This is a genomic window from Streptomyces sp. NPDC051940, assembly GCF_040680895.1.
Taxonomy (GTDB): Bacteria; Actinomycetota; Actinomycetes; order Streptomycetales; family Streptomycetaceae; genus Streptomyces.
Genome location: NZ_JBFAXR010000009.1, coordinates 36,588 through 125,713, shown reverse-complemented (window position 1 = coordinate 125,713; position 89,126 = coordinate 36,588). Strand labels below are relative to the sequence as shown.

The following is an 89,126-nucleotide window of genomic DNA, read 5'->3' as shown; positions in this document are numbered from 1 at the left end:
GAGCGCCAGCCGTGCATGAGCTCGGCGTCGTCCGTGTCGAGTGCCGCCAGACCGACGGACTTCGCCCGCCAGGAGAGTTCTCGTTCGGCTTCCGCAGCGCCGCGACGGCGCGCGGCACGACGAGGGACGCGCGGTCCAGAGCGGCGAGCAGCTCGGGCACGGCGGCAGCGGCCCGCCCGCCCCACTGCTGGAGCAACTCGGCCAGATGGATGGGCTCGTTGTGCAGCTGGTTGCGCACATGCAGCGGCGCACCCGCGGCCGGCACCGCGTCCGCGGCCAGCCGGGCCCGGACGGCCGCGAGCAGTTCGGGGGCGAACGGGAGGGCCGGCGAGTCCGCGGACTCCGACAGCTCCGCGGCGGCCCGCAACGCGCCCGGCCGGGATCCCAGATCCGCAGCCAGCAGCGGCACGGCCCGCTCGGGCGCCACCGCGAGGAGCAGGACGAGGGCCCGGTCCGCGAGATCCTCGTCCCCCTCCGCCGGGGCGCCGGACGCGAGCCGCGCCAGCGGCTCGGCGAACGAGCCGTCCAGCTGCCCCGCCAGCTTGCGCAGCAGCCTGAGCGCGCCCTCGGGCGGCCGGGGTGCGTCGAGGAGGGGCGCGAGCAGAGGCAGCAGGACGGCCGGTGCGCCCCGTGAGGCCATGCACACCCGGTCGGCCGCGAGCAGCGCCTCGTCCCGTACCTCCGCGCGGCCGTCCCGCAGTGCCACCGCCACGAGCCGCAGCGCGTCCTCGCGCGCCCCGCGCTCCAGCAGGGCCTCGCAGATCCCCGCCAGCGGCTGGTGCTGCCCGTCCTCGAACCGCTCGGCCATCAGGCCGTCCGCCGGCAGGGCGGCCAGCACGGCGTCCTCCTGCTCCCGCCCCCACGGCAGGCCCGCGTCCAGCCCGGCGAACACGGCCGCCAGCCGCAGCTCCGGCGGCCCGTCGGCGAGGGCGGCCGCGATCAGCTCCGCGCGTCGCAGCGGATCCAGCCGTATCAGCGCGGTCAGCAGCTCCGCCCGTACGAGGGCGTCGGGCTCGACGGCGTAGCGCCGCTCGACCGCCTCCAGGGCGGCCCGGGTGTCCGTGTGCCCGACGGCCCACGCCGCGGCCTGCCGTATGGCGCGGTCCGCGGACCCGAGCAGGGGCAGCAGGAGCGTCAGTTGACCGGCCACCGCCTCCTGGCAGGCGCCGTCGTCCTCACCGCTGCGCATCGCGTACCCGAGCATCGCCAGCAGCTCCGTCGGCCGGCACCCGGCGACCGCCAGACGGGTCAGGAAGGGCACGGCCTCCGCGGTGGCGGGGTACACGGAGCCCTGGTGCAGGATGCTGCTCCACAGCTCCTCCAGGGCCTCCTCCTGCTCCTCCTCGTCGTCCCCGGCCAGCGCCCGCAGCTGGTCCGGCACGTCGTCCGCCGCGCCGTACGCGTGCGTCAGCTCGGCCCAGGGCCGCTCATCGAGGCCGTCCAGGGCCTGCACGAGATCCATACGGGGATCATGGCAGCCGCCACCGACAACGCCGTACGCAGGTCCGCCCGGCCCCCGACGCGCGGTCCCGACCAGGGCTCCCTTTCGTGCGCCGCGCGGCCGGACGGGACGCGCGCTACGGTGACAAAACAGACGAAAACCATCACGAGGAGGCCCATCCATGCCCCCGACCCCCGACGGCACGCCCATCTGGGCCGACGCGATGTTCCCCGACGTCGAGGCAGCCAAGCAGTTCTACGGCGACCTCTTCGGCTGGACCTTCGAGGAGGGCGACCCCGAGTACGGCGGCTACACGCAGGCGCTCTCCGACGGTAAGAGGGTGGCCGCCGTCGTCCCGCGGATGCCGGGGATGGAGGACGTACCGCCGGCCTGGACGATGTACTTCGCGAGTTCGGACATCGCGGCGACCGCGGCCCGGATCCGGGAACTGGGCGGTACGACGGAGATGGAGCCCATGGAGGTGGGGGAGTTCGGCAGCATGCTGATCGCCCGCGACCCGGGCGGCGTGCAGTTCGGCGTCTGGCAGCCGGGCACCCACACGGGCTTCGCGAAGCAGAACGCGCCCGGCGCCTTCTCCTGGGCGGAGGTCACCACACGGGACGCGGACAAGGCCGACGGGTTCTTCCCCGCCCTCTTCGGCTACGAGGTGCAGCGGATGGTGGACGAGAACATCGACTTCCATCTGTGGAGCATGCCGGGTTCCCAGATGCCGTCCCTCGGCCGCTTCAAGATGACGGCCGACTTCCCGCCGGAGGTCCCGCCGTACATCAACGTCTACTTCGGCGTCGACGACTGCGACGAGGCGGTGGCCAAGGTCACCAAGCACGGCGGCCAGGTCCACTTCGGCCCGATGTCCTCCCCGTTCGGCCGCTTCGCCGCGGTGAGCGACCCGCAGGGCGCGGCGTTCGCGGTGATCGACCTGGCGACGACGGAGGGCGAGCCCCCGCAGGTCACGCCGGCCTGACGGCCGTTTCGCGAGGGCGGCCGTTCACAGGGTCGGCAGGACCCGCTCGAAGAACGGACGGTCGCCCTCGAACGTCGGCTCCAGCTGCAGGTACTCCGCCGCGGTCACCCAGCGCACCTCGCTGACCTCGCCGCGGTCGGGGGTGAGGGTGCCGGAGACGATGTCGGCCGTCCACCAGTGCAGGACGTAACGCCCGTCGTCCGTGGGGCACTCCCACACCTTGGCGCCGGGTGTGACCTCCAGGCCGACCTCCTCGCGCACCTCGCGGACCAGGGTCTCCTCCTGGCGCTCACCCGGCTCGATCGTCCCGCTGAGCGGCGCCCAGTACCCGGACCGCCCGGACTCGGGCCCGCGCCGGATCACCAGCACCCGGCCGTTCTGGCGGAGGACGGCCACGATGGCCTCACGCTGCGACATGCGGGCGAGCCTATCGCCGCCGCGCCGGCCGTCGTAGGGTGACCGCGTGATCTTGCGCATCGCCCCCGGCCGTCCCGACTCCGTCGTCGCCGCGGTGGCCGGCCTCGCCGGGCGCGCGGGGGTGCGCGAACTGATCGTCGACAACCCCATGGTCGACGGCTTCTTCCGCCACACCGGCGTGCCGTGGCGCGGGCGCCTGCCCGCGGAACTGCCGGACGGCCTGGCCGGGTTCCACGACGGGATGCGCGTACCGGTGGCCACGGGGCTCGCGTTGCTGCGCGTCATGCTGGAGCGGCGGGGTCCGTGGTGCCGGCTGCGGACGGAGGACGGCTTCTTCGTCCACGTCGACGACCGGTGCGGCGTGTACGTCGGGACGGCCGGCCCCGGCGACGAGGCCCTGGGCGCGGAGCACGTCGACGGCTCGCCGTACGACCCGGCCCTGGACACGGTCGACGAACTGCGCCCCGCCGACGAGGCGTTCTGGGCCGAGGTCACCGAGCTTGTCGCGGCCGCCACGCTCCTGCTGGAGGAGCAGTACGTCCACAAGGGCTTCCGCTGGCACGTGCTGGCCGCTCCCGGCGATGTGGAGGCCGTACGCGCCGGACTCGCCCCCCGGGCCCGGCTGGCCCTGTGGCCCGGGCCGACGGACGACTGGGAGGAGCTGCGCGCGGCGATCGCCCGTCACCCCGGACCGCAGTTGTTCGTCTGGCCGCGGCGGCGCGACGGCGCGGGCTGGGAGGGCATCCGCCTCGCCGAGGAGTGGATGCTGGACGACCACGGCGGCGGCGCGATGGTGCCGGGCCCGGCCGCGGTCGTGCCGATGCTGCCCGGCGACCGCCACCCGCTGCTGCGGGCGGTGCTCCCCGACCCCGACGGCGTCCCGCGCGCCCGCTGGCGTACGAACCCGACCCCCGCAGACGACCGCCGCGCGTACCTGTGCACGCTGCGACCGGGCGACGTCGTCACGGGCGTCGTCGCCACGGGTCTGGACGACATCGGCGTCCACGTGGACCTGGACCATCCCCTGGGCGCGGGGCTGGGCTTCCTCCGGGTGCCCGAGATGTCCTGGGAGCACTGGGAGTCGCTGGACGACGTGGCCCCGGTGGGACGCCGCATCAGGGCGAGGATCCTCAGCGTGGACTTCGAGTTCGAGCGCCTCGAGCTGTCGGTGAAGGCCCTCCAGCCGGACCCGTGGGCCCCCTTCTGCGCGGCACACCTGCCGGGCGACGTCGTGACCGGAACCGTCACCAGGCTGACGCCGGTCGGTGCGTTCGTACGCGTCGCGCACGGCGTGGAAGGGATCTTGCGGGGAGAGGGCGGCGACCCCGTGGACGAGTCCGCCGACGCGGGCGGGCACCCCGTGGCCCACGCCGGCGGCGAGGCCCTCGTGGTCGGTGACCGGATCGCCGTGACGCTCACCGAGGTCGACCGGGGCCGCCGCCGTATCGCCTTGGCGCCCGCCCCGCCCCCGACGTAGATTCACCCGCATGACCGAGACGATCAGATGGGGCATCATCTCCACCGGCGGCATCGCCGACGCCTTCGCGCAGGACCTCGCCGTCACCGACGGGGCCGCGGCCGTGGCCGTGGGGTCGCGGACGCGTGAGGCCGCGCAGGCGTTCGCGGAGCGGCACGGCATCCCGCGCGCCCACGGGAGCTGGGCCGAGCTGGTGGCGGACCCCGACGTGGACATCGTGTACGTGGCCACCCCGCACCACGCCCACCGCACGGCGACCGCCGCGGCGCTGGCGGCGGGCAAGGCGGTGCTCTGCGAGAAGGCGTTCACCATCAACGCCATCGAGGCCCGCGCCCTGATCGACCAGGCCCGCGAGGCGAAGCGCTTCCTGATGGAGGCGATGTGGATGTACACCAACCCCGCCGTACTCCGTGCGAAGGAGCTGGTGGCCGAGGGTGCCATCGGCGAGCCGCGCAGCGTCCAGGCGGACTTCGGGCTGGCCGGCCCCTTCGCCCCCGACCACCGGCTGCGCGACCCGGAGCTTGGCGGCGGCGCCCTGCTGGACCTCGGCGTGTACCCCGTCTCCGTGGCACAGCTCTTCCTCGGCGCCCCCGCGACCGTGCAGGCCACGGCCAAGCTGACCCCGGAGGGCGTCGACGCCAACACCGGCATCCTGCTCGGCTACGAGTCGGGCGCCGTGGCCACCCTCGGCTGCAGTCTGGAGACCCGCACGCCCTGCGTCGCGGTCATCGGCGGCACCGAGGGCACGATCACCCTGGACAGCCCGTTCTTCCGCCCCGACGGATTCGTCCTGCGCCGCCGGGACGCCGAGCCGGAGCGGATCGACGTCCCGCACCAGGGGCTGGGTTACGTCCACGAGATCGAGGAGGCCGGCCGCTGCGTGCGCGAGGGACTGCTCGAATCACCGCTCGTGCCCTGGCAGTCCACGCTCGATGTGATGGACACCCTCGACGCGGTCCGCGCCGCGATCGGCGTCCGCTACCCGGCCCACGACGACGTGACGCCGTAGGGCCGGGTCGCGCTACGGCGTAACCCCGCACCGCCCGCTCAGAACGGCTCCTGCACGCTCCCCAGCCGCTCCGTGAGCCGCAGGTTCGCGGCGTAGTCCACGGGGCACGCGATCACGTCCACGCCGTCGTGGTCGAGGGCGGAGCGGAGCGTGGGCAGCAGCTCGTCCGCGGACTTCACGGCGTGTCCGCGGGCGCCGAAGCTCTCGGCGTACGCCACCAGGTCCGGATTGCCGAACCGGGTGTGCGCGTGCCGGCCCAGCTCCAGCTCCATCTTCCAGGTGATCAGGCCGTACTCGTCGTCCACGAGCACCAGCACCGTCATCGGGATGTGCTCGCGCACGGCCGTCTCGAGCTCCTGGGAGTTCATCAGGAACGCCCCGTCCCCGGTCATCGCGAGCACCCGGCGGCCGGGGCGGGCGAGGTGCGCGCCGATCGCCCCGGGCACCGCGAAGCCCATCGTGGACAGGCCGTTGGAGAGCAGGCAGGTGTTGGGCTCGTACGTCGGGTACAGGCGCGCCATCCACATCTTCCCCGCGCCCGTGTCCGCCAGCACGATGTCCTCGCGGCCCAGCGCCTCGCGGACGTCGGCCACGACGCGCTCGGGCGCGAGGGGGAAGGAGTCGTCCCGGCGGCCGCCCGCCAGCTCCTCGGCGAGCAGCTCGCGGATCGGGCAGGCGCCGTCCGCCCCGGAGAAGGTGCGGTCCACGGACGCCGCGAGAGCGTCCAGCGACTGGGCGGGGTCACCGGTGAGGCCCACCGCCACCGGGTAGTGGGAGTCCACCTCGGCGGGGAAGTGGTGGAGGTGCAGGATCTGCTTGTCGCCCCGCGGGTTGATCTTGACCGGGTCGAACTCCTGCAGCTCGTAGCCGACGCAGATCAGCACGTCCGCCCGGTCGAAGCCGAAGTTGGTGTAGTCGTGCCGCATGAAGCCGACCGCGCCCAGCGCGTTCGGATGGTCGTCCGGGAAGACGCCCTTGCCGTGGAAGGTCGTCGCCACCGGCACGTTCAGCTTCTCCGCGAAGCGGAGCAGCGCCGCCGCGGAATCCGACCGCGCCGCGCCGTGCCCGGCCAGCACCACCGGCCGCTCCGCCGCCGCGAGCACCTCGGCGGCGCGCACGAGCTGGGCGGGGGAGGGGGCTTCGGGACGCGCCCGGTTGATGGGCAGCGGGGCGAGCGGGGTGGCCGGCACGGCCGCCTCGATGTCCTCCGGAACGGCCAGGAACACCGCCCCGGGCCGCTCGCTCTCGGCGGTCTTGAACGCCTGGCGCACCATCTCCGGCACCGCGCCCGGGCTCATCACCTGCCGCGACCACTGGGTGACCGGCGCGAACATCGCGGTCAGATCGATGACCTGGTGCGACTCCTTGTGCACCCGGTCCAGCCCGCCCTGGGCGGCGATCGCCACCAGGGGCGTGCTGTTGGTCTGCGCGTCCGCGGTGCCCAGCAGGAGGTTGATCGCGCCCGGCCCGAGCGTCGCCGAGCACACGCCGGCCCGCCCCGTGATACGCCCGTATATCTCCGCCATGAACGACGCGCCCTGCTCGTGCCGCACCAGGACGTACCGGACGGAGTCGGAGGCGTTCAGGGCGTCGACGAAGCGGATGTTCTCCTCGCCCGGCACCCCGAACACATGGGTCACGCCCTCGGCTTCCAGACAGCGTACGAGCAGATGGGCGATGTCGTCGGGACGGGACTGCGGCTTCGGTGCGGTCGTCATGGAAGCCGAGCCTAGCCAGCCCGCCGCCCGGACACGATCATGTGTCGCCGCTCGCGTCGGCGGACGGACGGCCGTTGCGCCGACCGGACGCCGCCAGGGCCGCCAGATAGTCGTCCAGCAGCCGCGTCTGCCGCTCGGGCGGGAACGCGCCGGGATCGAGCAGCGCCTGTACGACCACGCCGAGGGCGAAGGACTGCGCTCCCGCCGCCACCTCGTCCGGGTCACCCGCCGGGAGTTCGCCCAGCTCCTGCGCCGCGGCGACCGCTTCGCGCAACCGGTCGCGCCCGTCCGCGTACCGGCGGGCGTGGCCGCGGCTCAGCTCCGGGTCGGCCAGCGCGGTGTCCCAGGACGACACCCAGATGCGGTTGCTCGCGGTGGCCTCCTCCGTCAGGGGCAGTACGTCGAGCAGGGAAGCGCGCAGGGCGGCGAGCCCCGGCGCGGCGGTGCGGCGGGGGCGGGCCCGGGTGCGCTCGGCGAGGAGGTCGAGGGCGTAGGCGACCAGGTCCCGCTTGGCCGGGAAGTAGTGCGTGAGCAGACCCGTGGTGGCGCCCAGCTCGGCGGCGACGGCGCGCATGGTCAGCCCGCCGAAGCCGCGCTCGGCCAGCACCCGCCACACCGCCTCCGAGACGTCGCGGCGGCGGGCTTCATGATCGCCCTTGGTACGTGGCATGGTGCTAGGGTACATATCCATAACAAGCGTTGTGTGAATGAGGGGTCTGGATGTTTTCGCTTTCGCTGACCGCCGACGCGCGCCTGCGTCCGCTGGAGGTCTGGCACGCCGAGGAGTTCGCCGCCCATCTGGACCGCGCCCGTGAGCACATACGCCCATGGGTAGGGGCGGGCTTCGTCACCACCGACGTGGACGGGGCGCGGGCCACCCTGCGCCGCTACGCCGACCGCCAGGCCGGGGACGGCGGCCGCCTGTACGGCATCTGGCTGGCGGACACGCTGGTCGGCGGCGTGATGTTCACGGCCTTCGACGCGGCCTTCGGCTGCTGCGAGGTGGGCTGCTGGCTGGAGCCCGCGGCGGAGGGGAGGGGCATGGTGACGAAGGCGTCCACCGCCCTGGTGGACTGGGCGCTGACCGAACGCGGCCTGCACCGAGCCGAGTGGCATTGCCGCGCCGACAACGACCGCAGCTCCGCGGTGGCCAAGCGGCTCGGGATGACGCTGGAGGGCGTACGGCGCGAGGCGTGGCCCTTCGAGGGGACCCGCTACGACAAGCAGATCTGGGCGGTCCTCGCCCCGGAGTGGCAGGCGGCGCGTCGGGCGGGATGAGCGCCCGGTCAGCCGGGTCACCGCGCCCGGTGACCCAGCTCACACGGGGCTCCTGTCAGGGATCGCCGCCCTGTCCCGTTCAAGGGGCAAGAGATTCAGACAGGAGCCCCACCATGAAGCACCGCATCCTCGTCCTCGGCGCCGGTTACGCCGGGGCCTTCGCCGCCGGGAACCTGGCCCGCCGCCTCTCGCCCGCCGACGCCGAGATCACCGTCGTCAACGCCGGGTCGCTCTTCGTGCAGCGGATGCGCATGCACCAGTTCGCGGCCGGCCGGGACGTCGCGGCCCCGCCGCTCGCCGAGGTGTTCGCGGGCACCGGGATCCGGTTGCGGCTGGCGCGTGTCACGGCGGTGCACCCGGAGCGCAGGACCGTCTCCGTGACCGGCGAGGACGGCGTCGATGAGCTCGGGTACGACACCCTGCTGTACGCGCTGGGCAGCCGGGTCGCCGACCACGGCGTCCCCGGTGCGGCGGAGCACGCGTTCAACGTCGCGGGCCGTCCGTCCGCGCTGCGGCTGCGCGCGCACCTGGACAGCCTGCGCGGATCCGGCAGTGTGCTGGTCGTCGGCGAGGGCCTGACCGGCATCGAGACCGCCGCCGAGATCGCGGAGTCGCGCCCCGGTCTGTCCGTGTCGCTCGCCGCCCGCGGTGAACTGGGGGCGTGGCTCTCCCCGGGCGCCCGGGACCACCTGCGCGAGTCCTTCGACCGGCTGGGCATCACCGTCCATGAGCGCACCGGTATCGCAGCCGTCCGGGCGGCGCACGCCCTCGGCGCGGACGGCACCTCCTTCCCTGCCGACGCGACCGTGTGGACGGCCGGGTTCTCCGTCGACCCCCTCGCGGCCGCCGCCGGTCTCGAGGTCACCGAGGCGGGCCGGATCGTCGTCGACGACTCCATGCGCTCGGTCTCCCACCCGGACGTCTACGCCGCGGGCGACAGCGCGTACGCGCTCGGGGACAACGGCCGGCCGCTGCCCATGTCCTGCGCCTCGGCGGGACACACCAACAAGCAGGCGATGGAAGCGATCGTGGCCCGGCTGACCGGGCGGCGGGTTCCGCACGTCAGGAAGACCTACTTCGGCAACCACATCAGCCTCGGACGGTACGACGGGATCCTGCAGACGGTCGACCGCGAGGCGCGGGCGAAGTCCCGGTTCGTGGGCGGCCGGCGGGCCGCCTGGATGAAGACGGGCGTCCTGCAGGGCAGTCTGTGGGCCGTCTCGCACCCGACCTTCGGCATGCCGAAGCGCAAGCTCCGCCTGACCGTCGCCGGCACCGCCACGACAACCGGAGTAACCGGAGCAACCGGTGCCGCGGTCGCGCCCGGGAAGGCCGCCGCATAAGGTCCTGCGCATGGACAGCACCGCCACAGACCGCTTCGAGACCGGCCGGGCCCGGCTGGCCTCGCTGGCGTACCGGCTGCTCGGCTCGGCGTCCGACGCCGAGGACGTCGTACAGGACGCCTACCTGCGCTGGCACGCCGCCGACCGGGCGCGGATCGAGGTGCCGGAGGCGTGGCTGGCCAAGGTCGTCACCAACCTGTGCCTGGACCGGCTCCGTTCGGCCCCGGCGCGCCGCGAACGCGCGGCCGGCGCCTGGCTGCCCGAACCGCTCCTCGACGGCGACCCGATGCTCGGCCCGGCCGAGACCTTCGAGCAGCGCGAATCGGTGTCGATCGCCGTCCTCACCCTGATGGAGCGCCTCGCGCCGGTCGAACGGGCCGTCTACGTCCTGCGAGAGGTCTTCTCGTACCCCCACGCCGAGATCGCCGGGATCCTCGACATCTCGGAGTCCGCGAGCCAGCAGCATCTGCACCGGGCCCGGCGCCGGGTCGCCGCCGCCCGGCGCGGCGGCGAGGTCGACCCGGAGTCGGCGCGCAAGGTCCTGGAGGAGTTCCTCGCCGCCGCGAACTCGGGCCGGACGGAACGCCTGGTGGCGCTGCTCACCGACGACGCGACCGCGGTCTCCGACGGCGCGGGCACGGCCCGTGCGCTGTGGCGCTACGACACCCCCGAGCGCATCGCCGCCATGATGCGGACCGCCTTCAGGCCCTCGCCCGGGAGGCGCCGCCTGGCCGGCGGCTCACCGGCGATCCACATCGCGCGGGTCAACGGCCGGCCCGCCGTGCTCGCCGTACGTGAGGACCAGGTCGTGGGCGCGGTGGCCTTCGAGGTCGCCGACGGCAAGGTGGCGGCCGTGCACGGCATCGCCGCCCCGGAACGCCTCACCCGTCTCACGGCGATGTGGCACCGGCTCGAACCCGAGACGCAGCTGATCGGCCAGTGGTGACCGGCGCCCCTCAGCTCCCCGGCTGCCGCACCTCGTAGCTGAGCTGCACCATCTGCCCCTGCCGCTCGACCTCCCGCAGGCGCAGCCGGTCCGTCGTCAGGCGGCGGGGGAGGAGCGGGGCGCCCGCGCCGAGTGTCACCGGGGTGACGCCGACGATCAGCTCGTCCAGCAGGCCCGCGTCCGCGAACGCGCCGACCAGTTCGCCGCCGCCGACGAGCCAGATGTCCTTCCCGGCGGCGGCCGCCGTCATCTCCTCGTGCACGGGCCGCACGTCGCCCCGGACGAAGTGGACGTTCGCCCCGGGGACGGCCGGCAGGTCACGGGTGGTGAAGACCCAGAACGGGGTGTCGCCGTACCACTTCGCCCACTTCTCCGGGTGCTCCAGCACCTTCTCGTACGCGAGGACCCACTCGTACGTCGTGGAGCCCATGGCGAACGCCCCCACCCGCGACATGAACCCGGGGAACGAGTCCTCGCCCTCCCGGTCGACGGCGAACAGCCAGTCGAGCGAGTTGTGCTCGTCGGCGAGGAAACCGTCGAGGCTGGTGGCGGTGTAGTACACGGTGCGCGTCATGCCACCAGCCTCGCACGGTCAGCGCACGCCGCCGCCCTGGTACGCGCCGATGTTCGGCGGTACGGCCAGGGGGTTGCCGTAGTAGTCGCGGTCGCCCGCGCCGTCGATCACGGTGCCCGCGCCCAGCGCCGGGGACCCGGTGCGCAGCCGCAGGCCCTGCGGGGAGTCCGGGGTGGCGTCCGCGAGCCGGGGATCGGCCACGACGGCCGCGGTGTCGCCCGCGGGGATGCCGGTGACGCCCCAGTAGAGGTTGTTCGCGTAGGTGTTGGCGGAGTCCTTGATCGGCAGACCGCCGGGGACGGCGGAGGCGAAGACGTTGTTGCGGAAGGTGACGCCGCCGGCGTTGTTGGTGCTGACCATCGCGTAGCCGGGCTCGTTGGCGACGATCGTGTTGTTGTAGACCTGGGTGTTGGCCGACGGCCCGCAGACGACCGCGATCACGCCGTACGGGCTCGCCGTGTTGCGGTCGTCGACGCTGACGTTGTAGCGGAAGACGTTGTTGCTCGTCGTCATGCCGGCGCCGTTGCAGACCAGCAGGAAGCCGCCCTCGTTGTCGTGGCTGTAGTTGTACTGGTAGACGTTGCCGTTGTTGCCGCCGTCGAAGTCGAACGCCTGCGAGTCGCGGGTGCCGTGGCCGCCGGTGACCTCGTTGAACTGGTAGAGCGCCCGGTCGAAGTTCCAGGCCCAGATGCCCGCGTTGTAGCCGGCCGAGCGCATGTTGAAGCCGTCGACCAGGTTGTGCTGGACCAGGGCGTCCGTGCCGTGCTGCAGCACGATGCCGTCGCCGCCGAGGTCCTCGAGGGTGTTGCGCTCGAAGCGGATGTCCGTGTTCGGCGCCCAGCCGGGCGCACTGCTGTTGGGGTGCTCGGGGCGCTTGCCCCAGCTGGAGGCGGTGCCCATGCCCGTGCGGTCGACGTGCCTGACCGTGGAGTCGGTGACCGTGATCCCGTCGAAGCGGGTGGGGGTGGCCGTACCGCGGACGACGAACAGGATGCCGCCCGAGGGGTCCGGGTCCTTGAAGTCGGCGCCGTTGACGTCGTGCACGTCCACGCCGTCGACCACGTAGTGCGAGCCGGTGCCGAAGTCCGTGAGCCGCACCAGCACGCCCGAGCGGCGGTCGGTCGTGGTCGGGGCGCCGCTGTTCGAGACGTCGAGGTCGCGCAGCTCCCAGTGCTGCACGTTCTCCAGCAGCACCGCCGCCCGCGCCCCGGCGCCCTTGATCTTCGGCTTGGCGCCCGACCCGTACGCCCCCGCCGCCACGGGCGCGCCGGGCGCGCCGGAGCCCTGCGGGGCGAAGGTGCCGGTGCAGGCGGTGCCGCGGCGGAACAGCACGCGGTCGCCGGGGCCGAGCACGACGGAGTTCGCCCGGCCCAGCGTCCGCCAGGCGTCGCCGGCGGACGTGCCGGCCGCGCCGTCGGAGCCGCCGCGGCAGTCGACGTAGTACGTCGTGCCGTCGGCCGCCGCCGCGGGGCCGGCGAGCGCCGGAAGCAGCGGGAGCGAGGCGGCGGCGATCAGCGCCGCCAGGGTGCGTGAGGTGCGCATGCGGTCTCCCCAATGCCGTCCGAGGCGGACGGCGTTGCTGGTTCTTGATCGTAGGTCGGCGATTTCTAACACGACCGCGCACAGCCGGGCATTGGATGGGAAGGGGTGCGCACTTGGACTTCTGCAACGGGACCTGGCGGGACGCGGGGCCGCATCCGTATGGGCCCGCGGCGCGCCGGCCGGTGCCGCCGAGGGCGCTTCCGCCTGTGCCGCCGAGGGCGCGCCCGCCCTGGTCAGACCCGCGCGGCCTGCGGCATGCTGAGCCCGGACCCGAGCCCCCACCGCAGGAGCCCCCATGCCCACCCCCCGCTTCGCCGTCCTCGGCGCCGGCAGCATCGGCTGCCACCTCGGCGGCCACCTCACCGCCGCCGGCTACGACGTGACGCTCATCGGCCGCCCCGCCGCCATGGACGTCCTGCGCGAGCGGGGGCTCACCCTCAGCACCTCCGTCAAGCCGCCCCGACGTCTCGCCCCCGAGGACCTCACGCTCGCCACCTCACCCGAGGCCGCCGCCGGCGCCGACTACGTGCTCGTCACCGTCAAGACCGCCGCCACCGAGGCCGCCGCCAAGGACCTCGCCCCGCATCTGAAGCCGGATGCCGTCGTCGTCAGCTTCCAGAACGGCCTGCACAACCCCGCCACCCTCCGCGCCGCCCTCCCCGGCCACACGGTGCTGGCCGGGATGGTGCCGTACAACGTCGTGCAGTCCGAGCCCGGCACCGTCCACCAGGGCATGCCGGGCAGGCTGATGACCGAACCGGACGAGGAACTGACCCGGGCCTGCCGCGAGGCGGGCCTGGCCATCGAGCCGCGCCCGGACATGACGGAGGTCCAGCACGCCAAACTGCTCATGAACCTCAACAACGCGGTCAACGCCCTCTCCGGCCTCCCGCTGCGCGACGAGCTCGCCCGGCGCGCGTACCGCCGCTGCCTTGCCCTGTGCCAGCGCGAGGCCCTCGCCGCCTACCGCGCCGCCGGCGTCCGGCCCGCCTGGCTCGGTCCCACGAAGCCCGGGGTCACCCCGTACGTCCTCGGGCTGCCCGACGCCCTCTTCCGCCGCGTGGCCGCCGCCTCCCTGCGGATCGACGCGCACGCCCGCTCCTCGATGTGGGAGGACCTGCAGCGCGGACGCGCCACCGAGATCGACAGCCTGCAGGGCGAGATCGTCGCACTCGCCGCCGCGCACGGACTGCGCGCCCCGGCCAACGCCCGGCTGGCCGGGCTGGTCCACGAGGCGGAGGCCGCACCGCGCACCTGGACGGGGCCGGAGCTGTACGCCGAGCTGGCGAAGGCGCGTTGACCCGGCCCGCGGCCGGGGCAGGCTAGCCGCAGCACCCGAGGCGCACCGCCGACCCGAAAGGTCTCCCCGCTTCATGGACAACCGCCCCGCCACCGACTGGCTGGCCGACGCCGTCCTCTACCAGATCTACCCCCAGAGCTTCGCCGACTCGAACGGCGACGGCATCGGCGACTTCGCCGGTGTCGAACAGCATCTGGACCATCTGGCCTGGCTCGGCGTGAACACCGTCTGGCTCAACCCCTGCTTCGTCTCGCCGTTCCGGGACGCCGGCTACGACGTCGCCGACTACCTCCACGTCGCACCGCGCTACGGCACCGACGACGATCTGGCCAAGCTCGTCGACAGCGCCGGCCGGTACGGCATCCGCGTCCTGCTCGACCTGGTCGCCGGGCACACCTCCGACCGGCACCCCTGGTTCCAGCACTCCGCCGACGATCCGGACGACCAGCGCTACATCTGGTCCCGTGAGGTGCGGCCGGGCTTCGTACCCTCGCCCGGCCGCCGCAAGGGCTGCTATCTGCCGAACTTCTTCGACAGCCAGCCCGCCCTCAACTTCGGCTACGCCCGCCCCCGCCCCGACGAGCCCTGGCGGCTCCCCGTCGACGCCGACGGCCCGCGCGCCAACCGGCAGGCGCTGCGCGAGATCATGGACCACTGGCTCTCCCTCGGCCTGTCCGGCTTCCGCGTCGACATGGCCGCCTCCCTGGTCAAGGACGACCCCGGCCACACCGAGACCGGGAAGCTGTGGACCCAGCTGCGCCGCTGGCTGGACACCGCCCATCCGAAGGCCGCGCTGCTGGCCGAGTGGGGCGATCCCGCCACCTCCGTCCCCGCCGGATTCCACGCCGACTTCCTGCTGCACTTCGGCGGACCCGCGGACGGCGGCATCCTGCGCTCCCTCTGGTACAACGGCGGCACCGAGCGCGAGGACTGGGAGCCGCCGCTCGCCTACTTCTCCGCCGAGGGCACCGGCAGCCCGGACACCTTCACCGAAGGCTGGCGCACCGCCGCCGAGGCCGTCGGCGACGCCGGCTTCCTCGCGCTGCCCACCGCCAACCACGACTTCTCCCGCCTCGCCACCGGCCCACGCACCGCCGCCGAACTCCCCGCGGCGTTCGCCTTCCAGCTCACCTGGCCCACGCTCCCGGCGATCTATTACGGCGACGAGATCGGCATGCGCTACGTCGACGGCCTGCCCGACCACGAGGGCAGCGTCCTCGGCCCCCGCTACAACCGCGCCGGCTCGCGCACCCCCATGCAGTGGAACGGCGGCCCGAACGCCGGCTTCTCCACCGCCGCCGCCGACCGCCTCTACCTCCCCGTCGACCCCGACCCCGGGCGCCCCACGGTGGCCGCCCAGCGTGCCGACGAGGGCTCGCTGCTGCACCTGGTGCGCCGCCTGATCGCCCTGCGCCGGTCCACCCCCGGGCTGGGCAGCGGCGGCGCCGGCTCGGTGGAGGTGCTGCACAGCGGGTATCCGCTCGTGTACGTCCGGGGCGGGCGCTACCTCGTCGTCGTGAACCCGCGCCGCGAGCCCGCCACCGCCCAGGCGTACGCGGGGACGCCGCTGGAGGCGAGCGGTGTCACGCTCGGCGCGGACGGGACGGTCGCCGCCGACGGCTTCGGCTACGGAATCTTCGCACTGGAGTCGCTGTTGACCTGATCATGAGCGACTACGGCAGGCCCCTGGAGTTCGGCTTCAACCTCGTCCCGAACGCCGCGGATCCCCTGCTCGAGACCGGCCGCACCGCCGACCGGCTGGGGCTGGACCTCATCGGCGTCCAGGACCATCCGTACCAGCGCCGGTACGTGGACACGTGGACCCTGCTCAGCATGCTCGCCGCCGTGACCACCCGGGCCCGGGTCTTCCCCGACGTCGCGAGCCTGCCCCTGCGCCCGCCCGCGGTCCTGGCGAAGTCCGTCGCCAGCCTCGACGTCCTCAGCGGCGGGCGCGCCGAGCTGGGGCTGGGCGCGGGCGCGTTCTGGGAGGCCATCGAGGCGTACGGGGGTGAGCGCCGCACTCCGGGCGAGGCGGTCGACGCCCTGACGGAGGCGATCGAGGTCATCCGGAAGGTGTGGAGCGGGGAGCGGGGGCTGCGCTTCGAGGGGAAGCACTACGCCCTGCGCGGCGCGCACTCCGGGCCCGTCCCGGCACACCCGGTGGAGATCTGGCTGGGCGTCGGCGGCCCGCGCACCCTCGCCCTCACCGGGCGGGTCGCCGACGGGTGGCTGCCGTCCTCGCCGTGGGCGCCGCCCGAGCGGCTGCCGGAGCTGAACGCCCGCATCGACGACGCGGCGACGGCCGCGGGCCGTGACCCGGCGGCGATCCGCCGGCTGTACAACCTGTCCGGCTCCATCACCTCCGGCCCGTCCGAGGGCTTCCTCAAGGGACCGGTGGAGCAGTGGGCGGACGAGCTGACCGACCTGGCCGTCGGCTACGGCATGGACACCTTCCTCTACCTCCCCGACGACGCGGGCGAACTCGACACCCAGCTGCGGCGGTTCGCGGAGGAGGTCGTTCCGCGCGTACGGGAACAGGTCGCCGCCGAACGAGGGTGACCGGATTTCCGGGACCGCCCGTCGAACGCGCAGGCGGGCGCCCTATGCTGCCCCGGTGACCAACCCTTCGCAGCCGCCCTCCGCCTGGCGGTCGACCCGCCGCACCCTGATACTCGTGCTCCTCGCGTGGCTGATCACCGCGGCGATCGCGGGTGTCTCCTACGTCGCCCTCGGCCACGTCTGGGTGCCGATCTTCGTGGGCGTGGCCCTCGGCATCGGCTTCGCCACCGGTGTGGCGCTGCTGCACCGGGCGGCGTGGCTGGCCCTGCTGTCGATCGCGCCGGGGGCGTTCGTGCTGATCGGGGCCGTGCAGTTCGCGCCGGAGGCGGCACTGGAGCAGCGCGGGGTGACCGAGCGGGTGGTGCTCACGGTCGACGAGGAGGCCACCTCCGGCAACCACAACGCCTTCAGCATGGTGACCGAGGACGGCCGCCGGCTGGACCAGGACTTCGTGTACCAGGGCAGCAACCCGCCGTACCGCAGCGGCGACCGGCTCGCGGTGGTCGTGGACCCCGAGGGCGTGGTGGAGCCGGAGGACTCCCGGGACGTCGACCCGGCGGAGGAGCGCGGCCATCTCGTCGGCGGCGCGGTGGGCTGGACGCTCGTCGCGCTCTGCGCCGGGTGGCGCGGCCACGTACGGCGCCGCAAGGGGCGTAACAGCAGCCCGCTCGCGGCGGTCCTCGACCTGGCGTCGGCGTAGGCCGACGCCCGGCGAGCCCGGACCATCCCCGCGGAGCGCGGTCAGCAGCCCGGGGCCGACCGGGCGGTGGCCCAGCTCGATCCCCCGTGATTGGCCCTTCTACGGGCATCGACAGGGTGGTTGACTGAACGGCACACTCCGCACCCGCCCCGATCGCCGAGGAGCCCGCGTGCCCAGGATCCTGCCCCAGCCCGGACCGCCGCGCGTGCTCGCGCAGGCCCAGCTCGCCAACTCCCTGGGCGACGGTGCCTTCTACGCCACCTCGGCGCTGTTCTTCACCCGAATAGTCGGCCTGTCCGCCACCCGCGTCGGCCTGGCCCTGACCATCGGCTGGTGCGTGGGCATGCTGGCCGGCGTGCCGCTCGGCCACCTCGCCGACCGGTGGGGGCCGCGGCGCACCGCGCGGCTGCTGGCCGTGTGCACCGCCAGCGCCCTGCTGGCGTTCCTCGTGGTGCGCTCGTATCCGCTCTTCGTGCTGATGTTCTGCCTGTACGCCTGCTGTCAGGGCGGCCTCACCTCGGCCCGGCAGGCACTGCTGGCGGGCCTGGTCGACGCGGATGAACGCACCCGGGTGCGGGCCCAGTTGCAGTCCACGCTCAACGGCGGGCTGGCGCTGGGCGCCGGCCTCGGCGGTGTGGCGCTCGCCCTCGACAGCGAACCCGCGTATCTCGTCGTCTTCGCCGTCGACGCCGTCACGTTCCTGCTCGCCGCGCTCGTTCTCGGCCGCCTCCCCGAGGTGCCGCCCGCGCCGGCGGAGCCCGGCGGCGGACCGCGGCTGGAGGTCCTGCGCGACCGTCCGTACGCGCTGCTGACCGTCCTCAACGCGATCCTGTACCTCAACATGCCGCTGCTCAGCCTCGGCCTCCCACTGTGGATCGTGGAGCGGTCGGACGCGCCCGCCCCGATGGCCGCGGTCGTGCTGGTGCTCAACATGCTGAGCGTCGTCGCCTTCCAGGTCCGCGTGGCCCGCCAGGTCACCGGCCTGCCCACCGCCGTACGGACCACCGCCCGCGCCGGCTGGGTCCTGCTGGCCGCCTGCGGGGTCTACGCCCTGTCCGGGTTCTCGACCGGGGCCGCCGTCGCCGTCGGGGTGCTGGTGGTGGCCGCCCTCATCCAGGTGTTCGGCGAGATGATGCACGGCGCCGGCGCCTGGGAACTCGGCTTCGGTCTGGCCCGCGACGGCAAGCAGGGGCAGTACCAGGGCTTCTTCGGGATGGGCCCGCAGATCGCCCGGATGCTCGGCCCGGTGGTGATGACGACGCTGCTCATCGGCTGGGGCACCGCGGGCTGGCTGGTGCTCGGCGGTCTCTTCCTGCTGGCGGCGCTGTCGATCGGACCGGTCGCCCGCAGGGCCGAACGGCGGGTCACCGATTCCGTAGCGCCGTGATGAGCTCCGCCTTCGTCATGTGCGACCGGCCCTCGATGCCGATCTTCTTGGCCTGGGCGTAGAGCTGCTCCTTGGTCTGCTCCTCGTACTTCCCCGCCTGGCCGCCCGCACGGCCGACGGCCTTGCGGGAGGTGGCGGCGGCCTTGTTGGCGATCCGGGCCGCCTTCTCCTTGCCCGCGCCCTCGCGGCGCAGCGCCCGGTAGGTCTTCTCGTCCTTGATCTGCGCCCTCGGCATGGTGTTCGCTCCTCGGCCGATCCGAATCCCCCTGACTCCACCCCTACGCCGGTCAGGCGCGGTGCGCGAGTCAGGTGCTCTGCCGGTACAAAGAAAAAACCCCTCACCGCAATTGCGGGGAAGGGTTCGGCTGCGTATATTGGAGCCTTCATGACTTCTTTCCGTGGGAAATCGCAGAACAAGTCACTGATCACAGTATATAGGGGCAGGAGTGGAATTGTCAAACCAGGAATTGCGGGATGAGCAGGAATTCATCGACCGGCTCTACGAGCGCGTCGACGTCCTGCGCGGGGTGGCCGCTGACTCCCTGGCCGGAGCGCTCGCTCCGGTGGGCAACGGACTGCAGGCCCGGCTGGAGCGCGACGTGGTGGTCGCCGAACGCTCCGGACTGCTCGCCGCGCTCAACGCCGTCGACGGCTCCCTGTGCTTCGGCCGGATCGACCTGGCCCGGGGCGGCCACCACCACATCGGCCGGATCGGCGTCCGGGCCGACGACGCGGAGCGCACGCCCCTGCTCATCGACTGGCGCGCGCCGGTCGCGCGGCCCTTCTATCTCGCCACCGGACACACCCCGATGGGGCTGCGCCGGCGCCGGCACCTGACCACCGAGGGGCGCGCGGTCACCGCCCTGCACGACGAGATCCTCGACCTGGACGACACCGAACGCACCGGTTACGAGGACCACAACGGCGACGCCGTCCTCCTCGCCGCCCTGAACTCCGCGCGCACCGGCCGGATGGGCGACATCGTCCAGACGATCCAGGCCGAACAGGACCGCGTCATCCGCGCCCCGCACCGCGGCGTCCTGGTCGTCGAGGGCGGACCCGGCACGGGCAAGACGGCGGTCGCCCTGCACCGGGCCGCCTTCCTGCTGTACGAGTACCGCGAACTGCTGGCCAAGCGGGCCGTGCTGATCGTCGGCCCCAACCCGGCCTTCCTTGCCTACATCGGCGAGGTGCTCCCCGCCCTGGGTGAGACGGGCGTGCTGCTCGCGACCCAGGGCGAGCTGTATCCGGGGATCCATGCCACCGGCACCGACACCCCCGAGGCGGCGGTGGTGAAGGGGCGTATCGAGATGGCCGAGGTGCTGGAGAAGGTCGTCGCCGACCGGCAGACGCTGCCCGATCCCGTGATCGCCATCGAGCACGACCGCGACGTGCTGCTCCTGGACGAGGGCCTCGCCCGCGTCGCCCGGGACCGGACGCGCGCGCTGGGCCTGCCGCACAACGAGGCCCGCGAACACTTCGAGGGCGAGCTGCTGGGCGCCCTCACCGACATGGTCGTGGAGCGCGTCGGCACCGACCCGTACGACGGCGCCAATCTGCTCGACCCGAGCGACATCACCCAGATCCGCGACGAGCTCGGCCAGAACCGCGAGGTCTGGGCCGTCATCGACGAGCTGTGGCCCGTGCTGACGCCGCAGCGGCTCGTCGCCGACTTCCTCGCCGACCCCACCCACCTCAGCGACGAGGACGCCGCCGCCGTCCGCCGGTCGCGGGCGGCGGCGTGGACCCCCGCCGACGTGCCGCTGCTCGACGAGGCGGCCGAGCTGCTCGGCGAGGACGACCGGGCGCTGCGCGACGCCGCCGAGGCGGACCGCCTGGAGCGCATCGCGTTCGCGCAGGGCGTGCTCGACGTGTCGTACGCCTCCCGTACCTACGAGTTCGAGGACAAGGAGGAGGCGGACGCCGACGCCTCCGAGGTGCTCTCCGCGCACGACATCATCGACGCGGAGCGGATGGCCGAGCGCCAGGAGGAGGCCGACCACCGCAGCGCGGCCGAGCGGGCCGCCGCCGACCGCACCTGGGCCTTCGGCCACATCATCGTGGACGAGGCGCAGGAGCTGTCGCCGATGGCGTGGCGCCTGCTGATGCGGCGCTGCCCCACGCGCTCCTTCACCCTGGTCGGCGACCCGGCGCAGACCTCGCAGGAGGAGGGCGTCGGCTCCTGGTCGGGGATCCTGGCGCCGTACGTCCAGGACCGCTGGGAGCACACCCGCCTCGGCGTCAACTACCGCACCCCCGCCGAGATCATGGACGTGGCCGCGGCGGTGCTGCGCGCCGAGCGGCCCGGCTTCGAGCCGCCCGAGTCGATCCGCGCCACGGGTGTACGGCCCTGGGCCCGGTACGCCGACGACCTGCCGGCGGCCGTCGCCGGGGCCGTCGCCGCCGAGCAGCCCGAGGAGGGCCGCCTCGCGGTCATCGCGCCGCGCGAGCTGCACGCCGCGCTGGCGCGGCGGATGCCCGGCGTGCCGGCGGGGGAGGAGCCGGACCTCACCCGCCGGACCGTCCTGCTCGACCCGCGCCAGGCCAAGGGGCTGGAGTTCGACGTCGTACTGGTCGTCGAGCCGGGCCGGTACGGGACGAGCGACCTGTACGTCGCGCTGACGCGGGCCACGCAGCGACTGGGCGTCCTGCACCGCGAGCCCCTGCCGCGGGCCCTGCGGGAGGCGCTGGAGGACGCGGGCTGACCGTCAGTCCGCCTCGATCCGGTCCAGGGCCGTGCGGCAGGCGTCCAGCAGCCGCAGGTCCTGGTCGATGTCGTGGCTGCCGAAGCCGCCGTCCTGGACGTTGTGCCGGCGGACCGCGGCGAGTTCGTCGCGCAGTACGGCGGCGGCCTGGGCACCCGCCGCCGGACCTATCTCGCCCAGGCACCCGGCGACGGTCACCCGCGTGTACACGTTCTCCCGCCAGGCGGGGAGCAGCACCGGGAGCACCGCCTCGGCATCGCGGGCGATCCGCCACAGGGCCACCGCGCCGTCCGTCCGCTCCCACACCTCGGTTCCGGTGAGCATCGACCGCAGCGCGTTCACCGCGGGCGCGGCCGTCGGCCCGAGGGTGCCGAGCACCGCGGCGGCCCGCCGCCGTTCGTGCGGGCTGTCGGCTTCCGCCGCCCGCAGGAGCAGGGGCAGCACGGACCGCGTGTCGCCGGTCACGGCCCACAGCGCCTCGGCCGCCGGCACCGCGAACTCGCCCGCCAGCAGCCCCCGCAGCTCCGGCTCGGCCTCCGCCGCGTCGGTGCCGAAGCCCCCCAGCGCGCGTATCGCCGCCTGCACGAACCACCGGTCCTCCCGGGGGTCGGCCTGCCGCAGCAGCGCCGCCAGCTCCGGGACGGCCGTGCTCTCGCCCGCGGCGGCCAGCCCGTACACCAGCCGGTCGGCGCCGTCGTCCCCGGGTCGCACGCGCCCGAGCGCCTCGCGCAGCAGCGGTCCCAGCGGGCGGGCCGCGCTCCCGAGATACGACAGCTCGTTGCCGATGTCGCGGGGGAGTACCGGCTCCCGGAGGAGTTCGGCGAGCACGGGCACCGCACGCGCGTCGCCGCACCGGATCAGCGCGACGAGCGGCTCCCCGAGCGACGGGGGGCCCTGCTCCCAGTGCCGCACCCGGGACTCCTCCGCGGCGGCCACCGTCTCGGCGAGCGCGTCGGCGGCCGGGGCGGCCAGGGCGAAGAGGTCCTGCAGGACCGAGGCCGCGGCGGCGCGCAGCCGCGGGTCCGGGTCGCGCAGATGCTCGCCCGTCAGCGCCACGATCCCGGCGTAGTCGCCGCGCCGGCCGCGGAACAGCCCGGACGACATCCACACGGCGCCGGTGCGCTCGGCGGTCGAGGGGCTGCGCAGCTGCAGGTCCATCAGCGCGATCCGCTCGGCCACCCGGTCGTCGAGGCCCGCGTGCAGCGCGCGCAGCAGGCGGTCGCCCTCGTCGTCGTCCGGCCGCAGGTCACGCAGCCGGCTGACCAGCGTGTCGGTCCGCGGCCGGTCCGCGTCGTCGTCCGCCGCCCGTGCGTCCGGCTCGGCGCGCCGCTGCCGCAGCAGCTCGCCGACCTGGCCCACCACGTCGGCGGGCAGCCGTCCGGGGGCGGAGACGGCGAGGCAGCCCAGCGCGGCCAGCCGTACGGCCGCCTCGTGACCGGGGCCCGCGAGTCCGGCGAGCAGCTCCGTGACCTGCGGCGTGAGCGCCTCGGAACGGCGCGGCAGCAGGCCGAGGGCCCGCACGAGGGCGAGGCGCACCGCGCGTTCCGGTTCCACCGCCAGCCGCTCCCGCAGCAGGTCCAGGACCGCCCCGGGATCCTCGTGGAACACCACCAGAGCGCCGGGAGCGGCGGTCCGCACACCGGCGTCCCGGTCGGCGGCCAGCTCCACGAAGGCCCCGGACCCGGCCCGCAGGGCCGCCGCGGCCATGGCGAAGTTGGCCTCCCAGTCGTCGTCCTCGTCGAACTCGCCGTCGAGGTCGTCGTCCCCGTCCTCGTCCTCCCCGTCGAAGTCCTCGTCTTCGTCCTCGTCACCCGGCTCCAGCGCGCCGTCGCCCCCGCCGATGCTCACGAGCAGCTCGACCAGCCGTCCCCGCTCGGGCACCGACTCCTGGGTCACGAGCTCGAAGAGGAACGGTATGCACGCCAGCGTCGAGTCGTACACATCCCCCTGGTGGTGCACCGCCCCGTACATCCCGTCCAGCGCCACGTCCCGTTCCGCGGGATCCGCCGACGCGAGGCCGCGCAGCATCCCCGGCACCTCCGCGGCGCTTCCGTAGGCGTGCTCCATCGAGGCCCAGTCGACCTCCTCGACACCGGAAAGCATCCGTGCCCTCCCCCTCCTGTCCGACTCTGCAGCAGAGTGTGCCGCACACCACTGACAGCGCCCTCCGGCGGGGTGGCGCTGGTCACAGCAGCGGGTGCGTATCGGGCGGTTACCCTCGTCAGGTGGACAAAGCCCCCGATCGCGGACCCGCCGAGTGCCCGCTGGCGCAGGTGACGGCCCGCTACATGCCGCGGCTGTCGGAGTTCGCGTTCGAGCCGGGGCTCGTGGCGGCCGTCGACCAGCACGCGGCCGCCGTACGTGACGCCCTGGTGCCCGCACCCCGCCGCCCGGACTCCGACGCCGCCGCCGCGCGCGCCCCGCGCCGCGAGGACCTGACGGACTACGTGCTCGGCTTCACGGACGTGCTGAGCGAGCGCGACTGGCGTGAGCCCGTCGGCCACGACTTCGCCACGCTCCGGCTGACCGCGGTGTGCTGGCTGGTCCGCGAACACGACCTGCTGGGCCGCTGACCCACGCCGTGACGAAGGCCCGGGGACGGCACGGCGCCGGAGCCCCCTCGCAGGGCTCCGGCGCCGTTCGGGCCGGTCAGCGTGCCGCCGTGCCGCCCTCCTCCGCCGGACCCGTGTACTGCTGCCCGGCCGGCTGTCCGGCCTCCGCGTCCGCACGGCCGGCCTGGTAGGCGGAGACGCTCTCCCGGGCGTTCGCGGTCTCCCGCTCCGCCGCCTGCAGCCACCCCTCCCAGCGCTGCCGCATCGGGGTGATCAGACCGCCGCCGACGCCCACGACGAGGATGCCGCCGATCGTCGCGAGCACCGCCACGAGCAGCGGACCGGTGATGGACGTGGCGATCCCGGCCTGGCTCAGCGCCGCGATCACACCGAGGGCCACGATGAACGCCCAGACGGCGGTCGCCACGGTCCGGCCGTACGACATCCGGCCGAGGGCGCTGCCCACGACGTCCCGCACCGCGCGGGCCACGGCCATGGTCACCACGAGGATGACGCAGGCGACGATCGCCCTCGGCAGCCAGGCGATGATGCCCGTCAGCAGGTCGCTGACCGGGTTGGGGCCGAAGACGCCGAGTGCCAGCTGGAGCACGATCAGCATCACGGCGTAGTAGAGGATCTTCGTGATCAGGCTGGAGGTGTCGTACTTCGAACCCTCGAGCCACTGGCTGACGCCGCTGCGCTCGGCGAGCCGCTCGAATCCCCATTTGTGCAGCAGGCTGTTCACGATTTTCGCGATTGCTTTCGCGATGAACCAGCCGATGAGCAGGATCGCCAGGAACCCCAGGAATTTGGGCACAAAGCTGATGACGCTGGAAATGGCGTCGGTGAAGCCCTGGCCGAAATCGACCGAGAGCGCGAGTTCGACGAACACGGGCGTGCTCCCTGCTGTCCGGACCCGGACTCGAATGCCCGGACCTTCCTTTCCGTCGTAACATCGGGATAAAGGCGCCGCGTCCGTACGGAATCGTGCGTAGGCCGATCGGGTGTTATCCGGAGGTATACCGCGTGGAGGAAAGCCCCGCCGCCGAGCGGTTGAACTTCCAGCCCAGTCGGCCATTCACATCCGGGCGGAAGGCCGTCGCCTTCCTGCTCGGCGGTGTGGTCTGGGTCGGCGCCTTCTGGCTGGGGATCGTGCTGCTGGGGCACACCTATATCCTGCGCCGGCTGCTGGTCGTGACCGCGGTGTCCGCGGCCGTCGCCTGCGTCGCCCTGCTCGGCGGTTTCGCGATGCGGCGGCGTGAGGAGCGCGATGCGCCCCATTGACGTCGTCCTGGTCTTCCTCGCGTTCTATCCCGTGGTGACCGGTGCCGTCTGGATGACCGGCGGTGTCCTGTTCCGGATCCTGCAGGAGCGCCGGGCGATCGTGCCGCCCGCCGGGGGCTGGCCCGGGGTGAGCGTCCTGGTGCCCGCCTACAACGAGGAGCAGGTCATCGCCGGTTGTGTACGGGCGCTACGCGCCGTGGACTATCCGGACCTCGAGGTGCTCGTCCTCAACGACGGCTCCCGCGACGACACCGTCGCCGTCGCCCGCGAGGCGGCGGCCGGCGACCCGCGCGTGCGGGTGCTGGACGACGGCGTCAACCGCGGCAAGGCCGGCCGGCTGAACGACGGGATGCGGCGCGCGCGGCACGAACTGGTCGTCGTCACCGACGCGGACACCCATCTGCATCCCGAGGCGGTGAAGTACCTCGTCGCCCGGATGGCGCGCTCGCCCCGCCACGCCGCGATCGCCGGCAGCCCCCGGGTGACCAACCGCAGCGGGGTGATCACCACCATGCAGATGCTGGAGTCGGCCTCGCTGATCGGCCTGATCCGCCGGACGCACGCACTCGCCGGCCGGGTGGGCACGGTCGCGGGCGTGCTTGGCCTCTTCCGCCGCGACGCGGTGCTGGCCGTCGGCGGTTACGACGAGCGGATGGCCACCGAGGACATCGACCTGTCGTGGCGGCTGCTGGAGGCGGGCCATCTCACCGGCTTCGAGCCCAACGCCCTGGTGGGCATGGAGGTCCCGCACACCGTCCGCAGCGTCTGGGCGCAGCGCACCCGCTGGGCCCGGGGCCAGGGCGAGGTGCTGCGCACCCACGGCCGTACGGTCTTCCACCCCCGCAACTGGCGGCTGTGGCCGATCGCCTTCGAGTCGCTGCTGTCCTATCTCTGGGTGCTCACCATGCTGGTGGCCGCCTGCTATGGGCTGGTCCACTGGATCCGCTTCCCCGACGACAGCAGGTTCACCGAGATGCTGGCGTGGGGCATGGGCATCGCTGTCGTCGCGATCATCCAGGTCCTCGTCGCCACCCTCATCGAGCGCCGGCTGGACCCGCGGCTCGACGTCGCCTGTCTGCTGCTGCCGCTCTATCCGCTGGCCTTCTGGACGATCAACGCGCTGGCCGCGCTGGCAGCGCAGACAGGCGGTCTCCTGCGGGGCCCCCGCGACAAGAGAGTCGTGTGGGACATCCCGCACGACGGGTCCTGAGCCTCAGCCGGCGAGCGCCGCCCGGCGCAGCTCCGCGAGCTCCGCCCCCAGCGCCCCCGCCAGCACGTCCACGTCGGGCAGGGCGCGGGCGTCGGCGACCAGCCCGTAGTGGACGCGGCCCCGGTACGTCGAGACCGCCACCGCCAGCGCGTGGCCCTGGGCGAGGGGTGCCAGCGGGTAGACCTCCGTCAGCGGGCAGCCCGCGAGGCGCAGCCCGAGGCTCGGCAGGGGGACGCTGGTCACCAGGACGTCGAAGAGCAGCCGGGCGGCGCGCGCCACCACCGGACCGCCCAGCCGGTGCCCCAGCGGGGGCACCAGATCGGCCAGCAGGGCGACCGCCCCGGCGCCCTGGTCCGGACCGGCCTCCTTGCGCCGGTCCATGGTGCGGCGCACCGCGCGCATCCGGCCGAGCGGGTCGGGATCGGACACGGGGAGCCGGACCAGATAGCCGGAGAGCCGGTTGCCCTGCGGATGCGCGGCGCGCGGACGCCGGCGGGAGACCGGGATCAGGGCGCGCGGCCGCAGCCGGCCGACGGGCTCGCCGCGCTCCTCGAGCCAGCGCCGCAGGGCGCCGGCGACCACGGCGATCAGGACGTCGTTGACGGTCCCGCCGGTGCGCTTGCGGACGTGGTGCACGTCGTCGAGGTCGAGCACCGCCCCTGCCGTGAGCCTGCCGCCCGCCCCGGCGGCGGCAAGGACGGGCGGTGTGGTGGGCAGCCCCCAGGAGGCGCGCACCAGGCCGGCGCCGATCCCGGCCGCGCGTCCGGCCTCCGCGAGCTGGCGGCGGGCGTCCGCCGCCTGCCGTCGCGCGAGCGCCACCGGATCGAGGAACCCCCACCCGCCGGGACTCGCCGCGGGCGCGGCGGGGGAGGGCCGGGCGGGCGCCCCGCCCACCGGGTCCATCACGCCGGCGGCCAGGGTCAGCGCCCGCAGCCCGTCGGCCAGTGCGTGGTGGAAGGCGAACAGCACCGCGAACCGCCGTCCGTCCGGCGCGGGGATCACCCGGGCCTCCCACGGCGGCCGCCCCCGGTCCAGCGGACGCGCCATCACCTCACCGGCGACGGCGTGGAAGTCCGCGGCCGGCGGCATCAGCCGCACGTGCTCGGCGGGGTCGAACCGCCCGGCCGGCTCCCGTACGGCCCCGCCCGCCGGCAGCCAGGTGTCCCGGATGCGCATCCGCAGCCCCGGCCCGGCGGCGCACCGCTCGGCGAGCAGCGCCGCCGCCCGACCGGCCGCCGCGGCGTCGGACGCCTCGAACACCCCCAGCGCACCCAGATGCATGGGGTGCCGGGGGGACTCGAGGTGCCAGAACGCGAGATCCAGCGGAGCGAGCGGCTCAGGGGGCACGATGCGGGACCTCCGGTCATCCGTACGACGCGTGCGCGGGTGTCCCGCTACGGTAAACCACCGATCGCGTACGGAGAGTTACGGACCCGTTAAGGCCGGGAGCCGTCCGGTGACCGGCGGGAATAGGGGGGCCGGCTGTCCCGTTGAACGGGGCGAATGCAATAGTTGAGCTCTCAAATAGAGCGAGAGGGTGAGTCACGGTGCAGTTCGGGATCTTCACGGTCGGCGATGTCACGCAGGACCCGACCACGGGTTGGACGCCGACCGAGCACGAGCGGATCAAGGCGATGACCGCGCTGGCGGTCAAGGCCGAGGAGATCGGACTGGACGTCTTCGCGACCGGCGAGCACCACAACCCGCCGTTCGTGCCCTCCTCGCCGACCACCATGCTGGGCTGGATCGCCGCCCGCACCGAGCGGCTGATCCTGTCCACCTCGACGACGCTGATCACCACCAACGACCCGGTGAAGATCGCCGAGGACTTCGCGATGCTGCAGCACCTCGCCGACGGCCGCGTCGACCTGATGCTCGGCCGCGGCAACACCGGACCGGTCTACCCCTGGTTCGGCCAGGACATCCGCCAGGGCATCCCGCTCGCCGTGGAGAACTACGCGCTGCTGCACCGGCTGTGGCGCGAGGACGTGGTCGACTGGGAGGGCCGCTTCCGCACCCCGCTGCAGGGCTTCACCTCGACGCCCCGCCCGCTGGACGGCGTGCCGCCGTTCGTGTGGCACGGCTCCATCCGCTCGCCGGAGATCGCCGAGCAGGCGGCGTACTACGGTGACGGCTTCTTCGCCAACAACATCTTCTGGCCGAAGGAGCACTTCCAGCGGCTGATCGAGCTCTACCGCGAGCGCTACGCCCACTACGGGCACGGCACCCCGGAGCAGGCGGTCGTGGGCCTCGGCGGGCAGATGTTCATGCGGAAGAACTCGCAGGACGCGGTCCGCGAATTCCGCCCGTACTTCGACAACGCGCCCGTCTACGGCGGCGGCCCGTCGCTCGAGGACTTCATGGACCAGACACCGCTGATCGTCGGCAGCCCGCAGCAGGTCGTCGAGCGCACGCTGAGCTTCCGCGAGTCCTACGGCGACTACCAGCGGCAGCTGTTCCTCCTCGACCACGCGGGGCTCCCGCTGAAGACCGTGCTGGAGCAGCTGGACATCCTCGGCGAGGAGGTCCTGCCGGTGCTGCGCGAGGAGTTCGCGAAGGACCGCCCGGCCGGTGTGCCGGACGGCCCCACGCACGCCGCGCGCGTCGCGGAGCAGATCGCGAACCAGGACGAGAACCAGGACGAGAACAAGGAAGAGGTGGCCCAGTGACCACGCTGAAGCTCGCCGTCGTGTCGGCCGGGCTCTCCAGCCCGTCCGCCACCCGGCTCCTCGCCGACCGGCTGGCCGGCGCGGCCCGGCGCCGGCTGGAGGAGGACGGCCGGCAGGTGGCGGTCGAGGTGATCGAGCTGCGCGACCTCGCGGTCCCGATCGCCAACAACCTGGTCACCGGTTTCCCGTCCCCGGAGCTGGCGAAGGCGATCGCGAACGTCGTGGACGCGGACGCGCTGATCGCGGTGACGCCGGTGTTCTCGGCGTCGTACAGCGGTCTGTTCAAGTCCTTCTTCGACGTCCTCGACAACGACTCCCTGACCGGCAAGCCGGTCCTCGTCGGCGCCACCGGCGGCACCGCCCGCCACTCGCTGGCGCTGGAGCACGCGCTGCGCCCGCTCTTCGCGTATCTGCGGGCCGTGGTGCTGCCGACCGCCGTCTACGCGGCGTCGGAGGACTGGGGCGGTACGGGCGACGCGCTGACCGACACCCTGCCCACCCGTATCGAGCGGGCGGGGCAGGAGCTGGCGGCGCTGCTCGCGGCCCGGCCCGCGCCGGTGAAGGCGCCCGACGAGACCGTCGTCATCCCGTTCGAACAGCAGCTGGCCGCCCTGCGGCCGTGACAAAGGAGGCCGACCTGTGAACCGTGACGTCGACTTCAACGCCCACCGCCCCGACGGCGAGCCCACGCCCGACCGCTGGGCGGCCGCCCTGAGCCTCTTCGACGCCCCCGGGGCGAAGGAGAGCGCGGCGGACGTGTGGCGCCGTGCCGCGGTGTACTTCGAGGGCAAGGACTACGCCACGGCCGCCCGGCTGCTGGCCGGCATCGTCGAGGAGCACCCGGAGCTGACCGGCCCCCGGCTGCTGCTGGCCCGCGCCTACTACCACTCGGCGCAGCTGCGCCGCGCGGAGGAGCAGCTGCGCGAGCTCGTCGACCGGGATCCGGTGGAGTCCTACGCGCATCTGATGCTGGCCCGCACGCTGCAGCGCCAGGGCCGCGACGAGGAGGCGGCGCGCTGGCAGCGGCTCGCGGACGCGCTGTCCCCGAGCTGACCGGCCACACGACCGGACCCTCACCCGGGTTCGGGCCTTCACCCGGACCGGACCCTCATCCCGAGACCAAACCCTCACCCCGGGACCACACCGCCTCGCAGGGCTCCCCTGCGGGGCGGTGTTTTTTCATGTTCGAAGTAAGCCGAATGTACGCATGACTGCTCACCTTACCTCACCCGTCAGAGGCGTCCATGCTCGAAGGTGCTCTTTTGGAAAGCGTTATGAACATCTCTTGTCATCCAGGGGTAGGCGGATGCAAGCTTTCGACACCCCGCTGATCACGGCGACCCCGTGGTCAGCGGGAGCAAGCAGCCCTGTGCACTGAACCACCGGTTCCGCTCGTCCTGAGGTTGCGCTCCCACTCCCGACCTCAACGCCGGAGGTGAAGGTGTCCGCCGCAGCGTCGGCCCCGCCCCGGACGGCCAGTGAGCCGTCGCCGCCCGCCAAGCCCACCCGGGCCAAAGCCCCCAAGGCGCCGCTGCGCAGCAGGCTGCGCCGCGACCGCGCCCTGCTCCTGCTCTGCGTGCCCGGGGTGGTGTACTTCGCCCTCTTCTTCTATCTGCCGCTCGCGGGCAACAGCATCGCCTTCCAGGACTACCAGCCCTACCTGGGCTTCAAGGCAAGCCCGTTCGTGGGCCTCGCCAACTTCACGGCGCTGCTCCAGGAGCCGGAGTTCTGGACGGCGGTCTGGAACACCCTGCAGATCAGCGCCGTACAGCTGCTGCTGTACTTCCCGGCGCCGATCGCGCTCGCGCTGTTCCTCAACTCGCTGATATCCACCCGCACCCGCCGGCTGATGCAGACCGTGGTCTATCTGCCGCACTTCCTGTCGTGGGTCGTCGTGGTCAGCATGTTCAAGCAGATGTTCGGCGGTGCCGGCACCGTCTCGAGCCTGCTGAACGACAACGGGGTCCACGTCGGCAACATCATGACGAACCCCGACACCTTCATCCTGCTGATCACCTCCGAGGCGATCTGGAAGGACGCGGGCTGGGGCGCGATCATCTTCCTCGCCGCGATGGCCGGGATCGACAACTCGCTGTACGAGTCGGCGGCGATGGACGGCGCGGGCTGGCTGCGCCGGATGTGGCACGTCACGCTCCCCGGCATCCGCCCGGTGATCGTGATGATGCTGATCCTGCGGCTCGGCGACATCCTCTCCGTCGGCTTCGAACAGATCCTGCTGCAGCGCAACATGGTCGGCCCCGACGCCGCCGAGGTGCTCGACACCTACGTCTACTACCACGGAGTCGTGGACGGCGACTGGGGCCTGTCCACCGCCGCCGGGCTGATGAAGGGCGTCATCGGCTTCATTCTGATCGTCGTCGCCAACAAGGTCGCCCACCGCCTCGGCGAGCAGGGGGTGTACCGATGAGCACGGCAACCGTCTCCACGATCCGCGACCGCTTCCTGCGGTCCCACGAGCGACCCGTCTGGCAGGAGCGGCCCACCTGGGCCGGCCAGGGACTGAAGCTCGTCGTGATCCTCGCGATGATCGTCGCCGTCGGCTACCCGTTCCTCCTGGCCATCGGCACCAGCCTGTCCAGCAAGGCGGAACTCGCCGCGAACGGCGGCTACGTGCTGATCCCGGACCACCCCACGCTGGAGGCGTACCGGGTGGTGCTGAACGGCGGCGTCGTCACCCGCGCGGCGATGGTCAGCATCGGTGTCACGACCGTCGGCACGGCGCTCAGCCTGCTGTGCACCGTCTGCCTGGCGTACGGCCTGTCCCGGCCCGGCACCTTCGCCGGCAAGCCGCTGCTGCTGCTGGTCGTGGGCACGTTCCTGTTCACCCCGGGCATCATCCCCAACTACCTGGTGGTGCAGCAGCTCGGGATGATCGACACCTACGGCGCGATGATCTTCCCGATCATGCTCAACGCGTTCAACGTCATCGTCGTGCGCGGCTTCTTCCAGGGCATCCCCGAGGAACTCCACGAGGCGGCGCGGCTGGACGGCGCCGGTGACTTCACCGTGCTGTGGCGGATCGTGCTGCCGCTGTCCAAGGCGGTGCTCGCCGTGGTCGGGCTGTTCTACGCCGTCGCGTACTGGAACAGCTTCTTCAACGCGATGCTCTACATCAACGACCCGGACAAGCTGCCCCTGCAGGTGGTCCTGCGCGGCTTCGTCCTGGAGGGCGACACCTTCAACGCCAAGGCCATGGGCGTGAGCGTGCTGCCGGCCACCACCTCGCTGTCGATGGCGGTGCTGATCCTGGCCGTGCTGCCGATCATCGTCGTCTACCCCTTCCTGCAGAAGTACTTCGTCAAGGGCGTGCTCACGGGCGCCATCAAGGCCTGAGCACCGCACCCCCCGCAGCACTCACCGTCCCACCCTGCTCATGAGGAGAACCGTGTCTTCCACCAGCCTCAACCGCCGAGGTTTCCTCTCCGCGGCCGGCGTCGCCGGAGTGACCGTCGCCGCGGGCGGCGCCCTGACCGCCTGTGAGACCGGCACCGTCGCCGGAAAGGGCGCGGAGGCGTCCGCCAAGCTGAAGCTGCCGACGTACGTCCCGGCCAACGTGCCCACCCCCGACCTCGCGGGCAACGGCAGCGGTCTGGACCCGGCGTACCTGCGCTACCCCAAGGACCTGATCAAGTCGTCCACCGGCACCCCCGGCGACGGCAAGCCGATCACCTGCCTCACCGAGACCTTCACCACCGCCGCCCCCGCCATGCGCCGCAACGCCTACTGGCAGGAGCTGAACAAGCGCCTCGGCTCCGAGCTGCAGCTGACCATCGTCAACGGCCTGGGCGCCGACGACGTCTACCGCGCCAAGTTCAACGCCACCATCGCCGGCGGCGATCTGCACGACCTGATGTGGTTCCCGCCGAACCAGGGTCTGAAGAACGTTCCGCAGCTGCTGCGCGCCAAGTTCCACGACCTCACCCCGTACCTCTCGGGCGACGCCGTCAAGAAGTACCCGAACCTCGCCAACATCCCCGACTTCGCCTGGCGCACCGCCGTCGTCGACGGCCGGATCTACGGCGTCGCGGTGCCCTACGGCCGGATGGGCCAGGTGTACGTGGCGAACGAGGACTTCTGGAAGCCGGTCGGCGGCGTCGCCTTCTCCAGCGCGCAGGACTTCTTCGACAAGGCCAAGGACCTCCTCGACACCAAGCGCAAGAAGTACGTGCTGGAGCCGGCGTACGTCAACCACATCCAGCAGTTCGCGTACTGGCACGGCTGCCCCAACAAGTGGTCGCTGAACGGCGGCAAGCTGACCCACATGTTCGAGACCGACGAGTACTTCGCGGGCATCGAGTTCGCCCTGAAGTGCCAGCAGGCGGAGCTGTTCTGGCCGGACCCGAACCTGCCGACCACCCTGGAGAAGATGGAGGGCGGGTTCCTCGGCCTGCACGTCCAGTCCTTCCCGGGCTTCCTCAACGACAGCAACATGTACACCTGGCCGGAGAAGGTCGTCGTGCCCTTCGCCGCCGAGTCCGGTATGACGCCGACCTGGGGCTTCGGCTACGGCTCCGTCGGCTACACCGCCATCAACAACAAGGTGCCCAAGGCCCGCATCGAGACGCTGCTCAAGGTCATGGACTACCTGAGCGCCCCCTTCGGCAGCGAGGAGCGCCTCTTCCTCGACAACGGCATCGAGGGCACCCACCACACCCGCGACGCGAGCGGCGACGTGGTCCTCAACGACAAGGGCAACGCCGAGGTGCTCACCACCCGGCAGGCCATCAACTTCTTCGGCAACGCCCCGCAGACCCTGTACCTGCCCGGCAAGTCCGAGGTGACCCAGGCCATCCACGCCACCGAGGTCGAGCTGATGAAGATCGGCAAGGCCGACCCGACCAACGGCTACTTCTCCGACACCTACGCCAACAAGGGCGCCTCCGCCAGCGACGCCTTCTACACCGGCCTCCAGGACATCATCGCGGGCCGCAAGCCGCTCTCGTCGTACAAGAGCGAGGTGCTCGCCAAGTGGCAGCGCGACGCGGGCGACGCCATGCGCCGCGAGTACGAGAAGGCCATCGCGAAGGACAAGAAGTGACCGACACCGCACACGACGACCTGCGGATCGGCGTCATCGGCCTCGGGCTGCGCGGCAACCTCGCCACCACCGCGCACCGCCCGGGCGCCGGGTCCGTCGTCGCCGCCGTCGCCGACACGGACCCCGCGGTGCTGCGCACCGTCGGCGACCGCTTCCCCGGCGCCACGGCCGTCGAGGACCACCGCAAGCTGCTGGACGACCCGTCGATCGACGCCGTCATCGTCGCCACCCCCGACGACACGCACGAGGCCATAGCAGTCGAGACGCTCAAGGCCGGCAAGGCCGTGTACGTCGAGAAGCCGCTCGGTATCACCGTCGAGCAGTGCGACACCATCCTGCGCACCGCGTACGAGACGGGGACGCGGCTGTACGTCGGGCACAACATGCGCCACATGGGCGTGGTGCGCACGATGCGCGACATCATCGCCCGCGGCGACATCGGCGAGCCGAAGACGGTGTGGGTGCGGCACTTCGTGTCGTACGGCGGCGACTACTACTTCAAGGACTGGCACGCCGACCGCCGCCGCACCACCGGTCTGCTGCTGCAGAAGGCCGCGCACGACATCGACGTCGTGCACTGGCTCGCCGGCGGCTACACCAGCCGGGTCAACGCGCTCGGCGACCTGATGGTGTACGGCGACCTGCCGCGCCGTGAGCCGGACACCCCGCGGCCGGACGGCTGGCTGCGGGAGTTCGAGTGGCCGCCCACGCAGCGGAGGAACCTCCACCACGTCGTGGACGTGGAGGACGTGTCCGTGATGAACATGCGCCTGGACAACGGGGTGATCGCCGCGTACCAGCAGTGCCACTTCAGCCCGGACTACTTCCGCAACTACACGGTCATCGGCACCGAAGGGCGGCTGGAGAACTTCGGCGACCGGCCGGGCGACGAGGTCCGGGTCTGGAACACCGGCCCCTCCGGCTACCGTTCGGACGCCGACGCCGTGTACCGCGTCCCGGACGCGGCCGGCTCGCACGGCGGCGCGGACGCCTCGATCATCGAGGAGTTCTGCCGCTTCGCCCGCGAGGGCGGCGCGACGGACACCTCGCCGGTGGCGGCGCGGATGAGCGTCGCGGCGGGATACCTCGCGACGCGGTCGCTGCGCGACGGCGGCACACCGTACGACGTGCCGCCGCTGGACCCGCGGTTGACCGCCTACTTCGAGACGGGGCAGGAGCGACGCGGCTGATGCTGACAGGGTGGGTGGTCCCCGTTTTCGTGCAGGGACCACCGACCCCGCACTGTTACCAGGCCGAAATCGTAGGGGTAGCGACAGCCGTTCGACGGACTGACAAGATGCAGCGCATCTGATCAACGTAAGTCCGCTCGCCTGCAACACCCCGAGTTCCTGGAGGCGCTGTGCGTACCCGCCCGATCGTCGCGTTCGTTGCCGCTGCCGCGGCCGCCACTCTGCTCGCCAGCTGCTCCAGCACCGACTCCGGTGCCGAGGGCAAGGGCGGAGTGCCGCTCATCAAGGACGGAAAGCTGGTCAACTGCACCGGCCTGCCGTACAAGCCCTTCGAGAGCAAGGAGGGCGACAAGGTGGTCGGCTTCGACGTCGACCTCATGGACCTGGTGGCCAAGGAACTGGGTGTCGAGCAGGAGATCGTGGACACGCCCTTCGAGGGCATCGAGTCCGGTGAGGTCTTCAACGCCGGCAAGTGCGACCTGGCGGCCGCGGGCATGACGATCACCGACGAGCGCAAGGAGAAGATAGCCTTCTCCGACCCGTACTTCGACGCCACCCAGGCGCTGCTGGTCAAGAAGGGCGCCGGCATCACGGGCCTGGAGTCCCTCGACGGCAAGACGCTCGGCGTGCAGCAGTCGACCACCGGGGAGATCTACGCCAAGGAGAACGCCAAGGGCGCGACCCTGAAGCAGTTCGAGGACCTGGGCCTGGAGATCGCCGCGCTGGAGACCGGCGGCGTCGACGCGATGATCAACGACAACGGTGTGCTCTTCGACTACGTCAAGGACAACCCCGACTACGAGGTCGTCAAGGAGTTCGACACCGGCGAGCAGTACGGCATCGGCCTCAAGAAGGACAACGACAAGCTCCTCAAGGCCGTCAACGACGTGATCGCGAAGGCCAAGGAGGACGGCACGTACGACGAGATCTACAAGAAGTGGTTCGGTGCGGCTCCGCAGTAACCACCTTGATCCGTCCAACGGGTACGTCAGGAAGTCCTCCGTATGTCCATGAGCCCTCGTAAGCGGGCCAGGGTGGCGCGCGGCGTGCAGTACGTACTGCTCGCCGCCGTCGTCCTGGTCTTCGTCCTGCTCGCCGACTGGGGCGAGATCCGCCGCGCGTTCTTCGACCTGGACGTGGCGCGCGAGCAGTTCCCGGACGTGATCACCGTCGCGTTCAAGAACACCGTGATCTACACCGTGCTGGGCTTCGGCTTCGCGCTGGGTCTCGGGCTGCTGATCGCGCTGATGCGCCTGTCCTCAGTGGCACCGAACCGGTGGCTGGCCATCGGCTTCGTCGAGATCTTCCGCGGTCTGCCGGCGCTGCTGGTGTTCATCGCCCTCGGGTACGGCGTGCCGTACGCGTTCCAGGTGAACATCGACATCTATGTCACCGTGATGCTGGCCCTCGGACTGGTGGGCGGCGCGTACATCGCGGAGACCATCCGGGCCGGTCTCCAGGCCGTACCCAGGGGGCAGGTCGAGGCGGCGCGCTCGCTGGGCATGTCCCAGGCGCGGACCATGGTCTCGATCGTCATCCCGCAGGCGTTCCGGATCATCCTGCCTCCGCTGACCAACGAGTTGATCCTGCTAACGAAGGATTCGTCGCTGATCTACCTGCTCGGGCTGTCGATCGACCAGTACGAGCTGACGAAGTACGGCCGTGACGCACTGAACGAGAGCCGGAGCCTGACCCCCGTGATGATCGCGGGTCTGTGCTACCTGATCATCACCGTGCCGCTCGGCCAGCTGGTACGGCGGCTCGAGGCAAGGACGGCGAGGGCGCGATGACCACCCCGAACAAGGACGGCGCGGCAGGCGGGGCCGCCATCGAAGTGGCGGGCCTGCACAAGTCGTTCGGCGAGCTGGAGGTCCTGAAGGGCATCGATCTCACCGTCGGCCACGGCGAGGTCGTCTGCGTCATCGGCCCCTCGGGCTCCGGCAAGTCCACCCTGCTGCGCTGCGTGAACCTGCTGGAGCAGCCGACCTCCGGCCAGGTCGTCGTCGAGGGCACCGAGGTCACCGACCCCGATGTCGACATCGACGTCGTACGCCGCCGGATCGGCATGGTGTTCCAGGCGTTCAACCTCTTCCCGCACCTCACCGTCCTCGACAACCTCACCATCGCCCAGCGCCGGGTGCTCGGCCGCGGCAAGGCGGAGGCGGCCGAGGTGGCCCGGCGGAACCTGACCCGGGTGGGGCTGTCCGACAAGGAGGCGGAGTACCCGGCGAAGCTCTCCGGAGGCCAGCAGCAGCGCGCGGCGATCGCCCGCGCGCTGTCCATGGACCCGCAGCTGATGCTCTTCGACGAGCCGACCTCCGCGCTGGACCCCGAGCTGGTCGGGGACGTGCTCGCCGTGATGCGGTCGCTGGCCGACGAGGGCATGACGATGCTCGTGGTCACCCACGAGATGAGCTTCGCCCGCGAGGTCGCCGACCGGGTGGTGTTCATGGACGGCGGCGTGATCGTCGAACAGGGGCCGCCGGAGCGGGTGATCGGGTCTCCCGCGCACGAGCGGACCCGCACCTTCCTGGCCCGGGTCCTGGACCCGGCCGCGGCGGACATCGAGGAGTAACCGGGTCGTGGTGCCGGTGGTCATCGAGGAGTAGTCAGTTCGTGGTGCCGGTGGTCATCGCCTCCGCGGCGGCGGTGGCCACCCGCTCCACCAGGTCGATGCCTGCCTGCTCGGTGGCGTGGCCGCTGCTGAGCACCGCCACCAGCAGCGTGTGCCCGTCGTGCTCGACGCGGCCGATGCTGTTGACGTCCCACAGGCCCGTGGCGGTGCGCGGCAGCCAGCCGTTCTTCAGCGCGGCTTCGTCCGGGTCGTCGGCCGCCGCCGTCACACCCCAGCGCTGGGCGTCCACCACGTCGCCCATCAGGGCTCGCAGATAGGACCGGGAGTCGCCGTCCAGCGGGGAGTCCTCCCCGAACACGGCCTCCAGCAGCCGCAGCTGGTCCGCGGCGGTGGTCTGCGTGAGCCCCCACAGTCCGCCCGTGCCGGGCGTGGTGTCCGTGAGGCCGAGGCGTTCGTTCGCCGCTGCGAGCCCGTCGCCCCGGCCGATGGCCCGCCACAGGGCGTCCGTGGCGGAGTTGTCGCTGCTGCAGATCATCGCGCGGGCCAGCCGCTGCTGCTCGGCGGTCAGGGACGTACCGTCGTCCTGCGCCTGCAGCAGCAGGGCGGCGAGGATGTCCGTCTTCACGATGCTCGCCGTGTCGAAGGTGCCCCTGCCGTACGCGGCGTCCTCGCCGGTGCCGAGGTCCTCGACGGTGACCGCGTACCGTCCGTCACCGTCGGGGAGCCCGGCCAGGGCATCGCGCAGGGCGTCGTCGTAGTCGACCGTCCGGGTCGGCGTCGGGCTGGGGGAGCCGGACTGGGCGGCTGACGGCGTGACGGACGGTACGTCGTACCCGGCCGCCTGCGCCTGCGAGCCGGCGGCCTGGCAGCCGGCGGAGCCACAGAGCACGGCCAGCGCCGCCGCGCACGGCAGCGCCCCGCGGGGTATCGGGAACATCTCCCGGACGCTAGGCGGGCGGCATGACACCACCTTGAGAGGAGTCTCAGAGCAGCCTTAAAGGCCGCCTGCCCCGGCGAAGGAAACCCCGCACCCCTCTGGTCTTCCCCCGCCCCGTCCCGAACACTGTTCGCATGACGCAGCGCACGCAGCTCGCCGTGCTCACCGACCGACTCGCCGTCGACGACCTCGTCTCCGGTTACGCCGCGGCCGTCGACGACGGCGACTGGACGGCGTACCGGGCCCTCTTCGTCCCCGCGGGACGAGCGGACTACCGCAGCGCCGGGGGCATCGAGGGCCCGGCGGCCGAGGTCGGCGACTGGCTCGCGCGGATGCTGGCGCTCTTCCAGGTCCGCCAGCACCTCATCACCAACCGCCGGATCAGCCTCGACCAGCCGGACGGCGAGCCCGGCGACACGGCCGAGGTGCACGCGGACTACGTCAACCCCATGCTGCTGGCCCGCGCCGCCCCGGAGCCCGCCGCGCCCAACTTCGTCACTGGCGGCCGCTACCACTTCCACGCCGTCCGCGACGGCCAGGGCTGGCGTCTGCGGACGGTCGTCGTCCACGAGAAGTGGCGGCTGTCCTGAGCGGATCCCGGCCCGGGCTCAGGGCCGGGTCTCCCGGGCCGGCGCGGGCAGGATGTTCTGGTTGACCCGGAAGACGTTCTCCGGGTCGTACGCCGCCTTGACGCGCGACAGGCGGGGGTAGTTGTCGCGGTAGCTCGCCCGGACCCGCTCCCGGCCCTCGTCCATCATCATGTTCACGTACGCGCCGCCCGCCGAGAACGGGTGCAGGGCCTCGAAGTAGTCGACGGTCCACTGGCGCAGCAGCGGCGCCTTCGCCGGGTCCGGGTCGACGCCCGCGAACACCGACGCGAAGCGCGCCTCGCGGTAGCTCCACGCCGTGTCCGTCGACGACACGTCGTGCGCCGCGCCGTCGACGGGGTAGAGGTGCATCGTCGACTGGCCGGTGGGCAGCTCCGCGGCGAACTTGGCGTGCAGGGCCGCCGCGTCGGGTGGCACGTCCTTGACGAAGTCCGCCCGCCAGTACCACTGGTGCCCGGGCGGGTAGAGCCCGTCGAACGCCGACTGGATGCCTGGGTGCGGCACCTGGTGCGGTCCGTGCAGCAGCGGCTCGGGGAGGAGGGAGAGCAGCGGTTCCATCTCCCGCAGGGCGGCGGGCAGATCGTCGTGGCGGTAGTGCCATACCACCCCGCAGATCTTGCGCCCCCACAGCTCGCGCGGGAACGGGTCCGCCGGGGGCACGGCGCCCACCAGGAAGAAGCCGTTGAGGTCGCGCGGCGCCCCGGGCAGGAAGCCGGCGTAGGCCGAGAGCACCTCGGCCGTCAGCTCGACCGGCCAGAACGTGGGCCCGGCGATCACCGTGCCCACCTCGTGCAGCCGGAACGTGAACGAGGTGACGACGCCGAAGTTGCCGCCCCCGCCCCGGATCGCCCAGTACAGGTCCTGATGGTCGTCCGCGCTCGCCCGTACCCGCCGTCCGTCGGCCAGCACCAGGTCCGCCTGCAGCAGGTTGTCGATGGTCAGCCCGCAGGAACGGGTCAGATGGCCGAGTCCGCCGCCGAGCGTCAGGCCGCCGACGCCGGTGGTGGAGATGATGCCGCTGGGCGTGGCCAGCCCGTGCGCGTGCGTGGCGCGGTCCACCTCGCCCCAGACACACCCGCCCTCGACCCGTACGGTACGGGCGGCGGCGTCCACCTCGATCGCCTTCATCGGCGACAGGTCGACGACCAGTCCGTCGTCGACGCTGCCGAGCCCCGCCCCGTGATGGCCCCCGCTCCGCACCGCGAGCGGCAGTCCGTGCCGGCGCGCGAAGGCGATCGCCTTCGCCACGTCGCCGTCGTCGGCGCAGCTCGCGACGACGGCCGGACGGCGCTCGGTCATCGCGTTGTAGATCGCCCGCGCCTCGTCGTACCCGCTGTCCTCCGGCCCGGTCAGCCGCCCTTTGAACCCGGTGAGTTCGCGGCGGGCGGCCGTGGCTGCTGTGGATGACATACGCGCTTCCCCCTTGTGATCGGTCGGTCCACCGTTTCTACGGCCCGGTGGCCGCCGGGGGCATGGGCAACGGCCGCCCACATCCGCGCGCGGGGATGCCTAGGTGTCCGGCAGCAGGCCCAGTTCGGCGGCGCGCGCCGCCGCCTGGCGGCGGCCGGGCGCGCCGAGCTTCTCCAGTACGGCGGCGACATGGTGGTCGACGGTGCGCACGGACACCACCAGCTCGCCGGCGATCTCCTGGTTGGTCAGGCCCCGCGCCAGCAGTCGCGTCACCTGCAGCTGGCGCCCGGTCAGTCCGGCCGCGTTGCTGCGCGTACCGGCCGCCGGTCCGCGTGGGACGCGCGCCACGCCGAGTTCCCGCAGCCCCTCGCGTACCCGCCGGGCGAGCGGCGCCGCGCCCAGGGTGTCGAGGATGCCCAGTGCCGTGATCCGGTCCGCCGTCGCGGGGCTCTCGGCGAGCGCGGCGGCCTGCTCGTACGGGCAGCCCGCCGCCTCCCACAGCGCCGCCGCCTCACGCGCGCGCCCCGCCGACTGCAGCGCGTACGGGTGCGCGGAGCCGTCGGGCGGCACCGGCCGGCCGGCCGTCGTCAGCCAGTACCCGAGTTCGGCCCGGGCGTGGTGCACGCCCAGGACGCGCGCCTGCTCGTACACCGGGGCCGCCGCTGCCGCCACCGCCGCCGTATCACCGCGCAGCCAGGCGGCCTCCGCCAGCGCCGCCGCCACCGGGCCGGTGCGCTGCAGCTCGCCCGTGCGCACGGCCATCTCCCAGGCCCGGTCCAGGAGTTCGCCGCCGCCGGGCAGCCCCCGCCGTACCCGCAGCAGGCCGAGCACCGTCAGTGCGGGGCAGCGGGCGGGCACATGCAGCCGGGCGCCGAGTTCGGCGGCGTGCTCCGCCTCGTCCCAGGCGCCGGCGGCGAGCCGGCACATGCCCAGCTCGACGTACATGTAGCCGAGGAAGCCCAGGTGTTCGGCGTGGTCGGCGTACTCCATCGCCTCCGCCAGGGTGCGCTCCGCCTCGGCGTACCGCAGCGAGTCCATCAGGCTCCAGACGGTGTTCGCATAAGCCCGGCAGGCGTGCTCCACCTCCCCGGCCGCCAGCGCCACCCGCAGGCTCTCCCGCAGCACGGGGGCGCCCGCCGCGCTGTCGCCGGAGCGCCAGCGGGCGGCGCCCACGTTGTTCAGGGCGTGCGAGAGGATCGCCGGATCGCCCGCCCGCCGCGCCAGCTCCACCGCCCGCCCGCCGAACGAGACGGCCTCGGCGTGCCGGTCGCCGAGCATGTGCAGCTGCGCCTGGTTGCTCAGCGCCAGCGCCAGCAGCCGCCGGTCGCCCACCCGCTCCAGCACCTCGGTCGCCTCGCGCGCGGCCGTCGCGGCGTCGGCCCCGTCGCCCGCCCACCACAGCATCCGCGACAGCCAGCGCAGATCGACGCCCAGCGCCCGCTGGTCGCCCAGCGCCCGGCGCAGCTCCACCGCCTCCCGCTGCGCGGTCAGCGCGGGCTCCGCCTCGGCGAGCGTGTAGCACTCGACGGCGTAGTCCTCCAGCAGCCCCGCCAGCTCGCCCGGCCCGAAGCGCCGCCGCTCGCGCAGCACCAGGCGCAGCAGCGCCGTCGCCTCGCGGTGCGAGCCGGTACGGGAGGCGTCGGCGGCCGCGTCGGGGCCGTAGCGGACGATGGCGTCGAGGTCGCCGGCCTCGGCGGCGTGGTGCACCAGCCGGCTGAGGTCCGTGCCCGGCCGGTCCTCCAGCACCGCCAGCACCCGGCGGTTGAGCGCGATACGGCGCGCGGCGGGCAGCGAGTCGGCGACCGCCCGGCGGATCAGCTCGTGCCGGAACGCCGCCCGCCGCGGTGCCACCCGCAGCAGCCCCCGCTCCTCGGCCGCGGCCAGGGCGGCCATCCCGCCGGGCACCAGCGCGTCGGTCAGCCACCCCTCCAGCGCCGTCGGCACGACGGCCAGCTGCTCCAGCCCCTCGCGCGCCGCCTCCGGCAGCCCCGCCAGCCGTGCCAGCACCGCGTCCACCACCGTGGGCGGCACCCGACCGGTGTCACCGGCGGCGAGCACCTCGGCGACGAAGAACGGATTGCCGGACGTCACGTCGTACACCCGCTGCGGATCAAGTCCGCTGCCCTCGCCGAGCGTGCGCACCGCCGCGGGGGTCAGGCGCGCCAGCGGCAGCCGGTGCGCCCGGTCGGCGCGCGCCGCCTGGGCGAGCAGATGGCGCAGCGGGTGCTCCGGGCCCAACTCGTCGTCGCGGTACGTCAGCACCAGCACCGCCGGCAGCCGGTCAATCCGCCGCACCAGGAACCACAGCGCGTCGCGCGTCGCCTCGTCCGCCCAGTGCACGTCCTCCACGACCAGCACGGCGGGTCGCGGCGCCGCCGACAACTCCGCCCGCAGCGCCTCGTACACCGCGGGCCGGTCGCCGCTGTCGGTCAGCGCCCGCGTCAGCGCGCCGCCCACGCTGCCGATCAGATCGCGCAGCGGGCCGAGCGGCCGGCGCGTGGTCAGGTCGTCGCAGTGCCCGAGCAGCATCCGCGCGTCGGGCGGCAGCACGGCCGGAAGCGCCCGTACGAGGGTGGACTTGCCGATCCCCGCCTCCCCGGAGACGAGCACGACGGAACCGGCCCCCTCGGCGGCCTCCTTCGCCGCGGTCCGCAGGCAGGCCAACTCCCCGTCACGCTCCAGGATCCCCCCGGCCACACCGCGAGCATGGCACAGCGCACCGACAGGCAGCGGGAGTTCCGGCGCGGCTACGCTGGGCCGGTGCCCGCCGACCCCGAACCCTTCCCCGCCGGACCGGTCCCGTGCGTCCGCGCCCGTTTCGTACGGCAGTCCTGCGGCGGCTCGTACTTCGCCGAGGCGCTCGTGGACTTCCTGCCCGGTACGGGGCTGTCGCTCACGGTGGAGGAGGACTGCGGGGGACCGGCCGCGTACGCGCGGGCCCTCTTCGACGGCGTGGCGGCGGAGCTGGCCGGGCACCCGCGGCTGGCACCGGCGTGCGAGGTGCGCGTCGCCGCCCTGCGCGTGCATCCCGTCGACTCCGGCGAGCGGGCCTTCCGGCTGGCCGGGCACATGGGCGTACGGACGGTGCTGGGCCTGCGCGAGCCGGTGCCGGCCCGCAAGGTCGACCTGCGCGCGTGGCAGGGGCTGTACGTCACGGCCCGCCTCGACGACGACGGGACGCTGCGCATCGAGGGCCAGGACCTGACCGGTCCGGAGTACGAGTACGCCCTCACGGTCGCCGCCGCCGACGTGCCCGCCGTCCGCGCAGCGCTGGGCGCCGCCCCGGCGAGCGACCTGCTGCACCTGCTGCGGCGGCACAGCCCCGAGGTCGTGCGCCGGGGCGAGCGGACCTGGCTGCGGAGCCTGGGGATCGAGCCCGGATTCTGGTCCCGGCACGGGGATTGAGGACAGATCCTGACCGCAGTGCTTCCTACCGTGGTTCTTGACAGCAGCGCAGGTCGAAGCACTGAGGAGAGCCTCCATGACCATTCTCGTGACCGGAGCCACCGGAACCGTCGGCCGGCGGATCGTGGACCATCTGGTGGCGGGCGGCCACAAGGTCCGCGCCCTCACCCGCAACCCGGCGACGGCCGGTCTCCCGGAGGGCGTCGAGCCGGTCGCCGGCGACCTGACCCGCCCGGAGACGTTCGCCGCCGCCCTCGACGGCGTCACGGCCGTCCACTTCATCACGTTCGCGGGCGACGACTACCAGCCGCTGGCCACGGCCGCCGAACTGGTCCGCCTCGCGGAGGAGGCCGGGGTGCTCCGGGCGACCGTGCTGAGCGGCGTGCAGGGGCGGGCCGTCGAGGAGGCGCTGCAGGCGAGCGGTATGGAGTGGACGTTCGTGCAGCCGGTGGAGTTCATGGGCAACGCCCTGGAGTGGTCCGGGCCCGCGCGGGAGAAGGGCGCGATCAGCGAGCCGTTCCCGGCGGCGCTCAGCGCGCCCGTGCACGAGTCCGACATCGGCGCGGTGGCCGCGGTCGCGCTGACCGGGGACGGCCACCACGGGCAGACGTACACGGTGACCGGGCCGGAGGTGCTGACCAAGCCGGAGAAGGTCCGGATCATCAGCCGGGCGGCCGGCCGCGACATCGCGTACGTCGAACTCACCGAGCAGCAGGCGCGCGACAGCTGGGCGGCCAAGGGACTGCCGCCGCACGTCATCGACTTCCTCATCGGCGCGTACGGCAACCCGCCGGAGATGGCGTACACCGTCCTGCCCACGGTCGAGCGCGTCACCGGCCGCCCGGCCCGCACGTACGCGCAGTGGGCGGCCGAGCACGCGGCCGACTTCCGCTGACCCGGGGGGAGGGGCGGGCGCGCGTCACGCCACCGAGATGTCCACCGTCGGCCGCAGCTTCGCGGCCGACGCGAGGGCCTCGTGCACCGGGTGGCTGGTGAAGGCCGCGAGCAGCGCCGGATCGGTGGAGCCCGACTCGGCGGCGGGGAGGGCGAGCTGTTCGTACGCCGCCTGGAAGCGCGGGCCCCAGCGGCGGGCGCCGAGGCGTGCGGTGCGGGAGCAGTTGTCGACCATGTACGCCACGTCCCGTGCGTGCATGTACGGCAGCAGCGAGTCCACCGCCTCGATCACGGACTCGTTGACGATCTCCGACCACGGGTGGCCGCGGTCGGCGAACTCGTCGATCTGCGCCGCCATCGTGGCGACGAACATCCCCGCCGTGAACGCCTCCACCGGCAGCTCCCGCTCCCCGCGCCGGGCCCTCGCGGCCGGGCCCGCGGACCACATCGGCGAGCCGCCGATCCGGCTCATCGGCCGGTCCGCCAGGCGCCGTTCCGCGAGGATCACGCTGCGCAGCTCGGTGCCGTCGGCCACCTCGTCGTAGATCTCCGCGACCAGCTCGCGCGCGGGACGGTAGGCGGCGGCGTACGCGCGGTCGAAGACCTCCCTCCCGGCCGCCGGCAGTGTCTCCCGCACCGCGCGCAGACCGTCGCGGGAGACGGTGCGGGCGACGGGGCCGGTGATGTTCTCGCAGGAGCGCTCGTACGCCGTCACGGCGTCGTCCCCCGACAGCAGGTAGTGCCGGTACAGGCACTCCACCAGCCCGTGCACGGCGCCCAGCAGCACCGCCCGCTCGCCCACGATGTCCGAGAGGTACTCCGAGCGCAGGGTGGTGCGGAACGTGTACGGCGCCCCGAGCGCCACCGACCAGGCCAGGGCGCGGTCCACCGCGTGCCCGTCGGGGTCGGCGTGCACCGCGAAGCTCGCGTTGATCCCGGCGCCGTTGATCTGCTCGCCCTGTTCGTACAGCCGCCGCACCGAGTCGCCCATCCCCTTCGGGCAGACGGCGATCACACCGTGCCCGGGAGGGAAGTCGCCGCCGGCGGCGGTGAGATGGCCGAGCAGGAAGCCGTGGGACAGGCCGATGGTGGCACCGGGCCTCAGGGCCGCGAAGACCTCCTCGTGGTGAGCGGCCAGCGCGGCGTCGGCGACGAGCAGGATGACCAGATCGGCCCCGGACGCGACCTCGAGCCAGTCGCCCAGCGTGCCGTCGGCCTCGGTGAACCCGTGTGCCCGTGCGTCGGCGGCGGAGGCGGAGCCGGGGCGCAGCCCCACCGCGACGGTGATGTCCGTACCGGCCAGGGAGTCGCGGAGGTTTCGGGCCTGGGCCCGTCCCTGCGGTCCCCAGCCGAGGACGGCGATGCGGCGGACCCCGGCGAACGCCTGGGGCAGCAGCGGGAAGAGATGGCGGCCGCCGCGCAGGACGGTCTCCGTCCCGCCGGGCACGGACATCGATTCGGGCGTGAACACGGTCGACGTGAAGGAGGTCATGGGGAGAGTTGTAGGGTCGCCGCGTGCCTTGCGACAAGCGCAAGAGGCGCAGCGGGGCGTTGCGGTGAATGAAAGAGGCAGGTGGGGGTCGTGATCGACGGGCACCGGGAGCTGCGGCTGTTCCTGCATCTGGCGCAGACCCTCAACTTCGGCCGGACCAGCCTCGAATGCCACGTCAGCCCCGCGACGCTCACCAGGACCGTCCAGCGGCTCGAGGCGCGGCTCGGCCACCGGCTGCTCGACCGCGGCCCGCAGGGCGTCTCCCTCACCGCCGAGGGGCACCGCTTCCGCCGGTACGCCGAGCAGACGCTGGAGCTGTGGCGGAGCTACCGGGACGAGGACCCCGACCCCACCGGACTGGCGGGCAGCCTCGTCGTGTTCGCCACCGTCACCGCCTGCCAGGCCCTGCTGCCTGATCTGCTCGCCCCGTTCCGCGCGGCGCACCCGCAGGTCCGCCTCGACCTGCGCACGGGGGACGCCGCGGCGGCCCTCGCCCGGCTCGACGAGGGGGAGGTGGACGCCGTCGTCGCCGGTCTGCCGGACCGGCTCCCGGAGGGCCTCGTGGCCCGCACGGTCACCACGACTGAGCTGGTCTTCGTGACCGCGAGGGAGGGGCGGGACCCCGGGGAGGGGCGGGGCCTCGGAGAGGGGCGGGACCCTCGGGACCCTGGGGAGGGGCGGGGCTTTGGAGAGGGGCGGGAGCCCGGGGAGGCGGAGGAGGGCCCGGGGTGGCCCCGCCCGCCGTTCGTCCTGCCGCGCCGCGGCCTGGTCCGGGAATCGGCCGACCGCTGGTTCCGCGCGCACGGGATCCGGCCGGATGTCGCCGCCGAACCGGACGGGCACGAGGCGCTGCTCGCCCTGGTCGCCCTGGGCTGCGGGACGGGCGTCGTACCCCGGCTGGTCCTGGAGTGCAGCATGGTCCGCGACCGGCTGCGGATCCTGCCGGTCGACCCCGGTCCGGCGCCACTGCCCATCGGCCTGTGCGTCCGCCGTACGGACCTGCGCCGTCCGCTGGTGGCGGCGCTGTGGAGCGGTACGGACGGCTGACCGCCGGCGCGCCCCCTGCCCCGCCCTCCGCTACGGAGGCGGGCGACGGTCGCGCCACCCGTCTCGGCTATCGTCGACACGGACGCCCGTCGCCCCCGGCGCCGACCCACCCCGTGATCCTTTGCCTCTGAGGCAAGCGATTTGCCTCAGAGGTCACCGGCGTGGCTGAATCGACCCATGAGCCCCACCGACCTCCCGGCCGCCGTAGGCCCGCGCCTGCGCGACCTGCGCCTCAGCCGCGGGCTGAAGCTGGAGGACGCCGCCGCGCGCGCCGGGCTCTCGCCCGCCCATCTGTCCCGGCTCGAGACCGGCCGCCGGCAGCCGTCGCTGCCGATGCTGCTCGCGCTGGCCGGGGCGTACCGCACCACCGTCTCCGACCTCCTCGGCGAGACGCCCCCGGACCGCGAGGCGGTCATCCGCGCCGGGGACCAGGACGCCACCGAGGCGCAGGGGTGGCGCTACACCCGGGCCGGCGCCCGGGGCCGCGCCATGCAGCCGCTGCGGGTCGAGGTGCCCTGGGGCGCCCAGGGGGATCTGGTGCGCGTCCACCCCGGCGAGGAGTGGATCTACGTGCTGCGCGGGCGGCTGCGGCTCACGCTCGGCGACGCCGAGGAGACGCTGCAGCCGGGGGACGCGGCGCACTTCGACTCCCTCACCCCGCACCGGATCGCCGCGCAGGACGCCGGCGGGGCGGAGCTCCTGTTCGTCCACACCCTGCTGCAGAGCAGCGCCGCGGAGCTCTGCCTCGGCGCACCGTCCAACGGAAAGGCATGACATGGACCACGACACCCGGTCCGGCGACGTCCGCGAGGAGCGCTTCCCCCGCGGCCTGGTGATCCGGCTGCTCGTCTACCTGGTCGTGGGCCATGTCCTGGCCGCTTTCCTGTACTTGCTCTTCGAGACGGGCGCCGGCCAGTGAACGCCCGTCCGTAGAGCGGCTCGAAACCGCACCTCGCCGGTGACCGCCTCCCGCGGATGAGGGAGGATGTCCCCGCGCCGGGGTCGGTCAAGTGTCCGGCGCGCGCAATGGTTTCCGAGAAGAAGACGGTGGCGCGTTGTACCGGGCTCTGACAGTGCACGACATACTCATCGCCGGAGCGGCGGTGCTCGGCGGCCTGGTGGCCGGGTTCCTGCTCCGGCTGCTGCTGGGCTGGCTCGGCAAGGGTGCCCGGCGCACCAGCTGGAGCGGCGACGACCACCTCGTCGCCGCCCTGCGCACCATCGCCCCCTGGGGCGCCCTCGCGGGCGGTGTGTCGATCGCCGCCGAGGTGCTCCCGCTGAAGGACGCCGTGCGGCACACGGTCCAGCAGATCGTGGTGGCGGTGCTGATCCTCGCCGTCACGGTCGCCGTGGCCCGGATCATCGGGGAGCTGGTCGGCTCCCGCTCGGCCGGGCTCGGGTCCGCGACGATCCTGGTGAACATCACCCGGATCGCCGTCCTCGCGATCGGCGTGCTGATCCTGCTGGAGACCCTCGGCATCTCCATCGCCCCGCTGCTCACCGCCCTCGGTGTCGGCGGTCTGGCGGTGGCGCTGGCCCTGCAGGACACCCTCGCCAACCTCTTCGCGGGCGTGCACATCCTCGCCGCGAAGAGTGTGCAGGTCGGTGACTACATCAAGCTCAGCAGCCTGGAGGAGGGGTACGTCACCGACATCAACTGGCGCAACACGGTCATCCGCACCCAGTCCGACAACCTCGTGATCATCCCCAACGACCAGCTGTCGCGCACGATCATGACGAACTACCACCGGCCGGAGCAGGAGATGTCCGTCATCGTCCAGGCCGGTGTGGGCCTGGGCAGCGACCTCTCCCACGTGGAGCGCGTGACGGTCGAGATCGCCGAGCAGGTCATGGCCGAGGTGGAGGGCGGCGTGCCCTCGTACGAGCCGGTGGTGCGCTTCCACACCTTCGGCGATTCGCGGGTGGGCTTCTCGGTCATCCTCCGCACGCGGGAGTACGGCGACCAGTACCGGATCAAGCACGAGCTCATCAAGCGCCTGCACGCCCGCTACCGGGCCGAGGGCATCGACATCGCGCACCCCGTCCGCAAGGTCGTGATGCAGTACGCGGACGACACCCCGGTGCTGCCCCGCCAGCGGGAGTCCTCGGACGTCACGCCGCGGGAGACCGTGGACATCGGGCCTCGGGAGCCCTCGGACATTCCGGGCATACAGTCCTGAACGCCGCGGACAGGGTGCCGGGCCGGTTGCGGCATGGCTTAGCGTTGTCGATCGTGAACAGCGGTCTTCCGGCCCAGGCGGCGCGGTGCGGTCCGGTTGTCGGCGCGATGCTGGCGGCCGTCGCAGGCGTGGCCGGGGCCTGGTCGTTCCACCGCGCGGGCGGCTCGCCGGTGGAGGTCGCCCGCGATCTCGCCGTCGGCTGGGCGTACGCGGTGGCGGGTGTGATCGCCTGGGTGCGCCGCCCCGACAACCGCACCGGACCGCTGATGCTCGCCGAGGGCATCGTCTGGTTCGTGGGCAATCTGCAGGGCAGCGGCGTGCCCGCGCTGTTCGCCCTGGGCGCCTGGTGGGAGGCGCTGAACATGGCGGTCCTCGCCCACCTCATCCTGTCCTTCCCCGACGGCCGGCTGGCCTCGCGCCGCACCCGCGCCCTGGTGGTCTTCGGGTACGTTCTGGTCGCCGTCGGCGGACTGGCCCGCGCGCTGGCCTTCGACCCCGCCGTCGAGACCGACTCCACCTATCTGAGCTGCACGGACGTCTGCGGCCCCAACCCGCTGCTGATCCGGTCCGCCGCCGGCCTCTTCCCGTACGTCGACGGCGTCTTCCGGGCGTTCGGCTGGATGATCTCGGCGACCCTCGTCTACGCCATCATCCGCCGCTGGCGGCGGGCGTCGGTGGCCCGGCGCCGGGCCCTGCTGCCCGCCTGGATCGCCGTGGCCCTGGCCACCTCCTTCCTGGCCTGGGACCTGCTCGTGGTGCTGACGGGGGTGGCCGGTTCCACCGCCGAGCAGGTGCTGGCGTTCTCCTCCGACCTGGCGCAGACGGCGGTGCCGCTGGCCTTCCTCGGCGGACTGCTGCGGATGCAGCTCCAGCGCGCCGAGGTCGGCGGGCTGGTGATGGAGGTGGGCGCCGCCTCCGACCCGGGCCGGCTGCGCGACGCGCTGGTGCCCGTGCTCGGCGACCCCAGCGTGCGGCTCGGTGTCTGGCAGGAGGAGCGCGGCCTGTACGCCGACGGGGCCGGGCAGCGCGTCGAACCCGCCGAGCGGGGCTGCACCCGCATCGACACCTCGCGGGGCGCGCCGCTGGCCCTGCTGCGGCACGATCCGGTCCTCGCCGAGGACCCGGAGCTGCTGGCGTCCGTGGCGGCGGCGCTGCGCCTCGCACTGGAGAACGTCTGGCTGGAGAGCCAGGCCCGTGAGGTGGGCGCCCGGATCGTGCGCGCGGCCGACAGCGAGCGGCGCCGGCTGGAGCGGGACCTGCACGACGGCGCGCAGACCCGGCTGGTCTTCGCGCTGATGGCGCTGCGCCGCGTCGACGCCGGCCTGGCCGACCACCCCGACCCCTCGCTGCGCCGCTCCCTCGCCGAGGTGGAGCGGAGTCTGCGCCTCGCGATGGAGGAGCTGCGCGGCCTCGCCCACGGCATCCACCCGGCCGTCCTCACCCGCGACGGTCTGGCCCCCGCCCTGAAGGAGCTCGCCGGTCAGGCCGAGCTGCCGGTCGTGGTGGCCGCGGAGGAGCGGCGCTTCGACCCGGTGACCGAGGCCACCGCCTACTTCACCGTCAGCGAGGCGCTCGCGAACGCCGCAAAGCACGCCCAGGCGCGCGCGGTGAGCGTCAGCGCCCGAAGCCGCGAGGGCCGGCTCGTGGTGGAGACCGTCGACGACGGCGTCGGCGGCGCCGACACGGCACGCGGTACGGGGCTGGCCGGGCTCGCGGACCGGATAGCGGCCGTCGGGGGAGTGCTGCGGGTGCACAGCCCCGCGGGTCAGGGCACCAGAATCGTCGCGGAGCTGCCATGCGAGTGATCGTGGCGGAGGACTCGAACATCCTCCGTGAGGGAATCGTGCGCCTGCTGGGCGACGAGGGCGTGGAGGTCGCGGCGTCCTGCGCGGACACCTCGGGGCTGCTGCCGCTGGTGGCCGAGCACCGGCCGCACGCGGTGCTGCTGGACATCCGGATGCCGCCGACCCACACCGACGAGGGGCTGCGGGCCGCCGCCGCGATCCGCGAGCGCCACCCCGGCACGGGGGTGCTGCTGCTGTCGCAGTACGTGGAGACCGGCGCCACGGTACGGGCCCTGGTCGACGATCCGCGCGGCTTCGGCTATCTGCTGAAGGAGCGCGTCGCCGACTCCGGCGAGCTGGTCCGCTCGCTGCGGCGGGTCGCGGCCGGCGAGGCGGTGGTGGACCCCGACGTCGTACGCCGTCTCATGGCGGGCGCCCGCGCCGCCGAGCCCCTGGCGGCGCTGACCAACCGGGAGCGGGAGGTGCTGGCGCTGATGGCCGAGGGGCACTCCAACGAGGCCATCGCCAGGAATCTGGTCATCGGCGGCAAGACGGTGGAGACGCATGTACGCAACGTCTTCACCAAGCTCGACCTGGACAGCGACCTCATGGAGCACCGCAGGGTGAAGGCCGTCCTCGCGTACCTGCGCGGCTGAACGGCCCACCCCCTGGAGGCGGCGCCCGGCCGTGAAAGCCGGCGCCTCTCCTGAAACCGACGCCCCGCCCCGCGATGATCCCCCGCGTCGTCCCCCGTACGTCATCGCGGAGCGGTGCTCGGTGACTCCTACGTTAGGCGGGGGCGGTGGTTCCGGACATCAGGGCCAGCCCTGAGATTCGATCACTGGGCCCGCTGCCCCTCAGGGCCGGTTCAGCGCCCGTGCCACACCGGCCGCCACCGCCGTGGCGAGGATCCAGCCCGCCGCGATCAGGACGTAGCCGACCCACAGCCCGGTCGCCGAATCGGGGATGTGCGCCTTCTCCTGGCCGAAGTCGACCACCGGGAGCAGGACGTCCAGCGCGTACACGACGGCCTCGAACCGCGGCGGCCGCTGCGTGTGCGCGGGCGGGTCGAAGTGGAAGTAGACGATCCCCGCCGCCAGCAGCCCGAGCAGCCATCCCACGGCCCGTGCCGGGCGGTAGCCGTAGCCGACCGTTACGTCCTGGACCAGCCCCCACAGCCGCGCGTACCACGGCAGGTGCGTGCGCCGCGCCCGCTGCCCCGCGAGCTGCACGCGCCGCGCCTCGTGGTCCAGTCCCAGGCGCCGGTACACCCCGGCGAGATGCTCGTAGGGCTGGGGGAGGTACGCGCCCTCGTCACGGGCGAGCCACGGCAGGCGCTCGGCCGCGGGCAGCGGGTTGTCGAGCGTCTGGTACGCCGCGCCGTCCAGCCGGACACGGGCCGGCCAGGTGCGGGCCTCGTCGTGCAGCACGCCGGTCGTGGCGTACCGCAGGTCCACCGCGCCGCCCGGCGGCTCGGCCAGGCGCATCCGGACTTCGCGGGACGTCGACTGGCGCAGGGTGAGCGCCGTGCCCTCGGCGCCCCCGCGCAGGTGCGCGCCGGTCAGGTCGACGCGCCCGGTGATCTGCGCCCCGGATATCCGTACCAGCCCGGCCGCTGTGACGTCGCGCAGCACCACGTCGCCGCCGGTCTGCACACCGTACGCGTCAAGCGCGGTGCCGTTGGGGGCGTGCAGGGTGGCGCCGTTCAGCTGCAGGTGACTGGCCACCGACGCGGCGGCCAGCCGTATCGTCCCGGTGGAGCGGAAACGGTGGTCCAGCACCACGTCGGCGCCGAACGCCGCGCCGGGGGCGTCCAGCGTGCGCCCACCTTCGTTGTGCAGTTCCGCGTCCCGCAGGAACAGCGCGCCCGTCACCGACGCGCCGCGCAGCCCCAGCTCGCCGCGGGCGGTCAGCTTGTAGCCGGACACGTCCCCCTCGACCCGCAGCCGGGCCGCGTCCAGCGCCGTCCCGTCCGTGCCGTGCAGCCGGGCCTCGCGCAGCTGCACGCTGCCGCCGACGCGGGCGCTGCGCAGCTCGATTACGCCGCCGGCGGTGAACTCCAGGTTGCACAGGACGTCGCTCTCCACGGTCAGCCGGCCGGCGGCCAGCCCGCCGTCCAGTCGCGCGCCGCCGAGATTGAGGTTCCCGCCGATCCGCGCGCCCACCAGGAGCAGCTTGCCGGTGACATGGCTGCGCAGGAGGCGCACATTGCCCTCGACGGTGGCGTACGAGGCGAGGACGCCCGGCAGCAGCGAGTCCTGGAACGTCAGGTTGCGGACCCGGGCCGCGTAGAGGTTGATCTCCTCGTCGAAGGCGCAGCCGCGGATCCGCAGATGGCAGCCGATGTCGGCGTTGTCCAGCATCAGCCCGCCGGTGATCCGCGCGCCCAGCAGGTGCACGGCCGCGACATGCCCGGTCGCCGCCTCCTGCGCACCCAGCAGCAGCGCCGCGACGACCTCCGCCCGTACGGTCCGCTCCGGACCCCACGCGGCGGCCTGCTCGGGATCGTCGAGGGCGGGGTCGCCGGTCCGCAGATCGACGCGCAGCCCCTTGGGGAACGCCTCCCACAACCGCCGCTCGGCACTGGTCAGTTCATCGGGCCACACGGTCCCCACCCCCGAGCGTCGATCTTAGCGACACGCACCCGCCGGACCACCGATGCCGGGGGGCCGGAGGAGCGGAACGAGGAGCCAGGGGCTATAAGTAGAAGACATGAGCGACGAGCCCACGCCCTTCACCGCCGACGACTACCGCGCCCGGATGGAGCGCGCGGCCGCCTCCGCCGCCGACGCGGGACTGGCCGGCCTGCTGGTGGCCCCCGGCCCCGACCTGGTCTGGCTGACCGGCTACCAGCCCACCGCGATCACCGAGCGGCTCACCCTGCTCGTCCTCACCCCCGGCAGCGATCCGGTCCTGGTCGTCCCGGCGCTGGAGGCCCCGGACGCGGCCGGCGCCCCGGTGACCCTGCGTGACTGGAAGGACGGCGCCGACCCGTACGCCGTGGCCTCCCCGCTGCTCGACGCGCAGGGCCGCTACGGGGTGAGCGACAACGCCTGGGCCATGCATCTGCTGGGCCTGCAGCGCGCGCTCCCCGACACCGGGTACGCCTCGCTCACCGACGCGCTGCCCATGCTGCGGGCCGTGAAGGACCGGCACGAGCTGCAGCGCCTCGCCGCGGCCGGCGCGGCGGCGGACGCGACGTACGAGGAGATCCTGAAGGTCCGCTTCGCGGGCCGCAAGGAGACCGAGGTGGCGGGCGACCTGGCCGATCTGCTTCTGGGCCACGGCCATTCGCAGGTCGACTTCACGGTCGTCGGCTCCGGACCGAACGGCGCGAACCCCCACCACGAGGCGGGGGAACGCACCATCACCGAGGGCGACATGGTGGTCCTCGACTTCGGCGGACTCAAGCACGGCTACGGCTCGGACACCTCGCGCACCGTGCACGTCGGCGAGCCGACGGCGGAGGAGGCCAAGGTCCACGAGATCGTGCGCACGGCGCAGAACGCGGGCTGCGAGGCGGTCCGCCCGGGCATCGCCTGCCAGGAGGTCGACCGGGTCGCCCGGGCCGTCATCGACGACGCGGGCTACGGCGAGTACTTCATCCACCGCACCGGCCACGGCATCGGCGTCACGACGCACGAGCCGCCGTACATGGTCGAGGGCGAGGAGCGGCCGCTTGTCCCGGGGATGTGCTTCTCCGTCGAGCCGGGGATCTATCTCCCGGGCCGCTTCGGCGTGCGCATCGAGGACATCGTCACCGTCACCGAGGACGGCGGCCGGCGGCTGAACGCCACCGACCGCGGGCTGGCGATCGTCGAGTAGCGGGGCGCCGGGCGGGGCGCCCCGCCGCACTCAGCGCCGTACCAGCAGGTCCGCCACCACCGGCCGGTGGTCGGAGGCGAGGGTCTGCGGTACGTGCGCGCCCAGCACGCCGATGCCGCCCGCCACCGTGACGTAGTCGATCCGGCGGACGGGGGCCGCCGCCGGGTAGGTGTAGCCGGGGGCCGGGGGAGCGGCGTCCGTCAGGTGCTGCCACAGGGGGGCCAGTTCGGGGGCCGTGGGGACGGCGTTGAGGTCGCCGGCCAGGATCTGCTGCGGGCAGCGGGTGTGGCAGTCCTCGGCCATGATGCGCAGCGTGTCCGCCACCTGCAGCCGCCGCACCGCCGGATCGGCCCGGTAGTCCAGGTGCGTGGCGTACACGTGCACCGGCACGCCAGCCATCTTGACCACGACCTCCGGGAAGCCGGGGGCGGGCTCCGGTACGGGGTTCGGCACCTGGGTGGACAGCCGGGTGAGCAGATGGTTCTCCGCGCTCTCCACCGGGAGGCGGGAGAGGATCGCGACGCCGAACTCCCGGCGCGGCAGGCCCGCTTCGAGCGGGTCCAGGCTGTATATCGGGCCGAAGAACACCCGCATCCCGAGCTGGTCCGCGAGCTCCGCGGCGAGGTCGCGCCACTGGCTGCGGGCGCTCCAGTGCACGTCGACCTCCTCCAGTGCGATCACGTCGGCGTCGAAGGAGCGCAGCGTCTCGGCCGTACCGGCGGGGTCGAAGACTCCCGAACTGTTGGCGCCGGCCGCGATGTTGTACGTCGCCACCCGCAGCGGCATCCATTCCTGTTCGTCCCCGGCGTGTGCCGTGGGCGCGGTCGCGGCGGTCAGCAGCAGAGCGGTGAGCAGGGTCCTTCGCCAGCGGCGCATCGGCCTCTCCCAAGATTGTCAGGTGCACGGCTCTGGCGAGGATAGCGACGCGGAGCGTTGACTGGAAATAACTTTCCGGCTACGTCGGGGAGTTGGCAGTTTCTTTCAGGTGTGTTCCGGTCCCCGACAAGGAGCCTTCATGCCCACGTCCCGCCGCACCTTCCTCGCCGCGGCCGCCGCCGCGGCAGCCGGCACCGCCGCCGCCGGCCTGACCGCGGGCGCCGCCCGCGCCGACGACCAGAGCGACGACGACCGCATACACGCGCTCATCGACCGCATGAGCCTCGAGGAGCGCGTCGGCCAGCTCTTCGTCATGCGGGTCTACGGGCACTCCGCCACCGACCCCGGCGCCGCGGACGCCGCGTCCAACCGCGCCACCGCCGGGGTGGACAGCGCCGCCGAGCTGATAGCCCGCTACCACGTCGGCGGCATCATCTACTTCGCCTGGGCCAACAACACCCGCGACCCGCACCAGATCGCCGGGCTGTCCAACGGCATCCAGCAGGCCGGCCTCGCCCAGCCCACCCCCGTACCGCTGCTCATCTCCACCGACCAGGAGCACGGCCGCGTCGTGCGGATCGGCGCCCCCGCCACGCTCTTCCCCGGCGCCATGGCCCTGGGCGCCGGCGGGCTCGCCGACGACGCCTACCTCACCGGCCGGGTGTCGGGCGCCGAACTGCGCGCCATGGGCATCCGGCAGAACTACTCCCCGGTCGCCGACGTGAACGTCGACCCCGCCAACCCCGTCATCGGCGTCCGCTCCTTCGGCGCCGACCCGCAGGCGGTCGCGCCGCTGGTCGCCGCCGAGGTGCGCGGCTACCAGAAGGCCGGGATCGCCGCCACCGCCAAGCACTTCCCCGGGCACGGGGACACCAGCCAGGACAGCCACCAGAGCTTCCCGCACATCACCCACACCCGTGAGGAGTGGCTGCGGATCGACGCGCCGCCGTTCCGCGCCGCGATCGCCGCGGGCATCGACGCGATCATGACGGCGCACATCGCGTTCCCGGAGATCGACCCCGCCGGCGACCCCGCCACCCTGTCGTACCCGTTCCTGACCGGCATCCTGCGCGAGGAACTCGGCTACGACGGCGTCGTCGTCACCGACTCCCTCGGCATGGTGGGCGTGCGCCAGCGCTACGGCGACGCCCGCGTCCCGGTGCTCGCCCTGCTCGCCGGCTGCGACCAGCTGCTCAACCCGCCGGACTTCCCCCTCGCCTGGAACGCCACCCTGGAGGCCGTGCGCGGCGGGGAGGTCCCCATGGCGCGCGTCGAGCAGGCGCTCACGCGCATCCTGCGGCTGAAGCTGCGCCGGGGGCTGTTCGACGAGCCGTACGTCACGCACGACGGCGTCGACGCCACCGTCGGCACGCCCGCCCACCGCGCGATCGCTGCCCGCGTCGCGGACCGGACGACGACCGTCCTCGTCAACGACGGCCTGCTGCCCCTCGACCCGCACGTCCACGGCCGCGTCCTGGTGACCGGGGTCGACGGCGCCGCGCCGCTCGGCACCAGCGGCCCGCCGACGACGGTCCTCGCCCGGGAGCTGGAGCGCCTGGGCTTCACCCCGACCGTCCTGCCGGCGGGCACCGCCGCCGCGCCGAACCCGAGCGCCGCGAAGACCGCCGCCGCGGTCGCCGCCGCCCGGGAGCACGACGCGGTCGTGGCGGTCACCCTGAACGCCCACCTCAACGCCGGCCAGCGGGCGTTCACGGCCGCCCTGACGGACACCGGCGTGCCCGTGGTCCATCTGGCCTCGTGGGACCCGTACGACATCGCCCATCTCACCGGCGTACGGGCCTCGGTCGCGAGCTACACCTGGATGGACGCCGAACTCACCGCGGCCGCCCGGGTGATCGGCGGGAAGATCCCCCCGGCCGGGCGGCTGCCGGTCGACGTCCCCCGGGCGGACGACCCGTCGCAGCTGCTCTACGGGATCGGGCACGGCCTGACGTGGTGAAGCGGTGGGCCCGGCGCGCGGGCGCCGGGCCTACTGCCCCACCCGGCCGTCGATGCGCTCGCGCAGGAAGTCGGCGTGGCCGAGATGGCGGGCGTACTCCTCGATCATGTGCACCAGCACCTCGCGCAGGGCGATCGGCTCGTCGTCGCTGCCGCCCCTGACGTCCATGTCCGGAGCCTCGGCGACCAGGCGCTCGGCGAACTCGACCTCCGTCCGCCAGATCTCCCACGCCTCGGCGACCTGCGCCGGGTCCGCGGCGGCGTCCTCGAAGTCGCCGTTCGGCCGGCCTTCGGGGCGGAAGTGGCGCTCGGTCTTCTCGCCCGCCATCACCTGGCGGAACCAGTACTGCTCCACGCCCGCGAGATGGCGGACCAGGCCCAGCAGCGAGAGGTTCGACGGCGGGACGGAGCGGCTTGCCAGCTGCTCGGCGTCCAGGCCGTCGCACTTGAGCCCGAGGGTGAGGCGCTGGTCGCGCAGATAGCCCGCGAGGGTGTCCCGTTCGCCCTCGTGGCCGCCGTCGCTGCGGGGGTCGTCCTCGGGGCTGACCCACATGTCCCACCAGCCGAACTTCCGCTCGATGCCGGTGCCGTCGTCGTCCTTGATCACAGTCATGGACCGGAGCATCCGCCGAGGTCACCCCGCGGCGCCACTGGTTTTCCCGGCGGCCCCCGGTCAGTCGGCGCCCGGCAGCGCGACGCGGACCAGGTTCCGTCCGCGCAGGGCGAACAGCGTCCCGCAGGGTGCGAGCACGCACACATCCGGCCGGAGAGGTAGACCAGCAGCGGGCCCGGGGGCCGGGGCGGGCAGCTGCAGGCCCTCGGCTTCGGCAGGACGGCGGGCGAGGTCCCGCTCGCCACCGAAGCCGAGGGCGCCCACGTCAGTGCGCGGTGAACGTCAGCGTCTGCTCCGCCGGGGTCCGCCCGCCGCCGACCGGGTTGCCGCTGGTGTCGGTCCAGGCCCGGGTGGGGGTGGTCTCGACGGGCCGGCCCGTCGCTCCCGACAGCCCGAGCACCAGCCCGCTGTAACGGTTGACCAGGCGGAACGTGCCCGTGGCGTGGCCGTCGGCGGTCGTGCCCGGGATGACGAACCACTGCTGGCCCACGGTCGCCTTGCCCCCGCTGAGCGTCGGCTTGGCGGCCCAGGCACGGCCCGCGTTGCGGCCGGAGTCGACGCCGATCAGCTGACCGGTGGCGGCGTTGGCGATGCGGTACGAACCGTCGCCGTTCGGCGTGAAGACCCAGCGGCTCAGGGCGGACCCGTCGTCCGCGGGCCGCGAGGTGGTGGTCCGGCTGCCGGCGGTCTGCGCCAGCACCCGGCCCTCGCCGCTGCTGATCGTGTACGCCGTGCCGGCGGCGACGGGAGCGGCGGGTTGCGAGGTCTCGACGGTGGTCTCGTAGTACTCGCCGTCCGCGAAGTCGGAGCAGTAGAACGAGCAGTAGCTGCGGAACGTCTTCCCGACGATCGTGGAACCGGTCTTGTTCACCGCGTCCAGCATCCAGCGGTACCAGGAGCCCGATCGGTAGTCGCCGGAGTCGCCGATGAGCTTCCACTTCTGCGTGGCGAGGTCGTCGGTGGCGTAGAAGCGCTGCGGCTCCGTGGCGTCCTGCTTCACCGCCTCGGGCTCGCCTATGTACAGGCCCAGATAGGCGTTGTACGCGATGTTCATCGTCAGCAGGTCGGACTTGGCGGGCAGTTCACCGGCGGCCTGCTGTTCGGCGACCGTACCGGGGGTCGCGGGGTCGTAGTCGTTCTCCACCGGGGTGTAGCCCGTGGTGTGGTCGGCGTCGACCGGCACCATGTTGCTCTCCAGACCGCCGATGCCGGGCTGCGACCAGGCGCCGTCGTACCACTTCCGCCACGAGCCGGGCGCCATCTTGCCCGCCATCGGGGCCCGTGCGACATGGGCACGGCTGCCGTCCGTCCAGCCGCCCGGGACACCGCCCTTCGGGATGGCGCGGGAGTTGTAGTAGACGTAGAAGTAGCCGGAGGCGGTGTCCACGAACAGCCGGGGGTCGCCGTCGCCGTAATAGTAGAGGTCGTTGGGGAACGCCGCCGTGTCGCCGCGCTCGGTGCTGTACGGCGAGGTGAGGACGTGGTCCCTGATGTCCCAGGTCCGGCCCTGGTCGGTGGAGACGGCGTAGTCGACCGCGTCGTAGTGCAGACCGTCGCCGAAGGGGGACGGGGTGAACTCGTTGTGCACCAGGCCGTACCAGTCGCCGGTGTCGGGGTCGACCCAGACGCCCATCAGATCGCAGTAGTTCTTCTGCGCGTAGTGCGAGCCGGCGGGGGCGTAGCTGGCCTCACGGCCGGTGGGGCTGTTGTTGCACCGCCAGGTGGTGTCGTCGTTGCGGTCCTGGCTGTCGGCGGGGTTCACCGCCTCGCTCAGCGTGGCGTTGCGCTTGGCGGTGTCGAAGTCCCTGCCGCTGTAGAACGTCCACTTGCGTGGGTCGGTGGCGCTGTACAGCGCATGCGCGGACTGGAAGTAGAACGTGCCGTCCTTGTCGATGTAGGTCCCGGCGGGTGTGTCGTCGGGATGCGTCCACGAGCCCTTCGCCCCGATGGTGACGGTGTACGTCGCCGAGTCGGCAGCCGGCGCCGGCTGTGCGGAAGCCGGGGCGGAGGCCAGCGTGCCGGCCAGTACGGTGGCGGTCGCCGCCAGAGCGCCGGCGATCCTGGTTCTGGAACGAGCTGACACAGGTACTCCTCATCGATTCGGGGAGCCCGCCGTACGGCGGGCTCCCGTGGCAGGCCGCCGGGGGAGCGGCCTGTGGGTCGATCGGGCTGTGCGCCGCCGGGACCGGCGGTGGGGGTGTGGTGGGGAACGGGTCCTCACCAGTCGAGGACGGCCCAGCCGCGGTGCGGCAGCGCGGTCTCGAGCTCCAGCAGGCCGTCGGCCTCGGCGACGCCGGCCGGGGTCGGCTCGGCCAGGGGTGCGAGCACGGTGGCGTGTACGGACCGCGGCGGTGCCGGCAGGTCGATCCGGGGATGCGCCGCATCGGCGCTTCCGTTGGCCACCGCGAGCCGGTGGCCGGCAGGGGAGTGCGAGGCGCGCGGGATCAGATGGGGTGCCCCGCTCACCAGCGGCAGTCTGGGGTCGTCGCCCTCCAGGAAGCGGACGGCCGCGTGCACCAGACGCCGGCCCTCGTCGCTGCGGGCCAGCTCGGCGGGTGCCGTGGCAGCCAGCACCGCGACGCGTCCGCCGAGTTCGTTGACGTAGTGGCAGCGGCCCGCGCCCCAGTGGCGGCCGTCGGGTGTCTCGATCCGGGTGACGAGCCGGGCGCCGGGGAGGGGGTCGAGGCGGGCGAGCGCCGGCTGGACGTCGACGCTCAGCAGCGCGCCCTCGGCCGCCTCCACGGCGTACGGGCCGGGCTCGACGTGCTCGGCGCGGCCGACCACCGCGGTGGCGCGCACACCCAGCAGGTCGCCGAACCCGCGCTCGGTGAGGACTGCCGCGGCCACGCCGTCCAGCAGCAGCCCGCCGCGCAGCATCGCGCGCAGTTCCTCGTCGTCGAAGACATGCGCGAGCCGGCCGAAGAGGGCTTGGACCGGGGCGGGTCCGGCGGTGACGGGGACCCCGTAGCCGAGCAGGAACCCGGCGGCCGGCTCGGGGTCGGCCGCCAGCTCCGCCAGCCGCCCGGCGGCCCCGGTCGGCAGCCGGGCGGCGGTGTCCTGCCGCCAGGGCAGCCCCACGCCGAGCGTGACGGCAGGCGCCGGTCGGCGTCCGGCAACCCAGTCCAGCGCGGGCCGTGAGCGGCGCAGCAACCCGTCGATGTGCGGGAAGTCCTCGGCCCGTTCGGCGTGCGTGGGGTGGACGTTGAGTAGCAGCGCGTCCGCGCCCGACAGCTGGGCGGTAACCATCTCCGACCAGGTCTGGGTGTCCGACTTCGACCAGGTGGTGTGCGGCCAGTTCTCGATCTCGGGCTCGCAGTCGGCGTAGCGCGGGCGCAGGGCGCGCTGCATCTCCAGCGACCAGACCGCGGAGGCCAGGCTGCGCGCCGGGGTGTCGGAGTAGGGCGCGAAGTGCGGGCGGTGGGTCACTCCGCGCTGCGCCGACAGGGCGGTGAACAGCGCGTCCCAGTCCCGGCCCTCCACGGAGTGCGCGGCGGGCAGCGAGCTCATGAGTCCCAGTTGCGAGCGGCCGCCGGAGCGTTCCTGCACCACCTGCGCCAGCCGCTCCGCGACCTCCAGCTGGGCGGTCCGCCACACCTGCTGCAGCAGCGCGCGCCACGGATGCGGCGGGCCGGGCGCGGTGACGGCCGCGACCACCTCCTCCCGGGTGGCGGGCGCACCGGTCAGGCGGGTCAGCCGTTCCAGCATCAGCGGCTCGAAACCACCGCCCCAGTCCAGCGGCGCATGGTTGTGGTAGCGGAAGTCGTCCTCCAACCACAGCACCCGGAAGCCCAGTTCGGCGAAGCGCCCGTAGTGCGCGTACAGCCAGTCGCGCCAGCGCGGGCAGGCGAAGGACGCCTGGGCCGCGGCGCGCCGGCCGGTGGGCGACTCCATGGGCGCGAAGCCCAGCGCGTCGACCCGGCCCCGGTCGGCGTGTCCGACGGTGACCCAGGGATTGAGGCTGACGTCCAGTCCGGCGTCGGTCAGCACCCGGTGGGCTTCGGCCGCCGCCTCGTACCAGCGGTCCTCCTCGGGGCCGGCGAGGTGGCCGGTGTGCAGCTGCTCGGCGCCGAGGAGCAGCACCACCTCGTCGACCCCGACCTCCTGGCACACCTTGGCCAGGGCAGCTGCACGGTCGGTCAGGTCGTCGCCGGGTCGCAGCTGGAAGCGGAGGTGGTAGCGGGCCGTCACGGGGTCTCCTTCGTAATTAGTTCGGCTAGGATCCAAAATTAATAAGGAGCCGTCAACAGGTTGAGCGGAGAGACTTCGGGGGAGAGGCGATCTCCGGGGAGAGCGGACTCCCGGGAGGGGCGATCCCGCTCCCCGGCCCGCGGGCGACCGCGTACCTTGTCGGGGAATCGCCGTACGGGAACAGGAGCAGGCGTGGTGAAAGCAGATCTACGCGGAGCGGGCGTGCGCGACGTAGGCGGCGAAGCGGCGTCCCGGGCGAGCGACCGCGCTTCGCTGCGCCGGTCCAACCTCGGCCTGGTGCTGCGCCTGCTGCGCGACGCCGGACCGCGGTCCCGTACCCGGATCGCGGCGGAGACCGGGCTGCCCAAGGCCACGGTCACCAACCTGGTCGCCGAACTGGTCGAACGCGGCCTGGTACGCGAGGGGGAGACCGCGCGCGACGGCTCCGTCGGCCGTCCCAGCCGCACGGTGGAGATCGACGGCCGCACCATCTGCGGCATCGGCATGGAGGTCAACGCCGACTATCTGAGCCTCATCGCGTTCGACCTGCGCGGCGAGGTCGTCGTCGAGCGGCACACACCGCTCGACACCCGCGGCAGCGGACCGGAAGCCGTCCTGGACCAGATGGCGGAGGCGGTCCGCGAGACGCGCGACGCCCTGCGCACGCGAGGCGTGCACCTGGTCGCCGTGACCGTCGCGGCCCCCGGCGTGATCGGCATGGACACCGGCGTGGTGTCCTACGCGCCCAACATCGGCTGGCAGGACGTGGCCGTCGTCGAGGGCCTGCGCTCCCGGCTCGGTGCGGGGGCGCCGCCGGTCCGGCTGGAGAACGACGCCAAGCTGGGCGCGGTCGCCGAGTACCTGGTCGCGGCCGCGGCGGACATCCACGACCTGATCTATGTGACAGGCGAGACGGGCGTCGGCGGTGGCATCATCTCCGACGGCCGGCTCCTGCGCGGATCGGCCGGATTCGCCGGCGAGATCGGCCATATGCCGCTGGACCCCGGTGGGCAGCCGTGCGCCTGCGGGCGCCGAGGGTGCTGGGAGACGATGGTCGGCCTGGCGGCCCTGCTCCGGCTCGCCGCCGCGCCCGACGACCCGGTCCACGACCCCACGGTCGATCTGGCGCAGCGCCTGGCGGAGCTGCGCCGCCGCGCGGACACGGGCGACGCCGCCACCCTGGCGGCGCTGGAGCGGATCGCCGACGGCCTCGCCCTGGGGCTCGCACTGCTGGCGGACGTCCTCAACCCTCGGGCGGTCGTCCTCGGCGGCTACTTCGCCCACTTCGGCGACTACCTCATCGACCGGGTCCGCGGCGAACTGTCCGCCCGGGTGATGGCGCCGGAGGCCGGCCGCTGCGAGGTCCTGCTGTCCGCCCTGGGTTTCAGCGCCGCGGCACGTGGCGGCGCCTATCTGGCGCTCGACCGGGTCTACCAGGACCCGGGCGGCGTGTCGGCGTCCCCGGCGGGCTGAACGGACGCCGTCGACGCCCGCTGTCAGGTGCGGCGGGGAGTTCGCTTCCGGATCACTGGGGCCTGCCCGGTCGGCGCCTCAGCATCACGGGAAGCAGGGGCGCCACGGCGACCCCGACCAACAGGGCAGCCCCGAGGCCGGGATGCAGGGAGGCGACGTACGTCGCGCCGCCTCCGGCGAGAAGCAGGACGACGGGCGAAGGTAAGGCGCTGCGGGCTGGCGGCCCTCGGAGCTCGGCGTTGCCGAGCGTCGTGACGCTCGCCGGGCCCAGGTCGGTGACCGGCCCGCGTCGTCGGTCCGTGCGGAGCCGACACCCAGCGCCGGAATGGCGGCCCGGACCGTAAGTGCCAGGCGGTGATTGATGCGCGCCGCTGGCGGTGAGCCCCCGACGAGTAGGGTGCGGGCGTGGACGCACACGCACACGGGCACGGGCAGGCGGACGGCGACGGGCGGTCGTACGGGCGGCACGGACACGGGGCCGTCGAAGGGCACACGGCGCAAGCCGCGCACCCCTACGGCATCGAATGGGCCGAGCAGGCCGAGCACCTCGCCCGTGGCGCCCACGCGGACGCCGGCTGGGCGGCGGCGCGGGCGCGTGAGCTGCTGGCGCCCGAGGACCGCGTCGCCGTCGACATCGGCTCCGGTGGCGGCGCGATGACCCTCGCCCTGGCCTCCGCCCTGCGGGCCGGCCAGGTCGTGGCCGTCGACGTGTCGGCGGAGCTGCTGGCCGAGGTGACGAAGCGGGCGTCGGCCGCGCTGTCCGGTTCCCCGGTACGGGTCGAGGCGACGGTCGCCGATCTCGCCGACGGCGTGGGCCCGTTGCGCGAGGTACTCGACGGACCCGCCGATCTGGTGTGGGCCTCCGCCTGCGTGCACCACCTCGGCGACCAGCAGGCCGCCGTCGACGGGCTTGCCGCACTGCTCGCGCCCGGCGGACGGCTGGCGCTGGCCGAGGGCGGGCTGCGGGCGCAGCATCTGCCGTGGGACCTCGGCGTGGGTGAGCCGGGGCTGGAGGCGCGGCTGGCGCTGGCCATGGACCGCTGGTTCCGGGGCATGCGTGAGTCCCTGCCCGGTACGGCGCGGATGCCGTACGGCTGGACCGAGGCGCTCACCCGCGCCGGGCTCGGCGGGGTCGGCACCCGCTCGACCCTGATCGAACGCAGCGCCCCGCTGGGCGGCGAGGCCCGCCGCGAGATCGCCGGCCGGCTCGCGCACCACGTCGAACGGCTCCGTCCCAGCGGGCTGGTCGAGCCTGACGACCTCGCGGTCTGGGACATCCTCCTCGACGAGAGCGACAGCGCGTGGATCGGCCACCGGTCCGATGTCTTCCATCTGGAAGTCCGCAGCGTCCACGTCGGTGTGCGCCGCTGAACGCGGGTGTACAAGCCCGTGCTTGGCGATGTGCGCGAGGGCGGTGAATCGGCCGCGGAGGGTTGACTCCAACGGATTGGTCCGATGAATATTGCTACAGCGCTGATCACCGAGGAGGCCGCGCCGCAATGACCGAACTCAAGGGACTCAGAGCCGTCGTCACCGGCGGAGCCTCCGGCATCGGGCTCGCCACGGCCCGGCTGCTGGCGGGTCGCGGCGCGGACGTCGCCGTGATCGACCTCGACCCCGCGGGCGCCGAGGCACCCCTACGCGGCTACCGCGCGGACGTCACGGACGACGCGGCCGTGCGGGCGGCCGTCGACGGCGCCGCACGGGACCTCGACGGGCTCGACATCCTGGTGAACAACGCGGGCATCGGTGCCATCGGCACCGTCGAGGACAACGACGACGCCCAGTGGCACCGCGTCCTGGACGTCAACGTGCTCGGCATGGTCCGCACCAGCCGCGCCGCGCTGCCACATCTGCGACGGTCCCGGAACGCGGCGATCGTCAACACCTGTTCCATCGCGGCGACCGCGGGGCTGCCGCAGCGCGCCCTGTACTCGGCCACCAAGGGCGCCGTCCTCTCCCTCACCCTGGCGATGGCCGCCGACCACGTCCGCGAGGGCATCCGGGTCAACTGCGTGAACCCCGGCACCGCGGACACGCCGTGGATCGGTCGGCTGCTGGACCAGGCGGACGACCCGGCGGCGGAGCGGGCGGCGCTCAACGCCCGCCAGCCCATGGGCCGGCTGGTCAGCGCCGACGAGGTCGCCGCGGCGATCGTCTATCTGGCGAGCCCCGCCGCCGCGTCCGTGACCGGCACGGCCCTCGCGGTCGACGGCGGCATGCAGGGGCTGCGCCTGCGGCCGGCGCAGGGGTGACGGCGGTGCGCATCGTCGACGCCCACCACCACGTATGGGACCTGTCGGTCCGCGACCAGCCTTGGACCGCGGCGCCGGAACTGGCCCCGATACGCCGGGACTTCACGCTCCTCGACCTCGAGCCGCAGGCGCGGGCCGCCGGGGTGTCGGCGACGGTCCTGGTACAGACGATCACGGTGCCGGAGGAGACGCCGGAGTTCCTCGCCCTGGCCGGGGCCAGCGACCTGGTCGCCGGGGTCGTCGGCTGGACGGACCTCACCGCACCCGGCGTCGCGGACGAACTCGCGCGGCTGCGTGAGCTGCCCGGCGGCGCGCTGCTGAAGGGCATCCGCCACCAGGTGCAGGGCGAGCCCGACCCGTCGTGGCTGCTGCGCCCCGACGTACGCCGTGGGCTGGCCGCGGTGGAGGCCGCGGGGCTCGTGTACGACCTGGTGGTGCTCCCGGGCCAGCTCCCCGCGTGCGTCGAGGCGGCGGCCGGGCACCCCGGTCTCACGTTCGTCCTCGACCACCTCGGCAAGCCGCCGATCGCCTCCGGCGCACTCGACGCCTGGGCGGCCTCCGTCCGCGCGCTCGCGGCGCAGCCGAACGTGACGTGCAAGCTGTCGGGTCTGGTGACGGAGGCCGACTGGTCCGGCTGGACCCCGGCGGACCTGCGGCCCTGCACCGACGTGGCCCTGGACGCGTTCGGCCCGCACCGCGTCATGTACGGCTCCGACTGGCCCGTCTGCCTCCTGGCCGCCACCTACGCGGACGTCGTGACGACCGCCCAGGCCCTGACGGCCCACCTCGGCGGGCCCGACCGGGCCCAGGTCTTCGCCGGAACGGCCGAGCGGGTCTACGGCCTGTAACCGGGCCGGGGCGCGGAGTCGCCGCGAACCGGCCGCCCCGGCATGCCGGGCAGAATATGACTAACGCAATAAAATGGCGCAATGCGCCCCGTAGAGGTTCTCTCTGCTGTGAGCACCGGCGTCTGGAGCTGGTCCTCGGCCACCGGCCGCGTGCTCCTGGACGGCGAGGCGGCGCGGCTGCTCGGCGTCGGAGAGGGGGACGGGGAGGGAGCCGGGGAGGGAGACGCGGGCCAGGACGAGCCCGCCACGATCACCGACGCCGACGCCCGGTCGCGGATCCACGGGCTCGACTACGTGGAGCTCTCCGGGATCGCCGCCCTCGCGTACACCGAGGGCACCCTCGCGGAAGCCGTCGTCAGGGTCGTCGGCACCGACGGGGCCGTGCTGCGCCGGATCCGGGTGCGGCTGCAGATCGGCGGCGCCCCCGGCCAGCTGGCCGCCGAGGGCACCGTCCAGGAGGTCATCGAGACGTCCGTGGGCCTCGGCGAGAGCGAGCGCCAGCTGTCCCGCGAGGCGTTCTTGCTGAACGCCGGCCGGGCGCTGGCCGAGGCGCCGTCCACGGACGCCGTCCTGCGCGTCGCCGCCGCCCTCGCGATGCCGGGGTTCACGCCTGCCGGGCAGGCCGTCTTCACCATCGAGAACCAGCACCTGTCCGTGATCGGCCACCACGGCTACTGGACCGGCGGCGTCCCCTTCGACCAGCTGCCGATCAGCTCCTCCACCCCGGCCTGCGCGGCCGCCCGTACCGGCTCACCGGTCTATCTGCCGAGCGCCGCCGAGTTCCGGCGCCGCTACCCGGTCGGCTGGGACCACGCCGAGAAGCAGGCCATGCAGTCCTGGGCGTATCTGCCGCTGACGGCGCAGGGCGAGGTCATCGGCGTCTGGATGCTGGCCTTCCGCGAGGCGACGGCCTTCACGCCCGAGGAGCGGGCCGTGCTGTCCACCGTGGCCCGCATGCTGGCCCAGGCCCTCGCCCGCGCCTACGCCCACGACGTCGAGCGGGACTGGGCCGCCGGCCTGCAGCGCAGCATGATGCCGGGCGAGATCCCGCCGATCCCGGGGCTGGCGGTGGCGGCCCGGTACGTGCCGACGAGCGCCGGCCTGCGCATCGGCGGCGACTGGTACGACGTGATCGACCTGCCCACCGGCCGCGTCGCGTTCGTCATCGGCGACGTCCAGGGCCACGACGTCCGCGCCGCCCGCGTGATGGGCCAGCTGCGCATCGCCATCCGCGCCTACGCCTCCGAGGGACACAACCCCCGGATGGTGCTGGTGCGCGCCTCGCACTTCCTCAGCCGCCTCAACGAGGGCGAGTCGGACGAGCGGTTCGCCACCTGCCTGTACCTGGAGGCGGACCCGGCCACCGGCACCCTGGTCGTGGCCCGGGCCGGCCATCTCGACCCGACGCTCACCCTGGGCGACGGCACGATGCTCATCCACCCCACCGAGGGCGGCGTACCCCTGGGGATCCTCCCCGACCCCGACTACCCGCTCACCGAGCACGTCCTGGTGCCCGGCGAGACGATGATGCTGTGCACCGACGGCCTGGCGGAGAACGGCGGCCACGACCTGTACACCGGCCAGGCCCGGCTGCAGGAGGCGTTCCAGGACACCGTCGGCCAGGACCTGCAGGCCGTCGCCGACGCCCTGGTGGACTCCGTCACCGGCCCGGAGTCCTACCTCCGCCCCGGCCCGCACGCCGACCGCCGCGAGGACGACATCGCCCTGGTGCTGCTGCGTGCCGCGGCCGTCCCCGCGCGCACGGTCCGCGCGAGCGCACGGCGGCTGCAGGTCGTGGTGCCCCGCACCGAGCAGGAGCGGATCGCCGACACCCGGGCGAAGCTGCGCGGCATGCTGTACGACTGGGAGCCGGCCGAGCAGGTCGACGCGGCGACGCTGGCCCTCTCCGAGCTGATCGCCAACGTCATGATCCACACGGTCGGCGACGCCACCGTGAGCGCCGACCTGACGGGCCCGCGGGGGCAGCGCGTCCTGCGGCTGTCCGTCGCGGACCCCGCCGCCGCCCTGCCGCACCGCCGCCACCCGGGCGAGCTGGCGTCCTCCGGCCGCGGCGTCCTGCTGCTGGACGCCCTGGCGGACGCCTGGGGCGTGGAGCCGCGCGGCGCCGGCAAGGCGGTCTGGTGCGAGTTCCACGAGGCCGCCGCCCGCTGAGCGGGCGGCGCGCCCGGCGGGGTCAGGCCCGTACCGCGTCCGACGCCGGCTCCTCCTCGGTGCGCTCCTGGGCGTCCTCCAGCACGATCCGCCCGATCACCTCGAACCGCTCCGGCCTGCGCGCCTTCAGATACCAGGCCAGCCCCAGACCGCCGAAGAACACCGCGCCCACGATCCACGGGATGAGCTTGAAGAAGACCGAGTCGGCCGCGCTGCCCGCCGCCGTCTCCATGTTCATCAGCAGCAGTACGACCACCCAGGTCATGCCGATCCCGCCGAGCAGCGGCGCCGTGAAGGTGCGGAACCAGTGCCGGTCCTCCGGGTGGTGCTTGCGGAAGTAGCCGATCACCGCGAACGAGCACAGCGTCTGCACGATCAGGATCGCCATCGTGCCCAGGATCGCCAGCAGGGTGTACAGATGCAGATACGGGTCCTGGTCCGTGGCCCAGAACAGCCCCACCAGCGCCACCGCGATCAGGCTCTGCGCGTAGGACGCGAGGTACGGGGAGCCGTGCCGCGGGTGCGTACGGCCCAGCGCCGGGTGCAGGAAGCCCTCGCGGCCCACGGCGTACAGATAGCGCGCCGCGCACTGGTGGAACGCCATACCGCAGGCGAACGACCCCGTCAGCAGCAGCCACTGGAACGTGTCGACCGCCCAGCCGCCGATGAACTCCTCCGTCGGGTTGAAGAACAGCGCCAGCGGGTTCGCGGAGGTGGCGACCTCGACCGACCCCTTCAGGCCGTTGCCCGCGATGGTCATCCAGGAGACGAAGACGTAGAACACGCCCACGCCCACGACCGCGATCATCGTGGCCTTGGGGATGATGCGCTTGGGGTTGCGGGACTCCTCGCCGTACATCGCCGTCGACTCGAAGCCCACCCAGGACCAGAACGCGAAGAACAGCCCGAGGCCGGCCGAGGTGCCGGTGAACGCGTTCGCCGGGTTGACGGGCTCCATCGGGATCCCGTCCGGGCCGCCGCCGTGCAGCGCCACCGCGACGGCGACGGCGAAGAGCACCGCGATCTCGCCGACCAGCATCACGCCCAGCGCCCGCGCCGTGAGATGGATGTCGAAGTGGGCGAGGACCGCCGTCACCGCGAGCATGACCGCGGCGTACACCGCCCAGTGCAGATCGACGCCCAGCTGGTCGGCGACCGTCGACTTGGCGAAGTACGCGAACACCCCGACGATGGACGCCTCGAACACGACGTACGCCAGCACGGCCAGCATGCCGGAGGCCATGCCGGCCATCCGGCCCAGCCCGTGCGAGATGTAGCCGTAGAAGGCGCCCGCCGCGGTGATCCGGCGGGCCATCGCCACATAGCCGACCGAGAACACGGTCAGCACCACGGTGGCGAAGAGGTAACCGGCGGGCGCTCCGGTGCCGTTGCCGAAGCCGACGGCGATCGGCACGTTCCCGGTCATGGCCGTGATCGGCGCGGCGGTGGCGACCGCCATGAAGACGACCCCGACCAGTCCGACCGAGTTCGCTTTGAGGCGCTGGACCTCGCGCGTCGGCTCTTCCTTGGTCATGCGCTGGCCTTTCGCAGATGGTGTGAGGCGCGCAGCTTTCCGCCGGAACGCCTCGTACCGCAACGGACAGTACGTCGCCCAAAAGCGCGCCCGGGGTGACGCATTGTCGCGGGGTTCAGGGTCGTAACCGCCGCGTGATGTTGTGGCAACACGGGCCGGGCTAGCTTCGGCGTTCATGGAGAACGGGATCACTGTCCGGCAGGTTCTGGAGCTGCCCGCCCTCCGCGGGGGGCTGCCCGAAGTGCTCGCCGGCGCCAGACAGCTGGAGCGCCGGGTGCGCTGGGTGCACGCCGGCGAGGTGCCGAACATCGCCTCCCTGCTGGAGGGCGGCGAACTGCTGCTCTCGACGGGGCTCGGGATCGGCACCCGGCCGGCCGAGCAGCGGGCGTTCGTCACCCGGCTGGTGGACCGGCGGATCGCGGCCCTCGTGGTGGAGCTCGGCCAGCGTTTCACCCGGCTGCCGGACGCCATCGTGCAGACCGCGCGCGGCGCCGACCTGCCACTGGTGCAGCTGCACCGCGAGGTGCCGTTCGTGACGGTCACCGAGCAGGTGCACACGGAGATCGTCAACAGCCACTACGCGCTGCTGCGCCAGGCCGAGGAGGTGCACCGCCGCTGCACCCAGGCGCTGCTGGACGGCGGGGGAGTGGCCCAGGTGCTGCGGATCCTCGCGGGCTTCGCCGGCAATCCGGTGTTCCTGGAGTCGGCGACCGGCCGGCTGCTGTACGCCGTGGGGCCGGGCCCCGATCCGTACGAGGGCGGCGAGCCCGCCGCCACCCCCGGTCCGCTGCAGGTGTGGGAGGGGCTGCGCGGCGAGCCGGGCAACGCGGTCCGCGTCGACATCCCCGGCGGCGGCCGCGGGCCCGCGCAGGTGCGGGCGCGGCTGGTGCTGCTGGCCGTGGACGCACCGCTGCAGCCGGTGCACCGGGCGGCGGCGGAGCGGGCCGCGGGGATCCTGGCCGTGGTGCTGATGCAGGCCCGGCAGGAGGAGGAGCTGGCGGCGCGCGGGCGTGGCGACTTCCTCACCGACCTCGCCGCCGGGCGGATCGCCGTGGAGGACGCGCCGGGGCAGGCCCGGGTGCTGGGCTTCGAACCGCGCCGGGACGGCCCCCTGCTCCCGGTGGTGATGCGGCTCGCCGAGCCCGCGCCGTCGGGGAACTGGGCGCTGCTGGTCCGCGCGGCGGGGGAGGAGCTGGCCGCCGTGGGGGTGCCCGTCCTGCTCGGCGCGCGGCCCGTGGAGGGGCGCGTGCTGGTGCTGCTCGGGCTGCGCGGCGAGGCGGAGCGGCAGGCGGTCGCCACCCGCGCCGCGGCGGCGCTTCGGGCCGGGGCGGAACGGGCCGGCCTCGCCGGATCCGGGGTGCGGCCCCCGGTCGTGGTCGTCGGCGGCGCCGGCGGCTGGGCGGCGGTGAGCGCCGGACTGCGGCACGCCGTGGAGACGGCCGCGGCGGCGGAGGGGCTGCCGAGCCGTCCCTGGTACGACGCCCGGCGGCTGGAGATCGACCTGCTGCTGTGGCGGCTGCGCGACGACGCCCAGCTGGCCGCCTTCGTCGACCGCGCGCTCGCCCCGCTGCTGGCACACGACGCGGGCGCCCGCGCTGTGCTGCTGCCCACGCTGGAGACCTATCTGGCGCACGCGGGCCGCAAGGCGGAGACGGCGCGTGAACTCCACCTCAACCGGCAGACGCTCTACAAGCGCCTGGCCCGGATCTCCGAGCTGCTGGGCACGGACCTGGACGACCCGCAGACCGTCCTGGCCCTCACCCTCGCCCTGCGCGCACGCCGGCACCTCAGCCCGCACGGGGCGGGCTGACCGGTGCGGGCGCGTACCGCGCGCGGGACGCTCAGTCCTCGAAGTGGGCGTCCATCAGCTCGTCCAGCCCCTTCGTCCACTCCTCCAGGGCGGTCTTGCTGGGCGCGGTGATGTCCGTCTCGTACAGCCTGCGGCCCCGCAGGTGCACGGTGACGGTGAGCCGGCGGCCCCAGCGGGACGTGGCGTACTCGATGGCGCCGATCTCGTCCCAGTCGAACTCGGCCTCGGTGTCGTCCAGCGTGAACCGGACCCCGGCGGCGTCCGCGACGACCGAGCCGCGGCGGTCCTGCGCCTCAAACTCGGCGGCCGGGGCGCTCTCCTCGGACGCCGCCTCGGCGTCGTCCTTGTCCTCGCCCTCGGCCTTGTCCGCCTCTGTGTCCGCGTCCGCCTCCGCGTCCTCGCCCTTGTCCGCCGGCGCCTCGGCCCCGGCGTCCTCAGCCTCGACCTCAGCTTCAGGCTCCTCGGCCTCAACCTCGACCTCAGCTTGAGGCTCCGTCCCGACCGCCTCGTCGTCGCCCTCGCGGGGCTGCGGCACGATCAGGCCGGGGAGGGCCGCCGGGTCGGTGGCGGCGGCGTTGACCAGTGCGTCGCTCTGTCCTCGTTTCTGCTCCACAGCGCGCAAGTATGGCCGATCCGCGCGCCGCACGGGCAGCCGCCCCCCGAACAGGTGAGAACGCGCTCAGGCTTTACGGGTCATGCGGTAACGGAGCACCAGAAAAGGGAGCCCGAACAGCGAGAACGCGTGGTCCGCGCACAGCTCGCCGTCCTGCGTGTACACGTCCAGTTCCTCGCCGAACCCGTGGACGGCCACCGTGGTCAGCGCGCCCGTCTCGTCGTCGACGTACGACAGGTAGTGCCCCGGCTGGTCGCTGCCGTCCCGGGCCGTGCTGCTGAGCGCCAGCCCGCCGTCGGCGCGCCCGCGCGGCTGCAGCGTGGCGGTGAAACCGGCCTGGGGGAGGGGGAAGCCGACGCTGACGAAACCCTGCCCCTCGTGGCGGTACGTCGTGTAGACGCCCACGTAGATCGGGTCGCCCGTGTCGGCGTAACTGCGGATCCAGCCGCGCACCGAGACGTCCTTGCCGCCGTCGGGCACGATCGTGTCGATGCGGCTGTGCATGCCGCGCTGCGTCTCGCGCTGGTTCATCGGCACGTTGGCCTGCCCCAGCGGACGGGCGACGAACGTGCGGTAGAGCAGATAGCCGGGGCGCACCCACAGCCGCCACTCGGGCACGATGTCGAGGGTGAAGCGCGAGGTGTGCTCGTAGAACTCCCGCACCCGCGGGTCCACCAGCGCCGGGTCGAAGCCGGGACCGGCCAGCTCGTCCAGCGACGCGACGATGCCCACGTCGGGCGCCGCGCGGGTGTACGTCCCGCCCAGCGACTCGGCCAGCTCGCGGACGTAGTCCGTGCCGACGTACTTCGTGCGCGCCGCCAGGGGGACCACGAACGGCAGCTCCTCGGCGGGCACCTCCTCCGCCACCAGGCTGACCTGCGCGTCGCGGAACAGCAGCGCGGAGAGCACCCGGAACGACACCACGGCCGTGGCGCCCACCACCGCCGCGGGAGCCTCCCCGCGCCGCGCGAACGCCCCGCCCACCGCGGCCCCCACCAGCGGCCCGAGCGCCACCTTCTGCGGCCGCAGCCCCAGCGCCCCGGCCGTCGCCCCGGCCACCGTGCCGACCGCCACCGGGCCCGCACCGGTCAGTCGTCCCGCCGCCCACGCGACGGGCGCGGCCAGCGCGCCGCTCGCCGCGATGCGCTGCGGCAGCGCCGGTATCTCGCCGGGCCGCTGCCGTTTGCGCGTCACCGCCTCCGCCGCCGCGAGCCCGAGCGCCCCCACCGCGGCCCCGCCGAGCGCCGCACGGACTCCGCGGTGCCCGCGCAGCGCCGCCCCCGCCAGCGCGCCCATGACACCCGCGCTCGCCACCTGCGCCGTCAACTGCTGATCCCTCGCCATGGCCGCACCGTAACAGGGGACTTGCGCTGGAGTGCGCTCCAGCGTCCAGACTCCTCGGCAGGCCCGGCAGCCCGGGCCGGCCGACTGGAGGGGACACCCATGTACTGGATGGGGACACCCATGTCCGGAGGGGGACACCCATGAAGTACCGCACGATCGGCACCGACCCGAAGACCCGCCGCGAGGTCAGCGTCCTCGCCCTCGGCGCGATGCTCTTCGGCTCGGTCACCGACGAGGAGACGTCGTACGCCGTGCTGGACCGCTTCGTCGAGGCGGGCGGGACGTTCATCGACACCTCCGACAACTACGCGTTCTGGGTCGACGGCGGCCTCGGCGGCCACAGCGAGGCGCTGCTCGGCAGGTGGCGCAGGAGCCGGGGCGTCGGCGACGAGATCGTCATCGCCACCAAGGTCGGCGGGCGCCCGCTCGCCCCCGGCACCAGCTACACCGACAACCCCGAGGGCCTGTCGGCGAAGGTGATCCGCGAGTCCGCGGAGCGCAGCCGTGAACTGCTCGGCGTGGAGAAGCTGGACCTGCTCTACGCACACATCGAGGACCGCACCGTGCCGCTGCGCGAGACGGTGGAGGGCTTCGCCGCGCTGGTCGAGGAGGGCACCGTCGGGATGCTCGGGGCGAGCAACCACGCCGCCTGGCGGGTGGAGCGCGCCCGGGCCGTGGCGGCCGCCGCCGGACTCCCGGGATACGAGGTGCTGCAGTACCAGCACAGCCTGCTGCGGCCCCGGTTCGACATCCCGCAGCCGCTCTTCCGGGACGGCAACCTCGGTGCGGCGGGTCCGGACCTGCTCGACTACGTGCGTGCGGAGCAGGACCTCGCCCTGGTCGCGTACTCGCCGCTGCTGGGCGGCTCGTACACCCGTGAGGACAAACCGTTCTGGCCCGACTACGACCACCCGGGCAACCCCCGGCGCCTCGCCGTGCTGCGCGAGATCGCGGCCGAGTGCGACGCGACGCCGAACCAGGTCGTGCTCGCCTGGCAGCTCGGGCACGACCTGCCCATCGTTCCGCTCGCCGGCGCCTCGTCCGTGGCCCAGCTGGACGAGAACCTGGCCGCCGTGGACCTGGAGCTGAGCGCGGAGCAGCGCGCCCGGCTGGACGGGGCGCACTGACCGACGGCGCTCCGGTCCACGGCGTCAGGAGCTGGCGATCACCACGATGAGCACCAGCACCGCGATGACGAGCACCACGATCAGCCCCACCGGCACCCGCTGACCGGTGCCGGCGGCCGCACCGGCCGGTACGGCGGCGGCGGGCACGGACGGCCGCGGCTCCGGGAGGTTGAACGCGTCCTGGCCCGTGGCCTGCGCCCGGGCGCACCACGGGCAGGACGTCAGATGGCCGCCGTAGCTGTGCCGGGGCCGGTCGGGGCACTGCCGCACCTGTGAGCGCTCCCGGTCCAGCGCCTGCAGCCACTCCGCGGCGGCGGGCCGCGCCGAGGCGTCCCGCACACCCGGGCCGAACGCGCGCTGCGCCAGCTGCAGCAGCGCGGGCGGCAGCACGGAGGGGTCCACCACGCCGCGCGGCACGATGATGTCCGCCGGGCGTACGACGTAGGAGGCGCTGGAGGCGATGTTGTCCTTCACCGTCGACTGCGAGTCGCTGTCACGCGGCACCCCGCCGAACGGATGGTTGCCGGCCGTCAGCAGCTGGTACACCAGCACCGCCAGGGCGAAGTCGTCGCTCTGCGCCGTCGCCGGACCGCCCTCCTGGCGCTCCGGCGCGGAGTAGTCGGCGGTCTGCATGACACACGGGAAGTACTCGGCCGTGGCCGGGTCCTTGAACGCGATCGAGTCGCAGTCGAGGAAGGTGACGAAGCCGTTGGTGTCGACCACCACGTTGTTCGCGGAGAAGTCGCCGATGTACAGGCCGTCGTGGTGCATGCGCACCGTCATGAACGACAGGTTCCACGAGACACCGAGGAGGAACCGCCAGTCCGCCTCCGGCGGGAAGTGCCGCAGCCGCTGGGCCCGGGTGAACAGCCCCACCAGCTGGACGTGCTGGGGCTCCCCGAAGCGGCGCATCGCGTAGCCGAGGAACTCGCCCTGCGGGCTGCGCGCCAGCGCCGTGGGCCAGGCGAGCTCCGGCGGCTGCGACGCCTCGGTGGGGCGCCCGCCGAGCGGCGACATGGCGAGCATCCGCTCCAGCCGGCGCTCCTGGTCCGGGCCGGGCGGATCGCGGTAGATCTTCACGACGGTGGAGTCGCCCCCGACGACGGGGAACACCGCCGCCTGGCCACCGCCCTTGAGCGGCTCGGCGGCCAGCCGCACCTTCTCCTGCCCCAGCAGCACCAGCCGCTCCGTCATGCGCGCACCGCCCGCAGCAGCGTCTTGTCGTCCGCGTTCAGGGCCGTCAGCCGGTCCGACGACAGCAGGTCCGCGAGGGACTTCGTGTCGCGCTCGGGATCGGGCCCCGGACGGTCGAGCGAGCCCAGCACCGCCGAGACGAAGGACTCGTTGGGCACCCGTGGCCGCAGCGACAGCGCGGCCTGCGCCAGCCCGTCCGTGGACAGCAGGACACCCGTCACCTCCGGATCCAGCACGCACTCCGCGTGGGCCCGCTCCTCGGCGTTGTCGGAGGTGACGAACACGGTCTCGTTGCCGTACTCCCCGGGGGCCTCCGGCTGCGGCAGTACGTGGAACATCGGCGCGCCGCCCTCCTCCCCGGAGCGCAGGACGACGAACCCGTCGCCCACCGACAGATGGCCGAGCCAGCGCGGGGCGATCACGACGACGGTCAGCGTCGAGGCGAAGTCCCCCGCGTCCACCCCCACGGCGCGCAGGAACTCCTGGCGCACCTCCCGGAACGCCGCCCGCAGCAGCGCCTTCACCGCGCGCGGATCGCCGGGCCCGCCGCTCGACGCCCACTGCGCGAAGTGCTTCACGGCCAGCTCCACCGCCAGCTGCGACCCCTCGTCGGACCGCGGCCGGCTGCCCGCGCCGTCCGCCACGGCCAGCACCTGCCCCCGGCCCGAGGAGGTGTGCAGCCAGGCGTCCTGGCACGGCACGCCGTCGCGGCGGTGCCGGTAGCCGGGCACGCTCAGCCCGTGTACCCGCCAGGCGTCCATCAGCTCTCCCAGGCCGGGCGCTGCGTTCTGAACTGGCTGAAGATCTTCTCGAAGACCTCGTCGCCCGCGCCCCGCTGCTCCGCGGACGCGCTCGCCGACATCATCTGCAGCAGCTCCTTGAACGGGAAGCCGTGCAGCCGGGCGTTGAACGTGGGCGCCAGCGCCCGCAGTACGGCCTCGCCCTGGTCGCTGATGCCGCCGACCCCGATGGCGTACAGCCGGAACCGCCGGGCCTCCTGCTCCTGCGCCAGCACCGGTACCAGTCGCTGCCACGACGGGGTGTAGTGCCCCGTGCCGTCGGTCGGCAGCCCGTCGGTGACCAGGCAGATCTGCGGCCGGTAGTACTGCAGCCCGGTCGCGCGCAGCTCCGTCTTGCGGGCGGCGACGATCTGCATCGCCAGCTCCAGCGCCTCCGTCAGCAGCGTCACCCCGGACGCCGTGAAACGGGGCGCCTGGAAGGCGTGTGCGGGGACGAACGGGCTGATCCGGGTGCCCGGCGCCAGCGGATTGGGGCCCTGCCAGGCGCAGATGCCCTGCCCGCCGAACGTGATGACCGCGACCTCGACGCTGTAGCTGAGACCGACGTCGTTGTGCAGCTCGTGCGTCCAGGAGCGCAGCGCCTCGTTGAGCGCGTCGATCGGCTGCCCCGCCATCGAACTCGAGGTGTCCAGGCACAGCACGAGCGGCATGCGCTGGGCGTTGTTCTCGAACTCGATGTCGGAGTACTCGACCGGCATCGTCCGGGGGTGGGAATCGCTCACAGAGGGCTCCTCGCGTGATCAGGAGGTGAACCGGACGGCGGTCAGCAGGCCGGTGCCGGGAGAGCCCACGACCTCGACGGTCTCGCCGGGCTCGGGCGCCGGATGGTCGGAGTCCGCCCATACGGCCCGGAACAGGGCGCCGTCGAGCTCGACGTAACCCTGGGGATGGAGGGCGGTGCGGACGGTCGCGCCGCGGCGCGGGCCGGGCGGGACCGGGCGGCGGCCCGCCGCGTGGGCGCCGCGCGGGCGCGGCGGGGCGGGCGGCGTGCGCGGGCTGCTCGCGAGCGTGGGCGCGTCCGGGGCCGGGCCGACTCCCGCGACGGCGGGGCGGCGGCGGGTGCTGAGCACGAGGACCGCGATGAGCAGGAGCCCGAGGACCGCGACGCCGACCAGGGCCCACCACAGGGAGCTGCTTCCGCTGTCGGCGCTCCCGTCGGAGAACAGGTCCTCGGCGAGTCCGTCGTCGATCAGCCGGTCGCCCTTGACCGTCTTGTCGCCGGTGAGCCGGTCGCACAGGGCGGCCTCGTCGCCCGTGCAGCCGCCGGCGTCGGCGACCTTCTTGCGATTGGCCTTCGACAGCTGTTCCACCGTGCTGCCGTCCCCGACGAACCGGTGGTCGGCCAGCGCCAGGAGCTTCGTGCCGTCCTCGTCCGTGGCCGCGGTGTCCGCGAGGACCACCGTCAGGGTGGCCGCCCGGAGATTCTTCAGACGGGCGGAGGTGACCTCACCGGTCACGGGGCCGTCCAGCGCGATGACGATCTTGTCGCCGGCGCCGGCGTCCTTGGCCAGGCACTGCCAGTCCGAAGGGGCGCACGACCCACCGCCCTGCGCCTGTGCGGGCTGCGCGGCCAAGACCGGTAACCCCACAAGAATCGCGAGCGGAACAGCAGCGGTCCATGACCGGAAGCGACCCATGAATCCCCCCTTGTGGGCCGAACGCATGACGATTGTATGAGGCCGAGGGCCGTTGCGGATCGGGGAAATCCCCATTCCGTACGCGCTTTCCGGGCACCTCCTACAACTGGAACACCTGCTGGCACCGCAGAAACATCTGTCGCGCCTGTTTCAGCCATTCATCGGCCACCTGCGCGAATTCCCCCACGTCCATATGACAGTTGAGGGGCAGCGAGCACACCCCCGCCAGGCACGGGCTCGGCCCCCGCACGTCCCACACGGCGAGCATCGGCACCAGTTGCTCCGTGTTCCAGGCGTTCGCCGCGGCCGCGGCCGTCGCCAGCTCGTCGTGCTTCAGCACCCGCCCGTCGGTGGCGAACGCGACGAGCAGATTGCGGGCCGTGGTGAAGCGCAGGGTCAGCGTGCGCGTCGAGCCGGGGATCTCCGACTCCAGGGAGACGGCCGCGCCGTCCTCGTGCGTACGCCACCCCTTGCGCGTGCCCCACGCGTCCACCAGGCCGCGCCATCCGGCGCCCACCTCATCCGACCCGGTCACGCCGCACCGCCTGCCGCACCATCGCGTCCGTCAGGCCCGCGTCGAGCAGTGCCTGCGCGTGCTGCAGCAGGCACGAGCCCATCGACACCTTGGCCGCGCCCGCGGACTGGCGGCCCGCCAGATCCTCGCCGTGCTCGCGGATGCGCCGGGCGACTGGGTCCGACCAGGTCGTCAGGGACGGCTCCGGCGCGAGCTCGCGCAGCACCTGCTCGGTGGTGGGGCGCCGGTCCGTCTCCTTCTCCAGGCACCGCTCGACCAGCCCGCGCAGCCCCTGCGGCACGCCGTCCAGCTCCGGCTCGTCGTGCACCACCCGGAACATCACGCCGCTGCCGTGCCCGAAGGGCGCGCGGCCCGTCGCGGCGAACACCAGCACCCCGCCCAGGGCGAACACGTCGCATGCCGGGCCGACCTCCTTGCCCGTGAGCTGCTCCGGTGCCATGTACGGCGGCGTCCCCAGCACCGACCCGGCCACGGTCAGCTGACCGGAGCCGTCCAGGCGCGAGACGCCGAAGTCGATCACCCGGGGGCGGTCGTGGGCCAGCAGGACGTTGGACGGCTTCAGATCGCGGTGCACCACCCCGGCTGCGTGGATCGCGCGCAGCGCCTCCACCAGCCCCGCGCCGATCCGGCGCACCTCGGCCTCCGGCAGCGGGCCCGAGGCGGTGACCGCCTCCGCGAGGGAGGGCGCGGGGACGTACACCGTCGCCAGCCACGGCAGCGGAGCGTCGGGGTCGGCGTCGACGACCGCGGCGGTGTAGACACCGCTCACCGCGCGCGCCGCGGCGACCTCGCGGGCGAAACGCAGGCGGAACTGGCTGTCCGCGGCGAACTCCGCCCGTACGACCTTCACGGCCACGGCCTGACCCTGCCGCGAGCGTGCCAGGTACACCCACCCCATCCCGCCGGAGCCGAGCCGGCCGACCACGGCGTACGGCCCGATCCACTGCGGGTCGCTCACCGGCGTCCGCATATCGTGAGTGTGCCCCGAACCACCTTGATCGATCAGCCGGTTGGGACACGTCGGGGGGTCTGCCCGGATCCGGGGCCACCGGGACGTACGATGCGCCAATGGCTGATCTGACGGAAACCTCCCCCGGCTGGCTCGCCCCCGACGAGCTGGAGTCCGCGCGCGCCCAGATGCCCATCCTGTACGTCGACGCGATTCCCGTGCGGGTCGACGACGCGGGAGAGGTCACCCATGTGGGGCTGCTGCTGCGGATCGGGGAGGACGGGACGATCAGCAGGGCGCTGGTCTCGGGCCGCGTGCTGCACCACGAGCGCGTCCGCGACGCGCTCCTGCGCCATCTGGAGAAGGACCTCGGCCCCGTGGCCCTGCCCCGGGTCCCGGCCTCCCTGCAGCCGTTCACGATCGCCGAGTACTTCCCCACGGCGGGCATCACCCCGTACCACGACCCACGCCAGCACGCGGTCTCGCTCGCGTACGTCGTCCCGGTCACGGGCGACTGCCGCCCGCGGCAGGACGCGATCGACCTCGAGTGGTTCACGCCCCAGGAGGCGGCCTCCGACCTGGTCCAGCAGGAGATGACAGGCGGCCAGGGCCACCTCCTGAAGCAGGCGCTGTCACATGTCGGCTCGATGATCTGACCCGCCGCCCCGCCCCGGCGGGGCCTGCCGGGGCTACTGGTAGGCGACCGGGTTTCCGTGAAGGCCGCCGTCGGCGCAGGGCCAGACACCGCTGTCCAGCTGCCCGAGGCCGGACGAGCGCAGGAGGAAGAGCTCGTCGTGCAGGGCGAAGGCCAGCTGTCCCTGGTCGAGCAGCAGGATCCTGCTCATCACGGCGCGCTTGTCGCCTTCCAGAGCGAACAGCTCATGCATCCGGAAGCCGGCGTCGACCGCCAGCAGTCGTCCGTCGCGCCAGAAGACCGCGGTACCGTCGCGGTCCAGGGCCGGGTAGGCGGTGTAGAAGCCGGACAGCGCGGGTCCGGCGCGCACGGTGCCGTCGTCGGCGAGGCCGACGAAGCGGGAGCGGGTCGGCAGGACGTTCTCGTACTCGGGACCCCTGATCGCGCCCTGCCGGTCGATCAGCAGCATCGCGTGCGTCGGCCATTCCTGCACGACGACGCCGGTGGCGTCGTGGCGTGCCGTGGCGAAGGCGCCATAGCCCTGCGAACCGATGAGGAACTCGCCCGGGCCGATGATCGCCTTGTGGTGACTGGGTCCCGGGCGGCTCGCGGCGACGAGCTGTCCGGTGGCGGTGTCCAGGAAGAACGTGACCGCGATGCCGCTTCCGCCATCTGTGAATGTCGCCGCGACGCGGTGACCGGAGATCAGCAGGGGTTCCCAGTGGCTCGCCTCGATCGATTGCGGTGTCGACGGCTTGGACGGCCGCACTTCGCCGTTGGTTTCCACACTGATCTCGACACAGCCCGGGAACGACAGCTTGTCCAGGACAGCCGGTGTCGACCAGCGCGACGTGCCGTTCGACTCGTAGCGCGCGATCCGCGCATGCCTGCCCTTCGAAACGGTAGGCGTCCCTTCGGCCGGCAGCCAGGACACGCAGACACCGTCGGGCAACACGACGAACGCCCCGAGGCTCTCATGAGGTTCGTGCGGGGGCGCGATCGAACACAGAATCGAACCGGTGGCGTCCAGCTCCGTCAGGACCGCGCCGGTCGGTCCGTGTGCGATCCACACGGATCCGTCGGCACTGACCCGCGGGCGGCCGGGGTGGCCGTCGAACGTGCGACGCCACAAGACCTCACCGGTGACGTCAAGCGCGGCGAGGACGGTCGTGGACAGGTCCTTGCCCGCGTAGCTGGTGACGAAGACGGGCCCGGCGGCATCCGGTGCGGCCAGACCCCAGACCTGGCCGGGCATCCGTATGCGTCGCGCACCGATCACGATGCAGGTCCCTTCCTGTGGTGCCGAGTGCGGATCTCCGTTGCCCGCATTCTGGTGGCGCGGCCGCCGGTGGTCCATGTGCTTGCCGACTCAGCGATCCGTCCGCCCCGCCGTAGGCGCCGCGCGGCGAGGAACGTGCGAGCGTTGCACTCTGGGAGGCGGGTTCGAGGCCCCGCCCCGAACGAGATATCTTGATGTCAAGCAAACTGAACGCCAGACGATGAGCGGAGCGCCCCGGTGACTGACTCGACCATCATCTATACGCACACCGACGAGGCCCCGGCCCTGGCCACGTACTCGTTCCTGCCGGTGGTCCAGGCCTACGCCCGGACCGCCGGGGTGAGCGTGGAGACCCGGGACATCTCGCTCGCCGGCCGCATCATCGCGACCTTCCCCGAGTACCTGGACGAGGGCCAGCGCATCGGCGACGCCCTCGCCGAGCTCGGCGAGCTCGCGAAGACCCCCGCGGCCAACATCATCAAGCTGCCGAACATCTCGGCCTCCATCCCGCAGCTCAAGGCCGCCGTCGCCGAGCTGCAGGCCCAGGGCTACCCCCTGCCCGCGTACCCGGACGACCCGAAGACCGACGAGGAGCGCGAGATCCGCGCCCGCTACGACAAGATCAAGGGTTCCGCCGTGAACCCGGTCCTGCGTGAGGGCAACTCCGACCGCCGCGCCCCCGCCTCGGTGAAGAACTACGCCAAGGCCCACCCGCACCGGATGGGCGCCTGGACCTCCGAGTCCAAGACCAACGTGGCGACCATGGACGCGAACGACTTCCGCTCCACCGAGAAGTCCGCGACGATCGCCGAGGACGGCTCCCTGCGCATCGAGCTGGTGGCCGAGGACGGCACCACGACCGTGCTGCGCGAGTCCGTGCCGGTCCTCGCCGGCGAGGTCGTCGACGCCTCCGTGATGCGCGCCGCCGCGCTCAACGAGTTCCTCGCCGCGCAGGTCGCCCGCGCCAAGGCCGAGGGCGTGCTGTTCTCCGTACACCTCAAGGCCACGATGATGAAGGTCTCCGACCCCATCGTCTTCGGCCACGTCGTACGCACCTTCTTCCCGAAGACCTTCGACCAGTACGGCCGCACCCTCGCCGCCGCCGGCCTCTCCCCGAACGACGGCCTCGGCGCCATCCTCAAGGGCCTCGAGGCCCTCCCCGAGGGCGACGCGATCAAGGCGTCCTTCGACGCCGAGCTCGCCGACGGCCCGGCCCTCGCGATGGTCGACTCCGACAAGGGCATCACCAACCTGCACGTGCCGTCCGACGTCATCGTCGACGCCTCGATGCCGGCCATGATCCGCACCTCCGGCCACATGTGGGGCCCGGACGGCCAGGAGGCCGACACCCTGGCTGTTCTGCCGGACTCCAGCTACTCCGGCGTCTACCAGGCCGTCATCGACGACTGCCGCGCCCACGGCGCCTTCGACCCGTCCACCATGGGCTCCGTCCCGAACGTGGGCCTGATGGCGCAGAAGGCCGAGGAGTACGGCTCCCACGACAAGACCTTCGAGATCGCCACCGCGGGCACCGTCCGCCTGGTCGACACGCACGGCAACGTCGTACTGGAGCAGCCCGTCGCCGCCGGCGACATCTTCCGCGCCTGCCAGACCAAGGACGCCCCGATCCGCGACTGGGTCAAGCTGGCCGTCACCCGCGCCCGCGCCACCGGCGACCCGGCCGTCTTCTGGCTGGACGCCACCCGCGCCCACGACGCGCAGCTGATCAAGAAGGTCCAGGCGTACCTGCCGGAGCACGACACCGAGGGCCTCACCATCGAGATCCTCGCGCCGGTCGAGGCCACCGCGTACTCCCTGGAGCGCATCCGCCGCGGCGAGAACACCATCTCGGTCACCGGCAACGTGCTGCGCGACTACCTGACCGACCTGTTCCCGATCCTGGAGCTGGGCACCAGCGCCAAGATGCTGTCGGTCGTCCCGCTGATGGCGGGCGGCGGCCTGTTCGAGACGGGCGCCGGCGGCTCCGCGCCGAAGCACGTCCAGCAGCTGGTCAAGGAGAACTACCTGCGCTGGGACTCCCTCGGCGAGTTCTTCGCCCTGGTCCCGTCGCTGGAGCAGTACGCCGCGACCACCGGCAACACCCGCGCCCAGGTCCTCGCGGACACCCTGGACGCGGCCACGGCGACCTTCCTCAACGAGGACAAGTCCCCGACCCGCCGCGTCGGCGGCATCGACAACCGCGGCAGCCACTTCTACCTGTCCCTGTACTGGGCCCAGGAGCTGGCCGGGCAGACCGTCGACGCGGACCTGGCGAAGGCGTTCGCCCCGCTCGCCGAGGCGCTCACCGCGGGCGAGCAGAAGATCGTGGCCGAGCTGAACGCCGTCCAGGGCTCCCCGGCCGACATCGGCGGCTACTACCAGCCCGACCCGGCGAAGGCCGCGGCCGTGATGCGCCCGTCCGCCACCTTCAACGAGGCCCTGACCATGCTGTCCTGACCTCCGCGACGTACGACCGCCCCGCCCGGCCCAGTGCCGGGCGGGGCGGTCCCGTTCCGCCCGGGCGCGGAACCGCGCGGCCCCGCGGGACCGCTACCCGCCCTCCACCTGCTGTTCCGGCACCGCGCGCAGCAGCGGGGCGCCGCCCGACGACTCCGGGTCGAGCAGTGAGCACACCACCGTCAGCAGCCGGTCCAGGTCCACGGGCTTGGGCACGTAGTCGTTGGCGCCGCTCGCGATGGACTTCTCGCGGTCGCCCGGCATCGCCTTGGCGGTCAGCGCGATGATCGGCAGATCCGCCCAGCGGGGCGTGGCGCGGATGGCCTCTATCGTCTCGTAGCCGTCCATCTCGGGCATCATGATGTCCATCAGGATCAGCTGGATGTCCTCGTTGCCCTCCAGCGCCTCGATGCCCTCGCGGCCGTTCTCCGCGTACAGCACCGGCATGCCGACCCGGCCCAGCACATGGGTGAGCGCGATGACGTTGCGGATGTCGTCGTCGACGATCAGTACCCGCCGGCCGGGCAGCACCTCGCCGGCACGGCCGGACTTCCACTCCTCCAGCTTGGTGGTGGACGGCCAGTCGCCCTCGAACTCCGTACGGGCCACCGGCTCGTGCTCCACCGCGGACTCCGGGATCAGGGGGAGCGGCGACGCTCCCTCCGTACTGATGTGGCCGGGGCTCACGGCGGGGACGAAGAGCGTGAACGTACTGCCCAGACCGGGCTCGCTCTCCGCGACGATCTTGCCGCCGAGCAGGCCCGCGATCTCGCGGCTGATGGACAGGCCGAGACCCGTGCCGCCGTACTTGCGGCTCGTCGTGCCGTCGGCCTGCTGGAACGCCTCGAAGATGACCGACAGTTTGTCCGGGGCGATCCCGATACCGGTGTCCGTCACCGCGAACGCCACCAGGTCGCCGTCGCCCGGCCCGTCCTCCGGCGCGGAGGCGAGCGAGACGCTGAGCGCGACCCGGCCGGCGGCGGTGAACTTCACCGCGTTGGACAGCAGGTTGCGCAGGATCTGCTGCAGCCGCTGCTCGTCGGAGACCATCTCGCGCGGCACGCCCTCGCTCACGTTCACCGTGAACGACAGCCCGCGGTCCAGCGTGATCGGCCGGAACGTGGCGTCGACGTAGTCGAGCAGCTTGGTCAGCGGCAGCTTCTTCGGCCGTACGTCCATCCGGCCGGCCTCGATCTTCGACAGGTCGAGGATGTCGTTGATGAGCGTCAGCAGATCCGTGCCGGAGCGGTTGATGGTCTCCGCGAACTGGACCTCCTGCTGGCTGAGGTTGCCGTCCGGGTTGTCGGCGAGCAGCCGGGCCATGATGAGCAGGGAGTTCAGCGGGGTGCGCAGCTCGTGCGACATGTTCGCCAGGAACTCCGACTTGTACTGCGAGGAGGTGGCCAGCAGGGCCGCCTTCTCCTCCAGCTCCGCGTTCGAGCGCTGCAGCTGCGCCTGCTGGCCCTGCAGCTCGTCGGACCGCTCCTGCAGCTGGATGGCCAGGCGCTGCGACTCGCCGAGCAGCGCCTCGGTGCGGGAGTTGGCGATGATGGTGTTGATCGCGACGCCGATGGTGTTCACGAACTGGTCGAAGAAGGCCAGGTGGACGTCCGAGAAGCGGGAGAAGGACGCCAGCTCGATGATGCCCAGCAGCTTGTCCTCGAACAGGATCGGGATGATGACGACGCTGCTCGGCGCCGACTCGCCCAGACCGGAGTTGATCTTGATGTAGTCGGGCGGCGCCTCCTCCATCAGGATGCGCTTCTTCTCCAGCGCCGCCTGCCGCACCAGCCCGTGCCCCGGCATGCCGCCGGTGTCGACGGTCGCGCCCTGCGCGGATCCGTAACCGGCGATGAACGCCAGGCCCTTGCTGGCCGTCGGGTCGTCGGAGAGTGAGCCGTCGCCGTCCGGATCGGCCAGGAAGAACGCGCCGTACTGGGCGTTCACCAGCGGGGTCAGCTCGCGCAGGATCAGGTCGGCGACCTCCATCAGGTCGCGGTGGCCCTGCATCAGGCCGGCCAGCCGGGCCAGGTTGGTCTCCAGCCAGTCCTTGGCGCGGGTGGTCTCGCGGAGGTTGGCCACCATCAGGTTGATGTTGTCCTTCAGATCGGCGACCTCGCCGCGGGTCTCCACCGTGATGGAGCGGGTCAGGTCGCCGGCCGCGACCGCGGACGCCACCTCGGCGATGGCGCGCACCTGGGTGGTGAGGTTCGACGCCAGCTCGTTCACGTTCGTGGTCAGGCGCTTCCAGGTGCCGAACACGCCCTCCACCCGGGCCTGGCCGCCCAGCTGGCCCTCCGAGCCGACCTCGCGGGCCACGCGGGTGACCTCGGAGGAGAAGGAGGACAGGGTGTCGACCATCGTGTTGATGGTGGTCTTGAGCTCGAGGATCTCGCCGCGGGCGTCCACGTCGATCTTCTTCGACAGGTCGCCCTGGGCGACCGCCGTCGCCACCTGGGCGATGTTGCGGACCTGGGAGGTCAGGTTGTCCGCCATGTAGTTGACGTTGTCGGTGAGGTCCTTCCAGACGCCGGAGACGCCGCGTACCTGGGCGCGTCCGCCCAGCTGGCCCTCCGTACCCACCTCGCGGGCCACGCGGGTGACCTCGTCGGCGAAGGCGCGCAGCTGCTGCACCATCGTGTTGATGGTGTCCTTCAGCTCGAGGATCTCGCCGCGCGCGTCCACGTCGATCTTCTTCGACAGGTCGCCGTTGGCGACCGCCGTCGTCACCTGGGCGATGCTGCGGACCTGGGAGGTCAGGTTCGACGCCATGAAGTTGACGTTGTCGGTGAGGTCCTTCCAGACGCCCGACACACCCCGTACCTGGGCCTGGCCGCCCAGGTTTCCTTCCGTGCCGACCTCGCGGGCCACGCGGGTGACCTCGTCCGCGAAGGCGGAGAGCTGGTCCACCATCGTGTTGATGGTGTCCTTGAGCTCCTGGATCTCGCCCTTCGCCGCCACCGTGATCTTCTTGCCCAGGTCGCCCTGCGCGACAGCCGTGGAGACCAGCGCGATGTTGCGGACCTGGGAGGTCAGGTTGTCCGCCATGGAGTTCACGTTGTCCGTGAGGTCCTTCCAGACCCCGGACACCCCGCGCACCTCGGCCCGGCCGCCCAGCTGGCCCTCGGTGCCGACCTCGCGGGCGACGCGGGTGACTTCGTCGGCGAAGGCGGAGAGCTGGTCGACCATCGTGTTGATGGTGGATTTGAGTTCGAGGATCTCGCCGCGGGCGTCGACTTCGATCTTCTTGGAGAGGTCGCCGTTGGCGACGGCGGTGGTGACCTGGGCGATGTTGCGGACCTGGGAGGTCAGGTTCGAGGCCATGAA

74 protein-coding genes and 1 pseudogene are annotated in these 89,126 nt (G+C 73.0%); 45 read left to right on the top strand and 30 right to left on the bottom strand.

Annotated elements, in window-relative coordinates; genetic code table 11:
• A pseudogene (locus tag AB0M28_RS06665) lies at positions 1 to 1,462 on the bottom strand (hypothetical protein); the annotation flags it as partial.
• Between the two features lie 160 nt (positions 1,463 to 1,622).
• Here AB0M28_RS06665 and AB0M28_RS06660 point away from each other — a divergent pair.
• Entirely contained in the window at positions 1,623 to 2,426 is an 804-nt protein-coding gene (locus AB0M28_RS06660; RefSeq protein ID WP_365398799.1) for a VOC family protein, read from the top strand.
• Positions 2,427 to 2,450: 24 nt separating this feature from the next.
• Here the strand turns inward: AB0M28_RS06660 and AB0M28_RS06655 are convergent, their stop codons facing one another.
• The gene (locus AB0M28_RS06655) at positions 2,451 to 2,843 is read right to left on the bottom strand and encodes an NUDIX domain-containing protein (protein WP_365398796.1); all 393 of its coding nucleotides are present in this window, start codon (positions 2,841 to 2,843) and stop codon (positions 2,451 to 2,453) included.
• Positions 2,844 to 2,889: 46 nt separating this feature from the next.
• Here AB0M28_RS06655 and AB0M28_RS06650 point away from each other — a divergent pair, with 46 nt between their 5' ends.
• Positions 2,890 to 4,320, top strand: coding sequence for a S1 RNA-binding domain-containing protein (locus tag AB0M28_RS06650; RefSeq protein ID WP_365398793.1), 1,431 nt, complete (start codon positions 2,890 to 2,892; stop codon positions 4,318 to 4,320).
• Between the two features lie 10 nt (positions 4,321 to 4,330).
• A complete protein-coding gene (locus tag AB0M28_RS06645; RefSeq protein ID WP_365398790.1) occupies positions 4,331 to 5,329 on the top strand; it encodes a Gfo/Idh/MocA family oxidoreductase in 999 nt (332 codons plus the stop codon).
• A 38-nt stretch (positions 5,330 to 5,367) separates the two neighbouring features.
• On the opposite strand, the gene AB0M28_RS06640 is transcribed toward AB0M28_RS06645, so the two are convergent.
• Entirely contained in the window at positions 5,368 to 7,047 is a 1,680-nt protein-coding gene (locus tag AB0M28_RS06640; RefSeq protein ID WP_365398787.1) for an acetolactate synthase large subunit, read from the bottom strand.
• Positions 7,048 to 7,084: 37 nt separating this feature from the next.
• Positions 7,085 to 7,717: a TetR/AcrR family transcriptional regulator gene (locus tag AB0M28_RS06635; protein ID WP_365398784.1), complete on the bottom strand. Its 633-nt coding sequence runs from the start codon at positions 7,715 to 7,717 to the stop codon at positions 7,085 to 7,087.
• Positions 7,718 to 7,767: 50 nt separating this feature from the next.
• Here AB0M28_RS06635 and AB0M28_RS06630 point away from each other — a divergent pair, with 50 nt between their 5' ends.
• From AB0M28_RS06630 to sigJ, 3 genes are all read left to right on the top strand, one after another.
• Entirely contained in the window at positions 7,768 to 8,325 is a 558-nt protein-coding gene (locus tag AB0M28_RS06630; protein WP_365398781.1) for a GNAT family protein, read from the top strand.
• 113 nt (positions 8,326 to 8,438) lie between these two features.
• Positions 8,439 to 9,668: an FAD-dependent oxidoreductase gene (locus tag AB0M28_RS06625; protein ID WP_365398779.1), complete on the top strand. Its 1,230-nt coding sequence runs from the start codon at positions 8,439 to 8,441 to the stop codon at positions 9,666 to 9,668.
• Between the two features lie 10 nt (positions 9,669 to 9,678).
• Entirely contained in the window at positions 9,679 to 10,614 is a 936-nt protein-coding gene (gene sigJ / locus AB0M28_RS06620; RefSeq protein ID WP_365398777.1) for an RNA polymerase sigma factor SigJ, read from the top strand.
• 10 nt (positions 10,615 to 10,624) lie between these two features.
• Here sigJ and AB0M28_RS06615 read toward each other — a convergent pair whose 3' ends face one another.
• Positions 10,625 to 11,188, bottom strand: a complete 564-nt coding sequence (locus AB0M28_RS06615) for a dihydrofolate reductase family protein (protein ID WP_365398774.1) — start codon at positions 11,186 to 11,188, stop codon at positions 10,625 to 10,627.
• 18 nt (positions 11,189 to 11,206) lie between these two features.
• Positions 11,207 to 12,730, bottom strand: a complete 1,524-nt coding sequence (locus AB0M28_RS06610) for a right-handed parallel beta-helix repeat-containing protein (protein ID WP_365398771.1) — start codon at positions 12,728 to 12,730, stop codon at positions 11,207 to 11,209.
• Between the two features lie 295 nt (positions 12,731 to 13,025).
• Here AB0M28_RS06610 and AB0M28_RS06605 point away from each other — a divergent pair, with 295 nt between their 5' ends.
• From AB0M28_RS06605 to AB0M28_RS06585, 5 genes are all read left to right on the top strand, one after another.
• Positions 13,026 to 14,030 (top strand): 2-dehydropantoate 2-reductase, encoded by a 1,005-nt coding sequence (locus AB0M28_RS06605; protein WP_365398768.1) that lies wholly within the window; start codon positions 13,026 to 13,028, stop codon positions 14,028 to 14,030.
• A gap of 73 nt (positions 14,031 to 14,103) precedes the next feature.
• Positions 14,104 to 15,693 carry an alpha-amylase family glycosyl hydrolase gene (locus AB0M28_RS06600; protein WP_365398765.1) on the top strand — a complete coding sequence of 530 codons (1,590 nt, stop codon included), beginning with the start codon at positions 14,104 to 14,106 and terminating at the stop codon, positions 15,691 to 15,693.
• Positions 15,694 to 15,695: 2 nt separating this feature from the next.
• Positions 15,696 to 16,589: an LLM class flavin-dependent oxidoreductase gene (locus AB0M28_RS06595; protein WP_365398762.1), complete on the top strand. Its 894-nt coding sequence runs from the start codon at positions 15,696 to 15,698 to the stop codon at positions 16,587 to 16,589.
• Between the two features lie 55 nt (positions 16,590 to 16,644).
• Positions 16,645 to 17,289, top strand: coding sequence for a hypothetical protein (locus AB0M28_RS06590; protein WP_365398759.1), 645 nt, complete (start codon positions 16,645 to 16,647; stop codon positions 17,287 to 17,289).
• A 169-nt stretch (positions 17,290 to 17,458) separates the two neighbouring features.
• Positions 17,459 to 18,676: an MFS transporter gene (locus AB0M28_RS06585; RefSeq protein ID WP_365398756.1), complete on the top strand. Its 1,218-nt coding sequence runs from the start codon at positions 17,459 to 17,461 to the stop codon at positions 18,674 to 18,676.
• Here the strand turns inward: AB0M28_RS06585 and AB0M28_RS06580 are convergent.
• Positions 18,654 to 18,911: a Rho termination factor N-terminal domain-containing protein gene (locus AB0M28_RS06580; protein ID WP_365398753.1), complete on the bottom strand. Its 258-nt coding sequence runs from the start codon at positions 18,909 to 18,911 to the stop codon at positions 18,654 to 18,656. The two genes, AB0M28_RS06585 and AB0M28_RS06580, sit on opposite strands and share 23 nt — an antisense overlap.
• Positions 18,912 to 19,143: 232 nt before the next feature.
• On the opposite strand from AB0M28_RS06580, the gene AB0M28_RS06575 reads away from it, so the two are divergent.
• Positions 19,144 to 21,381 carry an ATP-dependent DNA helicase gene (locus AB0M28_RS06575; RefSeq protein ID WP_365398811.1) on the top strand — a complete coding sequence of 746 codons (2,238 nt, stop codon included), beginning with the start codon at positions 19,144 to 19,146 and terminating at the stop codon, positions 21,379 to 21,381.
• Between the two features lie 3 nt (positions 21,382 to 21,384).
• Here the strand turns inward: AB0M28_RS06575 and AB0M28_RS06570 are convergent, their stop codons facing one another.
• Positions 21,385 to 23,484 carry a PBS lyase gene (locus AB0M28_RS06570; protein ID WP_365398750.1) on the bottom strand — a complete coding sequence of 700 codons (2,100 nt, stop codon included), beginning with the start codon at positions 23,482 to 23,484 and terminating at the stop codon, positions 21,385 to 21,387.
• 185 nt (positions 23,485 to 23,669) lie between these two features.
• Here AB0M28_RS06570 and AB0M28_RS06565 point away from each other — a divergent pair, with 185 nt between their 5' ends.
• Positions 23,670 to 23,954, top strand: a complete 285-nt coding sequence (locus AB0M28_RS06565) for a DUF6401 family natural product biosynthesis protein (protein ID WP_365398808.1) — start codon at positions 23,670 to 23,672, stop codon at positions 23,952 to 23,954.
• Between the two features lie 76 nt (positions 23,955 to 24,030).
• On the opposite strand, the gene AB0M28_RS06560 is transcribed toward AB0M28_RS06565, so the two are convergent.
• Complete coding sequence (locus AB0M28_RS06560) at positions 24,031 to 24,825, bottom strand: hypothetical protein (RefSeq protein ID WP_365398747.1); 795 nt, start codon at positions 24,823 to 24,825, stop codon at positions 24,031 to 24,033.
• 134 nt (positions 24,826 to 24,959) lie between these two features.
• Between AB0M28_RS06560 and AB0M28_RS06555 the strand changes: the two genes are divergently transcribed.
• The gene (locus AB0M28_RS06555; protein WP_365398744.1) at positions 24,960 to 25,217 is read left to right on the top strand and encodes a hypothetical protein; all 258 of its coding nucleotides are present in this window, start codon (positions 24,960 to 24,962) and stop codon (positions 25,215 to 25,217) included.
• Positions 25,204 to 26,427: a glycosyltransferase gene (locus AB0M28_RS06550; protein WP_365398741.1), complete on the top strand. Its 1,224-nt coding sequence runs from the start codon at positions 25,204 to 25,206 to the stop codon at positions 26,425 to 26,427. Before AB0M28_RS06555 ends, AB0M28_RS06550 begins: the two co-directional genes overlap by 14 nt.
• A 3-nt stretch (positions 26,428 to 26,430) precedes the next feature.
• Here AB0M28_RS06550 and AB0M28_RS06545 read toward each other — a convergent pair whose 3' ends face one another.
• Entirely contained in the window at positions 26,431 to 27,774 is a 1,344-nt protein-coding gene (locus AB0M28_RS06545) for a wax ester/triacylglycerol synthase family O-acyltransferase (protein ID WP_365398738.1), read from the bottom strand.
• A gap of 200 nt (positions 27,775 to 27,974) precedes the next feature.
• On the opposite strand from AB0M28_RS06545, the gene AB0M28_RS06540 reads away from it, so the two are divergent.
• From AB0M28_RS06540 to AB0M28_RS06495, 10 genes are all read left to right on the top strand, one after another.
• Complete coding sequence (locus AB0M28_RS06540) at positions 27,975 to 29,096, top strand: LLM class flavin-dependent oxidoreductase (RefSeq protein WP_365398735.1); 1,122 nt, start codon at positions 27,975 to 27,977, stop codon at positions 29,094 to 29,096.
• Entirely contained in the window at positions 29,093 to 29,719 is a 627-nt protein-coding gene (locus AB0M28_RS06535) for an FMN reductase (protein WP_365398732.1), read from the top strand. Before AB0M28_RS06540 ends, AB0M28_RS06535 begins: the two co-directional genes overlap by 4 nt.
• A 16-nt stretch (positions 29,720 to 29,735) precedes the next feature.
• On the top strand, positions 29,736 to 30,149 hold the full coding sequence (locus AB0M28_RS06530) for a tetratricopeptide repeat protein (RefSeq protein WP_365398729.1): 414 nt from the start codon (positions 29,736 to 29,738) through the stop codon (positions 30,147 to 30,149).
• Positions 30,150 to 30,627: 478 nt separating this feature from the next.
• Complete coding sequence (locus AB0M28_RS06525) at positions 30,628 to 31,524, top strand: ABC transporter permease subunit (protein ID WP_365398806.1); 897 nt, start codon at positions 30,628 to 30,630, stop codon at positions 31,522 to 31,524.
• Positions 31,521 to 32,450: a carbohydrate ABC transporter permease gene (locus AB0M28_RS06520; protein ID WP_365398727.1), complete on the top strand. Its 930-nt coding sequence runs from the start codon at positions 31,521 to 31,523 to the stop codon at positions 32,448 to 32,450. The genes AB0M28_RS06525 and AB0M28_RS06520 overlap by 4 nt, the downstream gene beginning before the upstream one ends.
• Before the next feature lie 52 nt (positions 32,451 to 32,502).
• Entirely contained in the window at positions 32,503 to 34,155 is a 1,653-nt protein-coding gene (locus tag AB0M28_RS06515) for a hypothetical protein (RefSeq protein WP_365398724.1), read from the top strand.
• On the top strand, positions 34,152 to 35,345 hold the full coding sequence (locus AB0M28_RS06510; protein ID WP_365398721.1) for a Gfo/Idh/MocA family oxidoreductase: 1,194 nt from the start codon (positions 34,152 to 34,154) through the stop codon (positions 35,343 to 35,345). Before AB0M28_RS06515 ends, AB0M28_RS06510 begins: the two co-directional genes overlap by 4 nt.
• A gap of 170 nt (positions 35,346 to 35,515) precedes the next feature.
• On the top strand, positions 35,516 to 36,307 hold the full coding sequence (locus AB0M28_RS06505) for a basic amino acid ABC transporter substrate-binding protein (RefSeq protein ID WP_365398718.1): 792 nt from the start codon (positions 35,516 to 35,518) through the stop codon (positions 36,305 to 36,307).
• Positions 36,308 to 36,349: 42 nt separating this feature from the next.
• Positions 36,350 to 37,135: an amino acid ABC transporter permease gene (locus AB0M28_RS06500; protein ID WP_365398715.1), complete on the top strand. Its 786-nt coding sequence runs from the start codon at positions 36,350 to 36,352 to the stop codon at positions 37,133 to 37,135.
• A complete protein-coding gene (locus AB0M28_RS06495) occupies positions 37,132 to 37,920 on the top strand; it encodes an amino acid ABC transporter ATP-binding protein (protein WP_365398712.1) in 789 nt (262 codons plus the stop codon). Before AB0M28_RS06500 ends, AB0M28_RS06495 begins: the two co-directional genes overlap by 4 nt.
• A 34-nt stretch (positions 37,921 to 37,954) precedes the next feature.
• On the opposite strand, the gene AB0M28_RS06490 is transcribed toward AB0M28_RS06495, so the two are convergent.
• Entirely contained in the window at positions 37,955 to 38,857 is a 903-nt protein-coding gene (locus AB0M28_RS06490) for a serine hydrolase (RefSeq protein WP_365398709.1), read from the bottom strand.
• Positions 38,858 to 38,991: 134 nt separating this feature from the next.
• Here AB0M28_RS06490 and AB0M28_RS06485 point away from each other — a divergent pair, with 134 nt between their 5' ends.
• On the top strand, positions 38,992 to 39,447 hold the full coding sequence (locus AB0M28_RS06485; protein WP_365398706.1) for a nuclear transport factor 2 family protein: 456 nt from the start codon (positions 38,992 to 38,994) through the stop codon (positions 39,445 to 39,447).
• Between the two features lie 18 nt (positions 39,448 to 39,465).
• Here the strand turns inward: AB0M28_RS06485 and AB0M28_RS06480 are convergent, their stop codons facing one another.
• Both AB0M28_RS06480 and AB0M28_RS06475 read right to left on the bottom strand, forming a co-directional pair.
• On the bottom strand, positions 39,466 to 40,875 hold the full coding sequence (locus AB0M28_RS06480; protein WP_365398703.1) for an FAD-dependent oxidoreductase: 1,410 nt from the start codon (positions 40,873 to 40,875) through the stop codon (positions 39,466 to 39,468).
• Between the two features lie 99 nt (positions 40,876 to 40,974).
• Complete coding sequence (locus tag AB0M28_RS06475) at positions 40,975 to 43,572, bottom strand: AAA family ATPase (RefSeq protein WP_365398700.1); 2,598 nt, start codon at positions 43,570 to 43,572, stop codon at positions 40,975 to 40,977.
• 9 nt (positions 43,573 to 43,581) lie between these two features.
• On the opposite strand from AB0M28_RS06475, the gene AB0M28_RS06470 reads away from it, so the two are divergent.
• Entirely contained in the window at positions 43,582 to 44,280 is a 699-nt protein-coding gene (locus AB0M28_RS06470; protein ID WP_365398698.1) for a hypothetical protein, read from the top strand.
• Positions 44,281 to 44,356: 76 nt separating this feature from the next.
• Complete coding sequence (locus AB0M28_RS06465) at positions 44,357 to 45,175, top strand: NmrA family NAD(P)-binding protein (RefSeq protein WP_365398696.1); 819 nt, start codon at positions 44,357 to 44,359, stop codon at positions 45,173 to 45,175.
• Positions 45,176 to 45,199: 24 nt separating this feature from the next.
• Here AB0M28_RS06465 and AB0M28_RS06460 read toward each other — a convergent pair whose 3' ends face one another.
• Complete coding sequence (locus AB0M28_RS06460) at positions 45,200 to 46,666, bottom strand: ketol-acid reductoisomerase (protein ID WP_365398693.1); 1,467 nt, start codon at positions 46,664 to 46,666, stop codon at positions 45,200 to 45,202.
• 90 nt (positions 46,667 to 46,756) lie between these two features.
• Here AB0M28_RS06460 and AB0M28_RS06455 point away from each other — a divergent pair, with 90 nt between their 5' ends.
• The 6 genes from AB0M28_RS06455 to AB0M28_RS06430 all read left to right on the top strand — a co-directional run bounded on the left by AB0M28_RS06455 (position 46,757) and on the right by AB0M28_RS06430 (position 52,333).
• On the top strand, positions 46,757 to 47,713 hold the full coding sequence (locus AB0M28_RS06455) for a LysR substrate-binding domain-containing protein (RefSeq protein ID WP_365398690.1): 957 nt from the start codon (positions 46,757 to 46,759) through the stop codon (positions 47,711 to 47,713).
• A gap of 177 nt (positions 47,714 to 47,890) precedes the next feature.
• A complete protein-coding gene (locus tag AB0M28_RS06450) occupies positions 47,891 to 48,487 on the top strand; it encodes an XRE family transcriptional regulator (protein WP_365398687.1) in 597 nt (198 codons plus the stop codon).
• Between the two features lies 1 nt (position 48,488).
• A complete protein-coding gene (locus tag AB0M28_RS06445; RefSeq protein WP_365398684.1) occupies positions 48,489 to 48,632 on the top strand; it encodes a DUF6126 family protein in 144 nt (47 codons plus the stop codon).
• Between the two features lie 136 nt (positions 48,633 to 48,768).
• Positions 48,769 to 49,893: a mechanosensitive ion channel family protein gene (locus AB0M28_RS06440; RefSeq protein ID WP_365398681.1), complete on the top strand. Its 1,125-nt coding sequence runs from the start codon at positions 48,769 to 48,771 to the stop codon at positions 49,891 to 49,893.
• Positions 49,894 to 49,946: 53 nt separating this feature from the next.
• Complete coding sequence (locus AB0M28_RS06435; RefSeq protein ID WP_365398678.1) at positions 49,947 to 51,698, top strand: histidine kinase; 1,752 nt, start codon at positions 49,947 to 49,949, stop codon at positions 51,696 to 51,698.
• Positions 51,689 to 52,333, top strand: a complete 645-nt coding sequence (locus AB0M28_RS06430) for a response regulator transcription factor (RefSeq protein WP_365398676.1) — start codon at positions 51,689 to 51,691, stop codon at positions 52,331 to 52,333. Before AB0M28_RS06435 ends, AB0M28_RS06430 begins: the two co-directional genes overlap by 10 nt.
• 201 nt (positions 52,334 to 52,534) lie before the next feature.
• Here AB0M28_RS06430 and AB0M28_RS06425 read toward each other — a convergent pair whose 3' ends face one another.
• Entirely contained in the window at positions 52,535 to 54,283 is a 1,749-nt protein-coding gene (locus AB0M28_RS06425; protein ID WP_365398674.1) for a hypothetical protein, read from the bottom strand.
• 106 nt (positions 54,284 to 54,389) lie between these two features.
• Between AB0M28_RS06425 and AB0M28_RS06420 the strand changes: the two genes are divergently transcribed.
• The gene (locus tag AB0M28_RS06420) at positions 54,390 to 55,502 is read left to right on the top strand and encodes an aminopeptidase P family protein (protein ID WP_365398672.1); all 1,113 of its coding nucleotides are present in this window, start codon (positions 54,390 to 54,392) and stop codon (positions 55,500 to 55,502) included.
• Between the two features lie 30 nt (positions 55,503 to 55,532).
• Here the strand turns inward: AB0M28_RS06420 and AB0M28_RS06415 are convergent, their stop codons facing one another.
• On the bottom strand, positions 55,533 to 56,378 hold the full coding sequence (locus AB0M28_RS06415; protein WP_365398669.1) for an endonuclease/exonuclease/phosphatase family protein: 846 nt from the start codon (positions 56,376 to 56,378) through the stop codon (positions 55,533 to 55,535).
• A gap of 139 nt (positions 56,379 to 56,517) precedes the next feature.
• On the opposite strand from AB0M28_RS06415, the gene AB0M28_RS06410 reads away from it, so the two are divergent.
• Positions 56,518 to 58,338: a glycoside hydrolase family 3 N-terminal domain-containing protein gene (locus AB0M28_RS06410; RefSeq protein ID WP_365398666.1), complete on the top strand. Its 1,821-nt coding sequence runs from the start codon at positions 56,518 to 56,520 to the stop codon at positions 58,336 to 58,338.
• A 30-nt stretch (positions 58,339 to 58,368) separates the two neighbouring features.
• Here AB0M28_RS06410 and AB0M28_RS06405 read toward each other — a convergent pair whose 3' ends face one another.
• From AB0M28_RS06405 to AB0M28_RS06395, 3 genes are all read right to left on the bottom strand, one after another.
• Complete coding sequence (locus tag AB0M28_RS06405; RefSeq protein WP_365398664.1) at positions 58,369 to 58,950, bottom strand: DinB family protein; 582 nt, start codon at positions 58,948 to 58,950, stop codon at positions 58,369 to 58,371.
• A gap of 265 nt (positions 58,951 to 59,215) precedes the next feature.
• A complete protein-coding gene (locus tag AB0M28_RS06400) occupies positions 59,216 to 61,033 on the bottom strand; it encodes an RICIN domain-containing protein (protein ID WP_365398661.1) in 1,818 nt (605 codons plus the stop codon).
• Between the two features lie 134 nt (positions 61,034 to 61,167).
• Positions 61,168 to 63,138: a hypothetical protein gene (locus AB0M28_RS06395; RefSeq protein WP_365398658.1), complete on the bottom strand. Its 1,971-nt coding sequence runs from the start codon at positions 63,136 to 63,138 to the stop codon at positions 61,168 to 61,170.
• A 222-nt stretch (positions 63,139 to 63,360) separates the two neighbouring features.
• Here AB0M28_RS06395 and AB0M28_RS06390 point away from each other — a divergent pair, with 222 nt between their 5' ends.
• From AB0M28_RS06390 to AB0M28_RS06370, 5 genes are all read left to right on the top strand, one after another.
• Positions 63,361 to 64,611: an ROK family transcriptional regulator gene (locus AB0M28_RS06390; protein ID WP_365398654.1), complete on the top strand. Its 1,251-nt coding sequence runs from the start codon at positions 63,361 to 63,363 to the stop codon at positions 64,609 to 64,611.
• Positions 64,612 to 65,016: 405 nt separating this feature from the next.
• Positions 65,017 to 65,982: a class I SAM-dependent methyltransferase gene (locus tag AB0M28_RS06385; protein ID WP_365398652.1), complete on the top strand. Its 966-nt coding sequence runs from the start codon at positions 65,017 to 65,019 to the stop codon at positions 65,980 to 65,982.
• 128 nt (positions 65,983 to 66,110) lie between these two features.
• Positions 66,111 to 66,866 (top strand): SDR family oxidoreductase, encoded by a 756-nt coding sequence (locus tag AB0M28_RS06380; protein WP_365398649.1) that lies wholly within the window; start codon positions 66,111 to 66,113, stop codon positions 66,864 to 66,866.
• A gap of 5 nt (positions 66,867 to 66,871) precedes the next feature.
• Entirely contained in the window at positions 66,872 to 67,714 is an 843-nt protein-coding gene (locus tag AB0M28_RS06375; protein WP_365398646.1) for an amidohydrolase family protein, read from the top strand.
• Positions 67,715 to 67,795: 81 nt separating this feature from the next.
• Positions 67,796 to 69,886: a SpoIIE family protein phosphatase gene (locus AB0M28_RS06370; protein WP_365398644.1), complete on the top strand. Its 2,091-nt coding sequence runs from the start codon at positions 67,796 to 67,798 to the stop codon at positions 69,884 to 69,886.
• A gap of 22 nt (positions 69,887 to 69,908) precedes the next feature.
• On the opposite strand, the gene AB0M28_RS06365 is transcribed toward AB0M28_RS06370, so the two are convergent.
• Positions 69,909 to 71,420, bottom strand: coding sequence for an APC family permease (locus tag AB0M28_RS06365; RefSeq protein WP_365398641.1), 1,512 nt, complete (start codon positions 71,418 to 71,420; stop codon positions 69,909 to 69,911).
• 175 nt (positions 71,421 to 71,595) lie between these two features.
• Between AB0M28_RS06365 and AB0M28_RS06360 the strand changes: the two genes are divergently transcribed.
• Positions 71,596 to 73,230 carry a PucR family transcriptional regulator gene (locus AB0M28_RS06360; protein ID WP_365398638.1) on the top strand — a complete coding sequence of 545 codons (1,635 nt, stop codon included), beginning with the start codon at positions 71,596 to 71,598 and terminating at the stop codon, positions 73,228 to 73,230.
• Positions 73,231 to 73,261: 31 nt separating this feature from the next.
• Here AB0M28_RS06360 and AB0M28_RS06355 read toward each other — a convergent pair whose 3' ends face one another.
• Positions 73,262 to 73,843, bottom strand: a complete 582-nt coding sequence (locus AB0M28_RS06355; RefSeq protein ID WP_365398635.1) for a hypothetical protein — start codon at positions 73,841 to 73,843, stop codon at positions 73,262 to 73,264.
• Positions 73,844 to 73,909: 66 nt separating this feature from the next.
• On the bottom strand, positions 73,910 to 75,187 hold the full coding sequence (locus AB0M28_RS06350; RefSeq protein ID WP_365398633.1) for a hypothetical protein: 1,278 nt from the start codon (positions 75,185 to 75,187) through the stop codon (positions 73,910 to 73,912).
• A 140-nt stretch (positions 75,188 to 75,327) separates the two neighbouring features.
• Here AB0M28_RS06350 and AB0M28_RS06345 point away from each other — a divergent pair, with 140 nt between their 5' ends.
• Positions 75,328 to 76,314, top strand: a complete 987-nt coding sequence (locus AB0M28_RS06345; protein WP_365398630.1) for an aldo/keto reductase — start codon at positions 75,328 to 75,330, stop codon at positions 76,312 to 76,314.
• Between the two features lie 24 nt (positions 76,315 to 76,338).
• Here AB0M28_RS06345 and AB0M28_RS06340 read toward each other — a convergent pair whose 3' ends face one another.
• From AB0M28_RS06340 to AB0M28_RS06315, 6 genes are all read right to left on the bottom strand, one after another.
• Complete coding sequence (locus tag AB0M28_RS06340) at positions 76,339 to 77,508, bottom strand: hypothetical protein (RefSeq protein WP_365398627.1); 1,170 nt, start codon at positions 77,506 to 77,508, stop codon at positions 76,339 to 76,341.
• A complete protein-coding gene (locus tag AB0M28_RS06335) occupies positions 77,505 to 78,269 on the bottom strand; it encodes a PP2C family serine/threonine-protein phosphatase (protein ID WP_365398624.1) in 765 nt (254 codons plus the stop codon). Before AB0M28_RS06335 ends, AB0M28_RS06340 begins: the two co-directional genes overlap by 4 nt.
• Entirely contained in the window at positions 78,269 to 79,030 is a 762-nt protein-coding gene (locus tag AB0M28_RS06330) for a VWA domain-containing protein (protein WP_365398621.1), read from the bottom strand. The genes AB0M28_RS06335 and AB0M28_RS06330 overlap by 1 nt, the downstream gene beginning before the upstream one ends.
• Positions 79,031 to 79,048: 18 nt before the next feature.
• A complete protein-coding gene (locus AB0M28_RS06325) occupies positions 79,049 to 79,882 on the bottom strand; it encodes a hypothetical protein (RefSeq protein ID WP_365398618.1) in 834 nt (277 codons plus the stop codon).
• A 163-nt stretch (positions 79,883 to 80,045) separates the two neighbouring features.
• Positions 80,046 to 80,480, bottom strand: a complete 435-nt coding sequence (locus AB0M28_RS06320) for a hypothetical protein (RefSeq protein ID WP_365398615.1) — start codon at positions 80,478 to 80,480, stop codon at positions 80,046 to 80,048.
• Entirely contained in the window at positions 80,464 to 81,450 is a 987-nt protein-coding gene (locus AB0M28_RS06315) for a serine/threonine-protein kinase (protein ID WP_365398612.1), read from the bottom strand. The genes AB0M28_RS06320 and AB0M28_RS06315 overlap by 17 nt, the downstream gene beginning before the upstream one ends.
• A 98-nt stretch (positions 81,451 to 81,548) precedes the next feature.
• Here AB0M28_RS06315 and AB0M28_RS06310 point away from each other — a divergent pair, with 98 nt between their 5' ends.
• Positions 81,549 to 82,085, top strand: a complete 537-nt coding sequence (locus tag AB0M28_RS06310; protein WP_365398609.1) for an NUDIX hydrolase family protein — start codon at positions 81,549 to 81,551, stop codon at positions 82,083 to 82,085.
• Between the two features lie 33 nt (positions 82,086 to 82,118).
• Here the strand turns inward: AB0M28_RS06310 and AB0M28_RS06305 are convergent, their stop codons facing one another.
• Positions 82,119 to 83,342 (bottom strand): hypothetical protein, encoded by a 1,224-nt coding sequence (locus AB0M28_RS06305; protein WP_365398606.1) that lies wholly within the window; start codon positions 83,340 to 83,342, stop codon positions 82,119 to 82,121.
• A 237-nt stretch (positions 83,343 to 83,579) separates the two neighbouring features.
• Between AB0M28_RS06305 and AB0M28_RS06300 the strand changes: the two genes are divergently transcribed.
• Positions 83,580 to 85,799 (top strand): NADP-dependent isocitrate dehydrogenase, encoded by a 2,220-nt coding sequence (locus tag AB0M28_RS06300; protein ID WP_365398603.1) that lies wholly within the window; start codon positions 83,580 to 83,582, stop codon positions 85,797 to 85,799.
• Positions 85,800 to 85,892: 93 nt separating this feature from the next.
• Here AB0M28_RS06300 and AB0M28_RS06295 read toward each other — a convergent pair.
• A partial coding sequence (locus AB0M28_RS06295) for a HAMP domain-containing protein (RefSeq protein WP_365398599.1) occupies positions 85,893 to 89,126 on the bottom strand: 3,234 nt, incomplete at its 5' end.

What these genes read in the sequence shown, in the direction of transcription:
- AB0M28_RS06660 (WP_365398799.1), top strand. Translation starts at nt 1,623, where the DNA reads ATGCCCCCGACCCCCGACGGCACGCCCATCTGGGCCGACGCGATGTTC.
- AB0M28_RS06655 (WP_365398796.1), bottom strand. Translation starts at nt 2,843, where the DNA reads ATGTCGCAGCGTGAGGCCATCGTGGCCGTCCTCCGCCAGAACGGCCGG.
- AB0M28_RS06645 (WP_365398790.1), top strand. Translation starts at nt 4,331, where the DNA reads ATGACCGAGACGATCAGATGGGGCATCATCTCCACCGGCGGCATCGCC.
- AB0M28_RS06640 (WP_365398787.1), bottom strand. Translation starts at nt 7,047, where the DNA reads ATGACGACCGCACCGAAGCCGCAGTCCCGTCCCGACGACATCGCCCAT.
- AB0M28_RS06635 (WP_365398784.1), bottom strand. Translation starts at nt 7,717, where the DNA reads ATGCCACGTACCAAGGGCGATCATGAAGCCCGCCGCCGCGACGTCTCG.
- AB0M28_RS06630 (WP_365398781.1), top strand. Translation starts at nt 7,768, where the DNA reads ATGTTTTCGCTTTCGCTGACCGCCGACGCGCGCCTGCGTCCGCTGGAG.
- AB0M28_RS06625 (WP_365398779.1), top strand. Translation starts at nt 8,439, where the DNA reads ATGAAGCACCGCATCCTCGTCCTCGGCGCCGGTTACGCCGGGGCCTTC.
- sigJ (WP_365398777.1), top strand. Translation starts at nt 9,679, where the DNA reads ATGGACAGCACCGCCACAGACCGCTTCGAGACCGGCCGGGCCCGGCTG.
- AB0M28_RS06615 (WP_365398774.1), bottom strand. Translation starts at nt 11,188, where the DNA reads ATGACGCGCACCGTGTACTACACCGCCACCAGCCTCGACGGTTTCCTC.
- AB0M28_RS06610 (WP_365398771.1), bottom strand. Translation starts at nt 12,730, where the DNA reads ATGCGCACCTCACGCACCCTGGCGGCGCTGATCGCCGCCGCCTCGCTC.
- AB0M28_RS06605 (WP_365398768.1), top strand. Translation starts at nt 13,026, where the DNA reads ATGCCCACCCCCCGCTTCGCCGTCCTCGGCGCCGGCAGCATCGGCTGC.
- AB0M28_RS06600 (WP_365398765.1), top strand. Translation starts at nt 14,104, where the DNA reads ATGGACAACCGCCCCGCCACCGACTGGCTGGCCGACGCCGTCCTCTAC.
- AB0M28_RS06595 (WP_365398762.1), top strand. Translation starts at nt 15,696, where the DNA reads ATGAGCGACTACGGCAGGCCCCTGGAGTTCGGCTTCAACCTCGTCCCG.
- AB0M28_RS06580 (WP_365398753.1), bottom strand. Translation starts at nt 18,911, where the DNA reads ATGCCGAGGGCGCAGATCAAGGACGAGAAGACCTACCGGGCGCTGCGC.
- AB0M28_RS06570 (WP_365398750.1), bottom strand. Translation starts at nt 23,484, where the DNA reads ATGCTTTCCGGTGTCGAGGAGGTCGACTGGGCCTCGATGGAGCACGCC.
- AB0M28_RS06565 (WP_365398808.1), top strand. Translation starts at nt 23,670, where the DNA reads ATGCCGCGGCTGTCGGAGTTCGCGTTCGAGCCGGGGCTCGTGGCGGCC.
- AB0M28_RS06550 (WP_365398741.1), top strand. Translation starts at nt 25,204, where the DNA reads ATGCGCCCCATTGACGTCGTCCTGGTCTTCCTCGCGTTCTATCCCGTG.
- AB0M28_RS06520 (WP_365398727.1), top strand. Translation starts at nt 31,521, where the DNA reads ATGAGCACGGCAACCGTCTCCACGATCCGCGACCGCTTCCTGCGGTCC.
- AB0M28_RS06500 (WP_365398715.1), top strand. Translation starts at nt 36,350, where the DNA reads ATGTCCATGAGCCCTCGTAAGCGGGCCAGGGTGGCGCGCGGCGTGCAG.
- AB0M28_RS06495 (WP_365398712.1), top strand. Translation starts at nt 37,132, where the DNA reads ATGACCACCCCGAACAAGGACGGCGCGGCAGGCGGGGCCGCCATCGAA.
- AB0M28_RS06490 (WP_365398709.1), bottom strand. Translation starts at nt 38,857, where the DNA reads ATGTTCCCGATACCCCGCGGGGCGCTGCCGTGCGCGGCGGCGCTGGCC.
- AB0M28_RS06485 (WP_365398706.1), top strand. Translation starts at nt 38,992, where the DNA reads ATGACGCAGCGCACGCAGCTCGCCGTGCTCACCGACCGACTCGCCGTC.
- AB0M28_RS06480 (WP_365398703.1), bottom strand. Translation starts at nt 40,875, where the DNA reads ATGTCATCCACAGCAGCCACGGCCGCCCGCCGCGAACTCACCGGGTTC.
- AB0M28_RS06470 (WP_365398698.1), top strand. Translation starts at nt 43,582, where the DNA reads ATGGCACAGCGCACCGACAGGCAGCGGGAGTTCCGGCGCGGCTACGCT.
- AB0M28_RS06465 (WP_365398696.1), top strand. Translation starts at nt 44,357, where the DNA reads ATGACCATTCTCGTGACCGGAGCCACCGGAACCGTCGGCCGGCGGATC.
- AB0M28_RS06460 (WP_365398693.1), bottom strand. Translation starts at nt 46,666, where the DNA reads ATGACCTCCTTCACGTCGACCGTGTTCACGCCCGAATCGATGTCCGTG.
- AB0M28_RS06450 (WP_365398687.1), top strand. Translation starts at nt 47,891, where the DNA reads ATGAGCCCCACCGACCTCCCGGCCGCCGTAGGCCCGCGCCTGCGCGAC.
- AB0M28_RS06445 (WP_365398684.1), top strand. Translation starts at nt 48,489, where the DNA reads ATGGACCACGACACCCGGTCCGGCGACGTCCGCGAGGAGCGCTTCCCC.
- AB0M28_RS06430 (WP_365398676.1), top strand. Translation starts at nt 51,689, where the DNA reads ATGCGAGTGATCGTGGCGGAGGACTCGAACATCCTCCGTGAGGGAATC.
- AB0M28_RS06420 (WP_365398672.1), top strand. Translation starts at nt 54,390, where the DNA reads ATGAGCGACGAGCCCACGCCCTTCACCGCCGACGACTACCGCGCCCGG.
- AB0M28_RS06415 (WP_365398669.1), bottom strand. Translation starts at nt 56,378, where the DNA reads ATGCGCCGCTGGCGAAGGACCCTGCTCACCGCTCTGCTGCTGACCGCC.
- AB0M28_RS06410 (WP_365398666.1), top strand. Translation starts at nt 56,518, where the DNA reads ATGCCCACGTCCCGCCGCACCTTCCTCGCCGCGGCCGCCGCCGCGGCA.
- AB0M28_RS06405 (WP_365398664.1), bottom strand. Translation starts at nt 58,950, where the DNA reads ATGACTGTGATCAAGGACGACGACGGCACCGGCATCGAGCGGAAGTTC.
- AB0M28_RS06380 (WP_365398649.1), top strand. Translation starts at nt 66,111, where the DNA reads ATGACCGAACTCAAGGGACTCAGAGCCGTCGTCACCGGCGGAGCCTCC.
- AB0M28_RS06370 (WP_365398644.1), top strand. Translation starts at nt 67,796, where the DNA reads ATGCGCCCCGTAGAGGTTCTCTCTGCTGTGAGCACCGGCGTCTGGAGC.
- AB0M28_RS06365 (WP_365398641.1), bottom strand. Translation starts at nt 71,420, where the DNA reads ATGACCAAGGAAGAGCCGACGCGCGAGGTCCAGCGCCTCAAAGCGAAC.
- AB0M28_RS06360 (WP_365398638.1), top strand. Translation starts at nt 71,596, where the DNA reads ATGGAGAACGGGATCACTGTCCGGCAGGTTCTGGAGCTGCCCGCCCTC.
- AB0M28_RS06350 (WP_365398633.1), bottom strand. Translation starts at nt 75,187, where the DNA reads ATGGCGAGGGATCAGCAGTTGACGGCGCAGGTGGCGAGCGCGGGTGTC.
- AB0M28_RS06345 (WP_365398630.1), top strand. Translation starts at nt 75,328, where the DNA reads ATGAAGTACCGCACGATCGGCACCGACCCGAAGACCCGCCGCGAGGTC.
- AB0M28_RS06340 (WP_365398627.1), bottom strand. Translation starts at nt 77,508, where the DNA reads ATGACGGAGCGGCTGGTGCTGCTGGGGCAGGAGAAGGTGCGGCTGGCC.
- AB0M28_RS06335 (WP_365398624.1), bottom strand. Translation starts at nt 78,269, where the DNA reads ATGGACGCCTGGCGGGTACACGGGCTGAGCGTGCCCGGCTACCGGCAC.
- AB0M28_RS06315 (WP_365398612.1), bottom strand. Translation starts at nt 81,450, where the DNA reads ATGCGGACGCCGGTGAGCGACCCGCAGTGGATCGGGCCGTACGCCGTG.
- AB0M28_RS06310 (WP_365398609.1), top strand. Translation starts at nt 81,549, where the DNA reads ATGGCTGATCTGACGGAAACCTCCCCCGGCTGGCTCGCCCCCGACGAG.